Here is a 115,343-nt window from a genome sequence, read left to right as displayed (position 1 = left end):
AGGTGCGCTGTTCAACGGCAATACCAGCCGGGAAAGCCGTGACCAGTCGGTTCAAACACCGTTCATGCAAAAACCGCGGACAGAGATATTTGCCGAGCACTTGGCGAAAGTGGAAAGCGCATCCTGGACGCCGTCGCCAAGGGAATTGCGCGATCAGGCCTTGACCAGCTTTGAAGCTGGCCTGATCGATCAGGATACCTACCAACTGCTTGCCTCCGAACTTCCGCTCGAGGCAATCGACGTTCAAGGACGGGTGATCGATCTGTCGACCGTCACCGACGAGACGCCGTTCGACTTTGGCGAATATTACCGAAGCCAGATGACGATTGCCCAGACCATTGGAGACGACAGCAGCGTTGAGCGCCTCAAAGCAGCCGTCGCATTCTTCGAAGCCTGACTCGCGAAAATACTGACGTATCCAGTTCTGATCTGCCAGTTCGCATCCACAAAAAAGCCGCCGCACTGATGCGCGACGGCCCTGTCTTGGTCAGGATTTTTTCCGGGTTTTACCGGTCGCGCTTGGCAAGGGTGCGAAGACGAAGTGCGTTGAGCTTGATAAAGCCTGCCGCATCCTTCTGGTCATAGGCGCCCTGATCGTCTTCGAACGTCACCAATTGATCGGAATAGAGCGACTTTGCGCTTTCACGCCCGGTCACGATCACATTGCCCTTGTAAAGCTTGAGAGTAACCTCGCCCTCGACATTCTTCTGGCTGAGATCGATGGCGGCCTGCAGCATTTCACGCTCCGGTGAGAACCAGAAGCCGTAATAGATGAGTTCCGCATAACGCGGCATCAACTCGTCCTTGAGATGGGCTGCACCCCGGTCAAGCGTGATGGATTCGATGGCGCGGTGCGCCGTGAGCAGAATGGTGCCGCCGGGAGTTTCGTAAACACCGCGCGATTTCATGCCGACGAAACGGTTTTCCACGAGGTCCAGACGGCCGATGCCGTTGTCGCGGCCATAATCGTTGAGCTTGGCAAGCAAGGTCGCTGGCGACAAACGCTCTCCATTGATCGAAACGGCATCGCCCTTTTCAAACCCAATCTTGATGACCGTCGGCTTGTCGGGAGCAGCTTCCGGCGAGATCGTGCGCATGTGTACGTATTCTGGCGCTTCCTGCGCAGGATCTTCCAGAACCTTGCCCTCGGACGAGGAGTGCAGAAGATTGGCATCCACGGAGAAAGGCGCTTCGCCCTTCTTATCCTTGGCAACAGGAATCTGGTTCTTTTCCGCGAAATCCAGAAGATCCGTGCGGCTCTTGAATGCCCAGTCGCGCCAAGGGGCGATGATCTTGATATCTGGGTTCAGCGCATAGGCCGAAAGCTCGAAACGAACCTGGTCATTGCCCTTGCCGGTCGCGCCATGCGCGATGGCATCGGCGCCCGTCTTCTTGGCAATCTCGATCAGATGCTTGGAAATCAGCGGACGCGCGATAGACGTGCCCAGCAGATAGACGCCTTCATAGACGGCATTGGCGCGGAACATCGGGAAAACAAAGTCGCGGACGAATTCTTCGCGGACATCCTCAATGAAGATCTCCTTGATGCCCATCATCTCGGCCTTCTTGCGTGCCGGCTCCAGTTCTTCGCCCTGGCCGAGGTCGGCGGTGAAGGTGACCACTTCCGCTCCGAGTTCGGTCTGCAGCCACTTGAGGATGATCGAGGTGTCGAGACCGCCGGAATAGGCGAGGACGACTTTCTTCACGTCTTTGATGGGAGCCATGCTGATGTCCATTCGCGTCTGATGGCGGTCATACCGCCTGAATTTTTGATCGGCGGCACTTTTAGCGAGATTATCGGGCGACGCAAGGGCATGCGGGGTATTCGAAACGTCTGCAAGTCCGCAACAAACCACCGCTTCCGCAATTTGACCCGCATCAGACAGGACCCTATGTCATGAGGACCAACAAGAATGGAGCAACCTCATGTCCGCTTTTCAATCCGTATTCTCATCCGGCAAGCTTGCGGTCATCACCGGCGGCGCTTCCGGCATCGGCCTCGCGGCGGCAAAAGCCTGCGCTGCAAAGGGCATGAATGTCGTCATTGCAGACCTCGGCGAGGGACGGTTGGCTAAGGCCATCTCAATAATTTCCCAAACCGCAGGCACAAGCACACAGGCGTCCGCCATTGCAACAGACGTTGCCGACCTGTCATCGCTGGAGACACTACGCGACCGTGTCGCAGCCGATTTCGGCCCCGTGCATTTTCTCATGAACAATGCCGGTATCCAGCCCGGAAGCAGTCTCTTCGGCGCACAGGAGCACTGGGATCGCATCATAGCCGTCAATCTCATGGGTATCGTCAACGGCAGCCGTATGTTTGGCCCCGGCATGATTGCCCATGGAGAGGATGCCATCATCGTCAATACCGGCTCCAAACAGGGCATCACCACGCCCCCGGGCGATCCCGCCTATAATGTCGCCAAGGCAGGGGTCAAAGCCTTCACCGAGGCCTTACAGCACGATCTGCGCAACACAGCGGAGTGCAAGGTCACTGCACACCTTCTCATACCGGGCTTTGTCTTTACGGAATTGACGGCCAACGGCCGGACTGAGAAGCCAGCCGCAGCCTGGACACCAGAACAGACCATCGAATTCATGCTGAACGGTCTCGCAAGAGAAGAATTCTACATCCTCTGCCCGGATAACGATGTCGACCGCCGGACTGACGAACTGAGAATGCAGTGGTCCATTGGCGACATTGTCGAGAACCGCCCTCCCCTGTCGCGCTGGCATCCGGATTACGCAGACACCTTCAAGACATGGTTGGCAAGCCAGCGGAACTGATTGGCAGCGATCGCAAAGCAGGTTAGGAAAGGGCAACACGTTTTTCAGATGAGCTGACGATGACCTTCCTGCCGAGCCTTGCGACTTTTTTGACCTTCAGCCTCGCGATTTTCCTGCTCGCCATCACGCCCGGCCCTGACATGACCCTATGGATCAGCCGCTCGTTGCGTGACGGTCGCACCATCGGCATGATGGCGCTGCTCGGCACTCAACTTGGCATAACCGTCCACACGCTTCTCGTGGCTTTCGGCATCTCTGCCCTCATCGTCGCTTCGCCAGCGGCTTTCTTCGTTCTGAAGACAGGCGGCGCCGCTTATCTGCTGTGGCTGGCGGTGCAGGCCGTGCGCCATGGCTCCAATTTCGTCTTGAAGGCTGGTGGGAAGCAGGAAGCCTCGCTCACGCACGCTTTCATCAACGGGCTCTGGGTTAACCTTCTCAATCCGAAGGTCATCATCTTTTTCATGACCTTTCTTCCCCAATTCGTCAGCGCATCGGATCCACATGTCACCGGCAAGCTGATCTTTCTGGGGCTTTGGTCAATCGTTCTGGCCTTTCCCTTGGGCGTGGCCATTGTACTTGGCGCCGACCTGGTATCGGTCTGGCTACAGGCCAACCGCAAGGTGCTGCGTGCCATCGATTACGTATTCGCAAGCGTGTTTTCGATCTTCGCGGTCAAGATCTTCCTGACCCAGGCTAAGTGATAGAGAAACGCTTTAATGCCCCTTGAAGCTGAGACCTTTCAGGCCTCAGTCTTCGCCGTGGCCCGCAATCATCATCGCTTCAAAAGCCATTCGATCGGTTTTCTTCATGCGCTCAGACTCGGACTTGAGCTGCCCGCAGGCCGCCAGAATATCACGTCCACGTGGCGTGCGGATTGGCGACGCATAGCCAGCCTGATTGATAAAATCGGCAAATTTTTCGATCTGCTCCCAGTCCGAACACTGATAATTGGTGCCAGGCCATGGGTTGAATGGAATGAGGTTGATCTTCGCCGGAACGCCCTTCAGGAGTTTCACCAAATCGCGCGCATCCTGCAGGCTGTCATTGACATCCTTCAGCATCACATATTCGAACGTGATGCGGCGCGCATTCGATACGCCGGGGTAATTGCGGCACGCCTCGATCAATTCCTTCAGCGGATAGCGCTTGTTGATGGGCACCAGAATATCGCGAAGATCGTCACGCACCGCATGAAGTGAAATCGCCAACATGACGCCGATCTCGTCGCCGGTACGGTAGATTTCCGGTACAACACCCGATGTTGACAGCGTGATGCGGCGCTTGGACAAAGAAAGCCCATCGCCATCGGATGCTATCAGCAGGGCTTTCTTCACTTCTTCGAAATTGTAGAGCGGCTCACCCATTCCCATCATCACCACATTGGTGATCTTGCGGTCACTGGATGGCACCATCGAGCCCTGCGGTACATCGCGATCCGGGAAATCACCGAGACGATCGCGCGCGAGAAGCAACTGTGACAGAATCTCTTCTGCTGTCAGATTACGAACAAGGCGCTGCGTACCCGTGTGGCAAAAGGAGCAGGTCAGCGTGCAACCGACCTGACTCGAGACACACAAAGTGCCGCGACCCGCTTCCGGGATATAAACGGTCTCGACCTCGACAGGCCGACCAGCACCGCGTGGCGGAAACCGCAACAACCATTTGCGGGTGCCGTCGTTAGACACCTGTTCTTCGACAATTTCCGGACGAGCAATGGTAAAATGCGCCTTCAACGTCGAGCGTAGATCTTTTGAGACATTCGCCATATCGTCAAAATCGGAGACACCGCGAACATAAAGCCAATTCCACAACTGGCTGACGCGCATCTTGACCTGACGGTCAGGCACGCCAACGCCGCGCAGCATCGCGGCCATTTCCTCACGGTCGACACCGATCAGGTTTGGCATTTCCGCTGAAGCCGAGCGGGGTTTGGCCGAAGGCTTGGCCTGCTCCATCGCGATATCGATTGATACCATTGTATTGACCTCTTCCACGAAAACCGGTGTCTCCGCACAAAGGCGAAGTCAAACCAGATCCAAAATACAGAAAATGCGACGCGCCGTATGCTTCAAGCTCTGGCAATGCGTTTGGCGGGCCGTTTAGCATCAAAATGCCTGCCCGTCATCCCCCCGTCATTCCCGTCGACCAAACAAAGAACGCTGCCGCCAGTCCTGGACCGGCGGCAGCGTCATCATTTTCAATCGCCCGAAGCGCGAGAGAGCTTACTTGCAGCTCTCGATTTTTTTCAGAGCCGCCGAAATGCCGGACAGTGAATAAGAATAGGAGGTCTTTGTTCCTCGTGCCGATTCAGCCTTTACAGTCATGCTACGCCCGGACTTCATCGCCGCCACAAGCGCCGGCTCTTCAGCCGCATTTTCGACCCAAGCCGCCTTGTCCTTGGTGAACATGACGAAGTTTCGTCCGTCCACATCCACATTCACTTTCGATGTCGTCTTGAGCGGATACCCCATCATGGCCTGAGGCTCATAAGAGATATTCTGTCCGGGGCGCTGCGATACGATAAAGAAGATATCGCCATGGTCGACATTCGCCGGTTCCTTCGCCGTCGGGACGGAAAGGACATAGCAGACCGTGCCGCCATTCGACTTGTAGGAATAGGCGCCCCATGCCTTGAACTGCTCAATCCTGGTTGGCGATTGCGCGGTCGCTACACCAGCGCCTGCCAGCATGATAGCGAGTGCGGTTGCTGCGGTACGTCTTACAAACATGTTTTCCTGCCGGTTGCTTTCTCGTCCGTTATCGGGGTGCGAATGCGCGGACCTTTCATCATCAAAACCTTATTCAGGTTAGCTTAAGCTTGGTTACCAAACCGTCAATGAACAGCACGTGAATGTATCATATGAGGGAAAAAGCCAATTTCTGATGTTGATTTCCGCCTGGGGGGCGGCGCCGCATCTCTCAACCCGTTCGAATTGCGATGCAAATAGAAGAAATCAGGCAAGAGTTTGACCCCTTGCCCAATTGCTGCGATTTCATCAGTTCACAGGGGCTTCTTCGGCAAGCGCCCGATCGGCCGCCATATAGTGCCCTTCGTGGATATGGCCACGGACGAGCGCTAGTGCTGCGCTCAGCACCGCGATGTCATCTGTAAACCCGACAAGCGCAAACATATCCGGCACCACGTCGAACGGCAGCACGAAATAACCCAGAGCCGCGAGAAGAATACCCCTTACCCGCAACGGCGTGTTGGGATCGGTCGCACAATAGAAGGATGCAACGAGATCCCGGCTGAAGGGGATCAGACGCACGGCTTTCTTGAAGGTTGGCCAGAACTTCGCCCTGACCTGCCGTTCTTGCCTCTCCCGCTTGTCCTCATCGCCGGGAAGCAGAATCTCACCAATCTTGACGTCGTCCATTTCGCAACTCCCAAGTTTGTATTGAAAGATGGTATTTTCCGTCTGGAAATTCAATCTGTGACGCGTCGATTTGCGATGCGATTGATCGCAGAGGCAAGCTCGAAATCCAACGTTGTCAGTGCTTTGACTGCATGCGTTGTAAGGCGTATATCAACCCTTGAATAGCTGTTGAACCAATCAGGATGGTGATTGAGCTTCTCGGCAACCAGGGCGCATTCCGCCATGAAACCAAACGCCTCGGCAAAGCTCGAAAACGAGATGCTTCGGGAAATGGCATCGCCAGCATCCGCGCACGCCCAACCCGGAATGTCAGCCAATCTCGCTTTCATCTGTGAAGCATCGACCCTTTCATACTTCATTATCGTTCTCCGGCATCGACACCTGAAAGGATAACATGCAAGCAGCACCAGTCCTATTCGTCTGCCTCGGCAACATCTGCAGATCGCCGCTCGCAGAAGGCATATTCCGTCACCTTAGCGAAGAGGCGGGGCTCACTGAGCGCTATCCGGCAGATTCAGCCGGAACAGGAAGCTGGCATGCCGGCGGCTCCCCGGATCCTCGATCAATAGCAATTGCCCGCCAGAATGGTATCAATATCGAAAACCAGAAGGCGCGCCAGGTCACATCACACGACTTCGAGCGATTTGCATTGATCCTTGCGATGGACCGCAACAACCTCGAAAATCTTCGCCGGCAGGCGTCAACGAACTGCCTCAACAAAATCCACCTGTTCGCCGACTTCGCCTTGGGCACACAGAAAGACGTCCCCGATCCCTATTACGGCGGCGAGGATGGCTTCAAGCAGGTTTACAACATGCTCTTTTCAGGCTGCAGTTCATTGCTGGCAAAGCTGGAAGCCAGATAACGCTCGCGAAGCGGAAAGACTTCCTCTGTCAGATAAGGCCCGCCACCGACCGATTCACGCGATGACAGCAGGACGAATCTCGGCGCGACAAAAGGAAGCGCAAAGAAATTTCCACGCGCAGACAGATAATGCACTACATCATCCACACGCGCTGACCTCAGACGCGCCAAGGTAACATGCGGCATGAACTTGCGGGGATCCGGAGGCAAACCAATGCGTTGGCAGATGCGCTCGATCTCGGACTGAAGGGCATAAATCTCTGGCGAGGCATTGACCCCGGCCCAGATCGAATGCGGCTTCTTGGAGCCGAAGGAACCGATGCCGTTTAAAGAAAGCTCAAATTCCGGCCTGTCTATACGGTCCAGACGGTCAACGATTTCGTCAGCCGTGCGCCCGTCGACATCTCCAATGAAACGCAATGTGATGTGGTAGTTTTCCACGTCGATCCAACGTGCGCCAGGAAGGCCACCCCGCAACAATGATAGGCTCATCGCCGCATTGCGCGGGATCTCGAGGGCAGTGAACAATCTCGGCATGAGAGCTCCCCGAATCTATTGCAGATGCTAACAGCGAATCATGCAAGCGCTTCATCCGCAAGCGCTTATTTTTCTCCACCCAAGATCTTTGATACAAATTGCTCGACGGTCGGCAACATCTGTTGAACGACGACACCGACACCATCCGTATTGGGATGCATGCCGTCCTCGAGCTGTAAATTTGGGTGACCGACCACGCCCTCGAGAATGAAGGGGTAATAGGCCAAGTCGTATTTATCCGCGAGCTGCCGATAGATCGGATTGAAGCGCTCTGCATAATCTCCACCCATATTGGGTGGAGCGATCATCCCGACCAGCAGGACCGGAATATTGCGGTCTTTCAGCTTGACGATCATTGCTTCAAGATTTTTCTCGGTTTGCTGGGGAGCGATGCCGCGAAGCGCATCATTGGCGCCAAGCTCGAGGATGACGCCATCCGTGCCGTCGGGAACGGACCAGTCAATACGGGCAAGACCGCCAGAACTGGTATCGCCAGAAACACCCGCATTGGCTACCGAGACCGAAACACCCTTTGACCGCAATGCTGCTTCCAATTGATTGGGCAAAGCATCGTCGGTCGGCAACTGGTATCCGGCCATCAGGCTGTCACCAAAACCCACCAGCTTCAGGCTGCTTTCCTGCGCTGATGCTGACGCCGTGACGAAGAACATCGCGATCACAATTGCGAGCACGGGGGAAACGACTGCTTTAAATCTCATCGATGCCTTCCTAGATTGGTCGAGACGATGGCGCAGACATGCGCTGCGGCCACTATGCTTAGATATAGGAAGACCGAGCGTGATAGAAACCATCATCGAACTGAAGAAGGCTGATCTGACCCTCGGAACTGCAGCTGCCAAGGTCCATGTTCTCAAAAATATCGATCTGAAGGTTGCCAAAGGCGAGGCAGTGGGCATCGTCGGCCCCTCCGGCTCCGGAAAATCGACACTTCTGATGGTTCTGGCAGGGCTTGAGCGCATAGACACCGGTGAAATCCACGTGAATGGCAACCCGCTTCATCAGCTAAACGAAGACGCCCTTGCTGAATTCCGCGGTCGCAATATCGGCATTGTCTTCCAGTCATTTCATCTGATTGCCAACATGACAGCGCTGGAAAATGTGGCACTTCCTCTCGAACTCGCCAATCAAAGAAACGCTTTCGACCTGGCTTGCAAAGAGCTGGAAGCTGTCGGATTGGGTAATCGGCTTGATCATTATCCAGGCCAGCTATCGGGGGGTGAGCAGCAGCGTGTTGCCATCGCGCGCGCGCTCGCTCCATCACCAGTTCTGCTGATTGCCGACGAGCCAACCGGCAATCTGGATACTGAAACCGGGCGGCAAATCGCTGACCTGCTGTTTGCAAAACAGGCTGAACGTAGCATGACGCTCGTACTGGTCACCCACGATCCAAGCCTTGCCGCCCGCTGCACCCGGCAGGTGCGCGTGCATTCCGGCGAACTGGATGCAAGCGACGGCGCGCGGGCCACTGCCGCGGAAGTACAGCCGGCATGAAGCGTCTTTTCTCGCTTGCCCCTGTCGCCATCCGGATTGCCTTGCGTGAACTGCGCGGTGGCTTGAGCGGGTTTTACATTTTCCTCGCCTGTATAGCGCTCGGAACAGGCGCAATTGCCGCCGTTAACTCTGTCGCTTCGACAATTACTGCATCGATTGCATCTCAAGGGCAATCGCTGCTCGCTGGCGATGTGCGCTTCGAACTCAATAACCGAGAAGCCAATAGTGAGGAAATGTCTTTTCTCGAAGGTCTGGGAACACTCGCGAAATCAACAGGGTTGCGCTCGATGGCGCGTCTGGCGGATGGCAGCGATCAGTCACTGGTCGAGATAAAGGCGGTCGACGACGCCTATCCACTTTATGGAGAGGTGAAGACTGAACCGACAGAGCCGCTCCAATCTCTGTTGAAGGCTGACGGGAGTGTCTACGGAGCAGTCGCAGCCCCGCTCCTGCTGGATCGTCTAGGCATCAAGCCAGGGGACGAAATTCTGGTCGGCAACGCCCGGCTCAAGATTTCAGCCAGCCTCTTGTCCGAACCGGACGCCCTATCAGATGGCTTCGGCTTTGCCCCGCGCTTGCTCATGGGCCCAGAAGCACTTGCAGCAACGGGCCTGGTTCAGACCGGCAGCCTCGTGGAGCACAGCTACAAAATCCGCCTCGCCGATCCTGCCGCCGAATTGGCTGGCATCCGGGATACCGCGCAAAAGGCGTTTCCAAATGCCGGCTGGTCGATCCGCACCAGCGACCGAGCAGCGCCATCGCTCACTGAAAACGTGATTCGGTTTTCGCAGTTCCTGACGCTTGTCGGCCTGACCGCACTCATCGTCGGTGGCGTGGGTGTTGCAAATGCCGTTCGCGCCTTCCTCGACAGCAAGCGGCCCGTTATCGCAACGCTGAAAAGCCTGGGTGCGCCAGCGGCATCCGTTGTGCTCGTCTACCTTGTCCAGATTTCGCTGATTGCGATCATCGGTATTTTACTTGGTCTAGTGCTGGGGGCCGCGGCACCGTTGATTGCCATGCAATATCTGAAAGACGTCATCCCGATTTCAGATACTCCCCTTCTCCATCCCGCAGCGCTCGGGATTGCAGCCCTCTTCGGACTCCTGACAACACTTGCCTTTGCAATTTTGCCGCTTGGACACGCGCGGGAAGTGCCCGCCACCGCACTCTTCCGGGAACAGGGTTTCGAAACCCGCAAACTCCCCTCCTGGCCTTACTTGATCAGCGCTGCCCTTGCCTTGATCGCCTTGGCTAGCCTGGCAATCTTCACCGCGGAAGATCGACGGATTGCACTGATATTCCTTGGTGCGATGGCCGTTGTCTTCGTCATCCTGCGGGTCGTTGCCATTGTCATTACCTATCTCGCCAGCCGCAGCCCAAGAGTATCTTCCGCGACGCTCCGCCTTGCAATCGGCAATATTCATCGCCCGGGCGCACTGACGTCATCCGTTATCCTGTCGCTCGGGCTCGGTCTGTCATTGCTGGTCACAATTGCATTAATCGATGGAAATCTAAGACGAGAACTGACGGCAAATCTGCCGGAACGTGCCCCCAATTTCTTTTTCATCGATATTCAAGGCAATGAACTGGACGGTTTTCGCAATACGGTTCGCGAGATTGCACCTCGGGGGGAAATAGTCGAGGTTCCCATGCTGCGGGGTCGGATTCTGTCCTTCAACGGACAGGACGTGGCGAGAATGAAGGTGCCCCCGGAAGGGCGCTGGGTACTGCGCGGCGACCGCGGCATTACCTATTCCAAAAACCTGCCTGAAAATGCGACGCTGACCGAAGGCGATTGGTGGCCCGAAGATTATACGGGTGAGAATCTCGTTTCTTTCTCCGACGGTGAGGCCCAGGAGCTCGGCCTCAAACTCGGCGACACGGTCACGATCAACGTGCTCGGTCGAAATATAACGGCGAAGATCGCCAACTTTCGCAAGGTCGAATGGGAATCGCTATCGATCAACTTCGTCATGGTCTTCTCACCGAATACCTTTGCCGGTGCGCCTCACGCCTGGCTTGCCACCCTGACGGAGCCCAACGCCAGCGCCGCTGACGAGGCGACGGTTTTGCGAGCCGTGACCAACCGCTTCCCGTCGATCACAAGCGTGCGCGTCAAGGACGCCCTCGACACCATCAACGCGCTCGTCGGACAGTTGGCCACTGCTATTCGCGCAGCAGCTTCCGTCGCCTTGATTTCGTCGGTCCTTGTGCTTGCGGGTGCTCTTGCGGCCGGTAACCGCGCACGCGCCCATGATGCGGTGATCTTCAAGACGGTCGGCGCAACGCGCGCCATGCTCATCCGCGCCTTTACCTACGAATATCTATTGCTGGGCCTGGCCACCGCGGTCTTTGCACTACTAGCCGGCGGCAGTGCAGCCTGGTTCGTGATCGAACGCATTATGACACTGCCATCAGTCTTCCTGCCGGGAGTAGCGGTCTCAACCTTGCTGATCGCGGTCGTGACAACTATCGTCATCGGACTGGTCGGCACTTGGAGGATACTAGGACAAAAGGCCGCGCCTATGCTCCGGGAGCTATAAATCAAGGGTTCCGCACCTCAAAAACAATCGCTTGGTGTTAACCCCTTTTCTTTCCTCGCGAAATTTTGACCAAAGCGCTCTTGTTTGCTCGGGCGCCGCATATCATATTGATAACAGGCATGCTGGAGCTTCGCAGCGGCGCCTGGGGGACTACTCCCGACACCGTTTTCAATTCGAAGCTTAAAAAGAGGAAACAATGTCTGATATCCGTAATTATCAGAACCGCGTAGCAGGTGGCGCTGCTTCTTCGACCATGGTCGATGAAGGTCTTCGAGCCTATATGCTCAAGGTTTACAATCTGATGGCATTGGGTTTGGCGATCACAGGCGTGGCCGCTTACCTTTCGTTCCAGTTCGCGTTCGCGAACGGACAATTGACCGCATTCGGTCAGGCTATCTACATGAGCCCGCTGCGTTGGGTGGTGATTTTAGCACCGATCGCAATGGTGTTCTTCCTGAGCTTCCGCATTAACAAGATGAGCGTTTCTGCGGCGCAGACCACATTCTGGGTCTATGCGGCGCTGATGGGACTTTCGCTTTCGTCGATCTTCCTGATCTATACAGGTCAGAGCATCGTCCAGACATTCTTTGTCACGGCCGCATCCTTCGGTGCGCTGTCTCTCTATGGTTACACGACAAAGCGTGACCTGTCGGCGATGGGTTCGTTCATGGTCATGGGCCTTTTCGGTCTGATCATTGCCTCGGTGGTCAACCTGTTCCTGGCGTCTTCCGCTTTGGATTTCGCGATCTCGGCGCTTGGCGTTTTGATCTTTGCAGGTCTGACAGCTTGGGATACCCAGCGTATCAAGGAATCCTATTACGAAGCCGATGGCTCGGAAGTCGCTGGCCGCAAGGCAATCATGGGCGCACTGCAGCTCTACCTCGACTTTGTAAACCTGTTCCTGTTCCTTCTGCGCTTCCTCGGAAACCGCAACTAAACGAACAGACAGACATCGCCGCATACGCGATTCTAGAGACAGTTCCATTAAGGCCCGTAGTTCGCTACGGGCCTTATGTTTTTTAAAGCCTAACCCAACCGGCAAACAACGGTGGTCACCCACGCATTCTTGCCGACAGACTGTATTGCCTCCTTAGCAGTCGTATTCGACATTACCGGCACACCAGACAGCTCCCGCAGCGCGAGACAAGCAAAAATGGATGATACAGCGAGCATTGTTGCCGCTGCATCATCCGTTCAATTTGGGCTTTTTCAGTTGTCCGCTATGACCTGCACGCTGCGTGCTATTGCCACCGGTTTTCCAACAATAGTCAGGAACTTGACGATATCGACGCTTGGGTGACGCGACGCATAGATCACATCGCGGTTTTTGATCGGGAAGCTCTGGCCCACGATAAGGCTGTCGGCATTCGCCATGTTGAAGCGATAGACGATCGGGTAGCGGCCATCCTTGTTCGGCTTCATGCCCTTGGAGACCAACTCGTGAAAACGGTTGGGCGCCAGAAGATCCGCCACGATTTCAGGCTCTTCATAGCGGAAGACGAAATAGCCCTTCGCGTCAACCAGTTGGTCGTTGCCGCCGCCAGCCTGGGCGATGGCTTCAAGCAGGTTCAAGTCGTTTGAACCGAAAGGAATGCGAGCGTTCTGCCAGACCGAACCGAGCGCGGTATACGTGCGCGGATCCTTGGTCACGAAGATCTGATCCTTCGGTTCAATATAGATATTTTCCGAAGGATTTTCGATCAGCGTCTGCAGCAGCACCGTGCCTGTCTTTTGCCCGCGGACCAGCGTGACATAGGTCTCATAAGGCTGCGTTGCCGGACCGCCAGCTTGCGCGATGACCTCTGTCATGCGCTCGCCAATCAGCCCCAGCGGCACCTGGGAAGGTTTGTTTACAGCGCCGGATACAGTCACCGTACGCGAAGGAGCGCTCGCGCTGCTAATGATGACGTCAGGCTCGACCGCCTTGTTCACAAGCGATTTCAACACTGACTGTCGGGCCTGCTCCAGTGTCTTCCCCGCAAACCGGACGAGACCGACATACGGTATTGCGGCTGAACCGTCGGGCTGAACGATGACATTCAACTTTGCTTGTTTTGAATCCGAGGTCGAAAACAGTCCATCAGAACCAGCTTCGAAGATCGTCACCTGAAGTTGATCACCGACACCGATCACTGGACTTTTGGCTGCTCCTCCAAGCCCGAATCGGCGCTTGAGCATTCCAACCGAAAAGTTGGACACCATGCGTGCCGTCTCAGAGTCGACATCGACCACGTCGAAAACAGCAGCATCGGTTCGATGAACTTCTGCTGCCGATTTACCAGCCTGAGAGTTAATATCCGATGCGAGAGGTCCCGCCCCTGGTACAGCCTCACAACCAGCAAGGCCGGCGCAAACAACAACAACAAGGATGCGCTTCAAGTCATAATCTCCAACCCGTCCAATTCCGGCGTCCCGACAATTCCTTATCACGGACAAAATGCAAACTTCCACCCAAGTGATTAGGATAAAAGACTGAAACTAATAATTAGAGAACGCCAGCGTCACTTTCTTGCATCGGTCTTACCTCTGGCTGTTCATAGATAAAACCCTTTTTCGAACTCAGCCTTGGAGCTGGCTCGACGAAGGCACCGGGTTCATTGACCATGCCCTGCGCGATTCGCCTGACGATTTCCGCGATTGCAACCTTCTTGCCTTCTTTGTGGTAAAAGTTACCCTTCACCTGAATAGTCGCGGCCAGTGTGGAAACCAACTTATCCGCGAGTTCCGCATCAACCGGCATCGGGCTCCTCCAGAATCTGTCCAGCCCAGAATTATGTGTTAGCCCCTCTATATCATAGACCGCACAGCCGAGAACCAGAGTCGGCTTGTGCGCCCTTAAACTATAAAGACCGACCGTCGAGTTCACGACGATAACACCGTGGGCGTGCGCCAAAATGGCATTCAGATTGCCCTGTTCAATGAACTTAACACGATCCTCGACCCCATTGGCTTTGGCAATGCGACTGATCCGCTGGTCCCAACGTTCAATACCATTGTCGAGTGGGTGCTGCTTGATCAGAAGTACATGCTCCTTTTCAGCATGGGCTGCGAATGACGAAATCACTTCTTCCAGCATGTCGCCGAGATGCCGATACGGCGAATTCGCGCGGATCTGGTAGTCACTTTGCAATTGTAGCGCCAGAAGGAAGAACGCGCTTTTCGTGTGCTTCAGATCTTCCGTTTCCAAAATCTTCGGCGTTCGAAACGCCCGCGCGACCCAAGGCAGGTAATCGACGACTGCAGAGTAATATTTGTCGTCGTCGAAGAACGGGAAGAATGGTCTGCCGAAATAGGCAACGAGGTTATAAAGTACCTCATTAAAGGCTTCCTGGCCGAAGCTGTGGGGATATTTAACCACCATATCCGGCTCGGATACTTGTTCAGCGAGCGAAGCAATATGCTGTGGATCGGTCGGAAAATGCGAGAACCGGCCCATTCCGTCTCGCTCCAGCGTTATCCAGTCCGGTCGCAGATATCCGTGCTCCACCGCGTGACAGCGCACTCCAAGCTTGCGCGCGACCTCGCAGGCAATGCGATGATAAGGCAGTTGGTCGGCATAATAGAGAATATCGGTGATCTTGTTCTTGCGGATCAGCGCCTCGACATAAGCAGGCCAATGCTTGATTGAGCGACGATAATTGATCGCGCCACGCTTTCGCCAATAGAGTTGATCGCCCAGCGAAAAATTTACCCGATAGGTAGACATACCCTGCGCTTCGAATGCTTTCGCCATCTCGCACCAAAACAGGGAAGGAGGGCCTTGCAGGAACAAGATGCTGGTTTTCTTTGCAGCAGACATCGCACTTGTCATTCTAAATCAAGAACTTTCTCACACAACCGAGCTGCAGTCTGACGCCCCGCGCTTTCCCCTCAGCAGTTTTTCCGACTATATGAGGGCACTTACCAATGAACAAGATTTTAAGTGCACCGATGCGCCGTTTGTCACTACTCCTGCTACAGGGTCCTGCTTCTCCTTTTCTAAGAGAGGTTGCAAGGGCTGCCGAACGCAGGAAAGCCACTATTCACAAGATCAATTTTTGCATCGGGGACCTTCTTTTTTGGTGGCCGCGAGGCGGCGACTGGTATCGTGCCACAGACGACGAGTGGCCCGAATATCTGAAGAATTATATCGTCCAATATGACATCACAGATATTCTGATGCTGGGAGACGGTCGCCCGAAGCATGCGGCAGCTATACAGGTTGCACAGGAACTTGGCATCCGTGTGCACATTTTCGAACATGGCTACTTGCGGCCTGACTGGCTCACATTGGAGCCTTTTGGAATGTCCAGCGCATCGCGCTTTCCGACAGATCCACAAGTAATCAGAGAACTGGCCCAAGACATACCCGAACCTTCAACAAAGCGACTTTTTGATACACGCTTCATGACCTATGCCTGCTACGACTTGCTTTTCCACATACCAAATGTCGCGCTCGGTTGGTTGGCGCATCCCAACTACCGCACGCACGGCGCGGTGCATCCTCTGTTGGAATATGCGGGCTGGATCGGCAAAGCACTTCGCCGCAAGGAAAGACGTTCGGCGGCCCAAAAATTGGAATCCAAATATCTCTCGGACAACGGGCCCGAGTTTTTTCTTTTTCCACTCCAGCTTCCAGGCGATTACCAGATTAAGGTTCACGCGCCTCTTGGCAAACTGTTCCCGCTGGTCGAAAGCGTCATTAATTCCTTCGCCAGACATGCGCAGGACCAGACACGACTTCTCTTCAAGACACACCCACTAGACAATGGCCTTAGCGGCTGGAAATCCCGAATTGAGGAAATGGCAGAGCGGTTCGATGTGGCCGGGCGCGTTGACCTGATCGACGGTGGAGATCTGGACAAGCTAGTCCACCGAGCGCGCGGGATCGTCACGATCAATTCGACTGTTGGGCTTACCGCGTTGCTTGCGCATAAACCGGTGATAGCGCTTGGCGCCGCAATCTACGACGTTGAAGGCCTAACGGCGCAAACAAGCCTTGCAGAGTTCTGGCAAAGACCGACCGTGCCACTGAAGGACATGCCGGAGACATTCGCAAAGGCCTTGGCCGCCACAACCCAGTTTCGCGGCGGCTTCATTGGTCGTGAGGCAATACAGATGGGCGCTGAAGAACTCTGCGAACGACTGTTTTCGCAACAGACTTGGGCCACAGAGGATGCGCCGGTCAAGCGATCGGTCTTCCGCTATGAGGCGGAACTACGGGCACCATGAGCAACGCGAAACAACAAGTCTCACCGCTCTGGATCACGCCACAGAAACCATTGATAGATTAGCGGTTTCATAAGCGAGCCAAATCGACCAAGCAGATTGAGCGTCAAACCAAAATAGATCGTTGGCTGCCCGCGATCGAGTCCCCGGATCATCCGGCGGGCGACAGCCTCTGGAGTCCACGGACGAACACTTTGCATCACTAGCGAAGCCTGACGACTGCGCTGAGGAATTTCTGCAGCCAGTTGCGGTGTATCAGTATCCGGCGGGTAGGCAATGACAACACCAACGCCGTAAGGTGCTGCTTCCATCCGGAGCGCGTCAGCAAAGCCGGCGACAGCGGACTTGGACGCGCAATACGCGGTATAGCCATGAATGCCGATGAGTGCAGCCCCGGATGATACCAGCAAAATCGTGCCGCGACGGCGCAACTTCATGCCGCGATAGACAGCACGAACAGCATTGGCTGTGCCCATCAGATTGGTCGAAATCTGCGACGAAAAAAGAGCGCTATCAAGATCTTCAAATATTGCGGGATGAACCACGCCGGCAGACGTGATCAGGATGTCACAAGGTCCGAAACTCGCTTCGCTTTCTGCAATAACTGTCTGCAGTGCGTCTTCATCGGCGACATCGCAGGCGGCGATACGCACGCGCCCCGTTGCTTCGGAGACGTCGCCAAGAAGACTTTTCTCGGCCAGTTGCAGGCGCTCGGCAGAGCGGCCAATGACTGTGACGACATCGCCTCGTTTCAGGTAGATGCGCGCGAGCGCCTTACCAATTCCGCTCGAACCGCCCGTGATGATGACATGGACCATGCAATTCTCACCATTGCGTGCTCGAACAGGGATTGAACCCGAAAATCAGGCTCTACCCCTGTGCGAGCCGGGCGATGACCTGCATCACGTTACTGGAAGCGATACCAAAATTCTCGTTTTGAAGTCGCGTGAGGATCGTCGCAGTGAGATCCACGGCTCGGCGGATCTGTTCTTCACTATGCGCAGAGGTGATGAAGAACCGCAGGCGCGCAAGCCCTTCTGGTACCGCCGGGTGAATGATCGGCAGCACGTTGACACCAGCCTCGAATAATTCGTTCGACAATTGCACGGCCCGAAGCGAATCGGCAACGATGACCGGAACGACCGAGTATCCTTCACTGAGACCAGTATCGAGACCCTTTTCCCGCGCGCAATCGAGCAGCAATTGGCTATTGCGCCTCAAGGCATGAACGCGTTCCGGCTCTGATTTCATGATCTCAAGACTGGTCAGTGCTGCGGCGGCAAGAGCGGGCGCCAGACCAACGCTATAGACAAAACCACCAGCGTGAGCCTTTAAAAGCGTGATAAGGGCCTTGCTGCCGGCAATATAGCCGCCACAACTGGATGTCGTCTTCGACATCGTCCCCATCCAGATGTCGACTTCGCTTGGCGAAACTCCAAAGTGCTGAAATGCGCCGCGACCCGTCTCGCCCAGCACACCAAGCGAGTGCGCCTCGTCCATCATCAGCCAGAAATTATACTGCTTCTTCAGTTTGATGAGACCGGGCAGGTCGGCGATATCGCCATCCATGGAGTAGATGCCTTCGGCAACGACCAGAATCCGATCATAATCCTGGCCGATCGTACGCAGGATGCGCTCAAGGTCGGCCATGTCATTGTGCTTGAAGAAGCGACGCGCGGCGCCCGAAAGCTTGACGCCTGTCAAACCGCTATTGTGCATGAACTCGTCGTGAATGACGAGGTCCTTGGGTCCCATTAGACAACCGATGGCAGCAACATTGGTCAGATAGCCGCTCACGAAAACGACGGCATCATCCGCGTCATAGACCTCAGCCAGTGATCGCTCGAGATCGTTATGAACGGTCCGCTCACCCGCGACCAGCCGGCTGGCCGACGCCGATACTCCATACTGATCCAGTGCTGCCTTCGCATTTTCGACGATACGATCATCGCGATTGAGACCGAGATAATCGTAGGACGCGAAATTATCATAGATACGCCCGCCGATTTGAGCTGTCGCTCCGCTGCCGGACTCATGCGCACGGTAGAACGGATTGACCACACCGATTTCTGCACTGGCGCGCTGCTGCATCAAAACCTGCTTGTACTCAACCAGATCTTCGAAACTGTCCTGTTTGCGAAGCGTGCGTACAATAGGCTCGGCATTGCGGTCTTCGCGACCACGCTCGACATTCTTGTGCAGGTTCTTCATGCGATCCAGAAGATCCTGTCGCTTATTCTCTTTCATGCAGCATTCGCTCCAGGGCGTATCAGCCGGTAACCGTCTGACTTGGTGATGCAGTATGGCGTCGGCTCAACTCGTCATAGATCTTGGCATCACCGCTTGCTTCGGCTTCGCTGTCATCTGCGCCGCTTCGAGCACTCACCTTCTCATAAAGCCGCCGTGTCACGTCACCGACAGTCGCATTGTCGGATAGGCTGCTCAACGGCATGTCGAAGCCGGTATTCTGTTCGAAATTCAGCCCGAGTTCAACGGCCATAAGGCTGTCGAGACCAATCTCCTTGAGAACACTGTCCTTGGAAACGCTCTCAGTCGCCACGCGAAGGATTGCGGCAATCTCGCTTGCAATAACCTTGAACAGCACATCTTGAGCTTCGACCGCTGACTTGCCTTGAATCATGGCAACCAGATCGATATCGCCACTCTCGCCACCGCTCGTGTTGTGAGAGGCCTTGCGCATCACAACCTCGAATAGCCGCTCATTGACCACGCGAAGATTGTGCGCCATTGCCCAGTCAAACTCGGAAATAACGACGACTGCGGAATCGACTGTGCCCGGTTCCACATTAATATATTGTTCGACACAGGAAAGCGCATCCCGCGCGTGGAGCGCTGTCTTGCCGAGGCGACGGTCCAGCAACTGCCCGACATCATTGTTGCGTGCAAGGTAACCAGCATCCGCAATGGCGCCGAAGCCGACTGCAAGCCCGGGCAGACCGGATTGCCGACGCATTCTCATCAGTCCTTCCATGAACCCGTTTGCGGCCACATAGTTGGACTGCCCAGGGTTTCCGACCATGGTGGTGACAGAAGAGAAGGCGATAAAATGATCCAGCGCATCTTGACGCGTGGCCCGATCCAGGAGAGCAGCACCCTTAACCTTGACTTCGATGACGGGGCGGTTGCGCTCCCGCGTCAGGTTTCCGATCAATGCATCATCCAGAACCATCGCTGCATGGATCACCGACTTGATCGGGGCTGATTTACGCAAAGTGGCGAGCAATTCAGTCACCGCCGCTTCATCGGTCACATCGCAAGCGTGGAGGCTGACACTGACGCCATCCTTCTTCCAGCGCTTGATGGCTTCTGCCGTCTGTTCATCGGCCACGCCACGACGCGAGCAAAGAGCGATATTGCGTGCACCTTTCTCGACCATCCAGTTTGCCGTCACCAGCCCGAAACCACCGATACCGCCGACGACGAGATGCATACCTTCCGGATCGACAACCATCGAGCGGCGCGATTTAATCGCAACATGATCCTCGCCTGCCACAGGTGGCAGCACGACGATCTTGCCGATATGGCCGGCATTCTGCATCAGACGGAACGCGTCCCCGATTTCGTCGAATGCAAAAGCCCGGTAAGGCAGCGCCGAAAAAACGCCCTCTTCGAACAGCGTCCCAATCTCGGACAACATGCGGCGCGACAATTCCGGATGGAACACCAGCAACTGATCGGCGTCGATCCCGAAATAGCTGATATTCCGACGGAACGGCCGCAAACCGATTTTGCTGTCAGCGTAGTAATCGCGTTTGCCAAGTTCCAGAAAACGGCCAAACGGTTTGACCAGTGACAAACTGAGTTCCATCGCCTCGCCGAACAGCGAATTCAAGACGAGATCAACACCCTCACCATTGGTGACGTCGCGAACATCCTGCACGAAGCTGAGCGAGCGCGAATCGAACACATGATCCGCCCCCAGAGTCTCGACGAAGCGGCGTTTCTCTGGAGTGCCTGCCGTTGCAATAACAGTTGCGCCGACATGTTTGGCCACCTGAATGGCGGCAAGGCCCACGCCGCCGGCAGCTCCGTGAATGAGGATCGTTTCGCCGGCGCGCATACGGCCAAGCTCGACAATTGAGTAATAGGCGGTCAGGAAGACAACCGGCACCGAGGCCGCAGCGGTCAGATCGATCCCGGTCGGTAGGCGCGCAATTCCATCGCGTTTCACTGCAACATGTGTAGAGAACGCTGCAGCAGCGATCGCCATGACTGGGTCGCCCGGAGCGAGATCCGTCACATTCGCCCCTACGGAAACAACTTCACCCGAAAATTCCATACCGATCGAGGCACCGGCAAAGCCGTCTTCAAGCGCCTCTTCCGGCAACAGACCCATGGCCCACATAACGTCACGGAAATTCAGGCCGGTCGCGACGACTTTGACCAGAACCTCATCATCGCCAATGGCGGGAACCTCGCAACTTTCCCAACGAATGGCCGATACCTGCGAGGGAACAAGCTGACGGATGACGGCGGCATCGAAGTCGCTCGTCACGCGCTGCGAGGGAACAAGAGCTCCAGGCACGGCGCGCAATTCCAGCAGCTGTGCGGTTTCGCCGTCGAGCACCCATTCGCTGTTTCCGCTTTGCAAACCGTGAACGCGGTCTGCACAAGCAAGCAGCAACCCTGTTTCTTGAGTCGAAAGCCCCGGATCCACGCAGTGAATATCCAGGAAATCGTACTCGTTACGAACGACGCGAAGATATGCCCATAAGCCCGAATTCAAGGAACTCGCCGCGTTGCCATGACCATGGTTCGCGATCGATGCGCCGCCAGGCGCAACCACGACGAGACGAATACCTTCACCCTTCGCGAGAACGGTATCCCGGCATTCAGCCAGGGCCATAGCGTAGGCATTGAGACCCATGACACGATTTTGAAGGACAAGAGAGATGTCCTGATCTGCCCGTGGTTCCGGCGATAGATAGACAGTAGAACGCAGAACTCCAAGATTATCCTGCAAAGCGTCGATGATCGCCGCGCGGTCTTTTTCAAGATCAAGTCCGATGACAAGCGAAACGACACTTTCGCAACCAGCAGCGGCGGCGGCACCCTCGATCGACGATTGATCGACAGTACCATCGTGAAGCACGAGACACGTACCAGAACGGGTCTCGGACTGACCGCTTTGAGCATCGCTGACCAGTTGAACATCCGCAACCCGTCCGAACGCTTCGACCGTCACGAGCGAGCCACTGGGCATTTCCATCAGCTTGGACTGAATGGAAGAGAACTCCATCCCTTCAAGACTTTTGTCCCAGGCGGCTGCACCCAAAAGCGCTCCACCAGTGGATGCGTCGAACCAGTTTTGATCCAGCCCATGAACAAAATCGTTGACGACCCCTGGAGCGCTGAAAACGCCAAGGAAAACCCCTGCACGCTTGAGAATGTCTGGAACCACTGAGTCCGCGACATGCATGCGAAACTCGTCGCTGGCGCTGACGATGATATCCGCGCCGCCGACGTCAGTGAGCTCGTCTTTGTCCGTCACTCTCACATAGGTGTCATTTTCAAATAACACCTCGAGGCTGCGCCGAGCACCACCGTCCGATTCGCAAACTGTCAGGCTAGCACCGAATGTCGCGACCACATCTGCAATTTGACGGCTGACATGCGGCGAAACGCTACCGAATTCAAGCACACGAATTCTCTTGCCACTGGAAGCATTTTGCTCAAGGCAGGCCTGAAGCGACGACAACAGAACCGACACGCGCATCTTGGCGCTTGGAGAATGCGTCGCCTGATGATCGAGCGTGGCTTCGCTGATGAAGGCGTCAGGCTTCGCAGACTCATTCTCTTCGGAAGAGGCACGGACAGCGCTTAGTCGTGCAATGACCTCACGATGGCAATCGTTGATGAGGACAGCTTCGACCACACGTTGTGGACAGCTCTGATAGAGATCGCGGAGGATTTCAGAGGGTGCCGGAAGAGAAAAATCGTCTTCTAACATCCATTGTCCATCCGCGTGCCGCGCGAAGCCCGCATCAACCAACATGTTGAGATTGCTGGTAAGATAGGCACGCATCCCGTCATCTGCGGGCAGGTTTTCCTTCCGGATTACGCTGCCGCCTTCGGCGAGAGACTTGGCAATGTCGAAAACCGCGCTGAAGACTGCAGCCTGGAAAAGGAAGGTCTCATTATCGAGGCCGGTTTCCTCGACGCCTGCAAAAAACGAGGTTTTGCGCATCAATGGCGCCGGAACATAGTCCGCGATCTTGATGCTCTCAAGGAAGGGTACACTTTCGTAGTGGAAAGAAAGGCCATCAAGCGTCTTGTGTTGCTTGAGATAGGTGCGGCGGAAGCGGCTGTCGGTGAAGACAGCAATCTTTTCCCCGGCGTCGTCGAACAGCTCAAAATTTGCCCTGATCGAGGTCGGGCTTAATCGCACGATTTCAATGACCGCCTTGGTCAAAGGCCTCTGAAGTTTTGCGATACGGATCTTGCCAAAGCGAACAGGAATATACGGTGCGCCGCCCATATCCCCACTGAACCGATCAAACAGGGCGACCAGACCGTGGAATACCGCATCCACCGACATAGGATTGAGGTTGTAGTGAAGCAAAGGATGTCCAGGCGCAGCGGCTGCCTTCAGATCAACCTCGATGCGGCGATCACCGAAGCTGCGGGCATGCTCCAGCAACTGAAATCGTGGACCATAATTTAGCCCGAAGTTGCGAGCGGTTTGGTAGGCCTTGGCGGCATCGATCTCGCTGCTCTCTCCGTGGCCTTCCCCGACAACCTCGTAGCCACCCTCGGACGCGGTGACCTTGCGGACACGCGCGACCACGTGGATGGCCCACTCGTCATCGGTCAAGCGTTCTCGCGAGCGGATCTGCAGATCACCCGTTTCTGGAGAGATGGTGGTGGAGAGTTCGAGAAGGCGACCGTGACTCAATTCAAGAGGTCGAACGATCTCCACATTGGAGATTTCCACCTGATCGGTCTCGAAATATTGCTCTGCCGCACAAATAGCGATCTCTATGAAACCACTGCCTGGCAGAATAGCGCGGTCGTCGACGACGTGCTCTGCGAGATCAGGAAAGAGATGCGCGTCGATATGGTTCTTCCAGGTAGATCCGTTCGGATCAACGCGCCAGCCTAGGAGCGTGTAGCCATAGGTCTGCACTCGCCCATAGATGTCTACACGATCGCTCGTCATTTCGGCAGGCAGGTCTGTCTTTTCAAACGGCAGCACTGGCAATTGAATAAAGGCGTTGCGACGCCCGAAGATCTGCTCGGCGTCTACTGAAGCACCCGCAGCAATGGCGCGGGCCATAGCGCGTCCGATCGGATCGCGCTTGGCTGGTTCCGGCTCTTTCACCAAGGTCGAAACAACGCTGATAGTCGCCGAATGCAGCTGCGCTGCATCATTGATGTAGCTTGTCAGAATAGGCCGCGGAGACATTTCTATGAAGACGTTGCAGCCAAGCTTCAAAGCCTCCTCTACGGCGTGTAGAAATTTCACAGGCTGTCGAACATTCTGCCACCAATAGTCGGGCGTCAGCGAAACGCCGGTCAGAACCGTTCCTGTCACGGTCGAGATAAATGCGCGTTCAGAAGAGCGCGGATGTATTGCCGGCATATCGCCAAGGAAAGCATCGCGAGCCTGATCGATCAGTGGATGATGGAACGGGTAGTCAATATCGAGCGGTTGTACAGCCACCTTACGCTTGCGTGCACGCTCCCGCAGCAATTTGATCTGATCGCCAGGACCTGAAATCGTCACAGAATTGGGTGCATTGATGGCGGCAACCTGGAGGTTGTCGAGTTCGACTGCTTTGATCAAATCCCATGCGGCTTGCTCACCCAGCTTCACCGCAGCCATTGTGCCTTGTCCCGCCAGCACATCCTGATGCAGCGAGCGCTTGGCGATAACGGCAACTGCATCAGCAAGCGAAAGGGCACCGGCCGCATAGGCAGCTGCGACTTCGCCAACAGAATGACCGAAGGTCGCCGTCACGTTAAGTCCCATCGCGACCAGAGCGTCGGTCAGGGCAACCTGGACCGCAAACAACAAAGGTTGTGCGAGCTTGGTATCGCCCAGTTTGCTATCCAGTTCCGGATCGTGCAATGCCGCGACCAGATCGATATCCGAATAACGCGAGAAAAGGGTCGCAATGTGCTCGTAGCTCGCTTTATAAGTCGCATTCTGCAAGGCATCGAGACCCATCCCTGCCCACTGCGCGCCGTTACCTGAAAAGACGAGCGCAACCTTCGGGTCACGTGACAGCGCCTCCCCGGTCTGCCCTTCGCCGCCCTTGGACGATGAGACAAAGGCAGCAATGGCCTCGATGACGTCCTGACGATTGCCCTTCACAACAAAACGATGCCGAAGCGCCGATCTGTTGGAGCCCGCCGCAGCAATCACCGCATCGCGCTCTGCATCATCATAAGCATTGGAAAGGCGATCCTGATAGCCTTTAACCAGCGATTTCAGGCTATCGGCAGTATGCGCACTTGCCATGAAAAAGGAGTTGGAATCGCCATCCGGAATGGTCGCAGCAAGCGGTTTGGGATCGGCAATAACGACATGGGCATTCGCACCGCCAAAACCGAAGGAGTTGACGCCTGCAAGACGCGGCTTGTCGCTGCGTTCAAGCGCCATACCGTCACTGGCAACGACAACATTCAGACCTTCAAAATCGATGTCATCATTTGGCGTATCAAAATGTAGCGACGCTGGCAGATAGTCATGCTCCAAAGCCATCATTGCCTTCATCAAGCCGAGAAGACCGGATGCAGGTTCTGCGTGACCGATATTGGTCTTAACAGAGCCAATAGTAATCGGCTTCTCGCGACGCATGCCGATGACCTGGCCCAAAGACCAGACTTCTGCAGGATCGCCGACCTTTGTGCCAGTACCATGTCCTTCGACGAAGGCGACATCATCGAGATCAAAGCCGCCATCATGATAGATGGATTCAAGCAGTGTTGCCTGCGCTTCGCGCGATGGCAGGGAAATCCCGTTTGTGCGGCCTGCGGCATTGATGCCAGACGCAACGATCGTTGCATGGCTGCGATCACCGTTTTGCTGAGCAAGTTCGCTCTTCCGAAGCACCAGAACCACGCCACCCTCGGCGCGGACATACCCGATACCATTGTCATCATAGGCACGGCAAAGCCCGTCTTTCGATAGCATACGCGCCTGCGCAAATCCCACGAAGGGAAGCGGGTGTACAAGAATGTTGATCCCACCGACGATAGCCGTGTCGACCTCTCCGCTATTGATAGCGCGCACGGCATGATCGAGTGCAACCAATGACGAGGAACAGGCGGTATCGACTGTAAGACTCGGCCCGTTCAACCCGAAAACATGCGATATCCGATTGGAAACGATCGAAAGCGTATTGCCCGTCATGAAATGTGGGCCAGGCGCCGCGGGATCCTCGACGGAGAGATTGCCATGATCGATATTCGAAGCACCGACATAGACTGCAACCTTTTCACCGTGCAGGCTTGCCGCCGGGATATTGGCATCTTCCAAAGCCCGCCAAGTTAGCTCAAGCAAGATCCGCTGCTGAGGATCCATATAGAGCGCTTCGCGCTTGGAGATACCGAATAGTGCGGGATCAAAACGATTTATGTCATCAAGAACACCGGCAGCATACGTGTAGTATTTTCCCGAAACCCCCATCTCAGGATGCCAATAACGGGCAATATCCCACCGATCTGAAGGAATATGCGACACCACGCATTTGCGTTGGCGCATAATCTCAAATAGTTCCTCAGGAGAATTAGCGCCAGGGGCTACACAGGCACGCCCGATAATCTCAACAGTCATTTATCTCGTTCACAATTCATAGAGCCGAACGACACGCATATAGATCTGCTTGCCCCCAATCGGCTCTTTATCCCACCTCAAATTCCCTTAGAGAACGTAGGCAAGGGCGTCAATTCTTATCACCCCTAGGCTGCACACAAGCACGACCACCGTCCCCTAACGCGCATCTTTAGCTCTGAGGCCAACAAGACAACCATATCGCTCCAGAGGCTACCCCAATAGCGTAAATTAGAAACGGCATACCCAGAAAAAATGGAACTTAGCCGCCGAGTGACGTCCAGACAAAAGAAACAGCCATCATTTCAGCAGCCAAAATCTCCATTCGCGCGCCTTCAGTTCGCAACCCAACTACACATCGCCATTGGAAAAGAGAACACTGTGCCCAACAAAAAAAGCGCGCCCACGCTTCACAGTTGGGCACGCCTTATTAGAGACAGGGTAAAGCTGACTGCATCAGCAGTTGCTGTTACGCCGCTTCTTCCTGCGCATCGTCTTCATCTGCAGTGCGTCCGCGCTTCGGCCCCTTGTTGAGGCTGACCTCTACGAGACGAACAGCCTCGGTATCAGATACTTTGTTCACGGCAGCGATTTCGCGCGCCATGCGATCAAGAGCAGCCTCATAGAGCTGGCGCTCGGAATAGGACTGTTCCGGCTGATTTTCAGCGCGATAAAGATCGCGAACCACTTCAGCGATCAGGATAAGGTCGCCAGAATTGATCTTTGCATCATATTCCTGTGCGCGGCGGGACCACATGGTACGCTTGACGCGCGCCTTGCCCTGAACAACCTTGAGAGCACGCTCGACAAAATCCGTCTCGGAAAGCTTACGCATACCGATCGTGAGAGCTTTAGCGACAGGCACCTTCAGGCGCATTTTATCTTTATCGAAATCAATAACAAAAAGCTCAAGCTTCATGCCGGCAACTTCTTGCTCCTCGATAGCGGTAATGGTACCGACACCGTGAGCGGGATAGACAATCGATTCGCCGGTCTTGAAACCTTGGCGCGTCGAAGATTTTTTCTGCTGGGTCGTCATTCGCGTTAAAAACTCCCTATGATGCTTCCGGCTTTTGCCGGTGCCGGGTCAATCAGGCCCGGATGAGACGGGGGAAATCCGCCAGGTCATTCCATCCTGGTCCAGTTGATTAGATTAAAGCAGAAAACACTCCCCGGCGCTGACGAGGCGACTTGTCGTCGCAGATGTCAAAAAACCGCGGAAATTGCTGATTGCTTTCGTGAAGTTGTGGCAATTGAATTGCCTTAAATGGATCAGTTTCATGACCCTAGCATAAAAATATGAAGAAATCAATGTTTTGCTTGCCCGCAACTGCCTCCCCTTCGGCCACACGCCGAAAGGTCGTTCAGGCAAAATAGCTGTCGGAGCGCAACAGGCGACGCAACGCCTCAGTCGCCGGCTCCCGGCTTTTCGGAGAAGAACTTTTCAAACTTGCCTTCTACGCCATCCATCTCTTTTGCTTCCGGCAGAGGATCACGCTTCACCGTGATATTGGGCCAGATCTGAGCGAAGTCCGTATTAAGCTTCAGCCACTTGTCGAGCCCCGGCTCCGTGTCAGGCTTGATCGCCTCAGCTGGACATTCCGGTTCACACACGCCGCAGTCGATGCATTCATCCGGGTGAATCACGAGAAAATTCTCGCCTTCATAAAAGCAGTCGACAGGGCAGACCTCGACGCAATCGGTGTATTTGCAGCGAATGCAGTTGTCGGTCACGATATAGGTCATGCAACACTCCAGAATTTTGTCAGTTTCGGCGCTGGGAGCACGCCTATCGCCTATTGCCGGATGTTTCGCGTGGCACCGATAGGGAGCCACAAGCATATCCGGATATTACATCTCAGCTATTGCCTTCGCCGCGCTATAGCAAGGATAAACCATCCTGAAAATAGCCCCTTGCGAGGCAACTTATTCTATTCCGCATCCCAGAGGTCACGACCCAGCACACGATCAACCTCGCGCCGTTCTTTTTTGGTGGGCCGCCCGGCACCCGGCGCGCGCTGAGCTTGTTCGTAGAGACTGACAGCTTCGCGTTCTTCCTGCGGAGGCGAAACATCGTCGTAAAGCAACCGCGCCTGCTCAAACGGGCCACGGCGCTCGCCGCAGGCTTTTATGATGACAACGAGATTTCTCCGCTCAAGCGCAATGTCGATGCGGTCGTCTGGCCCAACCAAACGGCTCGGCTGCTTCGCAGTCACTCCGTTGACCTTCACATGACCAGACAAAATCTTGCTTTGCGCCAGGGACCGGGACTTGGCAAGCCGCGCAAAAAAGAGCCACTTGTCGATGCGCTGGCGCAAGCCGCCAACCGGCTGCTCCCGTTCGCCCATGACTACTTCTTCATCTGCTCCTTGAGCGCGGCAAGCTTGGCAAAGGGCGAATCGGGATCAAGCGGCTTTTCCTTGCGAACCGGCTTGGAATCGAAGCGATTGGGCTGACCCTTTTCGTTGCGCTTCGGACGCTGATCACCAAACGGCTTGCGGTCCTGGCGCTCTCCACGTTTCCCGTGGCCGCCGCGATTATCGTCACGGTCGCCCTGCTTTGATGGCTGACCATCCCGACGGCGCTCGCCTTGCGCTTCAGCATCATTGCGGCGACCTCGACCCTTATTGGCATTGGGTGCACGTTCGCCGCGCTGGTTGTCGCTGCGACCGCCCGGGCGCCACAAGAGTACCGGCTTCGGCTCCGCCACATCTGCGTCCTGAGAAACAGCAGGCTCACCAGACGGTTCCGTCCCAGCCGTCTCGACGGGCTTATCCTCCGAGGCGACGTCGGTCGCAACTACGTCAGCGGCGACCGCGGCTTCAGAAGGAGTACTCGCTTCTTCGACCGCTGAAGGGGTATCTGTACCGCCCTCGACAGCATCCGTGTTCGATTTCTCTGCTGTTGCGGGTTCGCCCTTTGCCGAAACAGTTGCAGATGCACCGTCTTGCTGTCCGAGATGGGCTTGCGCTTCTTCTGCCGTCACGCTGTCTGCGCGATAGCCAAGGCCCTTGAGAATTTCTTCCATGTCGTCAGGGGTCGCACCGAGGATCGACAGCATTGCGGTCGTCGCCGTGAAGCGGCGACCATCATAGGCGCCTTCCGGCCGCGCCGCCTGCCCCGGCTTCCACTGCAGCAGAGGCCGAATGATATCCGCCAACCGCTCAAGAATATCGATGCGAACGGCCCGCTTTCCAAGAAACCGGAAACCGGCAAGCTTGTAGAACATGCGTTCATAGGTCGGATCCGTCACAACGGATGTTCGCCCTGCCGCCAGAACCGGAATGAGATCGCCATAGCCCGGCTTCTCCATACCGTCGTTCTTCAGCGCCCAAAGCAGCGTAATCAACTCCGCTGGCGCAGGCTTCAACAGCGAGGGCACAAAAATATGATAGGCGCCAAAGCGGACGCCATAACGGCGAATGGATGCGCGCGATTCCTGGTCCAGCGACTTAACGTCATCTGAAACATCGCGACGGAAGAGGACACCAAGGTTCTCAACAAGCTGAAACGCCAGCCCCTTTGCCAGACCTTGAAGATCTTCGGCGCGCGAAAGATCATCCAGTGGCTTCAGCACTGTGGAAATATGGTGATTCACGAAGCGCTCGATACGCGCGACGACATGGTCGCGGGCATTTCCGGTCAGCTGTTCGTCTGCCAGCAGGATGACGCGCGGATGCATCACATGATCAGCACCGATCAAGCGGCCAACAGGCTCGCCCATCCAACGAACAAGGCCATCAGAGCTCAAGGCCAGATCATTATTGCCCGAAGCATGGATACGCGCAGCGCGTGCCTCGAATTCCAGCGATAGCGCTTTTTGCGCTGCCGTCTGAATAGCCTTTGCATCAGGACCTTCTGTCCCAACGGCCATTGTAAATCGGAATCCGGCTAGTTGTCCGACGTGATGTCCTTCGACGAAGACATCGCCATTAACACTAATTTCAGCTTCAAGCATTGCATTCTCTCTCAGGCGCTTCATGAGCACAGATGTCCTGCGATCAACAAAGCGTTTCGTCAACCTATCATGTAGCGCATCGGACAATCGATCTTCGATTTCCCGTGTCTTTTCCTGCCAGTGTGTCGGATCGGCAAGCCAACCGGGCCGATTTGATACATATGTCCAAGTTCTTATTTGCGCGATTCGAGCAGATAGCGTGTCTATTTCCCCATCCGTTCGATCCGCGCGCATGACCTGTTCGGCCATAAAATTCTCGTTCACTGTGCCGTATCGCGCAAGATCAGAAAAGAGGCTAGATATCAGTTCCGCATGCTGGGCTGGCGTTATCCGCCGATAATCCGGCAACGCGCAAGCTTCCCAAAGCTTTTGAACACGTTCGGGCTTTGTGGCCAAATCCCTGATTTCGGGATATCGCACCAGCGTTTCGAGCGCCTGCTGATCGATTGCCGGCAAAGCCTTCGTCAGCCCAGCTATCTTCGGTGTCGCTTCCAGGCTGCGGCGCAAGGCGTCGAGAGACGAAAAATCGAAATCGGCCGTCCGCCACTGCAAGACTTTGACCGCATCGAAATGATGGCTTTCCAGTCTTTCCACCATCTCGTTGTCAAAAGGAGAGACTCGACCAGTCACTCCGAATGTGCCGTCCTTCAAATGTCTGCCGGCACGACCCGCAATCTGGCCCAGTTCGCTTGGGTTGAGGTTGCGGAACTGGTAGCCGTCAAATTTTCGGTCCTGAGCGAAAGCGACATGATCGACATCAAGATTAAGCCCCATGCCAATAGCATCGGTAGCAACAAGATATTCGACATCGCCTTCCTGGTAGAGACCGACCTGGGCATTGCGTGTGCGCGGGCTGAGCGCGCCGAGAACAACGGCTGCGCCGCCACGTTGACGCCGGATCAGCTCGGCAATCGCGTAAACCTCGTCGGCAGAAAACGCAACGATAGCAGTCCGCTGCGGAAGTCGGGTGATTTTCTTTTGGCCGGCATAGAAAAGTTGTGACAGCCTTGGGCGTTCTACGACCACGATCCCTGGCAGCAACTGCTGGAGAATAGGCTTCATCGTCCCTGAACCGAGAAGAAGCGTCTCCTCGCGCCCACGAAGGTGGAGAAGACGGTCAGTAAAGATATGCCCGCGCTCCAGGTCGCTTGCCAATTGGATTTCGTCAATCGCGACAAACCCCACCTTGGTGTCACGCGGCAATGCCTCGACCGTGCACACCGAAAACCGGGCACCGGGCGGCGAAATTCGTTCTTCACCGGTAATGAGAGCGACCTGAGACAGGCCGACGCGTTCGACAACGCGGGTGTAAACCTCTCGTGCAAGAAGCCGTAAGGGCAACCCGATGATCCCGGTACCATGGGAAATCATTCGCTCGATCGCGAAATGGGTCTTGCCTGTATTCGTCGGCCCCAGCACAGCTGTAACGCCGCGGCCGCTCAATATCATGGGTTGCGACGTCAATCCCTGCTCCGCAATTAAGCAACCACGCAATCCGAATGTTGCGACGCGGTCGGGCAAGACATGGCGATCATCGACAGCAAAGGCAAGCGATGTTTCCGCATTTGAGGGAAATAATCACCGTTGAGAGGCAGAGGCGCACGCCTGTTCCGGCCAAAGCCATCTCGTATCGCAGATCTCAGGTGCGACCTGGAAACCAGACGGCGACGGAAAAGCGATGGGGCGTCCGCGGCTTTGTCCAGGCGGAAATTTATAGCGCATCCCTGATGCTCAGTCGGAATAGGGGCCTCCTCGCGACATCGCGCCGAGAAAAGGTGCGAACCAGAGATCGAGTCGGAACCGATGCGTAGGATAACCGTTTGGCTTGCGAAAAGCGCAGAGGTTAACGAACATGAGTCTTGGGCGTCCCCCGGCTGAATGGTTGTCGCGAAACACGGGTCGAAATTTCGTATTCATACACGGCTTGGCCATGTCCCCCACTTTCTGGCGACTTTATGCGCCAGGTTGTGTTCGAGAGCGTAACGCGGTCGCTTACCCTCTCCCTGGACATCATCCTTGGCCTCTTGCCTCAGCCGGAGCACAACTGACGACCGATCAGATCGTTGAAGCCTACGCGAAGGCTATCGAAGAGGACTTTCCCTTTGGCCGCGTCACACTGGTTGGTCACTCGACGGGCGGATTCGTTTCCCTTCTCCTCGCTGCGGCAAGGCCTGACCTCATTCAATCGGTGGTGCTGATGGGCAGCTTTGCCTGCGGGCGGTTTGAGGGACGCGAAAGGGTCGCCGCTCGAATTCTTCGAATTCCTGGTCTTGGCCCAAGATTTTTTGCCGCCTGCTTCCGGCGCTGGATTTCGAGCCAACAGCATTTCCGTCAAGGGTCCATCGAATGTGTCTATGACAAGACCTGCCCTTGGGAGACCGAGGAGGCACGTGCGATGATGGAAGAGGTGCGCATCCAGCTTCAGCGATCCAGACCGGAGGACATCGCGTCCGTTGTCGCCTGGTTCCAGCGGACATCGGCACTGCCCGTATTACCCGAACTTCAGGTTCCGGCGCTGAATATTATCGGAGCAAATGATTCAATCGTTCCGCCATCACATCAGATACGCATATCGAGAATGCTTCCCAATGCGCAGACAGTTCTCTTTGGAAACTCAGGTCATCTGTTGATGGTTGAGCGACAGAGTGAATTCAACAAGGTTCTGGAGCGCTTCATCGAAGCGCCTATCCTGGTGAGATCGCCTCTCTCTGCGAGAGGAAGAGCACTTGCACATGCACAGCCCCAGAAAGCGAGCATCAATCCGGTCGAGTCGCGGCGCCGTTGGTCAGTGCTGGCTAACGTGTCACGACGCATTCCCCACCTGGTGCTCGGAACAAATCAGCCGCACCAGCATTAATGTGTCGAAGTTTCTATTCGGCCTACCAAAAAGGAGAGGGTCTTATGCTCGGTACGGTTCTGCTTGTTGTTCTTGTCTTATTGCTGATTGGCGCACTGCCCAACTGGGGTTACAGCCGCTCATGGGGCTACGGTCCCTCCGGCGGCCTCGGTCTCGTCGTGGTCATTATTCTGATTTTGCTCCTGATGGGCCGAATCTGATCTGAAAGCCCCCTATTAAAGGACTTCCAAAATGAAAAAAGTACTTCTTTCACTCGGTCTCATCGCTGCTCTCGCATCCTGCACTGCCACGGAACGTGGTGCGTCGGTTGGCGCAGCCGGTGGCGCGGTTATCGGTGGTATCGCATCGAATTCCGTAGGCGGTGCAGCAATCGGTGCCGTGGCTGGTGGTGTTGCCGGCGCTCTGATCGGGCGGTCCCAGGAACGCGCGGGCTATTGCGTCTATCGCGATCGCCACGGCCGCACCTATGAGGCCCGTTGCCGCTAAAAAGTGTAGATGCCGATCTCGTATCGGCCTTTACGTTTCGGACATGAGGAGCCGAAATAGCGTCTACATTAAAGCCGGGCCATCAGCTTGCTTCGCACTGATGGTCCGGCTTTTTTAGTTCAGACGAAGAACTGTCCGCCATTTGCCGAGATAGTCGAGCCGGTAATAAATCCGGCATCGTCAGAGGCGAGAAAAGTCACGATGCGTCCAATCTCTTCCGGCTCGCCGAGCCGACCGACGGGGATTTGCGGAATGATACGCTCGTTCAGCACTTTTTCAGGAATGGCCTTCACCATTTCGGTGGCTATATAGCCGGGACATACTGCATTGACCGTAATTCCCTTGGCGGCGCCTTCCTGGGCGAGCGCCTTGGTCAGCCCCAGATCGCCGGCCTTGGAGGCCGAATAGTTGACCTGTCCCATCTGACCCTTCTGACCATTGATGGATGATATCGTAATCACGCGGCCAAAATTGCGATCTCGCATGCCAGTCCAGACCGGATGCGTCATGTTGAAGACGCCGTTCAGATTGGTATTGATCACTTCAAGCCATTGATCGGGCGTCATCTTGTGGAACATCGCATCACGCGTGATCCCGGCATTGTTCACAAGAATATCGACTGGACCGAGTGCAGCTTCGACGGCTGCGACACCGTCTGCACACGATGCATAATTCGACACATCCCATTTAAAGACGGGGATGCCAGTCTCGCTTTCGAAGGCCTTGGCCTTCTCTTCATTGCCTGCGTAGTTGGCAGCGACCTTGTGGCCTGCCTCCTTCAGCGCGACCGAGATTGCAGCACCGATTCCTCGTGTGCCGCCTGTAACCAATGCAACTCTGCTCATAGAGCCAGCCTCCCTCTGGGTATGGTTTGGGCGATGGCGGCCCTTCTATTGGAACCTGCCGATGTCGCCGAATAACGGCTGATCTCTTCAACAAAGATCAGCCGTTGTTTCTAATGTCACATGGATTCAAGGCACATGGCCACGCCCATGCCGCCACCGATGCAAAGGGTTGCAAGTCCCTTCTTGGCGCCACGACGCTGCATTTCAAACAGCAACGTGTTGAGAATGCGCGCGCCCGAGGCACCCACCGGATGACCAATGGCGATGGCTCCGCCATTGACGTTCACAATGGATGTATCCCAGCCAAGATCCTTGTTGACGGCGCAAGCCTGTGCGGCAAAGGCTTCATTGGCCTCGACCAGATCGAGATCGCCGATCTTCCAGCCGGCCTTTTCCAAGGCCTTGCGCGATGCCGGAATGGGGCCTGTACCCATGATCTTTGGATCCACGCCTGCCGTGGCCCACGACGCAATACGCGCCAGCGGTGTTATGCCACGACGTGATGCTTCGCTCTCCGTCATCAACAGCGCGGCTGCCGCACCGTCATTGATACCGGACGCGTTGGCGGCTGTCACCGTTCCTTCCTTGTCGAAGGCCGGCTTCAACTTGGTCATGTTGTCCATTGTGGCGCCCAGACGGATATATTCGTCGGAGTCGACGGTGACGTCACCCTTGCGGTTAGAAACTACAAAAGGAATGATCTCGTCCTTGAACTTGCCAGCCTTCTGCGCTGCCTCAGCCTTGTTTTGGGAGGCAAGTGCAAACTGATCCTGCTCTTCGCGGGAAAGCTGCCATTGGCGCGCAACATTCTCGGCGGTGATGCCCATGTGATAGCCATAAAAGGCGTCCGTGAGGCCGTCTTTAATCATGGTGTCGATCATTTTCATGTCGCCCATCTTGGTACCTGAACGCAGGTGAGCGCAATGCGGCGCCATGGACATGGATTCCTGACCACCTGCAAGGATGATCTTTGCGTCACCGGTCGCGATCTGCTGCATTCCAAGGGCAACGGCACGTAGACCGGAGCCACAGAGCTGGTTCATGCCCCAAGCGGTCGTTTCCTGCGGGATACCCGCCTTCATGGCTGCCTGACGGGCCGGGTTCTGGCCCTCCCCTGCAGTCAGAATTTGCCCGAGAATGACCTCATCGACTTCTTTGCCATCGACACCCGCTCTCTCGAGGACGCCTTTCAAGACAGTCGCGCCCAGATCATGCGCATGTACGTTGGCAAAGGCCCCGTTAAAGGAGCCCACAGCGGTGCGCCCGGCACTTGCAATAACGATGGAGGGTGTGCTCATGGGATGTTTCCTCACTATTTTTGCTGAACGAAACCTGACAAAGCTTTGATGTTAAGTCAAACGACAAGCGAGTGATGGATAATTTGGTCTGAAGGTAATTTGAGGCTTCCAGATGCGAACTTCTGCAACGCACAAATAGATTGTCAGGTCGCTTCGTTTGCGATTACAGTTGCATTGGGAGTTGCAAAAACAAAGATATTTTTGGGGTCAGGAGACAATTATGGCAAAAAACGATGGCGAGATCGTTATCAAGAAATATGCCAATCGACGCCTCTACAATACCGGCACCAGCACCTATGTGACGCTGGACGACCTGGCCAAGATGGTCAAAAAAGGCGAAGACTTTACGGTGCAGGACGCGAAGTCCGGTGAAGACATTACCCATTCGGTTTTGACGCAAATCATCTTCGAGCAGGAGTCGAAGACAGGCAATACATTGTTGCCAATCTCATTCCTGAGACAGCTTATTGGCTATTATGGCGACCAGATGCAAATGGTTGTTCCAAGCTTCCTCGAACACTCAATGAAGGCCTTCACTGAACAGCAAGCCCAGATGCGCGAACAGATGACATCCGCATTCGGAGAAATGCCGCTTCCGAAGAATTTCCAGATGCCAATCCAGTTGATGGAAGAGCAGGTCAAACGAAACACTGACATGTTCCATCAGGCGATGCAGATGTTCTCGCCATTCCTTGCGACACAGCCGCAAAAGGAATCGAAAAAGGCAGAGGCAAAGGACATAGACGAGTTGAAGGAGCAGTTGCGCTCACTGCAAAACAAGCTCGACAATCTCTGACATCAGGCGCTGATTTCGAAACATGACCTCCGGATAGGCCAAGACCTGCCGGAGGCTTTTTTGTGCGACTGGCTCAGAGCCCGATCGACACATCTCTGCCGGCGCTTCGGATGGAGACGGCAAAGCCTGCCACCACATCAATGAACGCGATGACCATCAGGATAAAGAAAATCTGCGTGGCAGCGCCCCTGACAAGCAGGAACTCGACCAGATAGGCCACAAAGACCAGCATCGACAACATGTGGTTGAGCAAGGAGCCGGAAGCCGTGCGAGTGGCTTTCAAGATCTCGACGAAAAGAAGCGCAAGCGCGATCAGGATAAAGAGGTCCCCGAGGGACAGTGTCCAAAGAGCGCCAGAGAGCATCGATAGCGACAAGATCACCTGCGCGAATGTCGATGCGCCATCTCCGCCAAGCGCCCCCAGCATCACCAGATTGTACAGGATGAAGGGAAGGATCATGAGCGGGAATGCGGCAATCATCTAGTCTCTAAGCCTCCGGGATCAATTCACATCGATGCGATGAATGACCGACTTCATAGTCCAGTTTGCGCTTGGAATAAATGATGCTCTGCTAAAAAGAAAAAAGGCTGGCAAAACGCCAGCCTTTTTAAAGTTCGTGCAAACGCAAAAATTATGCGCTTTCCTTCGGCGTTAAAACCTGACGACCGCGATACATGCCGGTCTTCAGATCGACATGGTGCGGGCGGCGAAGTTCGCCTGAGTTCTTGTCTTCGACGTAAGTCGGAGCCTTCAGTGCGTCAGCAGAGCGGCGCATACCGCGCTTGGACGGGGTCGTTTTTCTTTTCGGTACAGCCATTTCAACTACTCCAAATGACGGACAAAACATAATCCCCGGCCTGTTTTTCGGCCGGACCGATCATGTCACGATCTCGGAATTTGGCGGGCTTATACATGTCCCACCGAGCTTTGACCAGACCCAAAGCGCATTTTTTGCGCGCAAGCTCCGATTCATTGGTCTAAGCTTCATCTTCTTCGACAATCCAGCTTTCTTCCAGTGCCGACGCCAGCCATTTGCGCCATGCCGGATGGGCTTTCATCGCGTCCATATACGCCACTGTATCGGCATCATCAACCAGTCCGTAAATATCAAAGCGATTGACCACCGGGGCGAACATGGCATCGGCCGCACTGAACGCACCAAACAGGAATGGTCCGCCTGAGCGAGTGCGCATTTCCCGCCAGATGGCAGTTATCCGGGCCACATCCTTCATCACGCCGTCTGGCAAATCGATGGAACGCCGTGGCCGGCGCATGTTCATCGGACATGCGCCACGTAAAGCCGAAAAGCCCGACAACATTTCCATACAAATTGACCGTGCCACGGCGCGATCGCCTGATGCTCTCGGCCACAAGCCAGCGTCTGGATACAGTTCAGCGACATATTCGATAATCGCCAGAGATTCCCAAACCTTGATTTCGCCATGCTCGAGCAGCGGCACCCGACCGGTTGGCGACACCGCTCGTATTGCCTGATTTCCGCCCGGAAAATCGAAAGGAATGAGCCGCTCTTCAAAATCGATCCCGCACCCGGTCATGGCGATCCACGGACGGAACGACCATGAGGAGTAATTCTTGTTTCCGATATGGAGAATAAGTTCGCTCATGATGCCGTCCCTTTGAACAATCCGGCCATCAGGCTACTTCCGAGTGGCGGCTGCGACTAATGAAACTTATGAAACTCAGTCATAAAGGCAGGTGATATATGCCCCGGAATTGCGCGCCAGTCGCTCTACGCGCGCAGCAAGTCGATTGAGTGCCTTCGTCGGCTTGCTGGCATTGCGCTCCATCGGATTTGGCAGAGAAACGGCCAGTAGCGCCGCCTGTCGCCGGGAGAGTTTGGATGCGGAAACCTTGAAATGGTATTGGGCAGCAGCTTCTATGCCGTAAATTCCCGGACCCCATTCTGCGATGTTCAGGTAGATCTCCATTATCCGCCGCTTGGACCAGATGAAATCGGATGTGATGGCGAGTGGAATCTCAAACGCCTTTCGCACAAAAGATCGGCTATTCCAGAGATAGAGGTTCTTGACCGTCTGCATGGGGATCGTGCTGGCACCGCGCGTCGCTTCCCCTGCGAGCGCCTCTTCCACCACGCCCTTCATCTCGCCCCAGTCAACACCGTCATGATTACAGAACTGACCGTCCTCGGACATCATCACCGCCTGCACGACATTGGGCGAAATATCATCGAAATTCGTCCAGCGTCGGTCATAGTTCTGAAATGTCACGAAGTCTGTCAGCATCAGCGTCGACATCGGATGAACGGTCGGCACGGCGTAAACGAGGATCAGAAAATAGGGCAGAACCACAAGCGCCAGCAGAACCAACAACACGCGCCGCAACCAATAGCCCAATTTCAAGCCTCGCCTCGATGCCATCTCTTCCAAAGCGCCCTTCCTTCAGGTTTTCGAGGCTCAGTGGCCCACCGCCTTGGATTGTTCTTAACGTCCCTGCAATCTCATGGCCATAGGCCACAATTGAATGACGATGGATAGGCCGGAAGATTCTCGTTGCCAGACAATTTCGCTCGTGCAAAACAACGCTCATGACCGATCAATCCACGACTTTCGAAACCCGATTGCGCATAGCCGCTGCCCGTGTTGAAGACGCGCTTTCCACTGTGCTGGACGAGAAGGCGCTTGAAGGCGAGATTGCCCGACCTGAACATTTGCTGGCAGCCATGCGCCATGGTGTTTTGAATGGTGGCAAGCGGCTCCGTCCCTTCCTGCTGATGGAAAGCGCCGCACTCTTTGGCGCCGATCAGGTTGCGGCGATTCGCGTTGGCGCGGCGCTTGAATGTCTGCACTGTTATTCGCTGGTGCATGATGATCTGCCTGCCATGGACAACGATGATCTGCGACGCGGCAAGCCAACGGTTCACATTGCCTTCGACGAAGCGACCGCCATCCTGGCCGGTGATGGACTGCTGACGCTTGCCTTCGACATCGTTGCCGCCCCCGAGACGGATCTCACCGACAAGGCGAAAACACAGCTTGTACTTGAGCTCGCCCGCGCGGCCGGCATTGGCGGAATGGCCGGAGGCCAGGCACTCGATCTGGCAGCAGAAAAGTCAGCCCCCGATGAATCGGGCATAGTAACCCTGCAAGCGATGAAGACAGGTGCCCTGTTGCGCTATGCCTGCGAGGCAGGAGCAATATTGGCAGACGCGCCGCTGCCAGAGCGCATGCGCATGCGAAGTTTCGGTGAATTGATTGGCAGAGCATTCCAGCTTGCAGACGATCTGCTGGACCTGACTGCCGATGCTGCAACCATGGGCAAGGCAACCGGCAAGGACGCCGCCCGCGGCAAGGGCACGCTATTGGCGCTCAAAGGACAGCAGTGGGCCGAAAGCGAACTTTCAAGGCTTGTCGCCGAAGCGACGGATATTCTGAGGCCCTTCGGCGACCGGGCAAGCACGCTGATTGCAGCCGCACACTTCGTCGCCAATCGCAAAAACTAGACGACCTTCGACCACAACATTTGTCCCGAGATCGCCTGCGCTAGCCTTGCGCCCCTCCGCACATGAAAAAGCGCCATCCGAAGACAGCGCTTTTCCCAAACTCTGAACCGGATGTGGTTAGCCCTTTCTGAGCGGCGAGATCTGAACTTCGACACGGCGGTTTTGAGCGCGTCCTTCCGGTGTCGCGTTCGTCGCGATCGGCTGGCTTGGGCCAAAGCCGACCGCCGATACGCGTCGAGGATCAAGCCCCTGCCCGAACAGATAGTTTGCAACGGATTGCGCACGATTCTGCGACAGCTCCTGATTGTGCTGCAAACTGCCGGTAGAGTCCGTATGTCCGTTGATATCGACAAGCGTCTGATTGAACTTGTTCAAGACGATCGCCACGGAATTGAGCGTCGGATAGAAGTTCGGCATTACCGCAAACTGGTCGGATGCGAATGTGATATTCGACGGCATGTTTAGGATGATGCTGTCGCCGGAACGGGTAACCGAGATCCCGGTTCCCTGAAGCTGCGCACGAAGCTCGGCCTCCTGGCGATCCATGTAGTTGCCGATGGCACCGCCAGCGAGCGCGCCGATACCTGCGCCGATCAGCGCAGCATTGCGGCTTCCCTTGCCGCCGCCGCCAACGACAGCTCCACCGACCGCGCCAAGTGCTGCGCCGAGTACGGCGCCGCCGGCGGTGTTGGAAACCTTCTGCTCGCCTGTATAGGGGTCTGTCGTCGTGCAGGCACTGAGATAGAACGCGGCAAGCGCGAGAATGGGCAGCTTCTTGATCATTGTTGGGTTCGCTCCATGATGTTCCTCTCGCTCAACATAACAATTGCGGCAATATGAGGAAAGCGCTCACCACAACCTACTCTGCAGCACTTTTTTGTCCGTAACGCTTCTCGATATAGTCAATGACAAGCGCTTCGAAATCAGAGGCGATATTGGGACCGCGAAGTGTCATCGCCTTGGCACCGTCGATGAAAATCGGCGCAGCGGGGCTTTCGCCCGTCCCCGGAAGCGAAATGCCGATATCGGCGTGTTTGCTTTCACCGGGACCGTTGACGATACAGCCCATCACTGCGACGTTCAGACCCTCAACACCCGGGTATTTCTCGCGCCACACCGGCATGTTCTTGCGCAGATCGCCCTCGATGCGCTGTGCCAGTTCCTGGAAGACGGTGGATGTGGTCCGTCCGCAGCCCGGACATGCGGCGACCACCGGCACGAATTGTCGAAATCCCATGACCTGCAGCAATTCCTGGGCAACCTGCACCTCGCGGGTACGGTCTCCATTGGGCTCGGGTGTCAGCGAGACACGGATCGTATCGCCAATGCCATGTTGAAGCACGTATCCCATGGCTGCGGAAGACGCGACGATCCCCTTCGATCCCATGCCGGCTTCCGTCAGGCCCAGATGAAGCGCGTGACCCGATCGCTGAGCCAGCATCGAATAGACAGCGATCAGGTCCTGCACCTGCGAAACCTTTGCCGACAGGATAATGCGATTGCGCGGCAGGCCGATTTCCTCGGCAAGCTCTGCAGACAAAAGTGCCGACTGAACGATTGCCTCGCGTGTCACCTGGCGCGCCGACAGCGGGGAGCCGTTCGACTGGTTGTCGTCCATCAGCCGGGTCAGCAATTCCTGGTCCAGCGAGCCCCAGTTCACGCCGATACGAACCGGCTTATCATGGCGGATCGCCATTTCGATGATATCGGCGAACTGCTTGTCTTTTTTGTCCTTGAAACCGACATTGCCCGGATTGATGCGATATTTTGCCAATGCCTCGGCGCAAGCCGGATGGTCGGCCAGCAATTTGTGACCGATATAATGGAAGTCGCCAATCAGGGGCACGTCTTGTCCGAGACGCAACAAGCGTTCGCGGATCTTAGGCACCGCCGCGGCACTTTCGTCGCGATCCACGGTAATGCGCACCATTTCTGAGCCGGACTTATGGAGCGCTGCCACCTGTGCAACCGTCGCATCGACATCTGCTGTATCGGTATTGGTCATGGATTGCACCACGACCGGAGCACCGCCTCCGACGATTACACCTCCGACATCGACCGCAACAGATGCCCGGCGCGGCTTCGGGTCAAATTCTTCCGCTTGGATCATGGTATTTTCTCTAACCGCTGCATGGTTGCATGTCAGGTGGATCAAACATGACAGCTTGTCAACTCTATGGCCTCCACGATGCCCCCTGGCCGCCTCATACTGCGTTGTGAGGCGCATCCGCATGACGTGACAGGCCCGACAATGCAAGCACCACAAGATTGACCAGCGACAGGGCAAGATAAACATTGGCGAGCGAGGTGTGTTCGGCCACGAAACCGATGAGAGACGGAGCAAACAGGATTCCCGAATAGCCCATGGTGGTGACCACGGAAAGTCCGATGCCCGGCGCTAGGCCCGGCAGATTGCCAGCCGCCGAAAAAGCGATAGGCACCATATTCGAAATTCCGACACCGGCCAGTGCAAAGCCACACATGGCAATCGTCACATCAGGTGCAAACGCCGCCACCAGCAAACCACTCATTGAAAGCACGGAGCAAATCCGCATCGTGAGTACGGCACCCAAACGATCGCGCACCCAGTCACCCGCAAATCGCATGACCGCCATAGTCAGAGAGAATGCTGCAAAACCGAGACCTGAAAGAGCCAGATCAGCGCCGAGTTCGTCTCTCAAATAGATGGCACCCCAGTCGAGAACGGCACCCTCCGGGATCATGGATAGCAGCGCCATGAGGCCAATGAGCCAGGGAAGAGGTGACAAGGGAAGCCGTGCCTTTGCAACAACATCGTCCGCATGCGGCCGATCGACCATGATCATCGGCCAGGCGATGATCAGCAGCGCGCCAGCAAACCCCGTGGCAATCAGGACATGAGCAAGCACACCAACATGAGCGATAAGGAAGCCGCCTGCTCCGGCGCCAATCAGTCCGCCAAGGCTCCAGAAGGCGTGGCATGACGACATGATCGAGCGACGCATGCGCCGCTCCACAGAGACGGCATTGGCATTCATTGCGACATCCATTGCACCGGTAAAACCGCCGAAAAGAAATAGTGCCGCAGCACCGGCCCAAACGGAGCCAACAAGCGTGATGCCGAGCAGCGTCGGAATGAACAGGACAGCAGAGACCTGCACCACACGGCGCGAACCGTAGCGCGCGATCTGGCTCCCTGCGACCGGCATAAGGGCGAGTGACCCCAGGCCAAACATCAGCAGCATCAAACCCAGACCGCTATCTGAAAGCTGAAGTCGCGCGGCGAATTCCGGGATTTTGGGCGCCCATGTACCCAGGAAAAAACCGTTAGCCATAAACAGCAGCGAGACAGCAACGCGGCTCTTGGGGATCGCCGAACTCCGTTCGTCTTGGATCCGGTCACTGTTCAGATTCGTCGACATTCACTTGCTCTCCATTCGGTGGCGCAAGCTATTTAAATCGATTGAAATTGCAAGCTATGGGCGATGCAACAACCGTCACATTTTATTTCTCGCGGAAATCCGCCTTAGCCATTGCAACGCAAATCCGCCCTTCACAACGAGATTTATGACCCCGACAGAAAGCTTGCAATAATTTAAATAACGTATATACGAATATTTGTAGTTATTTTGCTGGAGATAAATATGTCTGTCGATCGTATGGTACTCGCCTTTGCCGGCTTCATGGTTCTGCTGTCCATCGCACTGACCGCCTTCGTACACCCGCTCTTCGTCTGGCTGACAGTCTTCGTCGGCGCAAACCTGTTGCAATCGGCATTCACCGGCTTTTGCCCTGCCGCGATGATATTCAAGAAGCTCGGCGCCCGCACCGGCAACGCATTCTGAAACACGACCGTCTGAAGGAATAGACTGATGCATGGCATGCGATCCGCGCGCTCCCTGACCGCCGCCCTTGTGTTGTTGGCTTCCTTCAGCATTGCAAATGCTCAAGCGATGCGCCTTGAACAGACGACAGTGCCCGTATGGAAGGCTGTCTACGGCCGGGTGGAAGCACGCGACAGCGTACCGGCGCGCGCCAGAATTGGTGGCATCGTTGTCGAACTCAAAGTCACCGAAGGCGATGAGGTGCATACGGGGGACGTGATTGCGACCATAAAGGATGACAAGATCGACTTCCAGATCGCGGCGATCGACGCCCAGTTATCCGGACTGAAGGCCTCACTGGAAAATGCCCGCTCTGAATTGAAACGCGGAGACGAATTGCTGATCCGCGGCGTCACCACGGCGCAGAGACTGGATTCGCTGCGCACCCAGGTGGATGTTGTCAGCAATCAGATCACGGCCACCCAGGCGCAACGGGCACTCGTTGCAGAACAGACCAGGGAAGGTATCGTTCTGGCACCGACGACCGGCAGGGTCTTGACCGTACCAGTCACACGCAATGCCGTCATCATGGCTGGCGAGACTGTGGCAACAATCGGCGGCGGCGGTTTCTTCCTGCGTCTGGCTGTCCCCGAACGTCACGCAGACCTTCTTGAAAAAGATGCGAATATCGAAATTGATGACGGCAACGGACACACGACACAGGGCCGCCTGGCTAAAATCTATCCCGAGATCGACAATGGTCGCGTGATTGCCGATGTAGAAGTCGAGGATATGCTAACGACCTTCGTCAACCATCGGCTGCTGGTGCGCGTGCCCGTCGGCAAGCGCGAAACACTGCTGGTACCGGAAGCTGCAATTACCAGTCGCTTCGGCATCGACTACGTATCGATAAAGCTTGGAGACCAGACGGTCGCGCGCGCTGTGGTAACATCGAAACCGTGGATGCTCGACCATATGCTTGTTGTCGAGGTCCTGACCGGTCTCTCGGCGGGTGACGAGGTCATCACGCCATGAAACAACATAACCTTGGCATAGCGGGCTCGCTGACGAAGTTCTTCATCGCCTCGCCGCTCACGCCACTGTTTCTGCTCGCAGCATTTGCTCTCGGGCTTGTCGCGCTGATGACATTGCCGCGAGAGGAAGAACCGCAAATATCCGTGCCGATGGTCGATATCGTCGTGCGCGCAGACGGGCTGAAAGCGGAGGACGCCGTCAAGCTCGTCACCGAACCTCTGGAAACAATCGTCAAAGGCATCAACGATGTCGAGCACGTTTATTCACAAACGGCGGACGATCAGGTCATGGTCACCGCTCGCTTCGTCGTCGGCACCTCTGCCGATACCGCAGTGCTGCGCGTGCACGACAAGATAGCAGCCAACATCGCACGCATTCCCGTCGGCATACCGGAACCGATGATCATTGGCCGCACCATCGACGATGTCGCCATCGTATCACTGACACTGACCCCGTCAGATCAGACGGGCGCCGGCGTAACGGCCAATGACTTGACCCGAATTGCCCGCGCACTGCGTGTTGAACTGACCAAGATCGATAATGTCGGCTTGAGCTATCTCGTGGGCGAGACGGGTGCCGCCATCCGCGTGGCACCGGATACCGAAAAACTCGCCCTTTATGGCATCACGCTTCAACAACTGTCTGGCAAGGTCACGGCGGCAAACCGCTCGTTCCCGACGGGGCTGGTGCGCGACAAGGGCCAACAGATCGAAGTTATCGCCGGCGAAACCCTGTCAACGCCCTCCGACATCGGCAATCTGCTCCTGACCTCCCGCGACAATCGCCCCGTCTATGTTCGCGATGTCGCCGATGTATCGTTTACCGCCGACACGTCTGAAGCACGCGTGTCGACGGTCACACGTGAACAGGGTGGCAAGATCAGGCGCGTGCCGGCGGTGACACTGGCCATCGCCAAACGTGCCGGATCAAACGCTGTCCTGGTGGCAGACCAGATCCTGCAACGTGTCGAGACACTGAAGGGCGATCTCATTCCAGGGTCAATGGCAGTCGAAGTCACGCGTAACTACGGCGAAACCGCCAATGAAAAAGCCAACGAGCTACTCTTCCATCTGGGTCTAGCCACCATTTCGATCATTGCGCTGGTCTGGATCGCGATAGGGCGTCGGGAAGCCATGGTCGTTGCCATTGTCATCCCCATGACGATCCTCCTGACGCTGTTTGCCGCAAATATCATGGGCTATACGCTCAACCGTGTATCCCTGTTCGCTCTCATCTTTTCCATCGGCATTCTGGTCGACGATGCAATCGTCGTCATTGAAAACATTGCAAGGCATTGGGGCTATGACGACGGCAAGGACAGGCGCGAAGCGGCAATCGATGCCGTCGCCGAAGTCGGCAATCCAACCATTGTCGCAACACTGACCGTTGTCGTCGCTCTACTGCCGATGATGTTCGTCTCGGGCATGATGGGACCTTATATGAGCCCCATCCCCGCCAACGCTTCAGCAGCGATGATATTTTCCTTCTTCGTCGCGGTCATCGTAACCCCGTGGCTGATGCTGAAGATGGCCGGCAAGGCAAAGCTTCACACCGATGCGCATCATGCGTCTGGAGGGACACTCGGCAAGGGCTATTCAGCCGTTGCGCGTCCCATTTTGGCGTCTAAGCGCAACAGCTGGATTTTCCTGGCTCTGGTCGGGATTGCTACACTTGGATCTCTGTCGCTGTTTTATACAAAGGATGTCACCGTCAAGCTGCTGCCTTTCGATAACAAGGCCGAGCTGCAGGTGACGATTGATCTGCCGGAAGGTTCGTCAGTCGAGGCGACGGACGCCGTGGCGCAAGATGTTGCCCGGGTCGTTTTGCAGACACCCGAAGTCATCTCCCTCCAGACCCATGCCGCATCTGCAGCCCCGTTCAACTTCAACGGCCTCGTGCGCCATGCTTATCTTCGCTCATCACCCGAGATGGGCGACGTCCAGATCAAACTGACGCCAAAAGGCGAGCGTGACCGCACCAGCCACGCGATCGCACTCGACCTGCGCCACCGCATCCTTGCAAAGGTGAGAGCACCTGAGGGTACATCAATCAAGGTCGTAGAGCCACCGCCCGGCCCTCCCGTCATGGCAACGCTTCTGGCAGAGGTCTATGGCCCCGACGCAGACACAAGACGTGCCACGGCAGAAAAAGTGAAGCAGGCATTCAAATCCGTACCCTTCATCGTTGACGTCGATGACAGCTACGGTCGACCCGCAAGACGGCTGCGGGCCACCATCTCCACCGATGATCTGGATTTCTTTGGCGTTGAGGAAAGCGATGTCTTTGATACCTTGTCTATCCTGAACGGCGAGACAGTAATCGGCTATTCCCATCGCGGCGGCGGCAGAGCACCGATTCCGATCGAGATCCGCCTACCAAAAGCCGAAAAGGTGTTGGATGAACGCTTCCTGGCGACCCCTATCCCGGCCAATCTTCTTCCCGGATCCCGATCCGTGGTCGAACTCGGTGATGTAGTCCAGGTGAGGGAAGAACGCGCGTCATACCCAATCTTCCGACACAACGGACGTTTTGCGGAAATGGTGACGGCAGAACTCGCAGGAGACTTCGAAGCACCACTATATGGCATGCTCGCAGTCCGGGACGCGCTCGACAAGATGGATTGGACGGGCGCGCAAAAGCCCGAGATCGCTCTGCACGGCCAGCCGTCGGATCAGAGCAAGCCGGTCTTGCTGTGGGATGGCGAATGGGAAGTGACCTGGGTTACATTCCGGGATATGGGGGCAGCCTTCATGATCGCTCTTCTCGGGATCTATATCCTCGTGGTGGCCCAATTCGGTTCGTTCAAGCTGCCGCTGGTGATCCTCACCCCAATCCCGCTCACCTTCATCGGCATATTAGGTGGCCATTGGATCTTTGGCGCACCGTTCACCGCTACATCCATGATCGGGTTCATTGCGCTTGCCGGGATCATCGTGCGAAACTCTATCCTTCTGGTCGATTTCATCCGTCACGCTGCATCACCTGATCGCCCGCTGACCGAGGTTCTGATTGAAGCCGGGGCTATCCGCTTTAAACCGATCCTCCTGACGGCGCTGGCGGCAATGATTGGTGCAGCGGTCATCCTGACCGATCCGATCTTTCAGGGCCTTGCCATCTCGCTACTGTTCGGCCTTGCATCCTCAACACTACTAACGGTGCTGGTCATTCCCGCGATTTACCGCATATTGCGAACCTGATTGATAATCGACTGGCGAACGAAGCAGCCGCCCGCATAACCGCGGGGGCTAAGTGTTTCCAAACGGTTCCTCTGCCGTTATCAACTGGCAAGAACCACTGGAGGCCAAGAATGAAGATTTTCCAACCCGAAACTGCCACGATAACCCGCACCAACCGCAAGCTTTATGCCGCTTATGAGCTGGCCCACACGCTGGTGGACTTCGCTGCAGCCGTGCTTTTCACCATAGGCTCAGTGCTCTTCTTCAGTGAAAGTACCCAATATTCGGCGACCTGGTGTTTCGTCATCGGCTCCATCTGCTTTGCGATGAAACCAACCATCAAAATCACCCGCGAATTGCACTATCTCCTTATCGGAGATTTCGACGATCTCGCGGGCCACAAACGGTAAACCAAACCTGCAAAGCCAGGGCCATCAGGATGCGGCGAGCCGGTCTTCCACCAGTTCAACCCAGAATGCCGTGCCAATCGGCAGGATATCGTCGTTGAAATCGTAACGGGGATGGTGGAGCGGTGGATCATCTTCGGTCTTCGCCGTCCCGAGGAAGAAATAGGTGCCCGGCACCTTTTCCAGCATATAGGCGAAGTCCTCGGCACCCATGGTCGGATGCACCATGTCGTAAACCTTGTCTTCACCGGCAAAACGCTTTGCCAGTTCGCGCACATAATCGGTTTCGGCCTTGTGGTTCACCGTTGGCGGGTAACCACGATCATATTTGAGCTCCACGGACATCCCGTAGCTTGCCGCCTGCCCTTCGGCAATCGCACATATACGCCTTTCCAATTCATCACGAACATCGCTGTCGAGCGCGCGAATGGTCAGATCCATCGCAACCCGTTCCGGGATGACATTGCTGGCAATACCACCATTGAAGGCACCCACAGTGACGACAGCTGATTTGAGCGGATGGATGTTGCGCGACACGATGGTCTGAAGCGCCATGATGATGCTGGCGCCAGCTACGATCGGGTCCGATGCCACCTGAGGCTCGGCACCATGTCCACCCCGACCAACGACTGTGATCCTGCATTCATCGACGGACGCCATGATCGGCCCTTCCCTGAAGGCAAAATGCCCGAAGGGGATAGCAGGCTCGTTATGAAGACCAAATACGGCATCGCAGGGGAAGCGCTCGAAAAGCCCATCCTCAATCATCAGGTTGGCACCGCCGAAATTCTCTTCCGCCGGCTGAAAGATCAAATGCACGGTCCCGTCGAAATTCTTCCGTTCCGCCAGAATCTTGGCTGCGCCAAGCAGCATGGCTGTGTGCCCATCATGGCCGCAGGCATGCATGACGCCGGCATTCGTGCTGGCGTATTCAACGCCCGTCTCTTCCAGAATAGGCAGCGCATCAAAATCAGCGCGAAGGCCGATCGTCCTTGCGCTCGTGCCATTTTTCAAGGTCGCGACGATCCCCGTCTTGGCCAGTCCGCGGGTGATATCATAGCCCATCGCGGTCAACTGCTCGGCCACGTAATCAGACGTCCTGAACTCGGAAAGGCCCAGTTCAGGGATCTGGTGAAGGTAGCGGCGTGTGGCCACGACTTCGGGCATATAATTGGAAAATTGGACGGTCATGTCAGGCACCACGGGTTGGAATCTTGTTCTCGAAATAGCGGAACACCAACACCAGTGCGCCCGTCAAGAGCATATAGATCACCGCCAGAAGAAGGAGCGGTTCATAGGTCAGATAAGTGGATTGACGCACTTTCGAAATTACCGCGTAAACGTCGATGACAGTGATGGTGGCAACAAGCGGGGTGGCCTTCAGCTGCAAAACGGCCTCGCCATTCAAGGTCGGCAGCGCGCGTTGAATTGCCCTTGGCAACCAGATACGGCGAAACACCGTAAACCTGCTCATCCCAAAGGCTCTGGCCGCTTCAAGCTCCCCCTTGGGAACACCGGCAAAAGCACCGCGCATCACTTCGCCCTCATAGGCCGCGAAGGACAATGTAAGCGCTGCAAAGCCATAGGGCCAAGCCTGCCTGAGGTATGGCCACAGTGCTGAGGTTCGTATTTCAGGATATTGTGCGAAGACAGATCCCAAACCGTAATAGAGCAACCAAAGCTGGAGCAGCAACGGGGTGCCGCGGATAACGGTACAGAAACCCTTGGCGACCCAGGCCAGCAGTCCAGGTCCGGTAACCTGCACCAGTCCGATTGGAACAGCCAGGGCGAAGCCGACAAACGCAGTGGTAAACAGCAACACAAGCGTCCGCCATATGCCGTCCAGCAACTGCCCTTTATAGTCAGCTATCCAATCCCAGCGCATATACCAGATGGCAGCAAAAACGATTGCTGCAAAAATCGCCATCAATAGCAGGCGATGCGGCTCGAAAAGGCCGCGCTTCCTCGGCGCGATATAGGCTGGCATTCCGGGGGAGGTATCGCTCATGATCAAGCCGTCTCCGCCATGCCGCGGCGTGCACGTCGCTCGATGACACCGATCATGACATTGGATAGCAATGTCAAAGCAAGATAGAGAACACCAGCGGCCAGATAAAACAGCATATAGGCCTTCGTACTGCCCGCAGCCTGACGCGTCACAAGCGTCAATTCGCTGAAGCCGACCACGGCAAGAAGAGCGGTGTCCTTGGTGGCAATCATCCACAGATTGGCGAGTCCCGGGATCGCATAGGGCAACATGGCCGGAAGCGTGATCCGCAACATGATCTTCAGCGGAGACATACCATAGGCACGCGCAGCCTCGATCTGGCCGGGCGGCACCGCATTGATCGCGCCGCGTAAGACTTCGACCGAATAGGCACCTTGCACGATGCCGATAACGAAAATGCCAGCGACAAGTCCGCTGATATCAACACGAGGAAGCCCGACAAGCACCAGCAACGAATTCAGAGCATCCGTTCCGGCGTAGTAGAGAAGCAGGATCAAGACGAGTTCGGGCACCGCCCGAATGATCGTTGTATAGATCTCCATCAGGTCGCGCAGTATCGGGCCACCGTAAAGTTTGCCGAAGGCACCACCGATCCCGATGAGTATTCCCAAGCCATAGCCGCCAACGGCCAACTGAATGGAATGCAGAAATCCTGTCAGCAAAACCCCGCCCCAGCCGGGCGGCGAAAATGCCAGAAGATCAAAATTGAAGAAGCCGCCAGCGCTGGCTGCCATCTGCCTTGTCCCCGTTCATTAAATGGAAAGCAGGCCGCCACGATCCTCTCGCGCGGCCTGCATGTCAAATTGAACGGATATCAGCCGCCGTAGATATCGAAGTCGAAATACTTCTTGGAGAAGGTGTCATAGGTCCCGTTTGCACGGATCGCCTTGATCGCCGCGTTGATCTTGTCCTTCAGCTCGGTCTCACCCTTGCGAAGACCGACGCCAACGCCTGCACCCAGAATGGCCGGATCGTCTGCGACGACGCCCTTCAGTTCGCAGCAAGAACCGGCATCCGATTTCAGGAAAGCATCAAGTGCTATCGCATCGGCCTGAACGGCATCAAGACGACCAGCTGCCAGATCCTGGTTGGCTTCGTCCTGCGTCTGGTATTCCTTGATCTCGGCAGCAGTATCGCCGAAATGCTTCATCGCATAGTCCTGGTGCACGGTAGAGACCTGGACACCCAGGATCTTGCCCTTCAGCCCCTCGGGCGTCGCGTCAAAATCCATATCCTTCGGACCCACAATGCCCGTTGGCGTGTTGTAATACTTGTCAGAGAAGTCGATGGTCTTCAGGCGCTCTTCCGTGATCGACATCGAACCGATGATCATGTCGATCTTGCCTGACGTCAGTGCCGGAATGATACCGTCCCAGGCCACGGGCGTGATGACACAGTCAAGCTTCGCCTCGGCACAAATCGCATCCATGAACTCGACTTCCCAGCCAACCCATTTACCCGACGCATCCGGCGATGTGAAAGGCGGATAGGGCTCAGCCGCAACACCGACTTTCACTTCCTCGGCATATGCCGACGTAAAACCCGCTGTGGCGACGGTCGCAGCAAGCAGTGCGATTTTTGCAAAATGTTTCATGATATTCCCCTGTTATTGTTTGTGGATTTAGTGGATCGAGCTGATGAATTTCTTCAACCGCTCGGATTTTGGCGACCCGAAAAGCTGTTCCGGTGGGCCCTGCTCTTCGATCATACCGTTATGCAAAAACACGACATGGTTTGAAACATCGCGTGCAAATGCCATTTCGTGGGTCACCAGGATCATCGTCCGCTTCTCGCGGGCGAGATCCCCGATAACGGAAAGTACTTCTCCGACCAGTTCGGGATCCAGCGCCGATGTCGGCTCATCGAACAGCATGACCAATGGCTGAATGGCGAGCGCACGGGCAATCGCCACGCGCTGCTGCTGCCCGCCGGAAAGAAATGCCGGATAGGCATCCCGCTTTTCATAAAGACCGACACGGCGAAGCAGTGCCTCGGCAATTTCAATCGCCTCGTCCTTCTTCAGGCCCAGAACATGAATCGGCACCTCGATGACATTCTGCATGACCGTCATGTGCTGCCATAGATTGAAGTTCTGAAACACCATGCCAAGCTGGCTGCGGAGACGTTGCACCTGACGACGGTCAGTCGGCATCAAACCGCCATGACCGTCCTTCTTCATCGTGATCGCTTCACCATGGATGGAGACGGATCCGGCGGTCGGCAATTCAAGCATGTTGATGCAGCGCAGGAAGGTGGACTTTCCGGAGCCGGAGCCTCCGATGATGGCGATCACATCGCCTTGGCGGGCATTGAGTGAAACACCCTTGAGAACCTCAAGCGGTCCAAACCTCTTATGAAGATCACGCACTTCGATGGCTTGCGCCGACTCTGCCATACCTACCGCCATTGTCCGGAAAACCGGAGATGCACCGGAACCTGTTCCCGCCAGCTTTTTTGACCCTTGTACGGTGCGCTGCTGACCTCTGCGCCCGTTGACTTGATGCAGAGTTTTGCACTTGTACAGTAATTATTCAAGCGTATAATAACCAAATATTGATGCCGGCATGCATTTCCGGCCCTCACCTTAAGGAGCACGGGAATGGAATTCGGGTCACAGGAAATGTCAGGCAAGCTCGAGCGCGTCCTGATGCGCAAGCCGGGTCCAAGCCTGCTTGGAGCGGATGCTGCAAAATGGCATTATGGACCCACATTCGACGCCGAAAAGGCGATCGGACAATACCAGCAATTCGCCAAACTCGTTGCCGAATCCGGCGCTGACATCCAGTGGATTGAAGACACAGGCGACGGCTATGCCGATGCCATGTTCACCCATGACCCGTCACTGATGAGCAATCACGGGGCGATCATTCTCCGCATGGGAAAACCGCTGCGCATGGAAGAGCCAAACCTCCACGAAGCGGCCTATAAATCCGCTGGCATCCCGATCCTTGGACGCATCGAGGCTCCCGGCAGCATCGAAGGTGGAGACTGCGTTTGGGTCGATGAAAAGACTTTGGTCGTTGGACGTGGCGTTCGCTCGAACCAGGCAGGGATCGAACAGCTCTCTAAGCTGCTGGCGCCGCATGGAGTAGACGTCTTCGGCTTTGATCTTCCTCTTTGGCAGGGAGAAGAGGCGTGTCTGCACCTGATGTCCGTCATCAGCCCATTGGCGCGTGATCTGGCACTGGTCCACGCACCACTCCTGCCCGCGGCCTTCTATTTCCTGCTCAAGGAGCGCGGCATCAAACTGGTCGTCGCGCCCGCAGACGAATTTTATCGCAGCGGTGGCCTGAACCTTAACGTTTTGCCCACCGCGCCGCGTGAAATCATCATGCTGGAAGGCTTTCCCGGTACGCAGGCGGCAATGAAAGCCGCAGGCTGCACGATCAAGACGTTCACAGCGGATGCTCTCTGCATCGCCTGTGAAGGTGGCCCGACCTGCCTGACCCGACCCATCTGGCGGCGGGCGTCTTGAACAGGCGGCCTTTCCATAGAGCAAGCGAAGCCGAGCGCCGGGAAGATCTCATCCGGGCCACATTGGATTGCATCGCCGAAACCGGTCTTCAGGGTGCCACCGTGCGCCAGATTGCTGCAAGAGCAGGCGTGACGGGTGGGCTCATCCGCCACTACTTCACCAGCAAGAACCAGATGGTGGAAGCCGCCTACATCGAAACCATAGCAACCATGAACGGGGCCGTCATTGCCGCCGCCGATCCTGCCACTGGAGATGCTCGGACAAGACTGAGAAAATTCATCGTCGCCAATGTCAGTCCACCTGTGACGGACCCCCGGACATTGTCTCTCTGGGCAGCCTTCATCAGCCACGTGCGTGTGGATCCGGGCTTTGCCGACATTCATCGGCAAAACTATCTGTCTTTCCTCAAAGCCCTCGAAGATCTGATCGAAGAAGTCCTCAACGACAGCGGTCGCCCCACGCCCAGGGCCGAGTGCCATGAATATGCAATCGCGATCAACGGCCTGATCGATGGATTATGGCTTGAGGGAACGCTTGCCGGCGACTTGTTCGACGACACGGCCTTGCCGAAAATTGCCTTGCGATCCGTCGAAGCACTGCTCGGCGGCATCAGTCTGGGCAAAGACAACAACGAATCCTGACAAGCGGAGAACAATCTCATGCGCTATGCATCCATCACAGATCGCCTTGCTGATCTTGGCTCCGGAAAATGGGCTGTTCATATCAAGGCCCGCGAAATGGCTGCGCGCGGCCTCCAGGTGATCGAGCTGACGATTGGCGAACCGGATGTGCCCCCGGATAGCGCATTGCTGGCAGAAGCAAACCGCGCCATGCATGCCGGCCGCACACGCTATTCCAATGGGCGTGGCGAAAGTGCTGTCGTCAAGGCGCTGACGGACAAATACGCCAAGCGACGCGCCGGCGTTACCGAGCGTAACATCCTCTGCTTTCCCGGGACCCAGACCGCACTCTTCGCCGTTATGCTGGGATTGGTAGAAGCAGGCGACGACGTGCTTGTCGGCGACCCCTATTATGCAACATATGAAGGCGTGATCGCCGCAACCGGGGCAGGAATAGTGCCTGTTCCGCTTCGCCCGGAACACGCATTTCATCTTCAGACAGACGATCTCGAAAAAGCAGTCACGCCGCACTCCCGCGTGCTGCTGCTCAACACGCCGCATAATCCGACAGGCGCTGTGCTCAGCAACGAAGAAATCCAGGCAATCGGAGAAGTGTGCAAGGCACACGATCTATGGATCGTATGCGATGAAGTCTATGAAGAGTTGATCTTCGGAAAGCCGTTCGCGTCGCCTTTCGATCGCCCCGACCTCGCCGACAGAACGATCGCAGTCTCGTCCATTTCAAAATCCCATGCGGCACCGGGCTTCCGATCCGGATGGGCCGCAGGACCTGTCGAATTCTGCGACAGGCTGCTGGCAGTGTCGGAAACCATGCTCTTTGGCGTCCAACCTTTTATCGCCGACATGACAGCAATGGCCGTATCAGGCTCATTCGACACCTCTACCGGAATGCGTGAACGCTACGGGCGGCGCGCCAAAGAGGCCTGCGATGCGCTGAACAAATTTCCTCACCTTAACCCCGTCATGCCAGAAGCCGGCATGTTCATGCTGATCGATGTGTCGGCAACCGGATTGAACGGCCAGCAGTTTGCAACGAAACTGCTGGACGAGAAACTGGTCGCCGTGATGCCCGGAACGTCATTTGGCGATCAGGCACAAAATTTCATCCGCGTTTCACTGACCGTCTCGGACGAAACGCTTCAAGAAGCAACGACCCGCATGATCGAGCTTGCAGGCGAATTGGCCTCAACCAGGGAAGAACGCAAATGGGCGACAAAATGAAGACTGTTGGCGAAACGCTGATCTCGATACTTGAGGCCTATGGCGTCGATGTCGTGTTTGGCATTCCTGGCGTTCATACCGTCGAACTCTACCGGGGCCTTGCTGCATCCCGGATCCAGCATATCACACCACGTCACGAGCAAGGCGCAGGCTTCATGGCTGATGGCTACGCCCGCGTCAGCGGCAAGCCGGGCGTGTGCCTCGTGATCACGGGGCCAGGCCTGACCAACACGATCACGGCCATGGCGCAGGCCTATCAGGATTCCGTACCGATGCTGGTCATTTCCGGCGTGAATGCTCGGGCCACCCTCGGTCACGGACGCGGCCAACTCCATGAGCTGCCAAACCAGCAGGCCATGATGGCAACGCTTGCTCTGATGTCGCACACCCTCCTGGACCCAAATGATCTACCTTCCGTCATGGATAGGGCATTCGCGATCCTCGGCTCATCGCGTCCGGGCCCGGTGCACATCGAAATTCCGACAGATGTCATGGCCGAGCCGATTTCTCATCGCGCGACGTCAGTGACAAGACCGGGCCGGCCACGTGCGGAAACAGAGAAGATGATGGAAGTCGCCGAGCAATGCCGGGCGGCCCGAAAGCCCGTCATTCTGTGCGGCGGCGGTGCGGTATCGGCAGCCCCGGAAATAAGGGTCTTGGCTGAACGTCTGGATGCACCTGTCGTGACCACGACAAATGCACGCGGCATCATGGCCAACCATTCCCTGTCGGTGCCGGCAAGCCCGAGCCTGAAATCCGTTCGCAGTCTGATCGCCGATGCCGATCTGGTCATCGCCCTTGGCACCCAGATGGGGCAGACGGACTATGACATGTTTGCCGACAAGGGCTTCCCTGCTCTTGGTAACCTTGTGCGGGTCGATATAGACCCCGAACAACTGGCACGCGGACCCTTCCCTGCTCGAAGTCTCCATTCGACCTCGGAGAATTTCGTGACCGACCTTCTGGCCCTTCTGGATGAGGCCCGCTCCATTAACGGAGCAACTGCACGTGCTGAAAAGACCAGGACAGACGCCCGCACCGAACTGGGAGAGAGAGTTGAACGTGAGGTGGCTCTGCTCGAATTGATACGCGAGACCTTGCCGGGGACGATTATCGTCGGCGACTCCACCCAGGCCGTTTACGCTGGAAATCTGTACTACGAAGCAGACCGCCCAAATGGCTGGTTCAATGCTGCAACAGGCTATGGCGCCCTTGGATACGGGCCACCAGCAGCAATCGGCGCGGCCATTGCCGAGCCCGATACGCCCGTCATCTGCCTCGTTGGCGACGGCGGTTTCCAGTTCGCCTTGTCCGAGATCGGCTCCGCCAAGGATTGCGGCGCCAACGTCATCTTTCTCGTATGGAACAATGACGGTTACGGCGAGATTGAGAAGTACATGATTGAATGCGGCATCCAACCCGAAGGCGTAAAACCATCTGCGCCCGACTTTGCCATGATTGCCGCCGCCTACGGCATCCCCGGCAAGCATCTTGCATCAATCGAGGACCTGCCCGCGGCGCTTAAGGAAGCGGCAGGCAAATCCGGCCCCTTTGTCATAGAGATGCACGAACGACTGGTGCATCCGGACGCTGGCCAGTCTTAGCCTTTGCTGGATCGCTCTACAAAACGAGCGATCCAGTCAGCGCCTGTATTCCATCGGCGCAAAACTTCGATCGGGTTCTCGTCATCGAGCCGCGAACAGATACGATAGACCTCAAGTGTCTCGGCATTCATCTCGCCTGCCGCGTATAAACTCATTGCGGCCGCGTAGCGTGTTCGGCCTGACCAGGTCTCCCCCATCGGCGTATTGATCAAGACCCATGGGTCGCTCGACTCTGTTGCTTGGTCGCCGTCATTCGCTGGCATCTTCATCACTCAAATGAATGTGAAACACAAAGAAAATCATTATTTACCATACGGTTATTCTACCATATTGAATGAATATTCAGCAAGTCCATTGATTTTCATCGACACTTGGCTACTCTTCAAGGGCAGGTCCGCATGAAGCGAACCTACGACCGGGTAGTTGAGCATGGATATGGCACATCGCGAACCGGAATATGATGAAGTGCATATGCGCTTCCTTGAACTCGTGTGGGGCGACGGCTTCCTGTCTCCGGGTGGACCACCCGAAGTTGCGCGTATTCTCGAGGGCATTGACCTACGCGGCAAATCCGTACTCGATCTCGGCTGCGGTTCGGGTGGCATAACGCTCCACCTGGCGCGAGAATTCGGCCCGGCGTCAGTAACCGGCTTCGATGTCGAGGAACCCTGCATCGCAAGCGCCAGGCGTCGTGCAAACGAAGCCAATCTTGGCGACCAGGTCGAATTCGTGCAAGCCGATCCTGGACGACTGCCCTTTGCCGATGCCAGTTTCGACCTCGTATTCTCAAAGGACGCGATGGTCCACATCTCGGACAAGGAGGCACTGTTCAGCGAGATTTTTCGCGTTCTGATGCCCGGTGGAACCATTGCAGCCTCCGACTGGATGATCGCGCATGATCACACGCCCTCGCCCGATATGCAGGCCTATCTCCAAGCCGAAGGCTTGAGTTTTGGAATGGCTTCGCCTGCGCGATATGTGAGAGCTATGGAAGGTGCCGGCTTCCAAAACATCCTGACTTTCAACCGCAATGTGTGGTATCGCGATGAGGCTCGCAGAGAACTCAACCGCATGCAAAGCGGGCTCTATAATGCCGCCATTGACGCAGTCGGCCAGTCTTTTGTTCAAAAGAACATTCGTACATGGACAGCCATGCAAAAGGTGCTCGATAGTGGCGAGCATTGTCCCACACATATTCGGGCGAAAAAGCCGGAGATTTCCCGATGAAGTCTCCGCTACGTCTGAAGACCGGTAACATGGCGGTTCACATGAATGTTCCAGCGGCAGAAGACGCCGAAAAGCGCGGACGCAAAGCCTCACGGCAAACCCGTCAGCTTCAGTTGATCGAGGCTACGATCGATTCTCTTGCGAAACGTGGCTATTCAGAAACGACACTTGCCGATGTTGCGGATGGCGCAGGCCTCTCTCGTGGCATCGTCAATTTCCATTTCGAGAGCAAGGAAAAGCTTCTCGTCGCAACGCTGCAATACATGGCTGACGAATACGCCAATCATTGGCAGACAGCGCTTGAAAAAGCAGGTCCCGACGCCGCCAAAGGCATTTGGGCGCTCGTGGCCGCAGACTTCGACCGCAAGATCTGCACAAAGCGCAAACTTGCTGCCTGGTGCGCGTTCTGGGGAGAAGCCAAATCACGCCCCACTTACCAGTCCCTCTGCGGAGCAAATGACAAGCGCTATCAGGATACCTTCGTCGCGCTCTGCATCTCGTTGAAAAATCAAGGTGGTTATGAATTCGACCCCGAACTGTCAGCGTTGGCGCTGTGCTCCATGATGGAGGGACTGTGGCTGCGGTTGATGATGGGCGATGGCGTGACGCGGGAGAGAGCCCATAGCGCCGCAATTGACTATCTCATCAGTGTATTTCCAAGGCATTTCAACAGCGCCGGACCGAAAGAACGAGTACCGGTGACATAAAAGGAGAACAGCATGGCATCTCGCGTGAAGACAATGCAATTTACGGCTTCCCTCCTGCTCGCAGGCTTGATGTCATCAACTGCCACGTTGGCGCAGGCGGCGGACACGCTGACCGTATTCGACTGGTCCGGTTACGAAGATCCTGAACTGCACCCAGCCTATACGGAAAAATACGGCGAACCCGACTTCGCATTTTTCGGCGATGAAGAAGAAGCCTTTCAAAAACTTCGGTCGGGCTTCAAGGCCGATCTGGCCCATCCCTGCTCACAGAGCGTCGTAAAGTGGCGTGACGCCGGTCTGCTGGAGCCCCTCGATCCCTCAAAACTGAACAATTGGGAAGAAATTCTACCGGGTCTGAAGTCTATGAAAGACCTGATGACGTCAGCAGATGGAACAGCCTGGCTTATTCCATTCGACTGGGGCAACACGCTGCTGACCTACCGCACCGACAAGGTCAAAGCAGAGGATGTTCAGTCTCTGAAAGCATTTGCCGACCCGCAATTCAAGGATCGCGTCACGATTGGCGACAATGTCGATGATGCCTACGCACTGGCGAGCCTGGCAATCGGGCTAAAGGACTGGACAGCCATGACCGACGATCAGTTCAAGCAAGCCTCGGATTTTCTGCGTCAGGTTCACAAGAACGTTCGCTTCTACTGGACAGACAACACCCAGATCAATCAGGCAATGGCTGCGGGAGAGGTCGATCTTGCATGGGCCTGGAACGATACGGCGACCTCGCTTAAAAACGACGGCGTTCCCGTCGACGTCAACAAAGACACCGACGAAGGCCTATCAACCTGGGTCTGCGGCTATGTTCGCTTGAAGGGCGCGGAAGGCAGCGAGGAAAAAGCCTATGATTTCCTCAACGCAGTCACAGATCCCGCAGTATCCAAATACATGATCGAATCCTGGGGCTACGGCCACAGCAATGCCAAAGGCATGGCCGCAATCGACGAGGCGACGCTGAAAAGTTCAGGCTACGACAATGTCGAGAAATTCACCGGCAACACCCTGTTTCAGTCTCCAATGCCATCGGAAATCCGGCAGAAAATGATTGCCGAATTTGAAAAGATCAAAGCAGGCTACTGACAACGTAAGTCATGACCTCCACCAGAGGTGGAGGTTTGAAACGCTGCGCTTGAACCGCTAGAAGCGGTTTTGCTATGTGTTAGTAGCTGCGATTAAAGAGGTCGGCAAAGTCGGAAGCTTTGTCGACCTTTTCCTGATTACGGATATAACGTCTGACGACCTGCTCATCATAGCCAGCCGTAGACACGAAGTACCCTCGCGCCCAAAAGTGATATCCCTTGTAGCGTCGCTTGCGCGCATATTTGTTGGCAACATAAAGGGCCGTCTTGCCCTTCAAAAAGCCGACAATGTGCGAGACCGAATACTTCGGCGGGATCGAGATCAACATATGCACATGGTCAGGCATCAGATGCCCTTCCTGGATCTCGCAGCCCTTTTGTCGAGCAAGGCTGTGCAATAGGTCACCCAACTCACGCCGTACGTCCCCGTAAAGTCGTTTCGTTCGGTACTTACTTGAAAACACGACATGGTATTTGCAGTCCCACGTCGCGTGTGATTGCGACCGTTCGTCCATTGAACCTCCGTTCTATGTCTGAGCCAGCATAGCGGTCCAAGCACGAAGGTCTCTCAATCACGATGTAGAACTCGTCCAGTCCTCCACCGGAGGTGGAGGTTTATTTTGATTACAATAATCCGGAGACATCGCTGTCTCCGGAGTGGCAATCTAAAAAGGCCGGGACGATCATGATCGCCCGGCTTTTTTGAACGGCGGACTATTCCGCCAGCAGCACCAGCGCATCTGGATCGTAGGTCATGCGAATATCGGCCCCAATGGGCAGATCATCAGCCCCGTAATCATTCGTCTCGATGATAGAAAGCGGAGCCTGCAAACCATCGACCCGGATCGTCAGATGGGTCGTATCTCCGAAATACTCACGGTCGACGATCTTGCCGGGGATCTCCAGCGCAGCGCGCTCGTCCCAAAGAAGTCGCAAGCGCTCGGGGCGCATACCAAGGGTGACTTTGTCGCCGCTGACCTGCCACGTGTCTGGCTTCGACAATGACAAGTTTCCGAAGACCGGTGTCTGCACTTGCACCTGCGCGCCCTGGCTTCCCACCACCTGGCCATCAAGGAAGTTCATACCCCCTAAGAAACCAGCAACCTGCTTGGTCCGCGGGCGCTGGTAGATATCTTTCGGCGTTGCGACCTGGGCCAACTCACCTGCAAACATCACCGCAATGCGGTCGGACATGGCGAGAGCTTCATATTGATCATGTGTCACCAGTACAAAGGTAATGCCGACAGCCTTCTGCAGGCTGCGCAACTCGACCTGCATCTGCTCACGCAGTTTCTTGTCCAGCGCCGAAAGCGGCTCATCAAGAAGCAACACTTTCGGGCGCATCACCAGCGCCCGCGCCAAGGCAACGCGCTGCCGTTGTCCACCGGATAGTTCGTGGGCGCGGCGACCGCCAAGGTGACCAAGCCGAACCTGTTCAAGCGCCTCGCCAATGCGGCGCTTCATCTCGCTTTTGTCGAGACCGAGACGCTTCAATCCATAGCCGACATTCTCTTCAACATTGAGGTGGGGAAAGATTGCATAGTTCTGAAAAACCATATTGGTCGGACGGCGGTTTGCCGGGACATCCGTCATCGCCTGTCCGTCGATCAGGATGTCACCTTGACTAGGCTCCACAAAGCCTGCGATCATGCGCAATAGCGTGGTCTTTCCGCACCCGGACGGCCCCAGCAGGGAAAAAAACTCGCCCGCTGCAATATCAAGTGAAAGCTTGTTCACGGCCGGATAGGGACCGTAGAATTTTGAAACATCTTTTATAGAAATCATCGCATTTTCAGACATGCATGAAACCTTGATCCATGTTGCGGGCTTCTGAGCGCCGGCGGAAGACTTCCGCGAGAGTAACGAGGAATATAGACGCCAAAATCATCAGACTGCCAAGCGCTAAAACGGCGGGCAGTTTGGCGGCAAATCGAAGCTGTCCCCATATATAGACAGGAAGGGTCGGCTCGGTTCCGCTGAGGAAGAATGCCAGGATGAATTCATCAAGAGAAATGGTGAAGGACACAAGGAGACTGGACAGGATTGCTGGCGCAACCACCGGCAGTGTTACGCGGCGAAACGTGCCAAACGAGGTTTCCCCTAGGTCATGCGACGCTTCCTCCAGAGACCTATCAAACCCCTCGAAACCGGACACAAGGACCGATACCGAATAGGGGATGCAGAATACCGACTGTCCCAGGACAACCGTAAACAGCGACAGCCCGAGGCCGGTGGCAAGCACGATCATCAAAAGCGAAATGGCGACAATGATTTCCGGAAGGAAAAGAGGCGCCATGATGAGCGAAAAAATCGGCGTCTTGCCGATGAATTCATAGCGCGTGACCGAACGCGCCGCTGCGATCCCGAATAGGGTGCTGAGCAGGGACACAGAAATACCGACAACAAGACTGTTCCAGGCCGCATCCATCAAAACCGAATTGGACGCCAGCGATGCGTACCATTTGGTGGTAAAGCCAGCGAGCGGAAAGCTCGTTGCCGCAGCATTATTGAATGAAAACAGTGGAATGAGCAGGATTGGTCCATAAAGAAAGACGAGATAGAGGACCAGGTAAATCGTCAAGCCCTTGGGAAGGAACCGTGTCAGCCGCCTCATCGTGAACCCCACCTGACCAAAATGCGCGCGCCCTGCACGATGAAAGCGGCCAGAGCGACGACAATGACCATTGTGGTCACCGATAGTGCAGCACCCAAAGGCCAGTTTGCTGCCTTGCCGAAATTGGCCTGGATGGCACTGGCGATCATGACGCCCTCCTTGCCGCCAACCAATTGCGGCGTGACGTAATCACCAACAGTCGGGATCATGACGATCAGGAAGGCGGATATGACGCCTGGCATGGAAAGCGGAAGCACGATCCTGAAAAAGCGTGAAATCGCCCGATCACCCAAGTCGTTGGCGGCCTCGATCAAAGCCCGGTCGATCTTCTCCAGAGAGACAAAAATCGGCAGGATCGCAAATGGTGCCCAGCTATGCGTAAGCGTGATGATCACGGCGTTGGCATTATAGAGCAGAGACGTCAGCGGCTCCGAGATCAGCCCCAACTCCTTGAAGCCGGTATTCAGAACGCCTTGATAGCCAAGTATGACCTTCCACGACATGACACGCAAAAGATAGCTCGTCCAGCACGGTATGGTGACAATGAAGAGCCACATGTTCTTGTTTTTCCCGCCATGAAACGAGATGAACCACGCCACGGGATAGGACAACAGAACCGTCACAAGGCTGACAAGCAGCGAGATGTAGAGGGATCGCATCAGAAGATCCTGATAGATCGGCTCACCAAGGGCCTGCCGATAGTTCTTCAGGGTGAATGTGCGGTCTATTGTCAGGTAGTCCTGACTCCAGAAACTGTAGAGCAGCACCATGAATATGGGGACGAGAAGAAGGACGAGTGCGTAGAAAAATGGTGGCGACATCAGTGTCAGCCCCCGCGCCTCGTCGGACCGGAACCAACTTCGGGAACGTGCGCCCGGCACCTGAGCGTCCACGCCGCTCAAGACGCACCTCGCTTACGCTGCACAAGCGTTTGCGGGCCTACAATCACATCGGCCATCGGTTCCCCTTCCGCTTTATAGCGGTATTTTCTGGTTAAGAAGAAGATGACAAAAACGAACGTAAATCAAGATATTTTTCAAAATCTTGATTGAACGATCATTCAAAATAATATTTCTTTCATAGGCAAATTCATGTATTTAATTCAGAACATGAATACCGTGGGAGACATTCCGTGCGAAATGAAATGGCAGCAATTCAGGCACAAGGCCGCAACACCGAAATGCCGGAGGCCGCAACAGATAGCGCAGCCCTCATTCAACCTTGGCCAGTCGCCCGAACTGTCGGCATGGATCGCCTTGGCGCACTATCAGATGGTGACGGCATCTATGTTCACGATGCCCACGGTCGCCGCCTGATCGATGGCCCTGCCGGCATGTGGTGCGTCAATGTTGGCCACCGCAGCGAACCTCTCGCCCGAACGATGCACGATCAGGCGATGTCGCTGTCCTACAATTCCCCCTGGTATACCAGCAGTTCACCATCGACGGAGCTGGCTGAGGCACTTGCCACACGTGCGCCCGGCGACCTGAACCATGTTTTCTTCACCACCGGTGGATCGTCAGCCGTCGAAACAGCCCTGCGACTGATGCAGTTCGCCAACAATATTCGCGGCCGTCAGGACAAGAAGCTGCTTGTTGCGCGCGAAGGCGCCTATCACGGCTCGACCTATCTCAGCGCATCCCTGAATGGTCGCCCCCGCGACCATGACTGGATGGATGGCGCCGATCATCTTCTCCGCCGCCTGAGCTGCCCCAATCCATTTCGCCGTCCGAAAGGCTTAAGCCTCGAGGCTTTCGAGGACTTTCTCGTCGACGAGTTCCGTGACCTGATTGAACGAGAAGGGGCTGAAAATATTGGCGCCTTTGTCGCCGAGCCGATCCAGGCATCAGGCGGCGTTATCGTGCCACCTGAAAACTATCTGGGGCGCATGGCACAGCTGTGCCGCGACAATGACATCCTCTTTATTGCCGACGAAGTCGTCACCGCTTTCGGGCGTCTAGGCTCGGTCTTCGCTTCCAAGGATGTGTTTGGCGTGGAGCCGGACATGATCACCTTTGCCAAGGGCGTCACATCCGGTTATTTCCCCCTTGGTGGCGTCATGGTCTCAGCAAAACTGTTTGAGGAACTGAGGCGCTCCAACCATCCCGATGCCATGTTTGCCCACGGCCTGACCTATTCCAGCCACCCGGTGGGCTGCGCCGTCGCTCTTACCAATCTGCAGCTTCTAGAAAGCGGCATTCTCGATCACGTCAACGCGATCTCGGACTACTTCCAGAACAGCTTGAAGACCCTTGAGGAATTGCCGCTCGTGGGTGAAGTACGCGGCAAAGGCCTCATGGCCTGTGTGGAATGCGTGGCGGACCACGAAAGCAACAACCCGCTGACCCTCGATGTCGCTGTTGGCAAACGCATCGATGATCACTGCCAGGAACTCGGACTCCTTGTAAGGCCGCTGATCAACATGTGCGTCATGTCGCCACCACTGATCATCACCAGAGAACAGATTGACACCATGGTCGACATCTTGCGCCAGGGCATATCCCGCACTGCCGACGACCTTGTGCGCGAAGGTCTTTGGAAGGGTTGACAACGAGCCGGCGCAACATCGTGCGCCAGCCCTGAAGCATCCTAGCCGTATGTACGATGTCAGCCTTGCGCCAGCATCTTTTCATTCACGGACGCCATTTCCTTTTCGGATGGCCTCTCCGCCAGATTCACCACAGGCAGAATCTTGCGCAGATGATCATGATGGCTGCGAACACCATATTCGAGATCTGACAGGAAGAAGCCGGAAAAATTCTCTGAAAGCATCGCCTCGTTGGACCAGACCGTCAGTTGAACATCTTCCTCCATTGTGTCGCGATCGATACGATAGGCGAGGTAACGACCGAGCTTCTGCCGCCTGGTTTCATTTTTCAGCTTGTAGATCGCTCCGCGCAGCAAGGTCTTGCCCGTGGAAACCGGAAACTCCTGGTAAAATTGCACGGTCTCGGGCGTGAAGGCAAAAACCCCGTTGGGAAAGACACCGTAATAGACCCAGGCCTTCTGCAAATACTCCGGCAAGTGGGGCGGCGCCTCGCAGATATTCACATACTGGCGAACACTCCAGCGCCGACCGGCATGCGGATTATATGTTGCAAACGACCGCGACACGCCGTTGACGAAAGGCTCGTCATAATAAGTGGAGCCGTAAAGATCCTGAAGTGCAGGATGCGCCATCGCCACGTGATAGCCTTCATTGTCGACATCGCGCACTGACTTCCAGTTGACGTCGGATTCCTGCGTCCAGATCCCGCCTGCAGGCATCACATTTTCCGCCATGTAATGCCCGAACTCTTCCGCAACCGGCGCCATCAATTCTGCGACCGAAGGCTGGGGGCCCGGGCGAAACCGCAGAAAGACAAACCCCTGCCAGATCTCCATCTCGATCGCCGGCAGACCGTATTCGACCTTGTCCAGTTCTGGAAATGTATTCGGCCGCGCTGCACCGCGCAAAGTGCCATCCAGATTGTAAACCCAGCCATGAAAGGGACACACCAGTGCATTGCGACACGTTCCCGTTTCATCGGCCACAAGGCGTGAGCCCCGGTGACGACAGACATTGTGAAATGCACGAACCTGCCCTTCTCCATCCCGGAGGATCAATGCCCGTTCGCCCAGAACATCGAATGTATGATAATTGCCAGGCTCCGGAATATCGCTGACATGAGCCGCAATCTGCCAATGCGTCAGAAACACCTTCGTCCGCTCAAGTTCCAGCAAGGCTTCGCTGTGGTAACACCATCCAGGCAAGCCGCTTCTATCCCAATCATTCGGAATGGCGGTATCGCGAAGCATTTCATTCATGTCCTCGACCTTTTAATTTTGCTGAACGTTCATTCAATAAAAGCACAATTAAGCTTCAATTGGAATATCTTACAGAGATGCGAATTCACAATTCTTATCTCTCATCTATTCTTCCGTCCGTTGAAAAAGGGGCTGGACAGGCATAGAATGCCACTTTTTCGCGCGCGCGCCTGTTGCGCGCCACGACTTGGCTGCGTATCGCCTCTCCCCTATACCAGATTGGCAGCGCCATCGGACTTAGCGTGTGAAAATGGAGAAAGCCCATGGCCGAAGGTCGGGACGACGAACCCGCATTTGCAAAATTCGATGAAGCGGAAACTGGCGGAAAATCCATTTTACGTCAGGACCCGCATGCGCTGCGCGATTCCAAGGAGAACAACCTGGAAATCGCGATCGGCCACGAAGTCAGAGCCTATCGCAAGAAGCTGGGCATTACAGGTGCTGACCTTGCCGCCGCCACCGGAATTTCTCTTGGAATGCTTTCCAAGATCGAAAACGGTAATACCTCGCCTTCACTGACCACCTTGCAGTCCCTGGCGCGCGCGCTGGGTGTTCCCTTGTCGGCCTTTTTCAAACGCTTCGAAGAAGTCCGTAATGCAGTTTTCGTCAAGGCAGGCGAAGGCGTAGAAATCGAGCGTCGAGGCACGCGCGCCGGCCACCAATACAACCTGCTTGGCCACATTAACAGCAGCACACCCGGCGTCCAGGTCGAGCCTTACCTCATTACCTTGACCGCGGATTCGGATGTCTTTCCGGCGTTCCAGCATCAGGGCATGGAGTTCATCTACATGCTTGAAGGTGAGGTGAAATACCGGCATGGAGAGCAGCTTTACTTAATGCTGCCAGGCGACAGTTTATTCTTTGACGCAGACGCCAGACACGGTCCCGAAGTTCTCGTCAAATTGCCAATTCGGTTTCTCACAATCATCAGTTATCCGAGCCGACAAGAAGGCTGAAACCGCACATGGCTTAAAATTGCCAACATCATCCTAGACTGCGAAGTTCGCTCATCTTTTCAGTTCGGCTGTAATGCAGTTGACTTTTTGACATTTCAGGCCGCTAGCCTTTAATTGAAATGTCCAAGGTACTGCTGACGGAACCCGTATGGAGCGGCAACGTTTAACGCCGAGTACCCAATTCTTTGCCAAAAACAGAATCCGTAAATATGCCTCATGACTTGATCGATCCGGTCGCCTCACGTGACCATGAGACAAAACAGATCGACCACAATGATTCGATCCGTGCCGCCTACATGACAGTGGAGGAACTCCACGATAGAGCCGCGCGTCTGGCGCTCGATGGCTCAGGCGATCTGGCAGGCCTGAAACCTTTCGACTTCTTCGAACGCCATAAGGAGAATGAACGGGAAATCCTTCGGGTTTACAGAACCACCGCCCTGGATGTGGAGGCCGGCTCCGACATCACGCCGGCGGCAGAGTGGCTGCTCGACAATCACTATGTAATCGAGGAAGCCATTCAGGAAGTCCGGCGTGATTTCCCGCTGAAATTCTATCGCCAGCTTCCAACGATGCGCATTCACGGTGCGGAAATCCCGCGCACTCTGGTCCTGGCATGGATATATGTCGCCCACACGCACAGCACTGCCTCGCAGGAAAGCCTGACTTCACTGGTCAACGGCTATCAAACCCATCAGATTCTGGAAATCGGCGAACTGTGGGCCCTGCCCTCTATGGTCCGCTACGTCCTGGTGGAAAACCTTCGCCGGATTTCCACCCGGGTGGAACAATCGCGACGCATGCGTCGTCGTGCCAATGAGACTGCGGACGAGATCATCCGCCTGGGCGAGCCTGAACTGTGTAACGACCTGCTGGAACGCACCGCACCACTGGTATCCGACAATACGTTTTCCACCCAGTTTCTTTATCGCCTGAGAAACGGCTCCCAGAACACAAGCTTTGCCGTCACCTGGCTGGAAGAGCGCCTGGAAAACCTCGGCCAAGACGCCGAAGAGGCGATGAACGCCGAGCACACCCGCCTTTCATCCGGCAATGTGACGATGGGTAACATTGTCAAAAGTCTTCGCGAGATCGATGATGCCGAATGGTCCGTCTGGGTGGAGGACGTCTCGGAAGTTGACCGCATCCTTGGCCAGCACACCGATTACCAGGAGTTGGACTTCGGCTCCCGCAACGCCTACCGCAACACCATCGAGCAACTGTCACGTCATTCCAGTGTGCCAGAGGCAGACATTGCCCAGACGGCCATCGATATGGCGGCGGCGGCGGTCAGGGACACCGATCAAAACCACGCAGACGTCGGCAATTTTCTTGTTGGGGACAATTGTCGAGATCTCGAAAAGGCAATTGGATATCAACCACCATTTACCCAGCGCTTTGGCCGCCTCGTTCGACGGATGAACTGGCTGGCGATCGCGCTCCCGGTTATGGGTCTCACCCTCGCCGTGCTGGCAGTGGTCGGCTGGTTCCTTCTGCAGGCCGGTCTGTCGACCCCGCTGACCATATTGATGCTGTTGATGTTCGCTTTGCCAGCTTCGGAGGGTGCGACCGGTCTTTACAACACGGTCGTCACGTTCGTCGTCAAACCGTCGCGTCTGGCTGGCTATGAGTTCAAGGAAGGACTGCCTGAGGAAGCACGAACCCTCGTTGCCGTCCCCTGCATGATCACCAATCGAGATGACGTCGACGAGCTGATCCGCAATCTGGAAGTTCATTATCTAACGAACCCGCGTGGTGAAATTTATTTCGCTTTGCTGAGTGACTGGCGTGACGGACCGGTGGAGGAAACACCCGCCGATCTGGAAATCCTGGACTATGCCAAGAAGGAAGTGGCCAATCTAAGCAACCGCTATGCAGCTGATGGCAACCAGCGCTTCTTCCTTCTTCATCGCCGCCGCCTCTTCAATGAAAATGAAGGCGTCTGGATGGGCTGGGAGCGCAAGCGTGGCAAGCTGCATGAACTGAACCTGCTGTTACGCGGGGACCGGGACACATCCTACATTCCAGGCGCCAATACCGCCCCTGAAAACATTCAATATGTGATGACCCTCGATGCCGACACGCGACTGATGCGCGAAGCGGTGACCAAGCTTGTCGGCAAACTGCATCACCCCATCAACCGACCCGTTCACGATCCTAAGACGGGTCGGGTGATCAGCGGCTACGGTATTCTTCAGCCCCGCGTCACGCCGTCTCTGACCACGGGCAAAGACGCCTCCGTTTTCCAGCGCGTCTTCTCGATGAACCGAGGCGTAGACCCTTATGTGTTTACGGTGTCGGACGTCTATCAGGACTTGACCGGCGAAGGCACATTTACCGGCAAGGGTCTGTATCAGGTTGACGCCTTCGAAACGGCCATCAAGGGCCGCATCGACGAAAACACGGTACTCAGCCACGATTTGCTGGAGGGGTCCTTTGCACGCTGCGCACTCGTAACCGATGTCGAGCTGGTCGAAGACTTTCCCACGCGCTACGAGGTGGAAATCTCGCGCCAGCACAGGTGGGCACGTGGTGACTGGCAACTCATCCCCTATATTCTCGACCCTCTTCGTGGCATTACCGCCCTTGGTCGCTGGAAAATGATCGACAATCTTCGTCGGTCTCTGACACCGATTGCCTGGTTCGGCGCCTCGGTTCTCGGCTGGTGTGCCATGTCGCCTTTTGGCGCCGTTATCTGGCAGCTTCTGCTAATTTTTTGCCTGTTCGTTGCCCCCACTTTGTCCCTGTTATCTGGCCTAGTGCCGCGCTCAAGCGACTTTGTGCAAAGCGCCCACTTCCATTCAGTGTGGTCTGAAATCAGCGCGTCAAACGCTCAGGTGGCACTCCGTATCGTCTTCATCGCCGATAACGCCTGTGTGATGGCAGATGCAATTTTGCGTTCCATCTATCGTCTGTTCTACAGTCGACGTTTCATGCTCGAGTGGAAGACGGCAGCCAGTATTCAGTCGGTGGCGCAGGGCGATATCAGTTCCTACTATCGCACCATGCGCCATGCGCCGGTGCTGGCATTGATCGCACTCGCTGTGTCGAGCATGAACGGGCTTTACGGTGTCGTCGTTGGTCTCCCATTCGTGACACTCTGGGTGCTGTCACCAATGGTCGCCTGGTATGTCAGCCAGTCTGCTGAAACCGAAGATCGACTGGAAGTACCAGAAGAAGCAGCATCGGAACTCCGGAAGATCGCGCGCAGGACCTGGCGATATTTCGAGACTTTCGTAACAGCCGGCGACAATTATCTGCCACCGGACAACGTTCAGGAAGTGCCCGAGCAGATCGTCGCGCATCGCACATCGCCAACGAATATTGGCGTTTATCTGCTGTCTGTGGTTTCCGCCCGGCAATTCGGCTGGATCAGCTTCGAGCAAACGATCGAGAAGCTGGAACAGACCATTTCTACTATCGAACGGATGGAGAAATACCGCGGACACCTGTTCAACTGGTATTACACTGACACCCTGAAGACGCTGGGCCCACGCTATATCTCTGCGGTCGATAGCGGAAATCTCGCTGGCCATCTGATAGCCATTTCCTCTGCCTGTCGTGAATGGGCAGAAGCACCATCAGCCCATCTTCAAGGCAATCTGGACGGTATAGGCGATGTTGGCGGCGTTCTGCACGAAGTGCTCCAGGATCTGCCGGATGACCGCAAGATCGTGAGGCCTCTGCGCCGACGCCTGGAGGAACGGGTGAGAGGCTTCAACAGCGCGCTTGCAGCCGTCAAGCGCGAGCATGAGTTTGCCTCAATCCGCATTATCAATCTCGCGGTCCTGGCGCGCGACATCCAGAAACTGGCCTCCAACCTCCATCATGAGATCAGCTCGGAGCAGAGCGGCGAAGTCATTCGCTGGACAGAGGCGCTGGTCGCCACCTGTGAAGCGCATATCGCCGATAGTGCATTCGACCTGTCCACAATCGAGCCAATCCGTCAGCGTCTCTCCTTGCTGCGAGACCGCAGCCGCGACATCGCGTTTTCAATGAACTTCACCTTCCTTTTCCGCCCGGAACGGCGCCTGCTGTCGATCGGCTACCGGGCCGACACACGGGAACTGGATGAGGCCTGCTACGACTTGCTCGCATCGGAATGCCGTTTGACCAGCCTGTTTGCCATCGCCAAGGGCGATCTCCCAACAGAGCACTGGTATCGCCTTGGGCGTCAGGTCGTGCCGATCGGCTCCCGCGCCGCCTTGATATCGTGGTCGGGATCTATGTTCGAATATCTGATGCCGCCGCTTGTCATGCAGGAACGTCAGGGCGGCATTCTCAACCAGACCAACAGTCTGGTCGTCGAGGAACAGATGAACCACGCCAAGCGGTTGGGCGGAATTCCATGGGGGATTTCGGAAGCTGCTTTCAATGCACGCGACCACGAACTGACCTACCAGTACACCAATTTCGGCGTGCCAACGCTGGGCCTGAAACGAGGGCTTGGGCAGAATGCGGTGATCGCTCCCTATGCTTCCATTCTGGCGAGCCAGTATTTTCCGAAGGCGTCGCTCGACAATCTTAACCGCCTGCGCAAGCTCGGAGCACTCGGCATTTATGGTTTCCACGATGCCGTGGATTTCACACCGACCCGCGTTCCGGAAGGCAAGAAATGCGCCGTCGTCTATAACTACTATGCCCACCACCATGGGATGTCGATTGCAGCTGTCGCCAACGTCGCCTTCAACGGACACCTGAGAGAGCTGTTCCACTCCGATCCTGTAATCGAGGCAGCCGAGCTCCTGCTACAGGAAAAGGCACCGCGCGAAATTCCGGTCATGAGCGCCAAACATGAACCGGAAATGCCGGGCAAAGGGCAAGCCGACCTGTTGCGCCCGGAAATCCGCACCGTGCTCGATCCGACAACCAAGGATCGCGAACTGGTGTTCCTGTCAAACGGTCATTACTCGACCATGCTGTCGGCAACCGGCACCGGCTTCTCCCGTTGGAACGGGCAGGCCGTTTCCCGTTGGAAAGCGGATCCGACCGAAGACCGTTCAGGCACCTTCGTTTTCCTGCGCGATACCTCCACCAACGAATGGTGGTCGACGACAAGTGCACCACGGCGCGGAGACGAAGAACGTTGCAAGGTCATCTTCGGTGATGACAAGGCAGAATTCTACAAATCCGTCGGCGACATCACCAGCCATCTCGAGTGTATCGTTGCAACCGAACACGATGCCGAAGGCCGACGCGTCACGCTTCTCAACACTGGAAGTGAGGATCGTTTTATCGAGGTGACATCCTATCTCGAACCAGTGATTGCGACCGATGATGCCGATGCAGCACACCCTGCGTTCTCGAAGATGTTCATCCGCACGGAGTTCGGTAAGCGCAAGGATGTGATCCGCGCTGAGCGCAGCAAGCGAAGTGCCAGCGAGCCGGACATGTGTCTTGCCCATCTCGTGGTCGATAATGCCGGCCCGGGCCGTCCGACCGAATTTGAAACGGATCGCATGAAGTTCCTCGGTCGTGGCCGCGGCATTGAAAATGCTGCCGCTTTCGATGTCGGTGCAACACTCTCGGGAACAGAAGGCTTCACCCTTGATCCGGTATTGAGCCTTCGCCGCGTTGTTCGCGTGCCCTCAGGCAAGAAGGTGAGCGTCATATTCTGGACCATGGCAGCACCAAGCCGTGAAGAAGTGGATCAGGCAATTGAACGCTACCGCCATCCCGACGCCTTCAATCACGAAATGATCCATGCCTGGACGCGCGCGCAGGTCGAAATGCGCCATGTTGGCATTACGTCACAACAAGCTGCTGCCTTCCAGCACCTTGCTCGCTTCCTGGTGTATCCGGAGGCACATCTGCGGGCCGATCCGGCCACCGTTCGCAGCGGGCTTTCGTCCCAGCGGTCCTTGTGGCCACTCGCCATCTCAGGCGATTACCCGATCTTCATGCTGCGCATCAACGACGATATGGACGTTGAAATCGCCCGTGAAGCGCTTCGTTGCCAGGAATATATGCGCCGACGGGGCATCGTCTCCGATCTCGTGATCGTCAATGAACGCGCTTCGTCCTACGTTCAGGACATGCAGCACGCGCTCGATGCACTGTGCGAAAACCTTCGCCACCGTCAGGGCGATGGTACGCCTCAACACGTCTTTGCGGTTCGCCGCGACCTGATGGAGGAAGAAACATGGTCGGCACTGCTGGCAACAGCCCGTGTCGTGCTTCATGCTCGAAATGGCAAGATCGTCGACCAGATCAACCATGCCGTTTCACTTTACGCATCACCCCGAGCAGCGGACGGACGGCCTGAGTGGCAAGACAGTCCCGGACTACCAAAGCCTGCCGAAGGCAACAGTCTGGCCACAGCGGACGATCTCGACTTCTGGAACGGCTACGGTGGATTCTCGAAGGACGGCACCGAATATGTGGTCAGGCTCAATGGTGGCGATACGACGCCGCAGCCATGGATCAACGTTATCGCCAATGACGACTTTGGTTTTCACGTGTCAGCTGAAGGCGCAGGCTTCACCTGGAGCTCCAACTCGCGAGACTACCAGCTGACGAACTGGTCCAACGATCCGGTCACCAACCGAACCGGCGAGACATTTTATGTCGTAGATACCGCAAACCAGGAAGTCTACGCCCCGGTTGCTGCAACGAATATACGTGCAGAGAGCATTTTTGAGGCAAGTCACGGCCTCGGCTATTCAACCTTCACCGCTCGCCATATCGGCCTTGAGACAGAACTGACGCAAACGGTCGACCCCGTATCGCCCGTCAAGCTCTCACGTCTGGTCGTCCGCAACACCTCATCCTCAAAGCGGACATACCGAATCTACGCCCATGTCGAATGGGTTCTCGGAAACAGTGGACGCAAAACAGCGCCGTTCATCCAGAGCATATTCGACAATGAGCGGTCGGCTTTAATCGCAACGAACCCGTATAGCCTCGATTACTCGGGCAGACATGCCTTCTTCGCGGCAAAGGGAGACGTGCAAAGCGTCACCGTCAATCGGCGTGAGTTCCTTGGCCGCAACGGCGGAATCCATATGCCTCGTGCAGTCGCCGGGGGATTGTCCTTGTCGAACACCACGGATTCGGAAGGCGATCCATGCGCAACGATCGCGATTGATATCGAAGTCGCCGCGGGCAAGTCCCGCGACGTGACTTTCCTGCTCGGCGACTGCGAAAGCCTTGAGGCCGCGCAAGCACTTATAGCCGAGAAGCGCAATTCCGATTTCACAGCTGTTTGTGAAACGGTCAAATCCAGTTGGCATGCCGAGACGGGACAATTGCAGGTCAAGACACCAGATCGTGGTTTTAACCATCTGGTGAATTCATGGCTTCCATACCAGACCCTCGCCTGCCGACTAACAGCGCGGGCCGGCTTCTATCAGGCCAGCGGCGCCTTCGGCTTCCGCGATCAGTTGCAGGATTCGCTCGCCTTCCTCATGCAGGATCCGAAGCTCGCGCGGAAGCAGATCCTGACTGCTACGGCTCGTCAATTTGTCGAAGGCGACGTCCAACACTGGTGGCTGCCGAAGTCAGGTGCCGGCGTTCGATCGACAATTTCAGATGATGTGGTCTGGCTTGCCTATGCCACCCGTCGGTATATGGACGTGACAGGAGACAAAGGTCTTCTGGACGAACAAGTGTCATTCCTGAGCGGACCTGCTCTTCGCCCCGAACAGCACGATTCCTTCTTCCAGCCTGAACAGGCAGAAGAAGCAGAAAGTCTTTACGAGCACATTGCACGCGCACTTGACCTCGCCGTCAAACGAACCGGACCTCATGGTCTTCCGCTCATTCTCGGCGGAGACTGGAATGACGGAATGAACCGAGTGGGCGAGGCAGGTGAAGGCGAGAGCGTCTGGCTTGGGTGGTTCCTGCAAGGCGCACTCAAAGCTTTCGTACCTGTCGCTGAAGAACGCGGAGAGACAGCCCACGCGAAGCGTTGGAATGCACATTTGAAGGCCCTGGCCAAGGCACTGGACACATCCGGTTGGGATGGAAGCTACTACCGACGCGGCTATTTCGATGACGGAACCGCGCTCGGGTCCCTTCAGTCAGAGGAGTGCCGAATCGATTCCATCGCACAATCATGGAGCGTCATTGCCGGCGAGACTAGCAAAAAGGCCAAGCAATCGGTGCTGGCCGCCTACGATCAACTCGTTGATGAAGAGGCAGGTATCGTGCGTTTGTTCACGCCACCCTTCGTCAAAGGTGATCCGGATCCCGGCTATATCGCTTCCTATCCGCCAGGCGTCAGGGAGAATGGCGGACAATATACTCATGCCGCCATCTGGCTCGGCATTGCCTTGGCGAAGCTCGGTCTGGCGGACAAGGCGTGGCACTGCTTCTCACTGATCAATCCGATCAATCACACCCTTACCCCTGAGGCAGCTGATCGCTACCGCGTCGAACCTTATGTCGTCGCAGCCGACATCTATGGCGCCGAGACTTATCCGGGCCGAGGTGGTTGGACATGGTATACAGGATCTGCCGGCTGGCTCTATCAGTTTGCAGTCAATGAGATTCTTGGCATTCAAAAGAATGGCGAGAAGATCCTCATCAATCCCGTCCTTCCTCCGGACTGGCCAGGGTTTGAGGCGACACTGACCGTGTCAGGCAAAGCCATAAATATTTCGGTCAGCCGGAAATCGGATCAGCAAGGATATATGATCCATGTAAACGGGGAAGAGGTTGCCGTTCCTGAAGACGGTCTCGCACTAACGTCGTGAGAGAATAATCCATCTTCCGATTAACCGAAGAGACACGACAAAGAAGGCGGCGCCCGCATAAAGCAGGCGCCGCCCTTTTCCAAACTCACGAGTGCGATCAATCAGCCTTCAAAGGCGATCAGCAGGTCTTTCGCGTCGATCTGGTCCCCGACTTTCACCAGAACCTCGGATACCTTGCCGTCCCGCTCTGCGTGGAGGGCTGTTTCCATCTTCATCGCTTCGATCGACAACAACACGTCACCAGCCTTGACCGACTGACCTGGGGCAACTGCGACGGTCGAGATGACACCCGGCATCGGCGCCCCGACATGGGCTGCATTGCCGATATCAACCTTGCGACGTGCAACCGATGTGGCCGTCCTGTTACGGTCTGGAACCTTGATCAAGCGCGGCTGTCCGTTGATTTCGAAGAACACCTTCACCATGCCCTTGTCATCGGGCTCGCTCTTGGCCTGATGCAGGATCACGAGAGACTTGCCCTTCTCGATCTCGGGATAAAGCTCCTCCCCTGCCGTCAATCCATAGAAATAGGCATGTGTCGGCAAAACGCTGACTGGACCGTACATGTCAGACGCCAGCGCATAGTCGGTGAAGACCTTCGGATACATGAGATAGGAGGCAAATTCGAAATCCGAAACAGGACGCTCGAGCTTTTCCTCGATCGCCTTGCGCTCTTCGTCGAGATCCGCATCCGGCAAAAGAGAGCCTGGGCGATCCGTAAAAGGTTGATCGCCCTTCAGTGCTTTCTTCTGCAGTCCCTCTGGCCAACCGCCCGGAGGCTGGCCAAGATCGCCTTTCAGCATCGAAATGACCGACTCTGGAAAGGCGATATCCTTCTCCGGATTTTCGACATCCTTCACCGACAGGTCCTGCGAGACCATCATCAGAGCCATGTCGCCCACGACCTTGGAGGATGGTGTAACCTTTACGATATCACCAAACATCTGGTTTGCATCGGCATAGGCCTGAGCCACCTGGTGCCAACGGGTTTCCAGTCCCAGCGAACGCGCCTGTTCCTTGAGGTTGGTAAACTGGCCACCGGGCATTTCATGGAGATAAACCTCGGAAGCCGGCCCCTTCAGATCACTTTCGAAGGCAACATACTGGTGGCGAACAGCTTCCCAATAAAAGGAGATGCGACGTATCCACTCCGGATCGAGTCCCGGATCACGCTCAGTCCCCTTGAGGGCTTCGACAATCGAACCAAGGCACGGCTGCGATGTGTTGCCGGACAACGCGTCCATGGCTGCATCCACCACGTCGACACCGCTTTCGACGGCCGCAAGAACGGTCGCGGCAGCGATCCCGGAGGTATCATGGGTGTGGAAGTGGATCGGAAGATCGGTCGCCTCACGCAGCGCCTTGAAGAGTATGCGGGCCGCAGCCGGCTTCAGCAAACCGGCCATATCCTTGACGGCAATCATATGCGCGCCGGCTTTTTCCAGCTCGGTCGCCAGCGCAGTATAGTATTTCAGATCGTATTTAGGCCGGGCGGAATTCAGAAGATCGCCGGTGTAGCAGATCGCCGCTTCACAGATCTTGTTTTCCTCGACCACCGCATCCATCGAGACCCGCATATTCTCGACCCAGTTCAGGCAGTCGAAGACACGGAAGACGTCGATGCCGCCCTTTGCCGCCTGACGAACGAAGTACTTTACGACATTGTCGGGATAATTCTTATAGCCAACTCCGTTCGCACCCCGAAGCAACATCTGCAGCAGCAGGTTGGGCGCGCCCTCACGGATACGCGCCAGCCGTTCCCAAGGGTCTTCCGTAAGGAAGCGCATGGAAACGTCGAATGTCGCACCGCCCCAACATTCTAGCGAAAACAGCTGCGGAAGTGCGCGAGCATAGGCGCCCGATATATTTGCGATATCATGCGTGCGCATGCGTGTTGCCAAAAGTGACTGATGGCCATCGCGCATGGTAGTGTCAGTCATCAATATTTGATGCTGACCACGAACCCACTCGGCGAATTTCTTCGGTCCGAGTTCGTCAAGCTTCTGCTTGGTCCCGTCGGGAATATCACGATCGATGAAAGGGAGTGCCGGCTTGGCAATATCTCCAGAGGGCGAAGGACGCCCCTTCGTTTCCGGATGTCCGTTGACCGTGACATCCGCAAGATAAGTGAGCAGCTTCGTCGCACGATCCTGCCGTTTGACCTGCTGGAACAGCTCAGGTGTCGTATCGATAAAGCGCGTCGTGTAGCTGTTATCCTTGAATTTCGGATGACTTATGATCGCCTCGAGGAATGTGAGATTGGTCGCAACGCCGCGAATACGGAATTCGCGCAGCGCGCGGTCCATGCGCGTAATAGCCTCAACCGGGCTTGGCGCCCAGGCTGTTACCTTGACCAGCAAGGGATCGTAAAACCGCGTAATGACAGCACCCGGATAGGCGGTACCGCCGTCAAGGCGAATACCGAAACCGGAGGCTGAACGATAACCGGTGATGCGACCATAGTCCGGAATAAAGTTCTGCTCAGGATCTTCGGTCGTGATCCGGCACTGAAGCGCATGGCCGTTGAGCCAGATTTTGTCCTGACTTGGCACCCCGGACTCAGGCGTGCCGATCGCCTCGCCATCGAGAATATGAATCTGCGCTTTGACGATATCGATACCGGTGACAACTTCGGTCACGGTATGTTCAACCTGGATGCGCGGGTTCACCTCAATGAAGTAGAACTTGCCGGTATCGGCATCCATCAGATATTCGACAGTACCGGCACCGACATATTTTGTAGCTCTGGCGATTTTGAGCGAATATGTCGCCAGTTCCTGGCGCTGTTCCTCGCTGAGATACGGTGCAGGCGCCCGCTCGACAACCTTCTGATTGCGTCGCTGGATGGAACAATCACGCTCGAACAGATGAACGACGTTGCCATGGGTATCGCCCAGAATCTGGCTCTCCACGTGGCGAGCCCGCTCGACCAATTTCTCGAGATAGACTTCGTCCTTCCCGAACGCAGCCATAGCCTCACGCTTTGCCTCGGTCACTTCGCGCTGCAGATCTTCTGCCTTGCGGATCGCACGCATACCGCGGCCACCACCACCCCATGATGCCTTGAGCATGACGGGATAGCCGATTTCTTCGGCCATCCGTGCTACTTCCGTCATATCGTCCGGCAAAGGTTGGGTCGCCGGCACGACAGGCACGTCAACTGAGAGTGCGAGAGTACGCGCTGCAACCTTGTTACCCAACTGGCGCATTGTGTCTGCGGTCGGACCGATAAATGTAATACCCGCCTCATTACAGGCATCCACAAATTCCGGGCTTTCAGACAACAATCCGTAACCTGGATGAATAGCATCCGCACCGGATTGCTTGGCCACCCGAATGATCTCATCGATTGAAAGATAGGCCTCGATCGGCCCAAGGTCCCGGCTCAGATGCGGTCCTCGACCGATCTGATAGCTCTCATCTGCCTTGAACCTATGCAGAGCCAGCTTGTCTTCCTCGGCCCATATGGCAACCGTCTTGATGCCAAGTTCGTTTGCGGCGCGAAACACGCGAATAGCAATCTCGGATCGGTTTGCGACAAGTATCTTGGATATGGACAAAGGCTTTCTCCTCATTCGCCTGGCTCGCAAATGTTGCACTGCGAAATATTCTAATAACCTGTTGAACAGTCAAGTTCAATTTCAGGATGCAGAACCAGTCGATTTTATGAGACCGCTGCCCTTTGGACAGAAAGCCGTTTTACAGTTGTATACTACTTAAATGAATGAGGTATTCAGGTGATGAGCCCAAGCCTGAAGGCGATTGCCACGACCTGCTGGCGGTTTTTTGCATTCAGCTTGTCCTGCATGCCATTCATGTACCAATCGACAGTATGGCTTGAGATCGACAGAACCTTGCTGATTTCGTTCGATGTCAGCCCATCCGCCAGATAGCTCAAAATCTCCATTTCCCGTCGTGTCAGCCGCGTTTCGAGATTGGCCTGAGCCCGAAGCGAACCAGCGACCCCGGTCAATTCCATATGGCGCCAGAAGGCTTTCTTGGCAGCCGCATCGAACATGGTCATTTCAACGGACGAAAGTTCGACGGGGCGACCGCCAAGCGTCAGATTGCCAAGCAATCCGGTCCTGCCATGAACGGGGAACATATAACCATCGACCAGGCCGAAACGTTCGGCGTCGGCCATCATACGTTCCATGCGCTTTTTGTAGGGGTCGGCTTTGAATTCAGCCATGACGTCGCTCCAGCGGAAAGACGTCTGCGCCTTACCGAGATAGCGGATGGTGGGATCAATCAAAACGTATTTCTTGGCGATGTAGGTTTCAGGCCAATCTTTCGGCCAGCGACCCATCATCGACAAATTCATGGGATTTTCATCGGGTTTCGGCTGCTTGATAAGGCCATAATAGTCAAACCTGTAATGCCTGATCAGCTTTTCCAAAGCATCAGCCAACTCGCTTACAGACTCGCATTCTTCAGCAAGGATCAAAAATTTAAATATGGGATTCAGATCCAAAACATTCTCCAAGCTAAATGACGCATGCGATCTTAAAAATGCCTTGTCATAATATCAGGTAGGAGCGCCTATGTTCGGTTATCAAAATGTTAAGGCTGATTCCGAAATCTTGCATTCTAGACAATTCCGGTTTACGGCAAACGGTACCGGAACGCAGTGATATCAAAAGCCTAGTCAGGTCTCCAGAGATAATGCCGCATGCGTCTAATATTTGAAAGCGTTACTACTTCGGGCCATATCTGCTCGCGAACCCGGTGAGGTTTCGTCGCCGAATGGATCGTTTCGATAAAGCTGCGCCAAGGACGCCAGTTGCCTCTTGTCTCTCCTGCAAGTCTATCTGAAAGCGCTAAGCTACCTTTCCGCCTACCGCGGCAAGACCACCATGATCGTCATTGCCAACGTTGTGCTCGCCGTCATAACGATCGCGGAGCCTATTCTGTTCGGCCGGATTATTGACGCTATATCCGAAAAACAAAGTACGAGCGGCATTATCATGGCCTGGGCGGGGTTTGGCGTGTTCAATACCGTCGCTTATGTACTGGTGGCACGCGAAGCCGACAGATTAGCTCATGGACGCCGCGCCACGCTTTTGACCGAAGCCTTTGGCCGCATCATTTCCATGCCGCTGGCATGGCATCATCAGCGCGGAACCTCCAACGCCCTCCACACTCTGCTCAGAGCAAGCGAAACGCTGTTCGGTCTCTGGCTCGAGTTCATGCGCTCGCATTTGGCCACAGTGGTGGCGCTGGTGCTGCTGGTGCCGACTGCTTTGTCCATGGATGTGCGCCTTAGCATCGTACTGCTGGTCCTGGGCGTTCTTTACCTGCTGATCGGCAAGGTCGTGATGGCGAAAACGAAAGAAGGCCAAGCGTCAGTTGAAAACCACTATCACACGGTTTTTTCCCATGTGAGTGACTCCATCAGCAACGTGTCGGTATTGCATAGCTACAACCGCATCGAAGCCGAAACCCGGGCATTGAAGCGTTTCACCGAAGACCTGCTTGCAGCCCAATATCCGGTGCTCGACTGGTGGGCGATCGCAAGCGGTCTGAACCGAATTGCGTCCACCATTTCCATGCTGATCATCCTGATTGTCGGCACAGCGCTGGTCGCCAGTGGTGACCTCAAGGTTGGAGAAATTATAGCCTTCACGGGCTTCGCCAACCTTCTGATCGGTAGACTCGACCAGATGCGCGCCTTTGCGACGCAGACTTTCGAGGCAAGAGCCAAGCTCGAAGAGTTCTACAAGCTTGAAGAATCGGTGCAGGAGCGGGAAGAACCATCGGGCGCGCTCGAACTGCCAGCAGTCAAAGGCAATGTTGAATTTCGCAATGTCTCCTTTGATTTCGCCAACGCCACACAAGGCGTAAGTAACGTATCATTTTCGGTAAAAGCCGGACAAACCATAGCCATTGTTGGTCCGACAGGCGCGGGTAAAACCACGCTTATCAATCTGTTGCAAAGAGTCTACGAACCGAAAAGTGGCTCTATCCTCATTGATGGCACCGATATCTCGAAAGTAACACGCAAATCATTGCGCCATTCCATCGCAACCGTTTTTCAGGATGCGGGCCTTCTCAATCGCTCGATTGGCGACAATATTCGCCTCGGCCGCGAGGAAGCAAGCGAGGAGGAAATGCTGGCAGCCGCCGAGGCAGCTGCAGCCGCTGAATTCATCGAGACCCGCCTCAACGGTTTCGAAACCCTCGTCGGAGAGCGAGGAAACCGGCTATCCGGCGGAGAACGACAAAGAATTGCCATTGCCAGAGCTATCTTGAAAAACGCGCCGATCCTCGTTCTCGACGAAGCGACCAGCGCGCTGGACGTCGAAACCGAGGCCCGCGTCAAGGAAGCGATTGATAGTCTGCGCAAGGACCGCACGACCTTCATTATCGCTCACCGTCTCTCCACGGTTCGCGAAGCTGACCTTGTCATGTTCCTTGATCACGGAAGCGTTGCCGAAATTGGCACACACAAGGAGCTCAGGGAGAAAGGTGGCCGGTTTGCATCCCTGTTGGAGGCAAGCGGGCTCTCCGAAGCACCGAGCAACATTGAAGACCGGACGATCTCCTGAAACGGCAATTTTTCTGCAGATCAAAGGGAAGGTTGGCCTTCGGTTCGCCACAGGCTCCGATCGCATTTTGAAGCTCATCGCGCGATTGCAAACTCTTGCGAGTTGGATAAAGTGCGAGCCGATAAATCTGACATACTAGAATGACAGATACGAATAGTTGTCCGTAACATGATGTCGGACACCTCGAGTAAGCAGCACAGGCAAGACAGCATGACCGGCACCAGCATTCGTCTCAACGCATCGGACAATCTTGAAATTGCACTGAGGGATCTCAAGGAGGGAGACTGTCTCGCGGTCAGCAATATTGCCGTTAAGCAGCCAGTTCCGCGCGGCCATAAAGTCGCGTCATCCGATATCTCATCAGGAGAACTCGTCCTGCGCTACGGACAAGTAATCGGTCAGGCAACGGCCGATATTGCTGCCGGTGAACATATTCACGTTCACAATCTGGCCATGGCCGATCTGTCGCTGGACTATGCCTTTGGTAGCGAAGCCAAGCGCTTGCCGACCGCCAATGAGGCGCGCACTTTCCAGGGCTATCGCCGTTCCGATGGCCGTTTCGGCACGCGCAACTATGTGGCCATCCTGACCTCTGTGAACTGTTCCGGCAGCGTCGCTCGCTTCATTGCCGAAGCAGCGGAAAAAAGTGATTGGCTTGCAGGCCTTTCCAATGTCGATGGCATCGTACCGATCGTTCACGGCACCGGTTGCGGCATGTCCGGCAGCGACGAAGGTTATGCCACGCTTTACAGAACCCTTTCAGGCTATGCCAGAAACCCCAATATCGGCGGCATCCTCCTCGTGGGTCTGGGCTGCGAAGTCATGCAGATCCCCGAACTGGTCGGTAAGGAACGCCTGCGCCCTGACGGGAACTTCCGTTACATGACCATTCAGGCAACCGGCGGCACGCGCAAGACTGTGGAAGCTGGTCTGGCAATGCTGCACGAGGTCGCCATCAAGGCCAATGAAGTTCGCCGCGAACCAGCGCCGATCTCCGAAATTACCGTTGGCCTTCAATGCGGCGGTTCGGACAGCTATTCGGGCATCACTGCGAACCCGGCTTTGGGCTTTGCATCCGATCTGCTCGTCCAGCACGGCGGCACGACTATCCTTTCCGAAACACCGGAAATCTATGGTGCCGAACATCTGCTGACGCGGCGTGCAGCCACGGTCGAGATCGGCGAAAAGCTTGTGGAGCGGATCGACTGGTGGAAGGACTACACCGAACGTAACAAGGGTGAGATGAATAACAATCCTTCGCCCGGCAACAAGCGCGGCGGATTGACGACAATCCTCGAGAAATCCCTGGGCGCCGTTGCCAAAGGTGGCACAGCACCACTGTCAGGCGTCTACAAGTTCGCCGAGCCTATCGACACCCACGGCTTCGTCTTCATGGACAGCCCCGGTTACGATCCCTGCTCGGTGACGGGCCAGATTGCATCGGGTGCCACTCTCATTGCCTTCACCACCGGTCGTGGCTCTGTTTCCGGCTACAAGCCCACTCCGGGTATAAAACTTGCCACCAATAACGAGATGTATGCGCACCTGCAGGAAGATATGGATATCAACTGCGGCGACATCATCGACGGTGTTTCGATCGAAGATAAAGGGCGTGAGATTTTCGAGCTCTTTATTGCCGTCGCCTCGGGCGAGAAAACCAAGAGCGAGGGTCTAGGCTTCGGTGGCGCAGAATTCGTTCCCTGGCAGATCGGAGCGGTTATGTGACTCTGGGACATCAGGGATAACGCAACAACTCCTCTCCTCAACGTCGTTGTTTCCATAAGGGCTGGAAAATGGATCTGCGATGATCTAGCGGTTGGATCTTCAACTCTGCGGTCACGACAATGCAAACCGACCGCTCCCAGCCGTTCAGGATCATGCTCGCAATGAGTGCCGCCTTCAATCCGCTTGTCGAAACACTGTCGCCGCCACCTGTTCCATCGGTCTTTGCATGGGCCAAAGCCTATCAGGGAGACCTGGGTCCTCTGATCGATCTCTCCCAGGCTGTTCCGGGTTATGCGCCCCATCCGCAACTCTTGCAGTGGTTGGGGGAAGCCGCGCAGTCGACCGACTGCGCAGGCTATGGTCCAATTGAGGGCGATCCCGCGTTACGCGACGCCTATGCGGGAGACATCGCCGCGCTCTATGAGGCAAATGTCACGCGCGCCAATATTCACATCACATCCGGCTGCAACCAGGCCTTCATGTGCGCCTTAATGGCTGTCGCGGGCGCCGGTGACACGATTGCGTTGACGGACCCCTTCTACTTCAACCATGAATCAACACTTGCCATGCTCGGCATTCGCCATGAACTGCTGCAACTCGATCCCGAAAACAGCTTCCTGCCGGATATGGCATCTGTCAACGACATGCTGTCACGGGGCATAAAGGCACTTGCCCTTGTGTCTCCAAACAATCCAACGGGTGCCGTTTATCCAGCGGCGCTCCTGCGCGAGATTTTCGATGCCTGCCGTGATGCCGGCGTTTGGCTGATCCTGGATGAGACGTATCGCGATTTTCTCCTCTCCGGCCAACAACCGCATGACTTGCTCTCGTCTGGAAAGTGGGAAGACAATCTCGTTCTTCTTTATTCATTTTCGAAATCCTTCTGCATACCGGGCCATCGACTAGGCGCGGTCACCGCTGGGCCAAACATGATCGCGCAAATTGCCAAGGTCATGGACAATATGCAGATCTGCGCACCACGTGCGCCGCAAGCAGCAGTCGCCAAAGCCATTTCAGCACTCAGCGAATGGCGGGATGAAAACAGGCTAGAAATTTTCAGGCGCACCGAGGCGTTGAAAGAAGCGTTCAAGGCGCTTCCGGGCTGGTCAATGGATTCGCTCGGTGCCTATTTCGCATTCGTGCGACACCCGTTCGAAAGCCTCGCTTCTGCTGAGGTTGCCGAGAAGCTGGCAAAACAGGTCGGCGTTCTGGCCATTCCGGGCACCTACTTCGGAGCGAGACACGAAAACTATCTGCGCTTCGCCTTCGCCAATGCCGATGTGCAGACGATTTCTAAGTTACCGGCGCGGCTTAGCAAGTTCTCGATCTGACATATCGTAGCAACTCAACTCACTGGCCTGTCTCACGGACCGGACACCAGAACGGACTTGCGCCACTGCTCCAGGAAGACACGGCGTTTCTCTTTGTCGAGCGCGATGATCAGTGTCGGCGTCAGGGCGATGGGGCGTATGGAATTGCCCTCTCCGGGGGCAAGCTCGCTCAGCTTGTCGACGCCATCGACAGCCGAGAAGAAATGCATTTTCTTTTCCAGAATGGACTTTCCCTCCGGCGAAAGCGCAAACGCCAGAAACTTGTTGGCAGCGCCAGGTGCCAAGGCCTGGCGCGAGATCAGTGCTGCTCTGGTCATGACGAGAGTATAGTCGGACGGAAAGATCACACCAATCCGGTTGTCGGTCTCGACACGCGACAGAGTGTAGGAGCCGAGCACATTATAGCCAATCGACAGACGGCCATCAGCAACGCGATCAAGGATATCCGATGTGCAGCAATAAAACTGCACACGGTTGCGCCCGAACGCCTCGATGATACGTCCCCAGGTGCTCGCCTGAGCGGCATCCTCGAATGCGAAGAAATAACCAACGCCGGAAGTGGCTATATTGTAGCTGCCGATCTTGCCCACAAACCGGTCCGATTTTCGCAACAGATCGATCAGTTCGAAGCGATCATCCGGAACGGGCAGTTCTTCAAATGCTTTCTTGTTATAAACGATCACAGCAGGCTCTGCCGTCAGACCGACCAGTTCGGACCGCCAACGCGCCCATGCCGGCAGAAGACTGGCACTGGCGGCATCGACCTTCTGCGCACAGCCATTGTTGACAAGCGCTACCTGTTGCGGAACCGAAGACGAGATAATCAGGTCCGCAAGGAAGCGGTCCTCCTTGCAAGCCTCGGATGTCGCGACATCCAATGACGAACTCTCACTTTCGCGGTAATGAACCGCGATGCCGGGATAATGACGCTGAAAACCCTCGATCATCGGCCTGATGGCCTCCAGATCCGTAACGCTTGCAATCGTCAATGTTTCGTCAGCATTTGTCGCCACAGCCGGAAAATCCATGTCGGCTGCAACAGCATAGCCACGTGGACTGAATGCGATAAGTAGACTGGCGACCAGACCAAAGCGAAATATCTTTTCGATCATGACGATTGAACCTCCGGTAGCATAGGCAAGCGTATCCCGATCCAGAAAACGCCCCTATCCGATTGCCCGGAAACAAGCTCGCCCTTGTGGAACAGGGCGACTTTTCTGGCAATCGAAAGACCAAGGCCTGCACTTCCGGGCTGATCATCCCGCCGTGAAAAGCGCTTGCCCAATCCTTGAAGCTTTTCCGGATCCAACCCTTTTCCCTTGTCCTCAACCTGAACCAGGCACGTACCATCATTTTCCGCAGTCACACGCACGCAAACAGGTGGCTTCCCATGGACGAAAGAATTGGCGATCAGGTTCTTGATGGCCTCTCGAAGGCTGAAGGAATCGGCCGCTACCATGGCCTCATCCGCACACAGGTCCAGCTCAAGCAGATCGCCTGAAAGACGCACCGTGGTGCGGTATTCTCGCTCGGCTTCAAGTGCCACGCGACGCAGATCGGTTGCGACAAGCGGTTGCGCATCGGAGCGATGGATCACCAGAGCCTCGCTCAGGAGTTGCTCCATCAGTCTGCTGACGCCGATTGCCCGGCTTCGGATCCGGTGAAGCACAAGCTTGAGACGCGCCACATCCGTCTCATCGATGGCGATCTCCGTCTGCGCCCGAAGCGCGGTAATCGGTGTACGCATCTGATGTGCGGTATCGGCCACGAATTCCTGCATGTCGCGCACCCGCCGATCCAGACGCGCCATGAAGCGATTGATCGCCGAGACGAGCGCATCAACCTCCTGCGGTACCTCTTCCGTGATGGGAGACAAATCCAGCGGATCACGGGCAAGCATGGCGGTTTCTATACGGCCAAGCGGCCGCATGGCAAAACGCATCGCGATAAAGGCGATCGCAATGATGGCCAGTCCCGCCAGCGCGGTGCCGGCCATGGCTCGCGTCGCGATATCGGTGGCAAGAGCTGCCCGTGCCTCCGTGGTTTGTGCAACGATGATACTAACGGGTCCACGCAATTGTTTTTCGGCAAGTCGTCGTTGCAACATCACCGCCCGCACGGGCGCTCCGGCATATTCAATATTGTAGACCAAGGGTTGTTGCGCCTGACCTCGAACAACATCAGGCAGCGGCAGATCATCGTAACCCGTAATCGTCACGCCATCGGCACTGACAATTCGATAGAAAACCCTGTCATCGGCAGCAAAGGACAGCAGCTCGAAGGCCGATAGCGGCAGATCGACTTGCAGTTTTCCATCCGTCGCGAATACCCTCTCCGAGATCTGCAAGGCTGCTCCTGTGAGCAGTCGATCGAAGGCAACGTCAGCGGCTGCGCGTCCATAACGATATGTGGCTATGACAGCGGCCACAGCTGCGACGGCAAAGACCAGCGTCAGCACCAGCGTCAAACGCATGGCAAGGGATGAGCGCCTCCTTTGACTGATTGCCATTAAAGATCGTCCCGCTCGATAAGCCGGGCCTGATAACCAAGACCGCGTAATGTACGTATTTCCAGATCCGCACCCTCGATCTTGCGCCGCAACCGTCCGACATATAGTTCCACTGCGTTGGGATTGCTCTCACCATTGAGCCCGAAAAGCCGCGTCAAAAGCTCTTCCTTCTCCAGCACGCGGCCTGTGTTGGTCAGAAAAATCTCAAGCAGAATCTGCTCACGGCGTGTCAGTTCACGCAGCTCATCATCGACCTTTACCGTACGTTCCGCCATGTCGAATTGCAGGTTTCCGGCCTGCAACAGAGGTCTCGCCCCACCTGCACGACGGCGAATGATGGCGCGTACCCGAGCCTCAAGTTCACCGAGATCGAACGGCTTGACCATATAGTCATCGGCACCGAAATCGAGCGCGCTGATCTTGTCGTCGACGGCCAACCGGGCCGTCAGCACCAGCACCGGCACCGGGTTTTGTCCCTGTCTCAGTTGGCGCAGGAAATCGAGGCCTGAGCCATCGGGCAAGTTCACATCCAGAATGATGAGATCATAGGTATTGAAGGATGCGAGTTGTTCGGCATCTTCGATGCGTTGGGCCAATTCAAGCACATGCCCTGCCCGCTCGAACCGGTCTCTTATGGCCTCCGCCACGTCCAATGTATCTTCAACGAGAAGGAAACGCATGATTTCGGCCCGCGGGGCTCCAGAATGACAGGTCAATGACAGTTTTCCCTCCTAGCATGACTTCGATGTGCAGGTGGAGGCCTGTACTGACATTTTGGAGGACACCCATGAAACATATCATATCTCGCACCGCTCTTGCGGTTATCGCTGCTTTGTCTTTGTCTGCCCCTGTCCACGCATTCGAACCGGAAACGACAGAGTGCATCGCGCCAGCAAATGCTGGTGGTGGCTGGGACTTCACCTGCCGTCAGATCGGCAAGACACTGCAGGACCTGAAGCTCATTCCCGGCACGATGCAAGTAACAAACCTCGCCGGCGGCGGCGGTGGCGTTGCCTATTCGGAAGTCGCATCGAAGCGCAATGAAGATAACAACCTGATTGTTGCGGCATCATCCTCGACTTCGACCCGTCTTGCCCAAGGCGCATATCCGGGCAACACAGTCGACCAGATGCGCTGGATCGCAAGCGTTGGCGCTGATTACGGCATCATCGCAGTAGCTAAGGACTCGCCCATCAACACCCTCCCTGAGCTGATGGACAAGATCAAGGCTGATCCAAAGAGCGTAGCGGTCGCAGGTGGCTCCGCTGTTGGTGGCTGGGATCATCTGAAAGTGCTCATCGCAGCCAAGCGTGCTGGTGTGGAAGATGTCCGCACAATCAAATACGTTGCCTTCGATGGTGGCGGTGAAGCTGTAACCCAGCTTCTGGCGGGCTCCGTTCAGGCCTTCACCGGTGATGCCTCGGAAGCCAAGGGCTTTGTTGACTCCGGAGACATCAAGGTCATTGCAGTCCTCGCACCTGAGCGCATGGAAGGCGACTTCGCCAAGTTCCCGACAGCCAAGGAACAAGGGATCGACGCAGTCGGCGCCAACTGGCGCGGATTTTACGCGCCCGGCGGCATGTCCGACGATGCCTATGCCTACTGGGTCGATACAATCGGCAAGGTCTATGATTCTGCCGAGTGGAAAGAAACGATGAAGCAGAATGGCCTTGCACCGCTCGATAAACGCGGCGCGGACTTCGATGCCTTCGTCAAGGAGTCGATTGCCGAGATCCAGGATCTGTCGCGCAATATTGGCCTCATCAAGTAACAGCCTCCCAAGGCTAGGACGCCCGCCGGGAAAAGCCTTTGCGCTTCTCCCGGCGGAACCGTAAGATCCCTAAAAACAATAGAGCAGGGGAAACATTCATGAGTGATCGTGTGTTCGGCACGATTGGGATTTTGCTTGCCGCTTTTTATATCTGGCAAGCGACCCTGATCGAAGAAAGCTTCATCAGTGATCCGGTAGGGCCCAAGACTTTCCCGATCGTCATTGCCACCCTGCTGGGTGTCGCAAGTCTGTTTATTCTTCTTATGCCGGACGAAGAGCCAAAATGGCCGGCGCTGTCACGGCTGATTGAGATCTTCATCTCGGTCGCAGTTCTGGTCGCCTATACCTATTTGCTCCCGGCGATTGGGTTTGTTTTCTCAACCGTATTGGCCTCGTCATTTCTGGCATGGCGTCTTGGAGCCAAGCCGATCCACTCCGTCATCGCCGGCGTCCTGATCTCGGTCGGGATATACGCCATCTTCCATCTCGCGCTTGGCCTGACACTGGCCAAGGGTCCGTTCGGCTTCTAACCCCGGCTCAAAGGATTGATCCCATGGATACTTTTTCCTCACTTGCCGACGGCTTCGCGGTCGCGCTCACATGGCAGAACCTAGGCCTGGCGCTTATCGGCTGTTTTCTCGGCACTATTATCGGTGCTCTTCCGGGTCTCGGCCCCTCGAACGGCGTAGCGATCCTCATACCGCTTGCCTTTACCCTCGGCCTGCCGGTCACCCCGGCGCTCATTCTTCTGACGAGCGTCTATTATGGTGCCATGTATGGCGGCCGTATCTCCGCTATCCTGCTGAATATCCCGGGCGACGAGCCTGCGGTCATGACGACACTCGACGGCTACCCTATGGCCAGAAACGGTCAGGCTGGTGAAGCTTTGGCCCTGTCTGGCATAGCGTCATTCGTCGGCGCTTTCGCCGCCACCTGGGGCCTCGCCATTCTGGCGCCGCAGCTTGTGAAAGTGGCGCTGCTATTCGGTCCAGCCGAATATTTCGCACTCTTTGCGCTTGCATTCGCAACACTTGGCGGCATCACCAGCCGCAATCAGGCGAAGTCCGCATTTGCAGCAGCACTGGGTCTGGCAATCGCCATGATCGGAGTGGATGGACAAACGGGCGTTCCGCGCCTCTCCTTCGGACAAATACATCTCTACGACGGCATCGATTTCCTCGTCGCTATTGTCGGTCTCTTCGCTCTTTCTGAAGTCTTCATTTTCATTGAGCATCGTGGAGAGGGCGAGAACGGAGGCGATGCTACAAAGGTGCGTTTAGGCCGTTTGATGCCAAGCGGTGCCATGCTGAAGAAAACCAGTGGCAGCATGGCACGTGGTACGGTGATTGGCTTCGTTGCCGGCATTCTGCCGGGCGCAGGCGCATCGCTCGGCTCTTTCCTCGCCTATGCTTTTGAGAAGAAGCTCTGTGACAAGGACGGCACCTTTGGCAAGGGCGATCCTCGCGGGGTGGCAGCACCGGAGGCCGGCAACAACGCCGCCGCCGGCGGTGCGCTTGTACCTATGCTGGCGCTTGGCGTTCCGGGTTCTGGTACGACAGCCGTTTTGCTGGCCATGCTTCTGGCGCTGAACGTGACGCCGGGACCGCTTCTGTTCACAAATAATCCGGATGTCGTATGGGGCCTGATCGCGGCACTGTTCATCGGCAATGTCATGCTGCTGCTTCTCAACATTCCGATGGTCGGCATGTTTGTCCGCGTGCTGCTTGTCCCGACAAAATATCTGATGCCGGCAGTCGCGATGATTTCCTTTGTTGGCATCTACGGCATTTCCGGATCGACCTTCGATCTGCTCGTCATGATCATCTTCGGTGTTCTTGGCTGGGTCTTGCGCAAGTTCGACGTTCCACTCGTCCCTGTCATCATGGGTGTCATGCTGGGCAACCAGATGGAAGTGAACCTGCGACGGGCAATGACGATTTCGGACGGCGACTGGTCTACCCTGCTGGCATCTCCGCTCTCGATCGGCCTTTGGTGCTTCGCAATCGGCGGCTTCGTATTGCCGATCGTGCTTGGGCGTCTGTTCCGCAGACCGGCTCAGCCTGCAGCCATTCGGGAAGAAACAGCGCCTGGCGACTAAAGTCATCATTTGGCGTCACAGACAAACCCGATAGGCGGCTGTTATTTCAGCCGCCTATTTCTTTTGTCGCCACAGGTTGATGTCACCTTCAACAGTTCTCATATCCAGAAAATTGATCGTAGTCGCGTGACATACAGAAAAGTCATCTTAAGCCTACGGAAATGTACAATTTCATGCACTTACCGCGACGCAACAGATGAGAGTTTTCGTCACATTGGCACTACCAATCCGGGTTGTAGCAATGTAAAAATGTCGCGATAAAAATTGCCAGACGGAGCTCGGCCCGTCTATTTCTGAGGTTGCCGTCAGCTCAATGGACATTAGAATTCTCTACATCGATGATGATCTGGCTTTAGCGCACCTCGTCAAAAGGAATCTTGGTCGCCGCAACCAGGAAGTCATTCACACCCACGACCCTGAGGTCGCGATCGATCACCTGCGCGATGAACATTTCGACGTGATCGTTCTCGATCACTACCTGAACAATATGACGGGTCACGAGATACTGCGACGCTTCCGCGATCTCGGTATCAATGTTCCGGTTGTCTATATTACGGGTTCGAATGAGGCGCGTATTGCCATCGAGGCGTTGAAATCAGGTGCCTCGGATTATGTGATCAAGAGCGTCAGTGACGATTTCTTCCCGCTTCTGGCAGACACAGTCCATCAAACGGTCGCCAATGCGCGTCTGAAGACGGAAAAGGAGCGCGCTGACGAAGAAACGCGTCTCGCCAAGGAGCGCGCCGAAGCCTTGCTTGCAGAGATGAATCACCGGGTCGCCAACAGCTTGTCGCTGGTTGCCGGCCTGCTTCGGCTTCAAAGCGCTCACACAGACAATCAAGAGGTCCGCGAGGCGCTCGAAGAAACGCAAAGCCGCATCACCGCCATCGCCGGCATGCATAGAAGCCTGTATTCAGCCGATGACGTACGAAGCGTGGACATGCAGCCCTATCTATCTACCTTGGTGAATGACATCGCGATGACAGTGGGCACACGACATTCCCCCTCGCTGGTCACGGTGGACGCCGATCCGATCAACCTGCCCGCCGACAAGGGCGTCTCTGCGGGCATGATCGTCACCGAACTTGTGACCAACGCCCTCAAATACGCCTACAGGGAAGGTGAAGAGGGCGAGATCCGCGTTTGCTTCAAGCAGATTGACGAGGCCAGCGCCCGTCTTTCGGTTGAGGATGACGGAATAGGCCTTAGCGCATCCAAACCAGGCCCAAAGTCCACAGGCCTCGGAACAAAGATCGTCAAGACGATGTCAGATACCATCGGCTCGGGAATTTCTTATCCCGAGACGGAGCGCGGCACGAAGGCAGAGATGATCGTGTCACTCGTCCACCCCAAGACGTAACGCTGTCGCCGTACAGCCCGCTTGAAGGGTTTCTGTCACTCGGCTCCTCGTTCTTTCAAGTTTGGAGGCTCCCACTGTGCAACTGCCGCGAGACCGGCGGGATCCAGGACATCACAGCCCTTATCCTTCCAGCTCAACAGCTTTCGTGTGGCGAGTTTGCGCAGCGTCTTGTTCGTATGCACGATTGACAGACCAAGTGTATCGGCAACGAGGTTTTGTGTGATGGGAAGACGGGCGTCTTCATCATTCAACTGACCAGACCGAGTTCCGCGATGATGCAGAAAAGCGATCAAATAGGCGGCACGCTCAATTGCTGTACGACGGCCGATGCTGAGCAGGTGTTCGTCCAGAATACGCTCTTCCCGCGCCGCAAGCCAGGTTACATCATAAGCAAGGCTTGGCTGCTTCTCGAACAGGGTGAAAAACCGGCTACGTTCAAACATGCAAAGACGCATGGGCGTCAAGGCTTCAACGCTGTGATCCATCTCCTTGAGCACCGCACCCTGCAGACCGATCATGTCACCAGGCAAGAGATAGTTGAGCACCTGACGGCGGCCATCCTCCATCGTCTTGTAGCGGAAGCCCCAACCTTCCACGACGGTAAAGATGTGGGGCGTATACGAACTCTCGGCAACCACTGTAGCGCCAGCATTGCACTTGAGTTCGCCTGATTTAAGCGTGGATATAAAGCTCAGTTCCGACGCGCTAAGGGTTCGAACGCCCGAAAGCTTTCTCAAACTGCATCTGGCAACGGACTTGGGCGAGGTGTCTACCTTGGCGTCCAATGAATTTACCCTCAATTGATTTTGAGGATCAACGCAGAGTGCGCAGAGTGTGTTCCCTCGCCGTTGGACTATGTCTTATTTAAATGACGAATGATGCCAGCAAAGCGTATCTGTCTGAAAATAAGACATCGCGCAGTCGTTCCGACCGCTGCCCCCGCCTCGCAATACAACTGCTTCAGCCCATCGGGCGCTGTCGACCCAGTGAGTTTTGGAGAATAACATGAATGCGCGCAAAACATGCGTACTCGTTGCTGAGCACCAATACTTTATCGCGATGGAAGTTGAGCAGATTTTGCAAAAAATTGCAGGCTGCGATGTGACTATCTGCAGGCGAAACGAAATTGATCAGGAACTGGAAGTGCGGCGATATGATCTTGTTCTGGTCGACGCGGGAGCCACCGTGTCGGAATGCGAAGACGAAGCACGCATGATCATCGCCAAGGGCGCGAAGGTAGCATTCCTGTGCGCAGATACGCAGCTCTCGGCTGAGATCGGCCGAGCACTGGGCTTAGCTGTATTGGAAAAGCCCTTTACCGAAAACGCTGTAATTCGCTTTATTGAAAAGGCAATCAGCCCGTTACAGACAGGCTGATTGCATTTATGTCATGTCAAACCGCGAAGGACTGCCTCACAACGGCAGAACTATTCGCGTCAGGGCCAAATTCGTCCTCGTTGTCGATGCCCAGCAATTCCTGAAGTCTGCCACGCGCGCGATTGATGCGGCTCTTGATTGTACCGACCGCGCAGCCGCAAATTTCCGCAGCTTCTTCGTAGGAAAAGCCTGAAGCGCACACAAGAACAATGGCTTCACGCTGCTCTTCACCAATCTGATCAAGTGCCTTCATGAAATCCTTCATATCCATCGAACCATATTGGTTGGGATGAATTGAAAGTTGCGAGGTGTAGTGACCATCGGGGTCAGACACTTCCCGACCCTTCTTACGCATCTGCGAGTAAAACTCGTTACGAAGGATGGTGAATAACCAGGCTTTGATGTTTGTACCGAGTTCAAAGGATTCCTGCTTCGTCCAGGCTTTGACCACAGTTTCCTGAACAAGGTCATCAGCACGATCATACTGACCGCACAAGGAGGCTGCAAAAGCGCGCAAGCTTGGTATCGTAGCAAGCAATTGCCTTTTGAATTCGTTTTGCGGCTCAACCACTTCACTCATCAACGGCATCCTTGGATGTTACAGAATTCAAGCTGGCTTTCTCTGCGGCCTCAAGTTTGTCGAGCAACTGAAGCAACTGGTCAGGCACCGCTTCGCCTTCCAAGCTGCTGTAAAGCTCCTTCAGCTTGAGCGCGACGCCGTCCTGTATCACATCGGAATAAGGCCCAGGATCTGATCCTAAACCTTTGCTCGATCTATTATCCATTTGCTGCATGTCCACTATCGCTTTTCCTGTTCACCGCTTAACGGCGCTCACGCGGGTAAGTTCCATAGACCGTGTGTTTTTTATCTTACGAACCAAAAATCTCATGCCGCGGACATATTTCGTAGGATCCAGGCGGAACCAGATTGCAACTCTTGCGTTATCGACACAGCAAAAAAGGAGAGTGAAAATGCTATACTACGCATTGGTATTTCTGGTCGTGGCCCTCATTGCGGGCGCTCTCGGCTTTGGTGGCATCGCAGGCGCGTCCGTAGGCATCGCCAAGATCCTGTTCTTCATCTTCCTGGTACTTTTCATTGTATCACTGGTTGCCGGCGGTCTTCGCAGAAGAACTTGAACCCGCTGCAAATGCAAAATCCAAAAAGTGCCCGGTCAAAAGCCGGGCATTTTCTATTGAAAGTTACAATGTCAGCGGCGCAACGCATTTGAACATAAGATAATAAGGCAATTATCGGTTTCAACAGCCACCACGGCCTGAAACCCTCTCTACGCAGAATACGTCAGCCGATCGCCATCACCAGAATGGCAATCAATCCAAGAGCGACAACACAAAACAGCACAGACACAATCAATGAGGTTGATCCGCGCCATGTCGGAGGAACCATTGATTCCGTGTCCTGATCGAGATGGGCGTTCTGCGCCATTTTTCTGATTTGATCGTCTCTGTTTTCGCGTTCCATTCGGATACCTCCTCTGCCTATTGGCTGGGCAGGGATCTGTGCATGTCAGTGAAGCTTGCGACCTCACCATCGGGTGCAACCGACGCGCTCGCCGTTCTATAGACCTCCGGACCAGCCTTGATATCAATCCGCTTGCGGCCAGCTAGAAGATTGGCACCAACGGTATTGCAGGAACCGTAAATTTCCACGCCTTCGATCCGTGCCTTGCGAATCTCAACCGGAAGCTGACGCTCACATAGTCTCGGACTGGTATAGGAAAGCACACGCACCGGCTCCTGGAGGCACTCTCCAGCCCCGGTGGGGCAAGCGACCAATACCAAAACAGCTGCCAAACCTGCCATCATCAATTCCTCTTGTCACAAAGGTTAATGAAGAGCAGGCGACTTTGTTCCGCAGGATCAGATGGTTCGGTGAATGATGCCTTGAATGAACCCCAATTTCTGCACGATCGAGGCAGAAAAGACAAAGGGGTAAAGGTCTGGCTGACCGATACTGCGATTGATCGCGTTGACAGCCACCGACAACGCCGCCCAGGCCGACGTCATCTTTTCAATGTCTTCCCCTTGATAGGGATCGAATGAGAACTGCATGCCAGCGGGCATGACCCCATGATCGAATGCGGTATCAAGGCCATCAATCATGTGCAGATAGTGCGCCCAACTCTCCGCGAAATCTTCCCAGGGATGGCTCGATGCGTAAGCGCTGATGAAGTTTGACTGCCAATCGAGTGGAGCACCGTCGGCGTAATAGCGCTCTAGTGCCTGTGAATACTCATCCCGCTCATCGCCGAACACGGCTCTCGCCGCTTCGAGCTTGCCGCCATCGCGCACAAGGCGATTCCAGTAATAATGCCCGGACTCATGGCGAAAATGTCCGACCAGCGTTCTCATGGGTTCACCCAACGCCTCGCGCCTAGCCTCGCGCTCGGGAGAGCTCGCTTCGGCGATATTGATGGTGATAACACCGTTGTCGTGCCCGGTCAGGACATGGCCGCCGTCCGGACTGCCTGGATCGTCCGCAAGAAGCTCGAACGCGAGCCCCTCTTCGGGATCCTCTTCCCGCGACACGATGGGCAGACCGAGACGAATGAGACCGTAAAGAAAGAACCTCTTGGCCGCCTCCAAAGCGCGCCAGCGCTCGACGAACTCGTCATTGGAAAGGTCTGGCACAATGCTGTTCAGGCGACAGGCTTTGCAAAAGTCGCCCTCGCCCTCCTTCACCAGCCAGTTGCAGCCACCGAGATCAGCATTGGCACAGATGTGAAACCCATTCGGTGCGACATCCCGATAGCAGAGCATGCTCAGGCTGTCGGGATCAAAGCCTAGATGAGCGCCACAGGTCAGACATTCCGTGTTGTCAAAATTGACGATGGTGCTGCATTCATTGCATTCAAACCGCTTCATACTGTTTTAGCCTCGAATTGGTTGCCTGCACGGTTATCCATACCGACCGAAACCGTAGGCAAGATATTTTTCAAGATTGCCGAGAACACCAGCAATGATGGCACCGCGATAAAGCCCCCGATTGGCCCCCAAAGCCACAGCCAGAACGTGAGCGCCAGGAAGATCAGAAATGGATTGATCGTCATTGAGGACCCAAGTGCGCGTGGCGTCACAAACTGCGACTCGATCAGATTGAGAGAAAGATAAATCATCGCCGGCAACATGATGGCGAACCCGCTGTCATAGGTCGCAAGGCCGATGGCCATGAGAATGATGGCCATCAGGACCGGTCCGACATAGACCACATAATTGAGGACAGCCGCGAGAAGCCCCCACACCAATGCAGAAGGCGTGCCGATCATCCAAAGAGCAAAGCCGACCGAAAAGCCCAATCCAATGTTGATGATGGTGATCGTGAACAGGTAACGCGACATCATGGTTTCGACGTCACGGAATATATGGGCCATGCGCCAGCGCAGGTTGCGGGTAATGCACAGCTTGAGCACTGCAGCCCGGAAATCATCGCGTGTTGCTACAAAGAAATAGAGGCTTGCGAGGAACAACAAAACTTGCGCGACATAGACCGGCGCAAGCGTGATCACCGAGCCTACACCGCCTCCTTCATCCACAGTCACCTTCATATGACCGACTTCGCCGGCAGCCTGTCCCAGGCGATCGCGAATGTCGTTGAGTGACGAAAGTGTCGAGCGCCAATCTGATATCTGCAATTGCAATGACTTCCAGATCTCGGGCGCTTTCTGCACCCACCCTGAAATCGGTACGGAAAAGCCGATAATTGCTGACATGATGATAAAGAGAAGCAGCAAGACCACGACACCCGATGAAAGCCAGGAAGAAAGACCTCTCCGCTCGAGTATTCTGGCAAGTGGCGCTACCATCAATCCGACGACCACGCCGAGGCTGACAGGTGCGATAATGATTTCGCCATAGTCCATGGCAGCGATAATCGCCAGAAGCGCAACCAGAATGACCGACAGGCGCGCCATAACGCTAATCAGTTCGCTAAAATCGATCCTCTTGGGAATGGAACCGGCCCTTTTCATGATAGCCACAGGCGTACTCGCTTTGGAAATGCAAGCCGGTCGTTAATGTTCCCGCGCCACCCGGTTTAAGCGCGCAAATCTGCTGGAAAAACCAGTTCGTAATAAACGCCCTTGTCATCGCATCGATGAACGGCGCTTCCATTGACAGAAGCGGGCACCACCCGTTCGAGAACCGTGCTGCCAAAGCGCCCGTTTCCGGCCTCGAAATCGGAGCCATCTTTGCGAGAAGACGTCTCGTTCCAGATGATCCGGATATTCTTGCCTTCTTCAGTGTCCACCGTCTCACAACTGACCTGTACGAGGCCCGACGCCTTTATGATATCGCCATGGCTGATCGCATTGACGATCAACTCATGCAGGGCAAGCCCCACATGCATGGACGCATTGGGAGACAGGAGAAGATTTTCACCCGTCACAACAATCGCAGACGGATTGTCAGACAAAAATCTGGAAAGCTGACTGTCGAGTAAATCGCGGAACGCCGCACCACGCCAACTGGAATCTGTGACCAGATCCTGCGATTGTGAAAGCGCGTAGAGGCGCCCTCTGAACTTTTGCAAAAAGCTCTCAAGCGAACCGGAAAAACGCGCCGTTTGCGATGCGATACCCTGCACAACCGCCAGGAGGTTCTTCGACCTGTGGCTGACTTCCAGAAGCAGTGCGCGCAACACTTTTTCGCGCTGACGCTCTTCGGATTTATCCGTCACTGACAATATGTAATGAAGCCCCCCGTCCGGTATGTCGACTTTTCGACACCGGAACTCGAAGGTGTTTTCACCATCGTCGCTCAGTTCAATCTTTGATTGATCACCAACCTGCTGCAGGCCTGAACGGAGGGCGTGAAGCTTGCCGGCGATATCATCGCCAAAGATGATATCGTCCGACGGTTCATGATCGAAGTGCTTGCTCCAACGTGCCGGCAGCCTTGTGATACAGATGCACCGCTCCTGCTGGTCGTAGAGGATGTAGCAAGCCCCCATATCAATCAGCGCATGGATAAAGAAATCGCCCGCTAGCGCGTCAATTCCTCCAGGCTCTACCCACGTTAATCTGTTCACGAACTCAAACCTCAGTTGGCAACCGGCAGACGCCGATGCTCGGACAAGTATATCTCCTCGCACACATCGGCTAGCTACCCGCGCTCTTCATTCAGGCGCCTTCTTTCTGCCTCTCGTTGAAGAACAATGCCTGACTGATCAGCGCCTTCACCATGTCTGGGTTGAACGGCTTGGTGACAAGAAATGCAGGTTCCGGCCGCTCACCTGTCAACAGACGCTCAGGAAACGCTGTGATGAAAATGACGGGAATAGTGTCGACCTTCAGAATATCATTCACCGCATCGATACCCGAGCTACCATCAGCAAGTTGGATGTCGGCAAGGATCATCTTGGGAGACGTGGTTTTGAACAGCGCAACCGCTTCGGAATGGGTACGCGCGACGCCGGTGACGCGATGCCCCAGATCTTCGACCATCTGCTCGATATCAAGCGCAATCAGCGGCTCGTCTTCGATAATCATGATCTCCGTTGCGACCTGCGCAGAAATTTCATGCGACGCCTGATCGATCAGGCGCGAGAATTCCGCGTCATCCACTGCGAGAATTTCGGCTGCTTCAGAAGCGCTGAAACCTTCAACAGATACAAGCAAGAATGCGACGCGCTCTTTCTTGGGAAGGTTCGAGAGGTTCTCGGAAGCCCTGTTTTCCCATGCAAAAGGGGATGGCGTCGGATCGAGATCCACATCCAGCCTGTCAAACACATTCACGAAAAGCTTGTAGATACCGACACGGTCGTCGCCAGTTTGCGGAAAGAGGGAAATATCCTCAATCAACGCTTCAAGCATTGCGGCTACGTAGGAGTCACCGGAACGTTGGGAACCGGTGACGGCCCGGGCGAAGCGCCTCAAATACGGCAGATGAGTTGCGACGCGTGCAGTCAGGGACATAAGAGATCTCTCCAGTTATCGAGAAGGCATTCAATCTGGGGCATAACGAACGCCCTTGAAAAAAGTTCCGGGAAGAGGGGAACTTTTTTCGCGCTCAGGATTTAACACCGAATGCACACGTGAAATAGTGGAAGTCTGCCTAGGTGGCAATGATTTCGGGCAGGGAAAGCTAAATGGTCGTCGAAAATAACGGAAGCAAAGAAAAATCGAATAAATCGGATGGAAAGAAAAATTCCGATCCCAACAAACCGGTTGATTTAATTGCATCTAAACTTCGAAATTTCTACGACAGCGTTACCGATGAAGGAACGCCGGACTTTTTGTTGAACCTGCTTGATCGTCTGGACGCTGCAGAAAACGCCGCAAAATCCAAGAAGCAATCTGAAAGTAACGATTGAAGAGGCGACGGCATCGACGTCGCCTCCCCTCGGACTTAAAGCTTTATTCACTGACGATCGCGCGCAACATCCACAGCGCCTTTTCGTGGAACGTCAGTCGATCCGTCAGCATGTCCTCGGTCACCAAGTCGCCTGCGTCGCCGGCCTTTTCACCAGCCTTGCGCATCAACTTGACAGCCGCCTCGTGATCCGCAATCAGATCAGCAACCATTTCGCGAGCCGTTTCATGATTCGTGGCGCCAGCCTTGGGCGTAAAGCTTGAAGTTGCACCCATTTCCACTGGTGCCAGATGACCGATCGCGCGAATACGCTCCGCAATGACGTCCGCCGCAGCGAACAGCGTCTCGTAATGCTCCTCAGTCAATTCATGGATCGATTTGAACAGAGGACCCACAACATTCCAGTGGTAGATATGGCTCTTGATCGTCAATCGATAAGTGCCCCCAAGAATGTCCGTGAGATGCTTGGCCATCTCTTTCCGATAGGCCTTGGTCAGGCCGGTATCAATGTCTTCTTCGTGGGTATGAACTTGAAGGACTTCGGCAGTGTTTGCCATGAAATTATTCCTTTCTCGAAGGTGAAAACTACGTCCGCGACTTCTACCGAGGCGGCCCCTTGGCGGCCTTCATCAGGGCGTAACTGATACCAGCGACGGCCACCAAAGTGGCGATCGGACTCTTTTGAACCAGTCCCGGAACCGATAACATTGCTGCTTGCGCCATGCTTTGCTCAAGGGACGCAGCGCGCAGCTGACTGGCGATCAGCGCTCTGCGGCGGGCGCGATGGTTCATGAAGGAAACCACGGCCCAAACAAGCAGCGCGGCCAAAATGCTGCCAGCTGCAATTGACAGACTGGCAAGCTTGGGACCGTAAACATCATCGACCACAAACCACAAAGAGACGACCAGCGCGACATAGGCGGTTACCGAAAACAATGCGATCAGCACCCCCCCCACCACCGATCGCTTGATACGCGCGGGAGAAGGAAGATAATTGCCGAAAAGCATCATCGCTATTTGTCCAGCCAATCCGCTCAAGGTCTTATCGCCGCGTGAAGATTGCGAAGAGAAAGCCGACGCCTGCGGCGATACCAACAGAGGCGAGCGGATTTGCACGGATGCGATCTTCAAAGTCGCTTTCTGCGCTGACAAATCTATCTTTTGCGTCATTGGCAACGGCAGCAGCATTTTCAGCCAGCGTATCCTTGAAGGCACCGGCCTGGCGAACAGCTTGATCTGCCTTGCCCGCACCAAAATCTGAAACGGTCTGCGTCAGCATCGCAATATCAGCGCGCAGATTGTCGATCTGTGCCGCAATGTCTTCGGCAGTCGCTGCCTCAGTCTTCGGTCCAGCTTTCTGCGCTGTTGTTGTAGCCATAGTCCAAGCTCCTTTATTCGGTTTTTTGTCCGATCAAATTTATCTGGTTGGCAAACGCACGTCGGGGCCACTTTGTTCCGCAAACGATTCGATTGATTGGCAAAGAAGCTGTCAGAATGGACCGGAGAAGTATTGCCGCGGGACGGACGAAGCTAAGTTCATGACATGTCCGCCAGCATGTGACACAGGCCCTCGCGCATGAGGATTCTGGAGCATCAGGATTCTTAAGAATACACGCATGGCATTGAACCATCCGCTCTGCTTTCGTCCCTGAAGTTTTGCTCGGGAGTGGAACCCATTGCCTCACCGCACGTTTATTCCCCGAACAATAACTTTTTACGGAAGGAGAAAGTCATGAACTGGAATCAGGTCGAAGGTAACTGGGAGCAGCTCAAGGGTAAGGCTCAGCAGCAGTGGGGCAAGCTCACGAATGACGATCTCGACGTCATCGCTGGCAACCGTCGCGAATTGGCTGGCCGTATTCAGGTAGCTTATGGCAAGTCCGAGGAAGAAGCCGAGACGGAAATCGATAACTGGCTCGGCAAGCACTGACTTGGCTGAACGAGTGCTCGATAGCTGAGCGCTCACTCAACGAAAGCCGTACCCGTGAGGGTGCGGCTTTTTCGTGTTTGCATGAGGCCGGTTGACCTCGACGTGCAAAATCGTCGATATCCGATAATGTACCCAGTCGGCGCGAGGGCGCCACCTAAAAAGGATATGCTCACCCGCATGACCTATAACCGCAAATTCGTCCGTGCTTCTCTCATAATGGTCATGGTAGGCCTTGCCATGTTGCTGGCCATTATTGCGTCTGCTCTCCTGTTCGTTGAACGCACCAGCGCATCATTCGACAGGCTGGTCGAAGAACTGGCAATACGGCGCTCCACAGCTGATCTGTTCAGTCTGGTGCAGGATGCCGAGACGGGCCAACGCGGTTATCTGCTGACAGGAAACACCCTCTTTCTGGAACCCTATGATGAGGCCCTGGAGGAGATCAAGAAGGCGAAAAGTGACTTGCTGGCGAGTGCCTCTGATCGAAAGGGTTACGAAGGCCAGGTCGCTCCGCTGATCTCAATGATCGATACCAAACTGGACGAAATGGCGAGGACAATCCTGCTTGCAAAGGCAGGCAATCTGGAAAGTGCACTGAAGATCATACAAGACGGTCTCGGTCGAAAACTCATGACTAGCATTCGCCAGGGCATGCAGACGATCCTGGATATTTCCGACGTCAACATACAGTCGAACATCGGAACCCAGATCAGAAGCTCCGCTCAATTGAAATGGACGATCCTCGGCGCTGGAATTGCCATCGTTATTGTTCTTGGTGGCGCGATTTACGTCATCATGCGCCATGTCCAGTCCATCACTTCCGCCAGACGGGAAATGATGCGGTTGAATGAGGAGCTTGAAGACAGGGTGTTGGAGCGCACTGAAGACCTTGTACGTGCCAACCAGGAAATCCAACGTTATGCTTACATCGTAACCCATGACCTACGAGCACCCCTCGTCAACATCATGGGCTTTACCAGCGAACTGGAAATGTCACTTGAACAGATGAAGGCCTATGTGTTGGCCGATGGCGAGCAATTGAGCACGCAGGATATCCAGGATGCGCGCACGGCGGCAACGGAGGAGGTTCCCGAAGCTTTGAACTTCATCCGTTCATCGACCTCAAAGATGGACGGCCTGATCAATGCCATCTTGAAAATTTCGCGTGATGGTCGCCGCCAGCTCAAACCAGAGCGGGTCGACATCAGAGCCGTTGTCGAAAACAGCTCATCCAGCCTCCAGCACCTGATTGACGGAGCCGACGGAACTGTTGAGATCAAAATGCCCAGGATCAGCGTCAACTCGGACCGCCTGTCCATTGAACAAATTTTTACGAATCTTATGGACAATGCCATAAAATACAGGAACAGAGAGCGGCCACTAAAGGTTGTTGTTACTGCTGCCCGCAAGGGAACGATGTTGGAAGCAGAAATTTCCGACAATGGTCGCGGGATCGGGCCGGACGATCTGGAGCGCGTGTTCGAACTCTTTCGAAGAGCGGGCACGCAGGACCAGACCGGAGAAGGCATAGGACTTGCGCATGTCAGGTCCTTGGCAAGAAATCTCGGCGGTGACATATCAGTTAGATCGACCCTCGGTGAGGGTTCGACATTTGTTTTGAGGATTCCTGCCGATCTGGGGCAGATCCTGAGGAGAGTATGAGTATGAAGGCAATCGGCAAGGAAGTTACCATCGTCATGGTCGAGGACGATGAAGGTCATGCTCGACTGATCGAAAAGAACATCCGCCGGGCCGGTGTCAGCAATGAAGTGCTTCCATTCACCGACGGCACCTCAGCTCTCGACTTTATCCTCGGCAAGGACCGTAGCGGCAAGGTGTCCGAAGATCGATATCTTCTGATTCTTCTTGATCTCAATCTCCCCGACATGTCGGGAACGGAGATCCTCGAAAAGGTCAAGGCCAATCCCCACACCAAGCGCCTGCCGGTCGTCATTCTGACCACGACAGATGACGAAACAGAAATTCAGCGTTGCTATGATTTGGGCGCGAATGTCTACATTACAAAACCGGTCGACTACGACGGCTTTGCCAATGCCATTCGCCAGTTGGGCCTGTTTTTCTCGGTCATGCAGGTTCCCTGATCGGGCCAGTCAACAATCGAGTTTTCTAATCTCGAATTTTTTGAAAACGGCGGCGTTCAATAACGCCGCCGTTCTCATTTGTTGTGTTCGATGTCAGATTGGGTAGTGAAGACGACCGTCCTGCACTGTGATCCAGCGCAGATCCGTAAACTCAGCTACGCCCCAGATACCACCGAAACGCCCGTACCCGGAAGACTTGACCCCGCCGAATGGCATTTGTGCCTCATCATGCACTGTCGGCCCATTCACGTGGCAGATACCGCTTTCGATCCGCCGCGCCACAGCCATTGCCCGCGTGCTATCGCGACCGAAAACGGCAGCCGAGAGACCGAACTCACTGTCATTGGCAATTGTAACGGCCTCATCGATCGTTTTGGCCCGGATGATGGCGACAACCGGGCCAAAACTCTCTTCGGAGTAAAGCCGCATGTCAGATGTGACGTGGTCCAGTGCCGCCGCATTGAGAATGGTCTTGTCTCCGCCGCCAGCAATCAACGTGGCACCCTTGTCCACAGCATCTGCGGTCAGTTCACGCACCCTGTCTGCAGCCGCCTGTGACACCAGCGATCCAAGCGGCGCTTGTCCATCGCCCGGGTCCCCCGCAACCAAATTTTTGACCTTTTTGGCAAAAGCCTCGACGAACGCATCGCCAATATCGCCGACAGTGATAATCCGCTCCGTCGACATGCAGATCTGGCCCTGGTTCATATAGGCGCCAAAGCCGGCCGCAGCGACTGCTGCATCAATATCGGCATCATCAAGAACGATCATCGGCGCCTTGCCACCAAGCTCAAGAAGAGCCGGCTTCAGATGGCGTCCTGCAAGTTCACCAATTACCCGGCCAACACGCGTCGATCCCGTGAAGTTCACACGCCGTACGGCAGGATGCGCAATGATTGTCTCCACGATCTCGGCCGCATCATCCGGCGCATTGGAGATGGCATTCAAGACGCCCGCGGGAAAGCCTGCCTCGGCAACAGCTTCAATAATCAGCGAATGCGTTCTCGGGCAAAGCTCTGACGTCTTCATGACCACTGTATTTCCGCAGGCAAGCGGCGTGGCAATGGCGCGAACGCCGAGAATGACGGGGGCGTTCCAGGGCGCCATGGCGAGCACAACGCCGGCAGGTTGGCGCACCGCATATGCCGTCGAGCCGGGGCGGTTGGATGGAATGATCTCGCCCTTGATTTGCGTGGTCAAAGCTGCAGCTTCCACAAGCATGTTGGCGGCCAGCATGAGGTTGAATCTCGCCCAGCCCTCCGTGGCGCCAATCTCGTCCTTCATCGCCTGCACGATATCGTCGCCACGCGCCTGCAAGGATTGCGCGGCTGCCAGCAATTTTCCGCGACGCTCTCCAGGTGACGTCTGCGACCAGACAGAAAATGCGCGCTGAGCAGCATCAACCGCCGCACGTGCATCATCCACCGATGCGGCTGCGGCTTCAGTCACGATGTCTCCGGTCATCGGGCTCTTGCGATTGAAGCGCCGATCGTCCTTCGCGGGAACATGCTGACCATCGATATAAAGATTGAGATTATCCATAATTCCTATCCTCCTAAAAATTTCATTACCTGCCTCCCCTGAAACGGGCTCCCCTTCACCTAGTGCCGAGCTAAGTGAAACGCCAGTCGCGGCCGTGACCGAAATGAATCGACTCCATGAGTTTGATGGTGTATCCGTGCGATTAATCGATTAATCATCTATCGCGGCCAAACCGTTGAATTCGAACCGGACACGTCCAAACCTTAGTCAGATCGCCGGGCTGCTCGGTGTATCGACCGCGACCGTGTCCAACGCGCTGTCTGGCAAAGGTCGCGTCTCATCTGAACTGGCCGACAAGATCCGAGGGATGGCTGCAGACCTGGGCTATATGCCAAGCACTGCCGGGCGAGCCCTGAGAACCGGACGCAGCAGGGTTCTCGGGCTCGTCCTACCGGATATCGCAAATCCCCTCTTCCCGCAGATCGCACAGGCAATTGAGAATGCCGCTTCCAAAGCAGGATACGGAATACTGATTGCCGACTCCAGGGGCGATGTTTCCATGCAGACAGAGGCAATCAGCCGCCTGCTGGAACGCGGCGTGGACGGCATTGTCATCGTGCCCCGCCGAGGCACGCGCATCGCCGATATCGGCAGCCCGGTCGCCGTCATCGACAGCCCCTCAACACCTGGGAATACGGTGTCTGCAGATCACTGGCAGGGCGGCCAACTGATCGCCGATCACCTGATTGCGCTGGGCCACCGGAAAATACTTATCCTCGGCAACAATCCTGATTCGAATGTGCAGAACGATCGGATCGGCGGCTTGAAGTCACGCCTTCCCGCTGATGTTCATTGCGAGGTTCTCTGGATCGAAAAGCAGGAACGCAGTCACGGAACAGGCTGCGCACTGGGCTTGCAGCAAAAGGTCGAGGAAGGCTTCACAGCCTTTGCAGCTGTTTCTGATCTCCACGCGTTGCGTGCACTGACTGAACTTCAGCGCGCCGGAATTCGTGTTCCCGAACAGGTCAGCGTGACAGGTTTCGATGATCTGATCTGGTCAACCGTTGTGACCCCGGCACTGACCACCATTCACATGGATATGCCTTTGATCGCAGAGATCGCAATCGATGCTCTGGTGTCCGTGATCGAGAGGGACTCGGGCGATAGTGAAGCGGGAACCGAGCAGCCGCTGAGTTCAGCATCGGCAACCAGGCAACAGGTGCCGATGAGCCTGATCGTCCGCCAGACCTCCGGTCCACCTCAGACGTTTCCGCATTAGAAAATGAACCCCAGAAGGAGAACCCGATGATTAACAAGACAATCCTGGCTTCGGCCACCGCTTTGATGCTCACCATGGGCTCTGCCCAGGCGCAGGAAAAGACCCTGACGATTTCGGTCTATGCGTTCGGACAGGATGAGTTCAAGGAGATCGTCTACGACCCGTTCGAAGCCAAGTGCGACTGTAAACTTGTTGTCGAAACCGGCAACAGCGTCGAACGTATCGCAAAAATGGAAGCCAACAAGGACGCGCCTGTCATAGACATGGCCGTCGTCTCGATGGCAGATGCGCTGTCAGCATCCCGCATGGGCCTGATCGACAAGATCGATACCTCCAAGCTGTCCAGCTACGACAAGCTCTATGAAATCGCCAAGGATCCCAACGGCGACGGCATGAGCGTTGGCTACACATTCTACGCAACATCCATCGCTTACCGCTCCGACAAGATGACGGTCGACTCCTGGGCCGACCTTCTCAAGGACGACGTGGTTTCTCATATTGCTTTCCCGAACGTCACCACCAACCAGGGGCCGCCGTCGCTCTACATGCTCGGCAAGGCTCTCGGCTCGGACGCAGCAGACCTAAAGACCCCCATAGAAGCCGTCGGCAAGAAGAAGGACGAAATCGTGACCTTCTACGTCAAGTCGTCGCAGCTGGTTCAACTGATGCAGCAGGAAGAAATCTGGGCAGCCCCCGTTGGCCGCTTTTCCTGGGCGCCCTTCACCAAACTCGACCTGCCGATCAAGTGGGCCACTCCGAAGGAAGGCCAGACTGGCGGCATGAACGTGATGGTCGTGACCAAGAATTCCAAGAACCGCGACCTGGCACTTGAGTTCATGGACTTTTGGCTGTCCACGGAGATCCAGACCAAACTCGCTGAAAAACTGGTCGACAGCCCGGCCAATGCAGAAGTGAAAGTCTCCGATGAGGTGGCCAACAACATCACCTATGGCGAGGAAACGGCAAAGAGCCTCAAGCTCATTCCCTCAGCCATTGCGCTCGACAATCGTGACGCTTGGCTGGCGGAGTGGAACGCCAAAGTCGGTCAGTGATCAACGGCTGAAACAAACCTGACACCAATGCCTCCCAAGGCTCAAGGGTGCGGTGGCAAGACTTCGGTCTTCTGCCGCACCCTGATCAACAGTTTTCCAAGAGGATGAGACGACATGTTTCAGAACCGGGCAGAAGCGATGGCGCTCGCCCTACCAGCCGCGGTCTTCGCAGCCATCGTCTTTCTCGTGCCTGTTGCGCTCCTTCTCTCGGAAGGCTTCCGCACGGCCGATAGCTGGACCATTTCTGCCTATGTCGACTTTTTTTCGCAACCGCTCAACCGAACCGTCTTCCTGCGTACGCTCAAGCTGGGCTTTTTGGTCACCCTGGCAGCCGCCATTATCGGTTATGCAACGGCCTATGCGATCGTTTCGCTGCCTCCGGGCAGCAAGGGTAAGATGATCGGCCTTGTCGTTCTTCCTCTGATGATATCCCCCGTTGCCCGAACCTATGCCTGGATCGTGATCCTGGGACGCACGGGGATCATCAATCAGGCAATGATGGCAATCGGATTGACGGATGAGCCGGTCAGAATCCTGTTTACTGAAACTGCAGTCTTCATCGGCCTCCTGCAACTCTTCCTCCCATTGATGGTCATTTCCCTGATCAGTGCGCTTGAAAACCTGCCAAAGGATGCTGTACCAGCAGCCCGTGTGCTGGGTGCCAATTGGTTCCAGGTGTTCTGGAAGGTCATTCTGCCGCTCACCCGTGAGGGGCTCGTGGTCGGCGGCACGCTCGTCTTCACCGGATCGATGACAGCCTATATCACGCCCGCCATTCTGGGCGGCTCCAAGGTTCTCATGCTCGAAACCCTGCTTTACCAGCAGGTCACCGTGACCAACAATTTCGTCGCTGCCAGCGTAATCGCCTTCATTCTGATCGTCATGAGCTTCGCTGCAAACATTCTGCTGCGACGCATTGCAACGGCGAGGAACAAGACATGATGCAAAGACTGTTCGCCCCCCTCACCCTGTTACTCGTGCTGATATTTCTGATTGGCCCCTTCCTCATTATTGTGGCTGCGTCCTTTTCGGCGGGCGACACGCTGGCCTTTCCGCCGCAGGGTTTCTCCTTCAAGTGGATCGTGAAAGTCTTCACGGTCGAGAGTTTCCGACAGAGTTTCGCCGTATCCATGTTTCTGGCCATTGGGGGCACCTTCACGGCCCTCCTGATGGGCATCCCGGCATCTTACGCAATGTCACGCTACAAGCTGCCGGGTGCAGAGACTGTGCGCTTCATGGTATCGATGCCGATCATCGTTCCCGGCATTATCGTCGGCCTGGCGCTGCTGCGCTACTTTGTGATCCCGGTCGGGCTGTCCATTACGCTCGCGCTGTTTCTTGCCCATACCGCACTGGTGCTGCCCTATGCGGTGCGCGTAGTCTCTGCCAGCCTTGGCAATCTGCGCTCTGATATGGAAGAAGCGGCTGTCTTGCTCGGCTCATCCCGCCTTGGTGCATTCTTCCGCGTCGTGCTGCCCAATATCCGCGGCGGCATCCTGTCGGCCTTCATCCTTGGCTTTGTCACCAGCTTCAATCAGGTGCCTGTGTCACTGTTCTTGTCCGGTCCAGGTGTCCGTACACTGCCGATCGACATGCTCGGTTACATGGAGATCGTATTCGATCCGTCCATCGCCGCACTGTCATCTTTGCTCGCTTTCCTTTCCATCGGCATCGTCTTTGCCGCCGAACGTTTTCTGGGGTTCTCCCGCTATGTCTGATGCAACTTTCCTTTCCCTCGACAAGCTCACGCTGGCCTATGGCAAAACGACAGCCGTCAAGGATCTCGATCTCAATATCCGCAAGGGTGAACTGCTGGCTTTGCTCGGTCCGTCAGGCTGCGGCAAGACGACAACGATGCGTTCCATCGCCGGTCTCATGCCGGTGCGAAGCGGTCGCATCACGCTTGATGGCAAGGATATCACGCGCATACCTGCCAACCGCCGGGAAGTTGGTCTGGTTTTCCAGTCCTACGCACTCTTCCCCCATTTGAGCGTCTTCGAAAATGTCGCCTTTGGCCTGAAGCTGAAGGGCATGAGCGGGGACGCGTTGAATAGAAAGGTCGACGCCGCATTGAAATCGGTCGGCCTGTCGAAATTCTCCAGCCGCAAGACACCCGAACTATCCGGTGGACAACAACAGCGCGTCGCCCTTGCCCGCTCCATGGTCATGGAACCCAAGGTGTTGATGCTGGACGAGCCACTGTCGAACCTCGACGCGCGCCTGCGTCTGGAAATGCGCACCGAGCTGCAGCGAGTGCAAAAGGAAAGCGGTGTGACAATGATTTTCGTCACCCACGATCAGGTGGAGGCCCTGGCACTCGCAGACAGGATTGTCGTCATGCGCGATGGAGCAATCGAGCAGATTGGCACGCCGGAGGAGATCTACAATCAACCGGCCTCCAGCTTTGTTGCCGATTTCGTCGGTTTTGAAAATATCTTCGCCATCCGCAACGGCAAACTCGTGACAGATAAAGGCGAGATAACGAATTCTGCCAGGCTGCCGGCGGCGGCGGGCCTTGCCTGGCGGCCGCGTGCGATTCCGTTGGGTTCAGGTCCTTTTACGGGTATCGTGCGCGGCGTTTCCTTCGCTGGCAGCACCCGGGAATATGTGCTTGAGACCCCGGTTGGACTGGTCAAGGCAGAGACAGATGCCGCTCAGCCTGCATATCAGCTTGGAGCATCCGTTGGATTCGATCTGCCGGTCGATCACGCAGCACCCCTGAACCGGTTCGGGTGATCTGTGATGGGAGCCTGGATTGATACTGATATGGGCTTTGATGACATCGCCGCCATTCTGGTGGTGATGCATGCGGACCTGCCCATAGACGGCATATCGCTTGTATTTGGAAATACACCCCTCGATCAGGTCCGTCGCAATGCAGCTGGCGCGGCAAAAGCCTTCGGCTGGACAGTCCCAATCCATGGCGGGCGAGAGATGCCCGTTATGGGACAGATCGAAACGGCACAGATGATCCTCGGAGATAGCGGCATTCCGACCGCCGGACTGACATTACCCGATGCAGACGAACATCCCCCAAGCGATGCATTCACAGCCATGTGTCATTGGTTGGAAACCGCCCCTGCACCGCGCCGCATCCTGGCATTGGGCCCGTTGACAAATCTGGCGGCCGTTGTCCTGGCACGCCCCGATCTGGCTGCGCGCATCGATGATCTGACCTGGATGGGCGGAGGGCTCACCCGCGGAAATCATACCGCCTCTGCAGAGTTCAATGCCTTTGCAGACCCGGAAGCCGTGGCAATCGTCCTGTCTCACAACCTGCCTCTGCGCATGGTCGATCTCGATTTTTGCCGCAGGGTACTGGCAGGCCCCTCGGAGGTGTTACCCATCCGCGATGCAGGTGGCACTAATGCCGGCCTGATCGCCGATATGCTCGCAGGCTTCATCGCGATTGCAACCAGTCGCGGGCGTTCAGCGATGGCGCTCTACGATCCGGCAGCGGCTGCAGCCTTCATCAGGCAGGACCTTGTCACATTCCAATCCGCGCGTATCGATATGGAATGCGCAGGCGGCCTCACCCGCGGAAGAACCGTTGTCGAGACGCGGCAAACCCACGGTACCTTCAATGCCGAATTCGCTGCCGACTGCGAAGCGGTTGGCGTGAAGAACGTCGTCATGGATGCTTTGCTGTGGGAGGCCAGCAAACGATGAGCACACAGACCGACGAGCCCCTCGACCTTGCCGATCCGGCTTTGCGGTTACGCGCCGTGGCGGCTGCGCGCGGCGCAGCTCCCTTTGATCGCCTGCTTGTCAATGGCAGGCTGGTTGACATGGTGACGGGTGAAATCCGGGCTGCAGACATCGGCATCGTTGGCGCCCTGATTGCTTCCGTTCATGCACCCGCCAGCCGAAATGATGCGCGTGAGATATTGGATGTCAAAGGCGGTTATCTATGCCCCGGTTTCATTGACACCCATATGCATGTCGAAAGCTCGATGGTAACGCCTGCGACCTATGCAGATGCGGTCGTATCCAGAGGCGTCACGACTGTCGTCTGGGATCCCCATGAATTCGGCAACGTCCATGGCATAGACGGTGTGGAATTTGCCATAGGCGCAACCCGCGACTTGCCGCTCCGCTTCGTCATTCTGGCCCCATCCTGCGTGCCCTCGGCACCGGGTCTGGAACAGGCAGGCGCTGATTTCGAGGCCAGAACCGTTGCGTCGCTGTTGGCAAGACCTGAGGTCGGAGGCATTGCCGAAGTCATGAACATGCGCGACGTCATTGACGGAAAACCGCGCATGAGCGGCATTGTCAATGCAGGATTGGGTGCCGAAAAAATGGTCTGCGGCCATGCGCGCGGTCTGACCGGCGCTGATCTTCAAGCCTTCATGGCGGCTGGCATATCCTCCGATCACGAACTGACATCCGCCGCTGACCTGATGGAAAAACTGCGCGCCGGCCTGACCATCGAGCTGCGCGGCTCGCATGATCACCTGCTGCCAGATTTCGTTGAAGCGTTGAACGCGTTGGGACATCTCCCGCAATCGGTCACGCTATGCACGGACGACGTATTTCCCGATGACCTGCTAAAAGGCGGTGGACTGGACGACGTGGTACGCCGTCTCGTCCGCTACGGCTTGAAGCCCGAATGGGCGCTGCAGGCAGCTACGCTGAATGGAGCCCGCAGACTGGGCCGAAACGATATCGGATTGCTCGCTGCCGGCCGACGCGCCGATATCGTGGTTTTCGAGGACTTGACTGACTTTCGAGCGCAACTGGTTATCGCAAATGGCGAAACGGCCAGCGTAAACGGCCAAATGCAAAGACCGTCAACACCATCGACTGCCGATGCTTTCAAAGCCTCCATGAAACTGCGAACACTCGCTCCCGACGACTTTCGGTTGCGGTCCGATGCCAAACGCGTGCGCGTCGCCACGATTGACAGGCCGCGCTTTACCCAATGGGGTGAAGCCGAGACAGATGTCACAGATGGTTTCATCAATCCGCCAGAAGGGGCCACGCTGATCGCAGTCGCACACCGACATGGATTAACCGATGCAACTCCCCGAGTTGGCTTTTTGCGGGAGTGGGGCAGTTGGACGGGCGCCTTTGCAACCAGTGTGTCTCATGACAGCCACAACCTTACCATCTTCGGCGGTAATCCCGAAGATATGGCTGCGGCGGCAAATGCCGTAATAGCAGCGGGCGGCGGCATGGCGGTGGCATCCGGTGGGAAAGTACTGGCGGTCGTCGCCTTGCCAGTTTCCGGGCTCGTGTCCGAACGCCCCCTCAGCAATGTTGCAAGCGACTTTTCCGCGTTGCGCGATGCCATGGATAAGGTGGTAGAATGGCAACCACCTTATCTCGTCTTCAAGGCCTGCTTCGGTGCAACGCTGGCCTGCAATACAGGACCGCATCAAACCGACCTCGGCATTGCCGATGTCTCCGCCGGCAAACTGCTTGCGTCACCCGTTCTGGAAATTATTACCTGACGATCCATACGAAGGCCCCATGACCGATCCACTTGAAGACGACATCCCGTTCCTGACCGAATTGCGCCGTGACCTTCACGCGCACCCCGAACTCGGATTTGAGGAAACGCGCACGAGCGGTATCGTTGCCCGCCTGTTGGAAGAAGCAGGCATTGCAGTCCATCGCGGTTTCGGTGAAA

General features: G+C 55.7%; 102 protein-coding genes (2 of these 102 only partly in view). 48 read left to right on the top strand and 54 right to left on the bottom strand.

Features of this window, described 5'->3' with window-relative positions; translation table 11 throughout:
* Positions 1-397, top strand: the 3' portion of a protein-coding gene (locus ACWPM9_RS02220; RefSeq protein WP_428188162.1) for a hypothetical protein. The gene continues 26 nt to the left of window position 1, outside the view; the window shows 397 of its 423 coding nt (coding positions 27-423); the start codon falls outside the window, past its left edge; its stop codon occupies positions 395-397.
* A 109-nt stretch (positions 398-506) separates the two neighbouring features.
* Here ACWPM9_RS02220 and ACWPM9_RS02215 read toward each other — a convergent pair whose 3' ends face one another.
* Positions 507-1,724, bottom strand: a complete 1,218-nt coding sequence (locus ACWPM9_RS02215; protein ID WP_484756601.1) for an argininosuccinate synthase — start codon at positions 1,722-1,724, stop codon at positions 507-509.
* A 202-nt stretch (positions 1,725-1,926) separates the two neighbouring features.
* Between ACWPM9_RS02215 and ACWPM9_RS02210 the strand changes: the two genes are divergently transcribed.
* Positions 1,927-2,787 (top strand): SDR family NAD(P)-dependent oxidoreductase, encoded by an 861-nt coding sequence (locus ACWPM9_RS02210; RefSeq protein WP_484756600.1) that lies wholly within the window; start codon positions 1,927-1,929, stop codon positions 2,785-2,787.
* A gap of 59 nt (positions 2,788-2,846) precedes the next feature.
* The gene (locus tag ACWPM9_RS02205) at positions 2,847-3,488 is read left to right on the top strand and encodes a LysE family translocator (RefSeq protein WP_428188159.1); all 642 of its coding nucleotides are present in this window, start codon (positions 2,847-2,849) and stop codon (positions 3,486-3,488) included.
* A gap of 45 nt (positions 3,489-3,533) precedes the next feature.
* Here the strand turns inward: ACWPM9_RS02205 and rlmN are convergent, their stop codons facing one another.
* The 4 genes from rlmN to ACWPM9_RS02185 form a co-directional block, all read right to left on the bottom strand.
* Positions 3,534-4,763: a dual-specificity RNA methyltransferase RlmN gene (gene rlmN / locus ACWPM9_RS02200; protein WP_484756599.1), complete on the bottom strand. Its 1,230-nt coding sequence runs from the start codon at positions 4,761-4,763 to the stop codon at positions 3,534-3,536.
* 246 nt (positions 4,764-5,009) lie between these two features.
* Positions 5,010-5,516, bottom strand: coding sequence for an invasion associated locus B family protein (locus ACWPM9_RS02195; RefSeq protein WP_428188158.1), 507 nt, complete (start codon positions 5,514-5,516; stop codon positions 5,010-5,012).
* A 267-nt stretch (positions 5,517-5,783) separates the two neighbouring features.
* The gene (locus tag ACWPM9_RS02190; RefSeq protein WP_428188157.1) at positions 5,784-6,164 is read right to left on the bottom strand and encodes a YkvA family protein; all 381 of its coding nucleotides are present in this window, start codon (positions 6,162-6,164) and stop codon (positions 5,784-5,786) included.
* A gap of 50 nt (positions 6,165-6,214) precedes the next feature.
* The gene (locus tag ACWPM9_RS02185; protein ID WP_428188156.1) at positions 6,215-6,523 is read right to left on the bottom strand and encodes a 4a-hydroxytetrahydrobiopterin dehydratase; all 309 of its coding nucleotides are present in this window, start codon (positions 6,521-6,523) and stop codon (positions 6,215-6,217) included.
* Between the two features lie 35 nt (positions 6,524-6,558).
* Between ACWPM9_RS02185 and ACWPM9_RS02180 the strand changes: the two genes are divergently transcribed.
* Positions 6,559-7,029 (top strand): low molecular weight protein-tyrosine-phosphatase, encoded by a 471-nt coding sequence (locus ACWPM9_RS02180; RefSeq protein WP_484756598.1) that lies wholly within the window; start codon positions 6,559-6,561, stop codon positions 7,027-7,029.
* On the opposite strand, the gene thpR is transcribed toward ACWPM9_RS02180, so the two are convergent.
* Together thpR and ACWPM9_RS02170 are read right to left on the bottom strand one after the other, a co-directional pair.
* Positions 6,972-7,565 carry an RNA 2',3'-cyclic phosphodiesterase gene (thpR, locus tag ACWPM9_RS02175; RefSeq protein ID WP_428188154.1) on the bottom strand — a complete coding sequence of 198 codons (594 nt, stop codon included), beginning with the start codon at positions 7,563-7,565 and terminating at the stop codon, positions 6,972-6,974. The genes ACWPM9_RS02180 and thpR overlap by 58 nt on opposite strands.
* Before the next feature lie 65 nt (positions 7,566-7,630).
* Entirely contained in the window at positions 7,631-8,284 is a 654-nt protein-coding gene (locus ACWPM9_RS02170) for an arylesterase (RefSeq protein WP_428188153.1), read from the bottom strand.
* A 79-nt stretch (positions 8,285-8,363) separates the two neighbouring features.
* On the opposite strand from ACWPM9_RS02170, the gene ACWPM9_RS02165 reads away from it, so the two are divergent.
* From ACWPM9_RS02165 to ACWPM9_RS02155, 3 genes are all read left to right on the top strand, one after another.
* Positions 8,364-9,077 (top strand): ABC transporter ATP-binding protein, encoded by a 714-nt coding sequence (locus ACWPM9_RS02165; protein WP_484756597.1) that lies wholly within the window; start codon positions 8,364-8,366, stop codon positions 9,075-9,077.
* Positions 9,074-11,620 (top strand): ABC transporter permease, encoded by a 2,547-nt coding sequence (locus tag ACWPM9_RS02160; protein WP_484756596.1) that lies wholly within the window; start codon positions 9,074-9,076, stop codon positions 11,618-11,620. The genes ACWPM9_RS02165 and ACWPM9_RS02160 overlap by 4 nt, the downstream gene beginning before the upstream one ends.
* 196 nt (positions 11,621-11,816) lie before the next feature.
* Entirely contained in the window at positions 11,817-12,557 is a 741-nt protein-coding gene (locus ACWPM9_RS02155; RefSeq protein WP_428188150.1) for a Bax inhibitor-1/YccA family protein, read from the top strand.
* 272 nt (positions 12,558-12,829) lie between these two features.
* Here the strand turns inward: ACWPM9_RS02155 and ACWPM9_RS02150 are convergent, their stop codons facing one another.
* Positions 12,830-13,999: a polysaccharide biosynthesis/export family protein gene (locus tag ACWPM9_RS02150; RefSeq protein WP_428188149.1), complete on the bottom strand. Its 1,170-nt coding sequence runs from the start codon at positions 13,997-13,999 to the stop codon at positions 12,830-12,832.
* 106 nt (positions 14,000-14,105) lie between these two features.
* Positions 14,106-15,419 (bottom strand): capsule biosynthesis protein, encoded by a 1,314-nt coding sequence (locus ACWPM9_RS02145; protein WP_484756595.1) that lies wholly within the window; start codon positions 15,417-15,419, stop codon positions 14,106-14,108.
* A gap of 107 nt (positions 15,420-15,526) precedes the next feature.
* Between ACWPM9_RS02145 and ACWPM9_RS02140 the strand changes: the two genes are divergently transcribed.
* Positions 15,527-16,831 (top strand): capsule biosynthesis protein, encoded by a 1,305-nt coding sequence (locus ACWPM9_RS02140; RefSeq protein WP_484756594.1) that lies wholly within the window; start codon positions 15,527-15,529, stop codon positions 16,829-16,831.
* A 20-nt stretch (positions 16,832-16,851) separates the two neighbouring features.
* Here the strand turns inward: ACWPM9_RS02140 and ACWPM9_RS02135 are convergent, their stop codons facing one another.
* The 7 genes from ACWPM9_RS02135 to ACWPM9_RS02105 form a co-directional block, all read right to left on the bottom strand.
* Positions 16,852-17,646, bottom strand: a complete 795-nt coding sequence (locus tag ACWPM9_RS02135) for an SDR family oxidoreductase (RefSeq protein ID WP_484756593.1) — start codon at positions 17,644-17,646, stop codon at positions 16,852-16,854.
* Between the two features lie 52 nt (positions 17,647-17,698).
* Positions 17,699-19,075 carry an aminotransferase class I/II-fold pyridoxal phosphate-dependent enzyme gene (locus ACWPM9_RS02130; RefSeq protein WP_484756592.1) on the bottom strand — a complete coding sequence of 459 codons (1,377 nt, stop codon included), beginning with the start codon at positions 19,073-19,075 and terminating at the stop codon, positions 17,699-17,701.
* A gap of 22 nt (positions 19,076-19,097) precedes the next feature.
* On the bottom strand, positions 19,098-26,630 hold the full coding sequence (locus tag ACWPM9_RS02125; RefSeq protein ID WP_484756591.1) for an SDR family NAD(P)-dependent oxidoreductase: 7,533 nt from the start codon (positions 26,628-26,630) through the stop codon (positions 19,098-19,100).
* Positions 26,631-27,096: 466 nt separating this feature from the next.
* Positions 27,097-27,666, bottom strand: coding sequence for a CarD family transcriptional regulator (locus ACWPM9_RS02120; protein ID WP_428188143.1), 570 nt, complete (start codon positions 27,664-27,666; stop codon positions 27,097-27,099).
* Positions 27,667-28,034: 368 nt separating this feature from the next.
* The gene (gene fdxA, locus ACWPM9_RS02115) at positions 28,035-28,373 is read right to left on the bottom strand and encodes a ferredoxin FdxA (RefSeq protein ID WP_428188142.1); all 339 of its coding nucleotides are present in this window, start codon (positions 28,371-28,373) and stop codon (positions 28,035-28,037) included.
* 185 nt (positions 28,374-28,558) lie between these two features.
* On the bottom strand, positions 28,559-28,975 hold the full coding sequence (locus tag ACWPM9_RS02110) for an RNA-binding S4 domain-containing protein (protein ID WP_428188141.1): 417 nt from the start codon (positions 28,973-28,975) through the stop codon (positions 28,559-28,561).
* Positions 28,976-28,977: 2 nt separating this feature from the next.
* Positions 28,978-32,034 carry a helicase-related protein gene (locus ACWPM9_RS02105; RefSeq protein WP_484756590.1) on the bottom strand — a complete coding sequence of 1,019 codons (3,057 nt, stop codon included), beginning with the start codon at positions 32,032-32,034 and terminating at the stop codon, positions 28,978-28,980.
* A gap of 481 nt (positions 32,035-32,515) precedes the next feature.
* Here ACWPM9_RS02105 and ACWPM9_RS02100 point away from each other — a divergent pair, with 481 nt between their 5' ends.
* Genes ACWPM9_RS02100 through ACWPM9_RS02090 form a run of 3 tightly spaced genes read left to right on the top strand, consistent with a single transcriptional unit; the run spans position 32,516 to position 33,928 of the window.
* The gene (locus ACWPM9_RS02100; protein ID WP_484756589.1) at positions 32,516-33,442 is read left to right on the top strand and encodes an alpha/beta fold hydrolase; all 927 of its coding nucleotides are present in this window, start codon (positions 32,516-32,518) and stop codon (positions 33,440-33,442) included.
* Between the two features lie 44 nt (positions 33,443-33,486).
* Entirely contained in the window at positions 33,487-33,642 is a 156-nt protein-coding gene (locus tag ACWPM9_RS02095) for a DUF3309 family protein (protein ID WP_428188139.1), read from the top strand.
* 31 nt (positions 33,643-33,673) lie between these two features.
* On the top strand, positions 33,674-33,928 hold the full coding sequence (locus ACWPM9_RS02090) for a glycine zipper domain-containing protein (protein ID WP_428188138.1): 255 nt from the start codon (positions 33,674-33,676) through the stop codon (positions 33,926-33,928).
* Positions 33,929-34,047: 119 nt separating this feature from the next.
* On the opposite strand, the gene phbB is transcribed toward ACWPM9_RS02090, so the two are convergent.
* Entirely contained in the window at positions 34,048-34,773 is a 726-nt protein-coding gene (gene phbB / locus ACWPM9_RS02085) for an acetoacetyl-CoA reductase (protein WP_484756588.1), read from the bottom strand.
* 116 nt (positions 34,774-34,889) lie between these two features.
* Positions 34,890-36,071, bottom strand: coding sequence for an acetyl-CoA C-acetyltransferase (locus tag ACWPM9_RS02080; protein ID WP_428188136.1), 1,182 nt, complete (start codon positions 36,069-36,071; stop codon positions 34,890-34,892).
* Positions 36,072-36,291: 220 nt separating this feature from the next.
* Between ACWPM9_RS02080 and phaR the strand changes: the two genes are divergently transcribed.
* Positions 36,292-36,867, top strand: coding sequence for a polyhydroxyalkanoate synthesis repressor PhaR (phaR, locus tag ACWPM9_RS02075; RefSeq protein ID WP_428188135.1), 576 nt, complete (start codon positions 36,292-36,294; stop codon positions 36,865-36,867).
* Positions 36,868-36,940: 73 nt separating this feature from the next.
* Here phaR and ACWPM9_RS02070 read toward each other — a convergent pair whose 3' ends face one another.
* From ACWPM9_RS02070 to mtgA, 4 genes are all read right to left on the bottom strand, one after another.
* Entirely contained in the window at positions 36,941-37,348 is a 408-nt protein-coding gene (locus tag ACWPM9_RS02070) for a hypothetical protein (RefSeq protein WP_484756587.1), read from the bottom strand.
* A gap of 151 nt (positions 37,349-37,499) precedes the next feature.
* On the bottom strand, positions 37,500-37,685 hold the full coding sequence (rpmF, locus tag ACWPM9_RS02065; protein ID WP_428188133.1) for a 50S ribosomal protein L32: 186 nt from the start codon (positions 37,683-37,685) through the stop codon (positions 37,500-37,502).
* A 160-nt stretch (positions 37,686-37,845) separates the two neighbouring features.
* A complete protein-coding gene (locus ACWPM9_RS02060) occupies positions 37,846-38,493 on the bottom strand; it encodes a glutathione S-transferase family protein (protein WP_484756586.1) in 648 nt (215 codons plus the stop codon).
* Between the two features lie 75 nt (positions 38,494-38,568).
* On the bottom strand, positions 38,569-39,267 hold the full coding sequence (mtgA, locus tag ACWPM9_RS02055) for a monofunctional biosynthetic peptidoglycan transglycosylase (RefSeq protein ID WP_484756585.1): 699 nt from the start codon (positions 39,265-39,267) through the stop codon (positions 38,569-38,571).
* Between the two features lie 167 nt (positions 39,268-39,434).
* Between mtgA and ACWPM9_RS02050 the strand changes: the two genes are divergently transcribed.
* The gene (locus ACWPM9_RS02050) at positions 39,435-40,349 is read left to right on the top strand and encodes a polyprenyl synthetase family protein (RefSeq protein ID WP_484756584.1); all 915 of its coding nucleotides are present in this window, start codon (positions 39,435-39,437) and stop codon (positions 40,347-40,349) included.
* Positions 40,350-40,466: 117 nt separating this feature from the next.
* On the opposite strand, the gene ACWPM9_RS02045 is transcribed toward ACWPM9_RS02050, so the two are convergent.
* From ACWPM9_RS02045 to ACWPM9_RS02035, 3 genes are all read right to left on the bottom strand, one after another.
* Positions 40,467-41,132 (bottom strand): YiaD family glycine zipper/OmpA-like lipoprotein, encoded by a 666-nt coding sequence (locus ACWPM9_RS02045; RefSeq protein WP_428188130.1) that lies wholly within the window; start codon positions 41,130-41,132, stop codon positions 40,467-40,469.
* Between the two features lie 76 nt (positions 41,133-41,208).
* Positions 41,209-42,459: a flavodoxin-dependent (E)-4-hydroxy-3-methylbut-2-enyl-diphosphate synthase gene (ispG, locus tag ACWPM9_RS02040; RefSeq protein WP_484756583.1), complete on the bottom strand. Its 1,251-nt coding sequence runs from the start codon at positions 42,457-42,459 to the stop codon at positions 41,209-41,211.
* Positions 42,460-42,553: 94 nt separating this feature from the next.
* Positions 42,554-43,750, bottom strand: coding sequence for an MFS transporter (locus ACWPM9_RS02035; protein WP_428188128.1), 1,197 nt, complete (start codon positions 43,748-43,750; stop codon positions 42,554-42,556).
* Between the two features lie 222 nt (positions 43,751-43,972).
* On the opposite strand from ACWPM9_RS02035, the gene ACWPM9_RS02030 reads away from it, so the two are divergent.
* The 4 genes from ACWPM9_RS02030 to ACWPM9_RS02015 all read left to right on the top strand — a co-directional run bounded on the left by ACWPM9_RS02030 (position 43,973) and on the right by ACWPM9_RS02015 (position 48,773).
* Positions 43,973-44,173 carry a YgaP family membrane protein gene (locus tag ACWPM9_RS02030; RefSeq protein ID WP_428188127.1) on the top strand — a complete coding sequence of 67 codons (201 nt, stop codon included), beginning with the start codon at positions 43,973-43,975 and terminating at the stop codon, positions 44,171-44,173.
* 108 nt (positions 44,174-44,281) lie between these two features.
* Positions 44,282-45,187, top strand: coding sequence for an efflux RND transporter periplasmic adaptor subunit (locus tag ACWPM9_RS02025; protein ID WP_484756582.1), 906 nt, complete (start codon positions 44,282-44,284; stop codon positions 45,185-45,187).
* Positions 45,184-48,384, top strand: a complete 3,201-nt coding sequence (locus ACWPM9_RS02020) for an efflux RND transporter permease subunit (protein WP_484756581.1) — start codon at positions 45,184-45,186, stop codon at positions 48,382-48,384. Before ACWPM9_RS02025 ends, ACWPM9_RS02020 begins: the two co-directional genes overlap by 4 nt.
* A 110-nt stretch (positions 48,385-48,494) precedes the next feature.
* A complete protein-coding gene (locus tag ACWPM9_RS02015; RefSeq protein ID WP_484756580.1) occupies positions 48,495-48,773 on the top strand; it encodes a YrhK family protein in 279 nt (92 codons plus the stop codon).
* Between the two features lie 24 nt (positions 48,774-48,797).
* On the opposite strand, the gene ACWPM9_RS02010 is transcribed toward ACWPM9_RS02015, so the two are convergent.
* The 5 genes from ACWPM9_RS02010 to ACWPM9_RS01990 form a co-directional block, all read right to left on the bottom strand.
* On the bottom strand, positions 48,798-49,961 hold the full coding sequence (locus ACWPM9_RS02010; RefSeq protein ID WP_484756579.1) for a M20 aminoacylase family protein: 1,164 nt from the start codon (positions 49,959-49,961) through the stop codon (positions 48,798-48,800).
* A gap of 1 nt (position 49,962) precedes the next feature.
* A complete protein-coding gene (locus ACWPM9_RS02005) occupies positions 49,963-50,778 on the bottom strand; it encodes an ABC transporter permease (protein WP_484756578.1) in 816 nt (271 codons plus the stop codon).
* Positions 50,779-50,780: 2 nt separating this feature from the next.
* Positions 50,781-51,512, bottom strand: a complete 732-nt coding sequence (locus tag ACWPM9_RS02000; protein ID WP_484756577.1) for an ABC transporter permease — start codon at positions 51,510-51,512, stop codon at positions 50,781-50,783.
* An 80-nt stretch (positions 51,513-51,592) separates the two neighbouring features.
* Positions 51,593-52,372 (bottom strand): transporter substrate-binding domain-containing protein, encoded by a 780-nt coding sequence (locus ACWPM9_RS01995; RefSeq protein WP_428188120.1) that lies wholly within the window; start codon positions 52,370-52,372, stop codon positions 51,593-51,595.
* 27 nt (positions 52,373-52,399) lie between these two features.
* Positions 52,400-53,173 carry an ABC transporter ATP-binding protein gene (locus ACWPM9_RS01990; protein WP_484756576.1) on the bottom strand — a complete coding sequence of 258 codons (774 nt, stop codon included), beginning with the start codon at positions 53,171-53,173 and terminating at the stop codon, positions 52,400-52,402.
* A gap of 225 nt (positions 53,174-53,398) precedes the next feature.
* Here ACWPM9_RS01990 and ACWPM9_RS01985 point away from each other — a divergent pair, with 225 nt between their 5' ends.
* The 4 genes from ACWPM9_RS01985 to ACWPM9_RS01970 are packed head-to-tail and all read left to right on the top strand — an operon-like array spanning position 53,399 to position 57,719.
* Complete coding sequence (locus tag ACWPM9_RS01985; protein ID WP_484757573.1) at positions 53,399-54,253, top strand: dimethylarginine dimethylaminohydrolase family protein; 855 nt, start codon at positions 53,399-53,401, stop codon at positions 54,251-54,253.
* A complete protein-coding gene (locus ACWPM9_RS01980; RefSeq protein ID WP_484756575.1) occupies positions 54,250-54,894 on the top strand; it encodes a TetR family transcriptional regulator C-terminal domain-containing protein in 645 nt (214 codons plus the stop codon). Before ACWPM9_RS01985 ends, ACWPM9_RS01980 begins: the two co-directional genes overlap by 4 nt.
* Positions 54,895-54,912: 18 nt before the next feature.
* On the top strand, positions 54,913-56,115 hold the full coding sequence (locus ACWPM9_RS01975) for a pyridoxal phosphate-dependent aminotransferase (protein ID WP_484756574.1): 1,203 nt from the start codon (positions 54,913-54,915) through the stop codon (positions 56,113-56,115).
* A complete protein-coding gene (locus ACWPM9_RS01970) occupies positions 56,100-57,719 on the top strand; it encodes a 5-guanidino-2-oxopentanoate decarboxylase (RefSeq protein WP_484756573.1) in 1,620 nt (539 codons plus the stop codon). Before ACWPM9_RS01975 ends, ACWPM9_RS01970 begins: the two co-directional genes overlap by 16 nt.
* On the opposite strand, the gene ACWPM9_RS01965 is transcribed toward ACWPM9_RS01970, so the two are convergent.
* Positions 57,716-57,874 (bottom strand): hypothetical protein, encoded by a 159-nt coding sequence (locus ACWPM9_RS01965; RefSeq protein WP_484756572.1) that lies wholly within the window; start codon positions 57,872-57,874, stop codon positions 57,716-57,718. The two genes, ACWPM9_RS01970 and ACWPM9_RS01965, sit on opposite strands and share 4 nt — an antisense overlap.
* A gap of 274 nt (positions 57,875-58,148) precedes the next feature.
* Between ACWPM9_RS01965 and ACWPM9_RS01960 the strand changes: the two genes are divergently transcribed.
* The 3 genes from ACWPM9_RS01960 to ACWPM9_RS01950 are packed head-to-tail and all read left to right on the top strand — an operon-like array spanning position 58,149 to position 60,745.
* The gene (locus ACWPM9_RS01960) at positions 58,149-58,946 is read left to right on the top strand and encodes a class I SAM-dependent methyltransferase (protein WP_484756571.1); all 798 of its coding nucleotides are present in this window, start codon (positions 58,149-58,151) and stop codon (positions 58,944-58,946) included.
* A gap of 29 nt (positions 58,947-58,975) precedes the next feature.
* Entirely contained in the window at positions 58,976-59,653 is a 678-nt protein-coding gene (locus ACWPM9_RS01955; protein ID WP_484757572.1) for a TetR family transcriptional regulator C-terminal domain-containing protein, read from the top strand.
* A gap of 12 nt (positions 59,654-59,665) precedes the next feature.
* The gene (locus ACWPM9_RS01950; protein ID WP_484756570.1) at positions 59,666-60,745 is read left to right on the top strand and encodes an extracellular solute-binding protein; all 1,080 of its coding nucleotides are present in this window, start codon (positions 59,666-59,668) and stop codon (positions 60,743-60,745) included.
* Positions 60,746-60,824: 79 nt separating this feature from the next.
* On the opposite strand, the gene tnpA is transcribed toward ACWPM9_RS01950, so the two are convergent.
* From tnpA to ACWPM9_RS01930, 4 genes are all read right to left on the bottom strand, one after another.
* Entirely contained in the window at positions 60,825-61,259 is a 435-nt protein-coding gene (gene tnpA / locus ACWPM9_RS01945; protein WP_484756569.1) for an IS200/IS605 family transposase, read from the bottom strand.
* A gap of 199 nt (positions 61,260-61,458) precedes the next feature.
* Complete coding sequence (locus ACWPM9_RS01940; protein ID WP_484757571.1) at positions 61,459-62,529, bottom strand: ABC transporter ATP-binding protein; 1,071 nt, start codon at positions 62,527-62,529, stop codon at positions 61,459-61,461.
* 7 nt (positions 62,530-62,536) lie between these two features.
* Positions 62,537-63,358: an ABC transporter permease gene (locus tag ACWPM9_RS01935; RefSeq protein WP_484756568.1), complete on the bottom strand. Its 822-nt coding sequence runs from the start codon at positions 63,356-63,358 to the stop codon at positions 62,537-62,539.
* Entirely contained in the window at positions 63,355-64,179 is an 825-nt protein-coding gene (locus ACWPM9_RS01930; RefSeq protein ID WP_428188112.1) for an ABC transporter permease, read from the bottom strand. Before ACWPM9_RS01930 ends, ACWPM9_RS01935 begins: the two co-directional genes overlap by 4 nt.
* Before the next feature lie 323 nt (positions 64,180-64,502).
* Between ACWPM9_RS01930 and ACWPM9_RS01925 the strand changes: the two genes are divergently transcribed.
* A complete protein-coding gene (locus tag ACWPM9_RS01925) occupies positions 64,503-65,906 on the top strand; it encodes an aminotransferase (protein ID WP_484756567.1) in 1,404 nt (467 codons plus the stop codon).
* Positions 65,907-65,965: 59 nt separating this feature from the next.
* On the opposite strand, the gene ACWPM9_RS01920 is transcribed toward ACWPM9_RS01925, so the two are convergent.
* Positions 65,966-67,165, bottom strand: coding sequence for an aromatic ring-hydroxylating oxygenase subunit alpha (locus ACWPM9_RS01920; RefSeq protein ID WP_484756566.1), 1,200 nt, complete (start codon positions 67,163-67,165; stop codon positions 65,966-65,968).
* A 263-nt stretch (positions 67,166-67,428) separates the two neighbouring features.
* On the opposite strand from ACWPM9_RS01920, the gene ACWPM9_RS01915 reads away from it, so the two are divergent.
* Positions 67,429-68,121, top strand: a complete 693-nt coding sequence (locus ACWPM9_RS01915) for a helix-turn-helix domain-containing protein (RefSeq protein WP_484756565.1) — start codon at positions 67,429-67,431, stop codon at positions 68,119-68,121.
* Positions 68,122-68,330: 209 nt separating this feature from the next.
* Positions 68,331-76,817: a glycoside hydrolase family 94 protein gene (locus ACWPM9_RS01910; RefSeq protein WP_484756564.1), complete on the top strand. Its 8,487-nt coding sequence runs from the start codon at positions 68,331-68,333 to the stop codon at positions 76,815-76,817.
* Positions 76,818-76,918: 101 nt separating this feature from the next.
* Here the strand turns inward: ACWPM9_RS01910 and pyc are convergent, their stop codons facing one another.
* Both pyc and ACWPM9_RS01900 read right to left on the bottom strand, forming a co-directional pair.
* Entirely contained in the window at positions 76,919-80,377 is a 3,459-nt protein-coding gene (gene pyc / locus ACWPM9_RS01905; protein WP_484756563.1) for a pyruvate carboxylase, read from the bottom strand.
* Positions 80,378-80,550: 173 nt separating this feature from the next.
* Positions 80,551-81,291, bottom strand: coding sequence for an autoinducer binding domain-containing protein (locus ACWPM9_RS01900; protein ID WP_428188107.1), 741 nt, complete (start codon positions 81,289-81,291; stop codon positions 80,551-80,553).
* Between the two features lie 316 nt (positions 81,292-81,607).
* On the opposite strand from ACWPM9_RS01900, the gene ACWPM9_RS01895 reads away from it, so the two are divergent.
* The 3 genes from ACWPM9_RS01895 to ACWPM9_RS01885 all read left to right on the top strand — a co-directional run bounded on the left by ACWPM9_RS01895 (position 81,608) and on the right by ACWPM9_RS01885 (position 86,421).
* A complete protein-coding gene (locus ACWPM9_RS01895; protein ID WP_428188106.1) occupies positions 81,608-83,365 on the top strand; it encodes a glucan ABC transporter ATP-binding protein/ permease in 1,758 nt (585 codons plus the stop codon).
* A gap of 210 nt (positions 83,366-83,575) precedes the next feature.
* Positions 83,576-85,090, top strand: a complete 1,515-nt coding sequence (locus ACWPM9_RS01890) for a UxaA family hydrolase (protein ID WP_484756562.1) — start codon at positions 83,576-83,578, stop codon at positions 85,088-85,090.
* Between the two features lie 119 nt (positions 85,091-85,209).
* Complete coding sequence (locus ACWPM9_RS01885) at positions 85,210-86,421, top strand: aminotransferase (protein WP_484756561.1); 1,212 nt, start codon at positions 85,210-85,212, stop codon at positions 86,419-86,421.
* Positions 86,422-86,453: 32 nt separating this feature from the next.
* On the opposite strand, the gene ACWPM9_RS01880 is transcribed toward ACWPM9_RS01885, so the two are convergent.
* Genes ACWPM9_RS01880 through ACWPM9_RS01870 form a run of 3 tightly spaced genes read right to left on the bottom strand, consistent with a single transcriptional unit; the run spans position 86,454 to position 89,610 of the window.
* The gene (locus ACWPM9_RS01880) at positions 86,454-87,533 is read right to left on the bottom strand and encodes an ABC transporter substrate-binding protein (RefSeq protein ID WP_484756560.1); all 1,080 of its coding nucleotides are present in this window, start codon (positions 87,531-87,533) and stop codon (positions 86,454-86,456) included.
* Entirely contained in the window at positions 87,530-88,930 is a 1,401-nt protein-coding gene (locus tag ACWPM9_RS01875) for a sensor histidine kinase (RefSeq protein ID WP_484756559.1), read from the bottom strand. The genes ACWPM9_RS01880 and ACWPM9_RS01875 overlap by 4 nt, the downstream gene beginning before the upstream one ends.
* Positions 88,930-89,610: a response regulator transcription factor gene (locus ACWPM9_RS01870; RefSeq protein ID WP_484756558.1), complete on the bottom strand. Its 681-nt coding sequence runs from the start codon at positions 89,608-89,610 to the stop codon at positions 88,930-88,932. The genes ACWPM9_RS01875 and ACWPM9_RS01870 overlap by 1 nt, the downstream gene beginning before the upstream one ends.
* A 107-nt stretch (positions 89,611-89,717) precedes the next feature.
* On the opposite strand from ACWPM9_RS01870, the gene ACWPM9_RS01865 reads away from it, so the two are divergent.
* The 4 genes from ACWPM9_RS01865 (at position 89,718) to ACWPM9_RS01850 (ending at position 94,159) form a co-directional block, all read left to right on the top strand.
* On the top strand, positions 89,718-90,701 hold the full coding sequence (locus ACWPM9_RS01865; RefSeq protein WP_484756557.1) for a Bug family tripartite tricarboxylate transporter substrate binding protein: 984 nt from the start codon (positions 89,718-89,720) through the stop codon (positions 90,699-90,701).
* A gap of 98 nt (positions 90,702-90,799) precedes the next feature.
* Positions 90,800-91,231 (top strand): tripartite tricarboxylate transporter TctB family protein, encoded by a 432-nt coding sequence (locus ACWPM9_RS01860; RefSeq protein WP_484756556.1) that lies wholly within the window; start codon positions 90,800-90,802, stop codon positions 91,229-91,231.
* A gap of 23 nt (positions 91,232-91,254) precedes the next feature.
* The gene (locus tag ACWPM9_RS01855; protein WP_484756555.1) at positions 91,255-92,799 is read left to right on the top strand and encodes a tripartite tricarboxylate transporter permease; all 1,545 of its coding nucleotides are present in this window, start codon (positions 91,255-91,257) and stop codon (positions 92,797-92,799) included.
* Between the two features lie 313 nt (positions 92,800-93,112).
* On the top strand, positions 93,113-94,159 hold the full coding sequence (locus ACWPM9_RS01850) for a histidine kinase dimerization/phosphoacceptor domain -containing protein (RefSeq protein WP_484756554.1): 1,047 nt from the start codon (positions 93,113-93,115) through the stop codon (positions 94,157-94,159).
* A 35-nt stretch (positions 94,160-94,194) separates the two neighbouring features.
* Here the strand turns inward: ACWPM9_RS01850 and ACWPM9_RS01845 are convergent, their stop codons facing one another.
* Positions 94,195-94,944: a Crp/Fnr family transcriptional regulator gene (locus tag ACWPM9_RS01845; protein WP_428188096.1), complete on the bottom strand. Its 750-nt coding sequence runs from the start codon at positions 94,942-94,944 to the stop codon at positions 94,195-94,197.
* A 220-nt stretch (positions 94,945-95,164) separates the two neighbouring features.
* Here ACWPM9_RS01845 and ACWPM9_RS01840 point away from each other — a divergent pair, with 220 nt between their 5' ends.
* Complete coding sequence (locus ACWPM9_RS01840; RefSeq protein WP_484756553.1) at positions 95,165-95,536, top strand: response regulator; 372 nt, start codon at positions 95,165-95,167, stop codon at positions 95,534-95,536.
* 16 nt (positions 95,537-95,552) lie between these two features.
* Here the strand turns inward: ACWPM9_RS01840 and ACWPM9_RS01835 are convergent, their stop codons facing one another.
* Complete coding sequence (locus ACWPM9_RS01835; protein ID WP_428188094.1) at positions 95,553-96,116, bottom strand: RNA polymerase sigma factor; 564 nt, start codon at positions 96,114-96,116, stop codon at positions 95,553-95,555.
* Positions 96,109-96,330, bottom strand: coding sequence for a NepR family anti-sigma factor (locus ACWPM9_RS01830; RefSeq protein WP_428188308.1), 222 nt, complete (start codon positions 96,328-96,330; stop codon positions 96,109-96,111). The genes ACWPM9_RS01835 and ACWPM9_RS01830 overlap by 8 nt, the downstream gene beginning before the upstream one ends.
* Positions 96,331-96,508: 178 nt before the next feature.
* Between ACWPM9_RS01830 and ACWPM9_RS01825 the strand changes: the two genes are divergently transcribed.
* The gene (locus ACWPM9_RS01825; protein ID WP_428188093.1) at positions 96,509-96,676 is read left to right on the top strand and encodes a DUF1328 domain-containing protein; all 168 of its coding nucleotides are present in this window, start codon (positions 96,509-96,511) and stop codon (positions 96,674-96,676) included.
* Between the two features lie 163 nt (positions 96,677-96,839).
* Here the strand turns inward: ACWPM9_RS01825 and ACWPM9_RS01820 are convergent, their stop codons facing one another.
* The 6 genes from ACWPM9_RS01820 to ACWPM9_RS01795 form a co-directional block, all read right to left on the bottom strand.
* The gene (locus tag ACWPM9_RS01820) at positions 96,840-97,019 is read right to left on the bottom strand and encodes a hypothetical protein (RefSeq protein WP_484756552.1); all 180 of its coding nucleotides are present in this window, start codon (positions 97,017-97,019) and stop codon (positions 96,840-96,842) included.
* A 17-nt stretch (positions 97,020-97,036) separates the two neighbouring features.
* Positions 97,037-97,363: a hypothetical protein gene (locus tag ACWPM9_RS01815; RefSeq protein ID WP_484756551.1), complete on the bottom strand. Its 327-nt coding sequence runs from the start codon at positions 97,361-97,363 to the stop codon at positions 97,037-97,039.
* Between the two features lie 54 nt (positions 97,364-97,417).
* Entirely contained in the window at positions 97,418-98,422 is a 1,005-nt protein-coding gene (locus ACWPM9_RS01810) for a zinc-binding metallopeptidase family protein (protein WP_428188090.1), read from the bottom strand.
* Complete coding sequence (locus ACWPM9_RS01805) at positions 98,419-99,525, bottom strand: AI-2E family transporter (protein ID WP_484757570.1); 1,107 nt, start codon at positions 99,523-99,525, stop codon at positions 98,419-98,421. Before ACWPM9_RS01805 ends, ACWPM9_RS01810 begins: the two co-directional genes overlap by 4 nt.
* Before the next feature lie 65 nt (positions 99,526-99,590).
* Positions 99,591-100,583, bottom strand: a complete 993-nt coding sequence (locus tag ACWPM9_RS01800) for a sensor histidine kinase (RefSeq protein WP_428188089.1) — start codon at positions 100,581-100,583, stop codon at positions 99,591-99,593.
* 91 nt (positions 100,584-100,674) lie between these two features.
* A complete protein-coding gene (locus ACWPM9_RS01795) occupies positions 100,675-101,469 on the bottom strand; it encodes a response regulator (RefSeq protein ID WP_484756550.1) in 795 nt (264 codons plus the stop codon).
* A 173-nt stretch (positions 101,470-101,642) separates the two neighbouring features.
* On the opposite strand from ACWPM9_RS01795, the gene ACWPM9_RS01790 reads away from it, so the two are divergent.
* On the top strand, positions 101,643-101,867 hold the full coding sequence (locus ACWPM9_RS01790; protein ID WP_428188087.1) for a NepR family anti-sigma factor: 225 nt from the start codon (positions 101,643-101,645) through the stop codon (positions 101,865-101,867).
* A gap of 43 nt (positions 101,868-101,910) precedes the next feature.
* Here ACWPM9_RS01790 and ACWPM9_RS01785 read toward each other — a convergent pair whose 3' ends face one another.
* From ACWPM9_RS01785 to ACWPM9_RS01775, 3 genes are read right to left on the bottom strand one after another with little or no spacing between them, the layout of a single operon-like run.
* Positions 101,911-102,423, bottom strand: a complete 513-nt coding sequence (locus tag ACWPM9_RS01785; RefSeq protein WP_428188086.1) for a Dps family protein — start codon at positions 102,421-102,423, stop codon at positions 101,911-101,913.
* A gap of 43 nt (positions 102,424-102,466) precedes the next feature.
* Positions 102,467-102,877 (bottom strand): hypothetical protein, encoded by a 411-nt coding sequence (locus ACWPM9_RS01780; RefSeq protein ID WP_484756549.1) that lies wholly within the window; start codon positions 102,875-102,877, stop codon positions 102,467-102,469.
* A 31-nt stretch (positions 102,878-102,908) separates the two neighbouring features.
* Positions 102,909-103,244 (bottom strand): ElaB/YgaM/YqjD family protein, encoded by a 336-nt coding sequence (locus ACWPM9_RS01775; RefSeq protein ID WP_484756548.1) that lies wholly within the window; start codon positions 103,242-103,244, stop codon positions 102,909-102,911.
* A gap of 354 nt (positions 103,245-103,598) precedes the next feature.
* Between ACWPM9_RS01775 and ACWPM9_RS01770 the strand changes: the two genes are divergently transcribed.
* The 3 genes from ACWPM9_RS01770 to ACWPM9_RS01760 all read left to right on the top strand — a co-directional run bounded on the left by ACWPM9_RS01770 (position 103,599) and on the right by ACWPM9_RS01760 (position 105,898).
* Complete coding sequence (locus ACWPM9_RS01770; protein ID WP_428188083.1) at positions 103,599-103,796, top strand: CsbD family protein; 198 nt, start codon at positions 103,599-103,601, stop codon at positions 103,794-103,796.
* 354 nt (positions 103,797-104,150) lie between these two features.
* Positions 104,151-105,458: a sensor histidine kinase gene (locus ACWPM9_RS01765; RefSeq protein ID WP_484756547.1), complete on the top strand. Its 1,308-nt coding sequence runs from the start codon at positions 104,151-104,153 to the stop codon at positions 105,456-105,458.
* Positions 105,459-105,460: 2 nt separating this feature from the next.
* Positions 105,461-105,898: a response regulator gene (locus ACWPM9_RS01760; protein WP_484757569.1), complete on the top strand. Its 438-nt coding sequence runs from the start codon at positions 105,461-105,463 to the stop codon at positions 105,896-105,898.
* A 93-nt stretch (positions 105,899-105,991) separates the two neighbouring features.
* Here the strand turns inward: ACWPM9_RS01760 and ACWPM9_RS01755 are convergent, their stop codons facing one another.
* Entirely contained in the window at positions 105,992-107,440 is a 1,449-nt protein-coding gene (locus ACWPM9_RS01755) for an aldehyde dehydrogenase (RefSeq protein WP_484756546.1), read from the bottom strand.
* Between the two features lie 175 nt (positions 107,441-107,615).
* Between ACWPM9_RS01755 and ACWPM9_RS01750 the strand changes: the two genes are divergently transcribed.
* The 8 genes from ACWPM9_RS01750 to ACWPM9_RS01715 all read left to right on the top strand — a co-directional run.
* A complete protein-coding gene (locus ACWPM9_RS01750; RefSeq protein WP_484756545.1) occupies positions 107,616-108,659 on the top strand; it encodes a LacI family DNA-binding transcriptional regulator in 1,044 nt (347 codons plus the stop codon).
* A gap of 26 nt (positions 108,660-108,685) precedes the next feature.
* Positions 108,686-109,711, top strand: a complete 1,026-nt coding sequence (locus ACWPM9_RS01745; protein WP_484756544.1) for an ABC transporter substrate-binding protein — start codon at positions 108,686-108,688, stop codon at positions 109,709-109,711.
* Positions 109,712-109,825: 114 nt separating this feature from the next.
* The gene (locus ACWPM9_RS01740) at positions 109,826-110,653 is read left to right on the top strand and encodes an ABC transporter permease (RefSeq protein ID WP_428188078.1); all 828 of its coding nucleotides are present in this window, start codon (positions 109,826-109,828) and stop codon (positions 110,651-110,653) included.
* The gene (locus tag ACWPM9_RS01735; protein ID WP_484756543.1) at positions 110,650-111,429 is read left to right on the top strand and encodes an ABC transporter permease; all 780 of its coding nucleotides are present in this window, start codon (positions 110,650-110,652) and stop codon (positions 111,427-111,429) included. Before ACWPM9_RS01740 ends, ACWPM9_RS01735 begins: the two co-directional genes overlap by 4 nt.
* Positions 111,422-112,447, top strand: a complete 1,026-nt coding sequence (locus ACWPM9_RS01730; protein WP_484756542.1) for an ABC transporter ATP-binding protein — start codon at positions 111,422-111,424, stop codon at positions 112,445-112,447. The genes ACWPM9_RS01735 and ACWPM9_RS01730 overlap by 8 nt, the downstream gene beginning before the upstream one ends.
* A gap of 6 nt (positions 112,448-112,453) precedes the next feature.
* On the top strand, positions 112,454-113,380 hold the full coding sequence (locus tag ACWPM9_RS01725; protein WP_484756541.1) for a nucleoside hydrolase: 927 nt from the start codon (positions 112,454-112,456) through the stop codon (positions 113,378-113,380).
* Complete coding sequence (locus tag ACWPM9_RS01720; RefSeq protein WP_484756540.1) at positions 113,377-115,164, top strand: adenine deaminase; 1,788 nt, start codon at positions 113,377-113,379, stop codon at positions 115,162-115,164. The genes ACWPM9_RS01725 and ACWPM9_RS01720 overlap by 4 nt, the downstream gene beginning before the upstream one ends.
* A gap of 19 nt (positions 115,165-115,183) precedes the next feature.
* On the top strand, positions 115,184-115,343 hold the start of the coding sequence (locus ACWPM9_RS01715; protein WP_484756539.1) for a M20 aminoacylase family protein. Its footprint extends 1,010 nt past the window's final position; only the first 160 of its 1,170 coding nucleotides appear in the window; it begins with the start codon at positions 115,184-115,186; the stop codon falls past the right edge of the window.

The sequence above is a fragment of the Agrobacterium sp. H141 genome (assembly GCF_057158725.1).
Note: the sequence above shows the minus strand (reverse complement) of the source record. Positions and strands in the feature narration are given on the sequence as shown.

What these genes read in the sequence shown, in the direction of transcription:
- ACWPM9_RS02105 (WP_484756590.1), bottom strand. Translation starts at nt 32,034, where the DNA reads ATGATATTGAGCGGCCGCGGCGTTACAGCTGTGCTGGGGCCGACGAAT.
- ACWPM9_RS01910 (WP_484756564.1), top strand. Translation starts at nt 68,331, where the DNA reads ATGCCTCATGACTTGATCGATCCGGTCGCCTCACGTGACCATGAGACA.
- ACWPM9_RS02010 (WP_484756579.1), bottom strand. Translation starts at nt 49,961, where the DNA reads ATGACCGTCCAATTTTCCAATTATATGCCCGAAGTCGTGGCCACACGC.
- ACWPM9_RS01920 (WP_484756566.1), bottom strand. Translation starts at nt 67,165, where the DNA reads ATGAATGAAATGCTTCGCGATACCGCCATTCCGAATGATTGGGATAGA.
- rpmF (WP_428188133.1), bottom strand. Translation starts at nt 37,685, where the DNA reads ATGGCTGTACCGAAAAGAAAAACGACCCCGTCCAAGCGCGGTATGCGC.
- ACWPM9_RS01830 (WP_428188308.1), bottom strand. Translation starts at nt 96,330, where the DNA reads ATGCAGCAAATGGATAATAGATCGAGCAAAGGTTTAGGATCAGATCCT.
- ACWPM9_RS02155 (WP_428188150.1), top strand. Translation starts at nt 11,817, where the DNA reads ATGTCTGATATCCGTAATTATCAGAACCGCGTAGCAGGTGGCGCTGCT.
- ACWPM9_RS01780 (WP_484756549.1), bottom strand. Translation starts at nt 102,877, where the DNA reads ATGATGCTTTTCGGCAATTATCTTCCTTCTCCCGCGCGTATCAAGCGA.
- ACWPM9_RS01795 (WP_484756550.1), bottom strand. Translation starts at nt 101,469, where the DNA reads ATGTCCCTGACTGCACGCGTCGCAACTCATCTGCCGTATTTGAGGCGC.
- ACWPM9_RS01860 (WP_484756556.1), top strand. Translation starts at nt 90,800, where the DNA reads ATGAGTGATCGTGTGTTCGGCACGATTGGGATTTTGCTTGCCGCTTTT.
- phbB (WP_484756588.1), bottom strand. Translation starts at nt 34,773, where the DNA reads ATGAGCAGAGTTGCATTGGTTACAGGCGGCACACGAGGAATCGGTGCT.
- ACWPM9_RS01975 (WP_484756574.1), top strand. Translation starts at nt 54,913, where the DNA reads ATGCGCTATGCATCCATCACAGATCGCCTTGCTGATCTTGGCTCCGGA.
- ACWPM9_RS01840 (WP_484756553.1), top strand. Translation starts at nt 95,165, where the DNA reads ATGAATGCGCGCAAAACATGCGTACTCGTTGCTGAGCACCAATACTTT.
- ACWPM9_RS01995 (WP_428188120.1), bottom strand. Translation starts at nt 52,372, where the DNA reads ATGAAACATTTTGCAAAAATCGCACTGCTTGCTGCGACCGTCGCCACA.
- ACWPM9_RS01940 (WP_484757571.1), bottom strand. Translation starts at nt 62,529, where the DNA reads ATGATTTCTATAAAAGATGTTTCAAAATTCTACGGTCCCTATCCGGCC.
- ACWPM9_RS02015 (WP_484756580.1), top strand. Translation starts at nt 48,495, where the DNA reads ATGAAGATTTTCCAACCCGAAACTGCCACGATAACCCGCACCAACCGC.
- ACWPM9_RS01850 (WP_484756554.1), top strand. Translation starts at nt 93,113, where the DNA reads ATGGACATTAGAATTCTCTACATCGATGATGATCTGGCTTTAGCGCAC.
- ACWPM9_RS02190 (WP_428188157.1), bottom strand. Translation starts at nt 6,164, where the DNA reads ATGGACGACGTCAAGATTGGTGAGATTCTGCTTCCCGGCGATGAGGAC.
- ACWPM9_RS02100 (WP_484756589.1), top strand. Translation starts at nt 32,516, where the DNA reads ATGTCCCCCACTTTCTGGCGACTTTATGCGCCAGGTTGTGTTCGAGAG.
- ACWPM9_RS01915 (WP_484756565.1), top strand. Translation starts at nt 67,429, where the DNA reads ATGGCCGAAGGTCGGGACGACGAACCCGCATTTGCAAAATTCGATGAA.
- ACWPM9_RS02210 (WP_484756600.1), top strand. Translation starts at nt 1,927, where the DNA reads ATGTCCGCTTTTCAATCCGTATTCTCATCCGGCAAGCTTGCGGTCATC.
- ACWPM9_RS01720 (WP_484756540.1), top strand. Translation starts at nt 113,377, where the DNA reads ATGAGCACACAGACCGACGAGCCCCTCGACCTTGCCGATCCGGCTTTG.
- ACWPM9_RS02000 (WP_484756577.1), bottom strand. Translation starts at nt 51,512, where the DNA reads ATGGCAGCCAGCGCTGGCGGCTTCTTCAATTTTGATCTTCTGGCATTT.
- ACWPM9_RS01835 (WP_428188094.1), bottom strand. Translation starts at nt 96,116, where the DNA reads ATGAGTGAAGTGGTTGAGCCGCAAAACGAATTCAAAAGGCAATTGCTT.
- ACWPM9_RS02080 (WP_428188136.1), bottom strand. Translation starts at nt 36,071, where the DNA reads ATGAGCACACCCTCCATCGTTATTGCAAGTGCCGGGCGCACCGCTGTG.
- ACWPM9_RS02205 (WP_428188159.1), top strand. Translation starts at nt 2,847, where the DNA reads ATGACCTTCCTGCCGAGCCTTGCGACTTTTTTGACCTTCAGCCTCGCG.
- ACWPM9_RS01880 (WP_484756560.1), bottom strand. Translation starts at nt 87,533, where the DNA reads ATGATCGAAAAGATATTTCGCTTTGGTCTGGTCGCCAGTCTACTTATC.
- ACWPM9_RS02090 (WP_428188138.1), top strand. Translation starts at nt 33,674, where the DNA reads ATGAAAAAAGTACTTCTTTCACTCGGTCTCATCGCTGCTCTCGCATCC.
- ACWPM9_RS02125 (WP_484756591.1), bottom strand. Translation starts at nt 26,630, where the DNA reads ATGACTGTTGAGATTATCGGGCGTGCCTGTGTAGCCCCTGGCGCTAAT.
- ACWPM9_RS02095 (WP_428188139.1), top strand. Translation starts at nt 33,487, where the DNA reads ATGCTCGGTACGGTTCTGCTTGTTGTTCTTGTCTTATTGCTGATTGGC.
- ACWPM9_RS01960 (WP_484756571.1), top strand. Translation starts at nt 58,149, where the DNA reads ATGGATATGGCACATCGCGAACCGGAATATGATGAAGTGCATATGCGC.
- ACWPM9_RS01805 (WP_484757570.1), bottom strand. Translation starts at nt 99,525, where the DNA reads ATGAAAAGGGCCGGTTCCATTCCCAAGAGGATCGATTTTAGCGAACTG.
- ACWPM9_RS02110 (WP_428188141.1), bottom strand. Translation starts at nt 28,975, where the DNA reads ATGGGCGAACGGGAGCAGCCGGTTGGCGGCTTGCGCCAGCGCATCGAC.
- ACWPM9_RS01810 (WP_428188090.1), bottom strand. Translation starts at nt 98,422, where the DNA reads ATGAAGCGGTTTGAATGCAATGAATGCAGCACCATCGTCAATTTTGAC.
- ACWPM9_RS02070 (WP_484756587.1), bottom strand. Translation starts at nt 37,348, where the DNA reads ATGATTGCCGCATTCCCGCTCATGATCCTTCCCTTCATCCTGTACAAT.
- ACWPM9_RS01755 (WP_484756546.1), bottom strand. Translation starts at nt 107,440, where the DNA reads ATGGATAATCTCAATCTTTATATCGATGGTCAGCATGTTCCCGCGAAG.
- ACWPM9_RS01875 (WP_484756559.1), bottom strand. Translation starts at nt 88,930, where the DNA reads ATGGCAATCAGTCAAAGGAGGCGCTCATCCCTTGCCATGCGTTTGACG.
- mtgA (WP_484756585.1), bottom strand. Translation starts at nt 39,267, where the DNA reads ATGGCATCGAGGCGAGGCTTGAAATTGGGCTATTGGTTGCGGCGCGTG.
- ACWPM9_RS01760 (WP_484757569.1), top strand. Translation starts at nt 105,461, where the DNA reads ATGAAGGCAATCGGCAAGGAAGTTACCATCGTCATGGTCGAGGACGAT.
- tnpA (WP_484756569.1), bottom strand. Translation starts at nt 61,259, where the DNA reads ATGGACGAACGGTCGCAATCACACGCGACGTGGGACTGCAAATACCAT.
- ispG (WP_484756583.1), bottom strand. Translation starts at nt 42,459, where the DNA reads ATGATCCAAGCGGAAGAATTTGACCCGAAGCCGCGCCGGGCATCTGTT.
- rlmN (WP_484756599.1), bottom strand. Translation starts at nt 4,763, where the DNA reads ATGGTATCAATCGATATCGCGATGGAGCAGGCCAAGCCTTCGGCCAAA.
- ACWPM9_RS01925 (WP_484756567.1), top strand. Translation starts at nt 64,503, where the DNA reads ATGGCAGCAATTCAGGCACAAGGCCGCAACACCGAAATGCCGGAGGCC.
- ACWPM9_RS02130 (WP_484756592.1), bottom strand. Translation starts at nt 19,075, where the DNA reads ATGAAAGAGAATAAGCGACAGGATCTTCTGGATCGCATGAAGAACCTG.
- ACWPM9_RS02145 (WP_484756595.1), bottom strand. Translation starts at nt 15,419, where the DNA reads ATGTCTGCTGCAAAGAAAACCAGCATCTTGTTCCTGCAAGGCCCTCCT.
- ACWPM9_RS01855 (WP_484756555.1), top strand. Translation starts at nt 91,255, where the DNA reads ATGGATACTTTTTCCTCACTTGCCGACGGCTTCGCGGTCGCGCTCACA.
- ACWPM9_RS01815 (WP_484756551.1), bottom strand. Translation starts at nt 97,363, where the DNA reads ATGATGGCAGGTTTGGCAGCTGTTTTGGTATTGGTCGCTTGCCCCACC.
- ACWPM9_RS02050 (WP_484756584.1), top strand. Translation starts at nt 39,435, where the DNA reads ATGACCGATCAATCCACGACTTTCGAAACCCGATTGCGCATAGCCGCT.
- ACWPM9_RS01740 (WP_428188078.1), top strand. Translation starts at nt 109,826, where the DNA reads ATGTTTCAGAACCGGGCAGAAGCGATGGCGCTCGCCCTACCAGCCGCG.
- ACWPM9_RS01790 (WP_428188087.1), top strand. Translation starts at nt 101,643, where the DNA reads ATGGTCGTCGAAAATAACGGAAGCAAAGAAAAATCGAATAAATCGGAT.
- ACWPM9_RS01785 (WP_428188086.1), bottom strand. Translation starts at nt 102,423, where the DNA reads ATGGCAAACACTGCCGAAGTCCTTCAAGTTCATACCCACGAAGAAGAC.
- ACWPM9_RS01970 (WP_484756573.1), top strand. Translation starts at nt 56,100, where the DNA reads ATGGGCGACAAAATGAAGACTGTTGGCGAAACGCTGATCTCGATACTT.
- ACWPM9_RS01985 (WP_484757573.1), top strand. Translation starts at nt 53,399, where the DNA reads ATGTCAGGCAAGCTCGAGCGCGTCCTGATGCGCAAGCCGGGTCCAAGC.
- ACWPM9_RS02195 (WP_428188158.1), bottom strand. Translation starts at nt 5,516, where the DNA reads ATGTTTGTAAGACGTACCGCAGCAACCGCACTCGCTATCATGCTGGCA.
- ACWPM9_RS01865 (WP_484756557.1), top strand. Translation starts at nt 89,718, where the DNA reads ATGAAACATATCATATCTCGCACCGCTCTTGCGGTTATCGCTGCTTTG.
- ACWPM9_RS01955 (WP_484757572.1), top strand. Translation starts at nt 58,976, where the DNA reads ATGGCGGTTCACATGAATGTTCCAGCGGCAGAAGACGCCGAAAAGCGC.
- ACWPM9_RS02025 (WP_484756582.1), top strand. Translation starts at nt 44,282, where the DNA reads ATGCGCCTTGAACAGACGACAGTGCCCGTATGGAAGGCTGTCTACGGC.
- ACWPM9_RS02120 (WP_428188143.1), bottom strand. Translation starts at nt 27,666, where the DNA reads ATGACGACCCAGCAGAAAAAATCTTCGACGCGCCAAGGTTTCAAGACC.
- ACWPM9_RS02170 (WP_428188153.1), bottom strand. Translation starts at nt 8,284, where the DNA reads ATGAGATTTAAAGCAGTCGTTTCCCCCGTGCTCGCAATTGTGATCGCG.
- ACWPM9_RS02035 (WP_428188128.1), bottom strand. Translation starts at nt 43,750, where the DNA reads ATGTCGACGAATCTGAACAGTGACCGGATCCAAGACGAACGGAGTTCG.
- thpR (WP_428188154.1), bottom strand. Translation starts at nt 7,565, where the DNA reads ATGCCGAGATTGTTCACTGCCCTCGAGATCCCGCGCAATGCGGCGATG.
- ACWPM9_RS02215 (WP_484756601.1), bottom strand. Translation starts at nt 1,724, where the DNA reads ATGGCTCCCATCAAAGACGTGAAGAAAGTCGTCCTCGCCTATTCCGGC.
- ACWPM9_RS02045 (WP_428188130.1), bottom strand. Translation starts at nt 41,132, where the DNA reads ATGATCAAGAAGCTGCCCATTCTCGCGCTTGCCGCGTTCTATCTCAGT.
- fdxA (WP_428188142.1), bottom strand. Translation starts at nt 28,373, where the DNA reads ATGACCTATATCGTGACCGACAACTGCATTCGCTGCAAATACACCGAT.
- ACWPM9_RS01725 (WP_484756541.1), top strand. Translation starts at nt 112,454, where the DNA reads ATGGGAGCCTGGATTGATACTGATATGGGCTTTGATGACATCGCCGCC.
- ACWPM9_RS01770 (WP_428188083.1), top strand. Translation starts at nt 103,599, where the DNA reads ATGAACTGGAATCAGGTCGAAGGTAACTGGGAGCAGCTCAAGGGTAAG.
- ACWPM9_RS02020 (WP_484756581.1), top strand. Translation starts at nt 45,184, where the DNA reads ATGAAACAACATAACCTTGGCATAGCGGGCTCGCTGACGAAGTTCTTC.
- ACWPM9_RS01935 (WP_484756568.1), bottom strand. Translation starts at nt 63,358, where the DNA reads ATGAGGCGGCTGACACGGTTCCTTCCCAAGGGCTTGACGATTTACCTG.
- ACWPM9_RS01870 (WP_484756558.1), bottom strand. Translation starts at nt 89,610, where the DNA reads ATGCGTTTCCTTCTCGTTGAAGATACATTGGACGTGGCGGAGGCCATA.
- ACWPM9_RS01930 (WP_428188112.1), bottom strand. Translation starts at nt 64,179, where the DNA reads ATGTCGCCACCATTTTTCTACGCACTCGTCCTTCTTCTCGTCCCCATA.
- phaR (WP_428188135.1), top strand. Translation starts at nt 36,292, where the DNA reads ATGGCAAAAAACGATGGCGAGATCGTTATCAAGAAATATGCCAATCGA.
- ACWPM9_RS02185 (WP_428188156.1), bottom strand. Translation starts at nt 6,523, where the DNA reads ATGAAGTATGAAAGGGTCGATGCTTCACAGATGAAAGCGAGATTGGCT.
- ACWPM9_RS02030 (WP_428188127.1), top strand. Translation starts at nt 43,973, where the DNA reads ATGTCTGTCGATCGTATGGTACTCGCCTTTGCCGGCTTCATGGTTCTG.
- ACWPM9_RS01745 (WP_484756544.1), top strand. Translation starts at nt 108,686, where the DNA reads ATGATTAACAAGACAATCCTGGCTTCGGCCACCGCTTTGATGCTCACC.
- ACWPM9_RS01965 (WP_484756572.1), bottom strand. Translation starts at nt 57,874, where the DNA reads ATGAGTTTATACGCGGCAGGCGAGATGAATGCCGAGACACTTGAGGTC.
- ACWPM9_RS02180 (WP_484756598.1), top strand. Translation starts at nt 6,559, where the DNA reads ATGCAAGCAGCACCAGTCCTATTCGTCTGCCTCGGCAACATCTGCAGA.
- ACWPM9_RS01820 (WP_484756552.1), bottom strand. Translation starts at nt 97,019, where the DNA reads ATGGAACGCGAAAACAGAGACGATCAAATCAGAAAAATGGCGCAGAAC.
- ACWPM9_RS02140 (WP_484756594.1), top strand. Translation starts at nt 15,527, where the DNA reads ATGAACAAGATTTTAAGTGCACCGATGCGCCGTTTGTCACTACTCCTG.
- ACWPM9_RS02160 (WP_484756596.1), top strand. Translation starts at nt 9,074, where the DNA reads ATGAAGCGTCTTTTCTCGCTTGCCCCTGTCGCCATCCGGATTGCCTTG.
- ACWPM9_RS01775 (WP_484756548.1), bottom strand. Translation starts at nt 103,244, where the DNA reads ATGGCTACAACAACAGCGCAGAAAGCTGGACCGAAGACTGAGGCAGCG.
- ACWPM9_RS02060 (WP_484756586.1), bottom strand. Translation starts at nt 38,493, where the DNA reads ATGAGCGAACTTATTCTCCATATCGGAAACAAGAATTACTCCTCATGG.
- ACWPM9_RS02005 (WP_484756578.1), bottom strand. Translation starts at nt 50,778, where the DNA reads ATGAGCGATACCTCCCCCGGAATGCCAGCCTATATCGCGCCGAGGAAG.
- ACWPM9_RS01990 (WP_484756576.1), bottom strand. Translation starts at nt 53,173, where the DNA reads ATGGCAGAGTCGGCGCAAGCCATCGAAGTGCGTGATCTTCATAAGAGG.
- ACWPM9_RS01885 (WP_484756561.1), top strand. Translation starts at nt 85,210, where the DNA reads ATGCAAACCGACCGCTCCCAGCCGTTCAGGATCATGCTCGCAATGAGT.
- ACWPM9_RS01825 (WP_428188093.1), top strand. Translation starts at nt 96,509, where the DNA reads ATGCTATACTACGCATTGGTATTTCTGGTCGTGGCCCTCATTGCGGGC.
- ACWPM9_RS01730 (WP_484756542.1), top strand. Translation starts at nt 111,422, where the DNA reads ATGTCTGATGCAACTTTCCTTTCCCTCGACAAGCTCACGCTGGCCTAT.
- ACWPM9_RS01735 (WP_484756543.1), top strand. Translation starts at nt 110,650, where the DNA reads ATGATGCAAAGACTGTTCGCCCCCCTCACCCTGTTACTCGTGCTGATA.
- ACWPM9_RS02135 (WP_484756593.1), bottom strand. Translation starts at nt 17,646, where the DNA reads ATGGTCCATGTCATCATCACGGGCGGTTCGAGCGGAATTGGTAAGGCG.
- ACWPM9_RS01890 (WP_484756562.1), top strand. Translation starts at nt 83,576, where the DNA reads ATGACCGGCACCAGCATTCGTCTCAACGCATCGGACAATCTTGAAATT.
- ACWPM9_RS01950 (WP_484756570.1), top strand. Translation starts at nt 59,666, where the DNA reads ATGGCATCTCGCGTGAAGACAATGCAATTTACGGCTTCCCTCCTGCTC.